Origin of the sequence: Pseudomonas entomophila, from assembly GCF_023277925.1 — a bacterium.
Taxonomy (GTDB): domain Bacteria; phylum Pseudomonadota; class Gammaproteobacteria; order Pseudomonadales; family Pseudomonadaceae; genus Aquipseudomonas; species Aquipseudomonas entomophila_D.
The window spans coordinates 5,412,331-5,525,544 of the sequence record NZ_CP063832.1; the positions used below are offsets into that span (position 1 = coordinate 5,412,331).

Genomic DNA, 113,214 nt, shown 5'->3' on the forward strand with positions numbered 1-113,214 from the left:
CACCGGTGTGAGCCGTGGCCTGGGGCTGGCCTTGAGCCAGGCGCTGGCCGCGCGCGGCCACCAGGTGTTCGGCTGCCAGCTGTCGGCCGAGGCCGCGCCGGCGGCCCAGGCCAACCCGGCACTGTTCAGTGCTTCGGTGGCGGTGCCCGAGGACATGCGGCGCTTCGCCGAGGCAGCGTGCCGCGAGGGGGCGATGGATATCGTGGTGTGCAATGCCGGGGTGATCAATGCGCGCAAGCCGGCCTGGGAAATCAGCCAGGAAGAATGGGCGCAGGTGATGGAGGTGAATGTGCTGGGCGTGGTCAACACGCTGCACGCCTTCCTGCCGGCGATGCTCGACCGCGGCCAGGGCCTGTTCGTCGCCATCAGCTCCGGCTGGGGGCGTTCGGCGTCCTGGGGGCTCGGCCCGTACTGCGCGAGTAAATTCGCGGTGGAGGGGTTGGTCGGCTCGCTCAGCGCCGACCTGCCGGAGGGTTTGCACGCGGTGGCGCTGGACCCTGGCAACGGGGTGAACACCAAAATGCTCGCCCAGTGCCTGCCGGATGACCATGCGCAGTACATCGCCCCAGGGCTGTGGGCCGAGCATGCCGCGGACTACATCGTCGACCAGCTTCATGGGCAAAAGCTCTCGGGCAGCCGCACGGTGCCGCACCCCGGCTGTTGACGGATTTCAAGACAGGGAGGCAGACAATGCTGAAGGACAAACGTGTAGTGGTCACCGGGGGTGGCCGTGATTTTGGCCAGGCGGTTTCGGTCTGGCTGGCCCGCGAGGGCGCCCATGTGGACCTGTGCGCACGCCAGCTGGACAGCGCCCGGGCTACCTGCGAGATCATCCAGGGCGAAGGCGGCTCGGCCCGCGCCTATGCCTGCGACATTGCCGACGCCCGCTCGGTGCGTGCGTTCGCTGAGCAGTTGCAGGCCGACGAGCGGCCGGTGGATATCCTGGTGCTCAGTGCCGCGCAGTGGCTCGAAGGGCCGTTGGGCGAGGGTGACAGCGATGAAGAGATCGTCAGCACCATCAATTCCGGGCTGACCGGCTCGATCACCCTGACCCGGGCACTGCTGCCCAGCCTGCGCCGCTCTGGCGCGGCGGACATCATGGCGATGGTCTCGGTGTGCGGCGTGCCGCAGTTCACCAACTCCGTCGCCCATCCGGCGTTCTTCGCGGCCAAGCACGGCATGAGCGGTTTCTGCCAGAACATGACCCACCACTTGGCGCCGGAAGGTATCCGCGTCACCGGTTTCTACCCGCCCGACTTCGAGGTGACCAGCCTCGATGAAACCGTCGACCCGGCAGGCCGCCTGCTCAACGGGCGCTCCATCTGGGAAACCATGCGCTTCGTGCTGGCCCAGCCGCGCAGCTGCCATATCGATGCAGTGCATTTCCGTGGCCCGACCCGGCAGGACTTGACGTGATGCGCGCGGCCAACGCCCAGGTGCCGGCGGCGTATCAGTTGGCGGCCGATGACCAGCAATTGCGCCAGGTCATGGCCGCCAACATCGCCGCTGGCTACTTCAGCGCCGATTGCGATCCGGCGGTGTTCTACGACAAATGCGCGCAGCATCGCGCTGTCAGCCGGATCGACCCAGGCCTGGCGTTCACCGCGCAGGCGCTGACGTCGTTGGACGCACTGCCGGGCGATGCCGGGCGGACCTGGGTGGTGCGCCCGTCGATTTCGCCGGCGTCACGAGGCTCGGCGTTGCTGCTGGGGCTTGGTGGCATCGATGCGTCGGCGCTGGCGGTGGCGATGCAGGGTGCAGCGGGGCCGTTCCTGCTGCATGAGCACGAGCCGGGCGAGCCGCTGTTCATCAATGGTGTGTTCGCCCAGGGGCAGTTCATCGTCAGCGATGCCTGGCACTGCTACACCCTGGATCTGGAAGGCCGCAGGATTCTAACCGCGGTCACCAGCCTGCCCACGTCCCGGCTACCCGACGGGCTGGTGCCACGGCTGGCTGCCGTGGCCAGCGGGCTGGGCATGGTGCATGGCCCGCTGCATGCCGAAGTGGTGGTCACCCAGCATGGGCCACGCCTGGTCAAGCTGTCGCCGCGCCTGGCCAGCACGCCGTTGCCCGAGCTGTGCCGGCTGGGGGGCTGGCCTTCCCAGGAAGACAGCTGGCGCCAGTTGCCCCGCATCGGCGCCGGCGCCGAACAACCCGTGGCGGACTACTCCTTCGTGGTGACCCGCCCGGGGCGTGTCAAAGCGTTTCGCTTCGACCGGGAGGTGCGTGGCCTGGCCAGTTTCAGCCACTACTTCGTCGCGCCGCCGCTGGGCGAGCACATGGCGATGACCACCGATGGCACCACCTATGGCTGCACCGTGTTCCTGCGTCATCGCAGCCTGGCGGTGCTGGAGGAGGATATCGCCCGGCTGCAGGCGCTCAACCTGGCCGACGCGTTCGAGTTCGACTAGCCCGCAGGCACTTTGCAACACCCAAACCGGACCGCCCGGGGCCGTCATCGTGGATGACGACCTCGTGGCCCCGCTCAGCCTGAAATTCAGTAGAAAGGGAGTTCACATGAGTTTTGCAACAGATGTGGCCAGAAGCCCTTGCGAGCGCAAGGTACATGACGTGGTGGGCATTGGGTTCGGCCCGTCGAACATTTCGCTGGCCATCGCCCTGCAGGAGTTGGCCCCGGAGCTGTCGGTGGCCTTCGTCGACAGCGCCCCAGGCTTTGCCTGGCATAAAGGCATGTTGTTCAAGAACGCCACCATGCAGGTGTCGTTCCTCAAGGACCTGGTCAGCTTTCGCAACCCGCGCAGCCACTTCACCTTCGTCAACTACCTGCACAGCAAGGGCCGTATCGCGGCGTTCTGCAACAAGAAGGACTTCTTTCCCGGGCGCGTGGAGTTCCATGACTACCTGAGCTGGTGCGCGGCCGAGTTCAGCGAGCAGGTGTTCTATGGCCACCGGGTGCTACGCATCGCCGAAGGCGGTGTGGCGGACGACGGTGCGCCGCTGTTCCGGGTCGAGATGCAGGTCGGCGATACCACCACCTCGCTGCTGACCCGTTCGGTGGTGCATTCGCTGGGGCTGGAGCCGCAGATGCCGGACGATGTCCAGCCCGGTGAGCGCGTCACCCATGTGCATCACCTGCTGGCGCGGCTGCAGGAAGCCAACCTGCCGGCGGACGGCCATTGCGTGGTGGTCGGCGGCGGGCAAAGCGCCGCCGAGGCGGTGGAGTACCTGCTCGAGACCTACCCGGCGTTGCGGGTGACGGCGATTCACGCCCGCTACGGCTACACCCCCGCCGACGACAGCCCGTTCGTCAACGAGATCTTCGATGCCGAGGCCGTGGATGGCTTCCATGCGGCGCCGGCCCATGTGCGCAAGCACGTGCTGCGTACCCATGCCTCCACCAACTATGCCGCGGTCGACCTGGCGCTGATCGAGAAGCTCTATCGGCAATGGTACGACGACGAGGTCAGCGGCCAGCAGCGCCTGACCCTGGAGCGCCTGAGCCGGTTCCAGAAGGTGCAGGTGCAGGGCAATGGGCTGCAGGTGACGTTCGATCGACAGCTGAGCGGCGAAGCGCGCCAGGTCCACTGTGACTACCTGGTGTGCGCCACGGGCTTCCGCCCACGCAACATCGCCGACCTGTTGTGCGCGCCGCTGGCGTCGCGGCTGGTCAAGGAGGAGGGCGGTGCGCAGTTGTCGCGCCATTACCGCCTGGCCTTCAAAGGCGATGCCGCGCCTTTGCTGTATTCCACCGGTGTCGCCGAGGGCTCCCACGGGCTGAGCGCGACGCTGATCTCCAACATGGCCATCCGTGCCGGCGAAATCGTCGGTGACCTGAAGACCAGCTTGAGGCACAGGCAGTATGAAAAAGCCGTTTGATGTGATCATCGTTGGCGCAGGGATCGTCGGCGCGACCTGCTTCCATGTGCTGAGCCAGGCGGGCAAGCGCTGCCTGCTGCTCGACGAGAAACAGCTGGCCTGCGGCATCACCGGCGCGTCGGGGTGCATCGTGCGGGTCACCCACGCCTCGCGCGAAGCCACGGCGGCGGCGGCCGAGGGCTACCGCTTCTACCAGCGACTGAGCGCAGCCGCCCAGGGGCGGGTGCCGTTCGCCCGCACGGGGTATCTGCATTTTGCCGAAGTGGCGGACCTGGACCGCATGCATGGTTGGCTGGCAGAGGAGGGCATCGACGCCGAACTGCTCGATGGCCAGGCGCTGGCCGCGCGCTTCCCCGCCTTGCCGATCAACGCCGAACTGGCGCTGCTCGAACCTGGCTCGGGCTACATGGAGGCCAGGCCGACCCTGGAGTACCTGGTAAGGGCCGGAACAGCGCTGGGCGGTGTCTACCAGGACGCGGTCACGGTGCACGGCCTGCGGGTCGATGGCAGCGGCAACCGGGTGGCCGGCGTGGAGACTTCCGCTGGCGCCTTCGAGGCCGGGCATGTGGTGTTGGCCATGGGCAATGGCGCCCCTGACTTCCTCGCGCGCCACTTTGGCGATGCGTTCGGCCTGTGGAACCAGCACATCCAGGTCACCCGTTTCAAAGGGCTCGATGCGCTGACCACGGCCCCGTGCTTCATCGATGACGTCAACGACCTTAATGGGCGCTGGTGCCCGCTGACCGGCGGCTTCTACGTGGGCACCCCCACCGGCCTGCGGGTGCCGGCCAGCCAGGCCTATGCCGCGGCCAGCCCGGCCCACGCGCAGTTGACCCGCGAACGTGGCGAGCGGCGTTTCCCCTGGCTGCGCACGGCCACTGCCGAAGGGGCGCTGTGCCACAGCGACTGCTATAGCGCTCAACCCATCGCCCTGCTCGGCGAGCAGCCCGGGTTGCCCGGCGGTGTGCAGGTGGCATCGGGCTTCAGTGGCGGTGGCTTCAAGATGGCGCCTTACGCCGCCATGCGTGTTGCCCGTGTGATCACTCAAGGATAGAGACCAGAACAATGAAAAAAATCAGCATGTTCGCGCCGGCCAAGCGCTTCTACAACGTCGACTCGCGTGCCGTTGATCTTGAAGGCACCAATATCAACCTGATGGGCTGCACGCTGGCACCGGGGCAGGAGAGCCAGCCGCACAACCACTTCGAGGACGAACTGTTCGTCTTCACTGCGGGCCACGGCCTGGTGCGCACCGCCCAGGAAGTGCTCGAAGTGCATGCCGGCGACGCGGTTCATTGCCAGCGTTTCGAGCCCCATACCATTCGCAACCTGAGCGCCAGCGAGCCGTTGCAGTTCCACTCGCTGTACTGGGATGCCGGGCAGGTGAACTCGGTCGAAGCGCAGCCGGTGCTCGACACGCTGATCTTCGCCACCCCGCCCACCCCCAATGGCGACCTGCACCTGGGGCATCTGTCGGGCCCCTATATCGCCGGTGACGTGCTCAAGCGTGTGCTGGCGGGCGCGGGCGCGCAGGTGTTCTATGGCAGCGGCCGCGACGACAACCAGACCTACGTGGTGACCTGTGCGGCGCGGGAAGGGTTCAGCCCCACCGAGTGCGCCGACCACTACGCCGAGGCGATCCGCGAGACCTGGCAGGGCTACGGGATCGACATGGACTTTTTCATCACCCCGGACAACCAGGGTGAGTATGCCGACTTTGTCCACCACTACCTGCAGCGCCTGTACGACCAGGGGCTGATCTACGCCAAGGACACCCCGGTGTTTGTCGACAACCAGGGCAACGCGCTGCACGAAGCGTTCATCCACGGTGGTTGCCCGCATTGTGGCGAGAGCAGCGATGGCAATGCCTGCGAGGCCTGTGGCCAGCCGAACCAGTGCGTCGACCTGACCCAGCCGCGGGTCAAGCAGGATGGCCGGCAGCCGCAACTGAAGATCGAGACACGTTTGTTCTTCCGCCTGAGCGCGTTGGCCGATGAGCTGGCCAGCTATGTGCAGACAGCGAACATGCCGGCGCACGTCTACCAGCTGTGCCACGCCATGCTCAGCCAAGGGCTGCCGGATATCTGCATCAGCCACCGCAGCGACTGGGGCATCCGCCATCGCCTGCCGGGGATGCAGGACCAGGTGGTGTATGTCTGGTTCGAGATGGCCTTCGGTTACCTGTGGGCCGCCAGCGAACTGCCGGGCGCGGACGGCGACCGCATGGCCAGGGCCGCGCAGCGCTACGCGGGGGCCATGGACATCGTCCATTGCTACGGCTTCGACAACGCTTACTACCACACCCTGCTGTTCCCGGCGGTGTACCTGGCACTGGGGCTGACGCCACCGCGCCACCATGTGGTCAACGAACTGCTCGACCTCAACGGCAGCAAGTTTTCCACCAGCCGCCGACACCTGATCTGGGGCAAGGACTTCCTCACCGAAGCGGGTGCGGACTATGCGCGCATGGCGTTGATGCTGACCCGGCCCGAGGGGGTGAGGACCAACTTCACCGTGGACCAGGTCTGCGAGCGAATCAACGACCTGTTCGCCGACAAGCTCACCCACTGGGTCCAACGCCTGCAGCAGCATGTCGCCCGCCAGGCTGGCCAGGTGCCTGAACCCGGTGCCTGGCTGAGCGACCAGAAGATCTATCACGGCGAACTGATGCAATGGATGGCGGGCTACCAGCAGGCGGCTGCGACCCAGACCTTCTCGCCACGGCGCATGGCCGAGCAGGTAGCCCAGGTGATCGACCGGGCCTGGCGCTTCGGCCTGGCCCAGGAACACCTGCTGGCGCCCGGGCAACCCTTGTCCAACCATGCCCGCACCGCCGTGGCGCTGCTCGCGCTTACCGCACGCTGGCTGGCCCATGCCACCGCCCCGTTGATGCCGGGGGTGAGCCGTCAACTGAACGAGGTACTTAATATCGAGGCACAGGCCAACGATGCGGCCCAGGCCTGCACGTTCTTCACCGCCAACCACGTCCTGGCCCAGGGCGCCACGCTGGCGCTGCCCAAGCTGTCGCCAGAGGCGCTGGCGCAACTGATGCCAGGGCGGGCCGGATGAGCCGGGTCTCGTCGTTGCGCCCAGTGGGTATCGTCGGGCCGCTGAGCGGTGCGCGTGCGGCCTATGGGCAGTGGCTGCGTCGAGCCGCCGAAGGCACGACCTTGCCGCTGCTGTGGGCGGACGACGGTGCCGACCCGGCCATGGCGGAGGCGGCCGCGCGCTACCTGCTCGATGCCGGCGTTCAGGGGGTGGTCGGCCACTTCAACAGTGAATGTGCCCGGGTGGCCGGGCGCCTCTACCAGGCGGCCGGCGTGCCGCTGCTGTTGCCCGCCGCCACGGCACCCGACCTGTGCCGCGCCGTGGGCGCCTGGCGCCTGTGTGCCAGCGAAACGCGGCAGGTGGCGGTGATGCTCGACTACCTCGCCCGGCATGCCGGGCAGGTCGAGCAGCCCTGGGCACAGCCGGGGGCCTATGGCGAGCGGCTGGCCGGGGCGCTTGGCGAAGGGTTGGGCCAGAGGGCCGCGTCAAGCGCCGGGCCGTTGATCCAAGCCTTGATGGGCTCGCACGTGGCCGTGGCGCGGGAGATCCATCGCCGCGCCCAGCCCGGTGCGGTCTACCTGGTACCCGACGATTGCCTGATCGACGAGTTCGACAGCCTGCTGGCGGGCTCCGGCGTGGTGACGCTGTGCCCGCACGCCACGCCGGATTTCGGCGAGTGCGTGGGCCTGGCGCTGCGCCTGGTCGAGGCGGCGCGGGCGGGCGGCCACGACCTGGCGGCCTACCTGGACGCCCACCCCGACTTCGACCAGCGCCAGTACCGGCATGCCGACTACCGCATGGTGCGGCGTGAATACCCCATTGATCTGACCCAGCCTCTGTAGGAGCGGCTTCAGCCGCGATCACCCGCAAGGCGGGTGCCACACACCGCGGTGCCTGCATCGCGGCTGAAGCCGCTCCTACAGAGCCCAAGCAGGACACATTGAACATGCAACAGCAGCAACCGATCACCATGGATCAGCCACGGCTACTGCCCGCCATTGGCGAGGGCAACCTTGCCGCCGGCGATATCGACCTGATGCTGGAAGCGCTGCGTCAGGCGCTGAGTCGACCACGGGGCGAGCTGTCGGCCCCGGACGAAGCGTCGGCCATCAGCCGCGCCGTCGAGCAGCGCGTCGGCCACCCCATCAGCACGGCCGGGCTGGGGCTACCCGCCGCGCTCGATGTGTTCGGTAGCCTGCTGACACAGCAGGGCGTGCCCACCGACCATCCCGGCTATCTCGCCTATATAGGTTCCGCGCCGACCCCGGCCGCCGCGCTGATGGATGGGCTGCTGTCGACCACCGGCATGATCGGCTCCGGCTGGCTGGGAGGCGCGGGGCTGATCTGGGCCGAGAACCAGGCCTTGCGCTGGCTGGCCGACCTGGCGCAGTTGCCGGGCGAAGCGGGCGGCTGTTTCGTCAGTGGCGGAACAGCCGGCAACTTCTCCGCGCTGGCGGCGGCCCGGCAGCGTTACCGCGAGCGCACGGGGCGGCGCGGCGGGCTGGTGCTGGCGGGCTTGGCGGCCCATGCCTCGATCGACGTCAGTGCCGGGCTGCTGGACCTTGAAAGGGTCGGCGTGGCCTGTGATGAACAGGGGCGAATGAGCGCGGCGGGGTTGCAGCAGACCTTGGGCGAATTGGCTGCCGATGGCCGATTGGAGCAGGTCGTGGCAATCGTCGCGGTGGCCGGCTCGACCAACGCTGGCCAGATCGACGACTTGCCGGGCGTAGGTGCCATCGCGCGTCGGCTGGGCATCTGGTTCCACATCGATGCTGCCTACGGTGGCGCGTTTCTCTGCGTGCCGCAGGTGCGCCCGCAGTTCCAGGGCATCGAACTGGCCGACTCGCTGATCATCGACCCGCACAAAGGCCTGTTCGTGCCCTATGACTGTTGTGCGCTGCTGTATGCGCAGCCGCAACAGGCAATGGCGGCCTTCACCCAGGATGCGTCCTACCTGGACCAGATCAACGAGTCGCAGCAGTTCAACCCCATGCACTATGCGTTTCACCTTTCCCGCCGCGCACGGGGCCTGCCGTTGTGGTTCTCGCTGGTGGTGCATGGCAGCGACGCCTACCGGCACACGTTGGAGCGTATCCTGGCGCTGACCGAGGCCCTGCGCCAGCGCATCGCCAGGCACCCACGGCTGGAGCTGATCGAGGCATCGGGGTTGAGCGTGATCCTGTTCAAGCGCCGCGGCTGGCAAGCGGCCGACTACGAGGCCTGGGCACAGGACTGCCTACGCGCAGGGATTGCCCTGGTGGTGTCGACGCGTTGGCAGGGGGAAACGGTGATGCGGCTGTGCATCATGAACACCGGCCTCGACGAGGCGCGCTGCGAGCGCCTGCTGGCGGGGTTGTAGGGCGCGCGGGTGAGTCTTGCCGGGGCGGCTATGCCCGCCCCGGCGCTGACGCTAGACTGTCACCTTCCCCACAATCGGACAGGAGTCCCGGCGTGCCTCACCCCCGCAGTTTCCCCAGCGACCTGTGCCTCGACAGCCCACGCCTGCAGCTGCGCCCCATGCGCCATGGCGATGCGCAGCAGTGGCTGACCATCATGGCCGACCCGGAAGTGATGCGTTACTGGTACCACGCCCCCTGGCAGACCCTGGGCGAGGCCGAAAGCGCCCTGGCTGCCGACCGCGAAGCCTACACCGCCGGGCAGTTGCTCAAGCTGGGCATGTACCGCCGCGACACCGGCGAGCTGATCGGCATGGTCCAGCTGTTCAACCTGGAGGAGGGTTCGCGCCGTGGCGAGATCGGCTACTGCCTGGCCAAGTCCGTCCAGGGCCGGGGCTATATGGACGAGGCCCTGACCTGCTTCATCGACTACCTGGCCCACACCCTGCACCTGCGCCGCCTGGAGGCGGAGATCGACCCGCGCAACCTGGGCTCGGCGCGCACCCTCGAACGCCAGGGCTTCGTCCTCGAAGGCACTTTGCGCGCGCGTTGGTGCGTGGCAGGGGAGTTGTCCGATTCGGGGCTCTACGGGTTGCTGCTCGAACCGCCAGTGGCCTGATGCCCGATTGCGTCATGGACGCGCTTTTTTGATGTTGGATGGAGCCATCGCTTTGCCTGCTTTCTATGTGACGTTCACGCTGTTGCTGTTCTTGCTGTGCCTGTGTTTCGACGGAATCCTGATGGGCGCCGATGGGCATATGCCGGCGCTGCAAATCCTCCTCATGGGCCCTTGGGGGATCGCCTTCGGGCAATACCAGTGGTTCGCCAACCCGCTGCTGGGGCTGGCGATACTCGCCCATCGGCGCTTTCGCCGGCTGGCGCTCGGCGCTGGCATCATTGCGCTGGGCCTGGCGCTCAGTTGCCTGGGTATCGAGCGGGTGCCGGACAACCGCAGCTATGACTTCCTGCCTTTGACCGGCTTTGGTGCCGGCTACTACCTGTGGGCACTGGCGATTCTGGTGTTCTGCCTGGGGCAGGCCTGGTGGTGCCGGAAGGTGCACTCGGCAACGGATGCCCCGCGCTGGCGCTGGTTGGATGGGGTGCTGATCATGGTGCTGGTGGCAACCCTCTATGCAGGGACGCAGATGCCGAGCCTGCGCGTCCAGCCGACCAGCCATGCCGAGGCGATCGAGCCGGCAAAGGCAGGCTGAAGGCGCGCCCTGTCTCGCCATCGGGTTTGGATACAGGGGGCAGGCTGGGATAAGGTCGCACTCTGTCCGTTTTCACCAGGTGCCCCCCTTGCCCGCTTTCTACCTGACCACCAGCCTGGCCCTGTACCTGCTGAGCCTGGCCTTCGACGGTGCCCTGATGGGTGCCGGGCGGCACATGCCGGCGTTGCAGATGTTGCTATACGGCCCCTGGGGTATCGCCTTCGGGCTGCACCAGTGGTTCGCCAACCCGCTGCTGGCGCTGGCGATCCTCGCCCATCGGCGGTTCCGTCGCCTGGCGCTCGCCGTCGGTTTGCTGGCGCTGTACCTGGCGGCCAGCAGCTTTGGCATTACCCGACTCCCGGACAACCAGAGCTACGCCTTCCAGGATGTGACGGGGTTCGGTGCCGGGTTCTATCTGTGGCTGCTGGCGTTCATGGTGTTCTGCGTGGGGCAGGCCTGGTGGTGCTGGAGGGCACGTTCGGCCGCCGACGTGCCGGGCTGGCGCTGGCTGGATGTGGTGTTGATCGCGGCCCTGGGTACGGCGCTGTATGTTGGCACCCAGATGCCTTCGCTGCGCTTCGAGCCGCACAAGGTGATCGCGCCGCCGGAGCAGCCGCAGGCGTTGTGACTCGGGCCAGGCGCGGCTTGCCCTGTTGATGTGCTCAAGGTACTGGCCCTTTCGCCGGCAAAGCCGGCTCCTACCGGTACTTTGCTGTTCTTGAGGGGGTGGGCGTGGCGCAACTGGCTCAGCGCGCTGTCCCCCACTGCACCACCAGCATCCCCACTACGATCAGCCCAACCCCTGCCAGGCGCGCCAGGTTCACCGGCCGCTCCGGCAACCCCATCAAGCCGAACTGGTCGATCAGCAGCGATGACAGCACTTGCCCGGCAATCACACAGACAATGAACCCCGCCGCCCCCAGGCGTGGCGTAAGCACCAGCGCGGCGGTGATATAGAGCACCCCGGCGACGCCGCCGAACCACGCCCACCAGGGGGCGTTCGCCAACTGCTGCACGTGCGGCATGGGCGCTCGCATCAGCAGCAGGGCCGGCACCAGCATCAACAGGCTGACCAGCAGCGACACACCCGCTGCCCATAGCGGATGCCCCAACAGGCGCCCGAGCGCGGCATTGCTGCCTGCCTGGAATGGCACGGCGGCGCCGGCCAGCAGGGCAACGAGCAAGGGCAGGGCGGCAAGCAGGGGAGCGGGCATGTGATGACTCCTGAACACGAACCTGGCCTGAGTCTCGGTCATTCGCATGCATGATGGAAATTCGATTACCGTACAGGCCGTATTCGCGTCATGGATGAAGTGCCTGAACGAAGCGGCACTGCAGTGCTAGGCTGTGCGGCGTTCCCCCGCGATAAGGAAGAGCCATGTTCAAGCAGTACCTGATCGGCGCCACCGCCCTGATGGCCATGGCCGGTGCCCAGGCCGAAGACTATTCGCCCACCTACACCCAATGCATGGACAAGGCTTCCAGCACCCTGGCCATGGGCGCCTGTATCCAGGCCGAGAGCAAGCTGCAGGACGACCGGCTCAACCGGGTGTACAAGCAGTTGATGACCAAGCTCGATGGCCAGCAGCAAAAGGACCTGCGCGAGGTGCAGCGTACCTGGGTGAAGTACCGCGACGGCAATTGCGCGTTCCACGGTACGCTGAGCAACGGCAGCCTCTACCGCATCGAGGCGGCGATGTGCCTGATGGACATGAGCAAGGACCGGGCGGCGGAGCTGCAGCGGGTGCTCAGCCCCGGGCTGTGATTGGGGCTATCCCACCCCTGTAGGAGCGGCTTTAGCCGCGATCACCCGCGAAGCGGGTGCCAGGTACCGTGTTGCCTGCATCGCGGCTGAAGCCGCTCCTACAAGCCGAAGGGGTGCTGGCGTTGTGCCCGGGCCTTGAGGTACTCCCGCACCTCCACGCCATCCCCGGCAAACTCGATCCGCCCCGCCTTGGCCTCGCGCTGGTAGGCGTACATCGGGTCGTAGTACTCCTTGAGCAACCCCTCGATCCAGCCACGGTGCAGGCTCACGTCACCGCTGCGCAACTGCTCGTCCAGCGCCTGCCCCAATAGCTCGGACAAGCGCTGGAAGCGTTCGCCACCCAGGCGTTTGTAGATATTCGCCATGCTCTGGCGCATGCGTTCGGCGAACAGTCGACGGCCGTCTTCTTCGCCATGCACCGCGACGAACTCGGCGCACAGGTTGATCACGTAATCGCGAAGGATGCGCTCGACGCGGTTGTCGAAAGCGTCTTCCAGCCACACCAGCGGATACCGTTGCATCCCCTGGTACAGCCCCAGCGGCACCGTGCAACTGCCGACGATGCGCCCTTCGTCCTCCAGCACGAACTGGCCGATGCCCCGTGCGCGCTTTTTCAGCACATCGATGGCCAGGCCATTCTCGAAGTCGATCTGCGCCGGTTGCGCGGTGGCGCGCTTGCCAAAGCTCGAGCCTCGGTGGTTGGCATGCCCTTCGAGGTCCAGGACGTTGTCCAGCTGCTGCAAGACATCGGTCTTGCCGGTACCGGTCAGGCCACCCAGCAGCACGAAGTCGCACTGCTCGACCGCCTGTTGCGTGGTGTCCAGCAGGAAGGTACGCATGGCCTTGTAGCCACCGACCACCTTCGGGTACTGGATGCCGGCGTCCTTGAGCCAGCCCTGGACGATCTGCGAACGCAGCCCGCCACGGAAGCAGTAGAGGTAACCGTCGGGATGGGCCTGGGCGAAGGCCGCCCAGGCTTCCAGGCGCTGCTGTTTGAGCGCGCCGTTGACCAGCTGATGGCCCAGGGCGATGGCGGCCGCCTGGCCCTGCTGCTTGAAGCAGGTGCCGACCTTCTGCCGCTCCTGGTCGTTCATCAGCGGCAGGTTGACGACGCCGGGGAAGGCGCCCTTGGTGAATTCGATCGGCGCGCGCATGTCCATCATGGGCACATCGTCGAGGAACAGCGTGTTGAAGTCGGTGCAGTCGGGGCGCATCAGATCACCTCGACCGCGTGGCTCTGTCGCTCGACCAGCGCGCCGATCGGCGCAAGTGCCAGGCCCAGCTCTTCTGCCACGGCGAGGAATTCGGCCTCGCCTTCCGGCGTGACCGCCACCAGCAGGCCACCGCTGGTCTGCGGGTCGCACAGCAGGTGCTTCTGGTCGTCGCTCAGGGCGCCGATCTTGTGGCCGTAGCTGTCGAAGTTGCGCAAGGTGCCGCCGGGGATGCAGCCCTCGGCCAGGTAGTAGTCGACGCTGGGCAGGCGTGGCACGGCATCGAATTGCAGGCGCGCGGTCAGGCCGCTGCCTTCGGCAACCTCGACCAGGTGGCCGAGCAGGCCGAAGCCGGTGACATCGGTCATCGCCGCCACGCCGTCGAGCTTGCCGAAGCGGCTGCCGGGGGTGTTGAGGGTGCACATCCAGTCGCGGGCCAGGCCCTGGTCCTGCTCGCGCAGCTTGGCCTTCTTCTCGGCGGTGGTGAGGATGCCGATGCCCAGCGGCTTGGTCAGGTAGAGCTTGCAGCCGATGCTGGCGGTGTCGTTGCGCTTGAGGTGGCGCTTGCTCACCACGCCGGTCACGGCCAGGCCGAAGATCGGCTCGGGGGCGTCGATGGAGTGGCCGCCGGCCAGCGGGATACCCGCTTCGGCGCACACCGCGCGGCCACCCCGGATCACCTCGCGAGCGACCTCCGGCGGCAGCACATTGACCGGCCAGCCGAGGATGGCGATGGCCATCAGCGGGTCGCCGCCCATGGCATAGATGTCGCTGATGGCGTTGGTGGCGGCGATGCGGCCGAAGTCGTACGGGTCGTCGACGATGGGCATGAAGAAGTCGGTGGTCGAGACCACGCCGCGCTCGTCGTCCAGGGCATAGACCGCGGCGTCGTCGCGTGAGGCGTTGCCCACCCACAGCTTGGGGTCGAGGGCCTGGGTGCCGCTCTCGGCGAGCATTACATCCAGCACTTTCGGGGAGATCTTACAGCCGCAGCCAGCGCCGTGGCTGTACTGTGTCAGACGAATCGGCTCGCTCATACGCACCTCGGATTTTCGTGATGGGCGATTGTAGCAAAGCTGGCCTTTGCGGCTGTGCCTCTTATACTTGCCCCGATCAGCGCATTGGCCGCAAGGCGCTGTGGCAGCGGGCTTGCCCCGTAATGCGCGTTCGACCTCTTCCTTGCTATTGAATCGGAGAACTTCCCATGTTCAAACGCCCACTGGCACTGGCTGCCGGCCTCGTGCTGTCTTGCTGCGCGGTTGTCGCCCAGGCCGCCGACGTACTGCGTGTCAGCGCTATCCCCGACGAAGCGCCGACCGAGCTGCTGCGCAAGTTCAAGCCGTTGGGCGAGTACCTCTCCAAGCAGTTGGGCATGGAGGTGAAGTTCGTGCCGGTGGCGGACTACCCGGCCGTGGTCGAAGCACTGGCCACCGATCGCCTCGACCTGGCGTGGCTGGGGGGCTTCACCTTCGTCCAGGTACACCTGAAGGACCCCAAGGCCACGCCACTGGTGCAGCGTGAGCAGGACGCCAAGTTCACCTCCAAGTTCATCACTGCCAACCCGGACGTGAAGAGCCTGGCCGACCTCAAGGGCAAGACCTTCGCCTTCGGCTCGATCTCCTCCACCTCGGGCAGCCTGATGCCGCGCTACTTCATGCTCAAGAACGACAACATCAAGCCCGAGGCGTACTTCAGCCGCGTCGCCTATTCCGGTGCCCACGACGCCACCGCCGCCTGGGTCCAGGCCGGCAAGGCCGATGCCGGTGTGCTCAACGCCAGCGTCTGGGACAAGCTGGTCGCCGCCGGCAAGGTCGACACCAGCAAGGTGAAAGTCTTCGCCACCACACCGGAGTACTTCGACTACAACTGGACCGTGCGCGGCAACATGGACCCGGCGCTCAAGGAGAAAATCAAGCAGGCGTTCCTGCAGCTTGACCCGGCCAACCCCGAGCACAAGGCGATCCTCGACCTGCAGGCCGCCAGCCGGTTCATCGAAACCAAACCGGAAAACTACGCAGGCACCGAACAAGCTGCGCGCGAGGCCGGCCTGCTCAAGTGAGTATTCGTCTCCAGGGGGCCGGCCTGCGCCATGGCCAGGTTCAGGCCCTGACCCATGTGGATCTGCACATCGAGCGAGGTGAGCGGGTCGCGATTATCGGCCCGTCGGGGGCCGGCAAGTCGAGCCTGCTGCACTTGATGGCGACTGCAGTGCGGCCCAGCGCCGGGCAACTGGACCTGCTGGGCGAACAGCCCTGGTTGCTGACGTCCGGCGCTCGCCAGCGCCTGCGGGCGCGGGTTGGTCTGGTGCACCAGGCGCCGCCCTTGCCGCCCCGCCAGCGAGTGGTCACCGCCGTGCTGGCCGGGCGCCTGGGGCAGTGGGGCACGTTGCGCGGCTTGCTCAACCTGATCCACCCCAGCGATGTGCCAGGTGCCCGCGAAGTGCTGGCCGAGCTGGGCATGCTCGACAAGTTGTTCGTGCAGTGCGGGCAATTGTCCGGTGGCCAGTTGCAGCGGGTCGGTATCGCCCGCGCGTTGTACCAGCGGCCGGACGTGCTGCTGACTGACGAGCCGGTCTCGGCCATGGACCCGGTGCTTGCCGACCACAGCCTGGCCTTGCTCAACCGTCATGCCCAGGCCCATGGGGTGACGTTGGTGGCCAGCCTGCATGCGGTGGAGCTGGCCCTGGCGCACTTCCCCAGAATCATTGGTATTCGCGCGGGGCAGGTCGCCTTCGATTGTCCCGCCGAGGCTGTCACCCCAAACATGCTCGATGCGCTCTACGCTAATGAGCAACTGGGCTCTCCGGTAACGCCGACAGCGACTGTGCTGGTGCAGATCCCAAGATGCTGAGTGCCGACCGCCGCGACCCTGCCGCACTCCCAAGATTGTTGTTGACGCTGGCTTGCCTGGCGCTGCTGTGGCCGGGGCTGCACCTGAGCGAGCTCGACCCCGGCGTGCTGTTCCATGCCGAGAATCGCAAGCAGATGGCCAGTTTCGTCGGTGCGTTCTGGCCGCCGGCCCATGACGCCGGTTTTCTCGAGCTGCTGTTCGAAGCCACGCTACAGACCTTGGCGGTGGCCACGGCGGGCATGACCCTGGCGCTGTTGCTGGCAGTCCCGGCGAGCTTGCTGGCCAGCCGCGCGTTGTCGCTGCGGGCGGCTTCGACCGCCGGTCGGTTGGGCCTGTGGTCGCGCACCGTGCGCCTGCCCGTGCGCGGCCTGCTGATTTTCCTGCGCAGCGTGCCCGAGATCGTCTGGGCGCTGCTGTTCGTCCGCGCCGTGGGCCTGGGGCCGACCGCCGGGGTGCTGGCCATCGCCATCACCTACAGCGGCATGCTCGGCAAGGTGTACGCGGAAATCTTCGAATCGGTGGACCAGCGCCCGGCCCATGCCTTGTTGCAGGCGGGCAGTGGCCGGTTGGCGGCGTTCTTCTATGGGACCCTGCCCCAGGCTTCGACCGAGGTGGTGTCCTACACCGTGTACCGCTGGGAATGCGCCGTGCGCGCCTCGGTGGTGATGGGCTTCGTCGGTGCTGGTGGCCTGGGCCAGCAGATCGACCTGTCGATGCGCATGTTCGCCGGTGCCGAGGTGGCGAGCATGTTGCTGACGTTCCTGCTGCTGGTGATGCTGGCCGATCTGCTCAGCCGTTTCTTGCGCGGGAGGTTGGCATGAACCGGGTGATCAATGGGGTGGTGATCGTTGCGATCCTGGCGGCGGTGGTGGCGTCGTTCGCCTACCTGGAGCTCGACCTGGCCTCGGTGGTCGGCAATGGCGGGTTGGCGCAGATGGGCGAATATGCCGCGCGCTTCCTGCAGCCGGACCTGTCGGGGGAGCACTTGCGCGCGGTCGGTCGCGGGGCGTTGGAGACGCTGGCCATGTCTGGCCTGGGCACGTTGCTGGCGATGGTGCTGGGGATGCTGTTGGCGCTGCCCGCCGCAGGCCGCTTCGGCTGGCCGCTGCAAGGGGCTGCGCGGTTGCTGCTCAATGGGCTGCGGGCGATTCCCGAGCTGGTCTGGGCGGCGCTGACCGTGCTCGCGGCTGGCCTTGGGCCCAATGCCGGCACCCTGGCGCTGGCGCTGCACACGGCTGGCGTGCTGGGGCGGTTGTTCGCCGAAGCGCTGGAGAACGCACCACCGGAGCCGGCCGCGGCGATTCGCTTGCAGGGTGGCAGCCAGGTCGCGGCGTTCTGTTTTGGTACCTTGCCCAACCTCTGGCCGCAGTTGCTGGCGTACAGCTTGTATCGGTGGGAGAACAACATCCGCATGGCCAGCGTACTGGGTTTCGTTGGTGCGGGTGGATTGGGGCAGATGCTGTACGCGACCCTGAGCCTGTTTCAGGAAGCCCAGGCCAGCACGGTGATCATCGCCATGCTGGTGTTGGTGCTGTTGGTGGATGCGCTGAGCGATGTGTTGCGCCAGCGCTTTGTCAGGGCTTGAGCAGGTGTTGTTTTTGTAGGAGCCGGCTTTGCCGGCGAACACTGGCGTCAGCCAGTGCCATGCGCCGCGCTGCCGGGTTCGCCAGCAAGGCTGGCTCCTACGGTATGTGGTTTGCCGCAGGCACCGGTTCGCCACACTGCGCCTCCCGCTGCATCGAATCCAGGTTGCGCTCGATGGTCTCGCAGATGCTGTCCATCGGGATCTGGTGCTCACTGACGCGAAACGGGCTCTGCAGGTCGGTGCCGATGCGCTCGATCGCCAGCAGCATGAACCCCACCACCGTCGACGCCAGCGGCGTGAACCAGCCCAGCGACTCCACCAGCCCCACCGGCACGATCAGGCAGAACAGCGTGATGAACAGCCGCGGAAAGTACACGTAAGGGTAGGGCAGTGGCGTGTTGGCAATCCGCTCCATGCCGCCCTGGGCATTGGACAGGTCCACCAACGTCGACTCCAACCGCGCCAGGCGAATGCTGTCCAGCCGTCCGGCCTGGTATTCCCTGGCCAGCAACGCCGCCGATCCCCCGAGGATGTCGTTGGCGAAGTTGTTGGAGCGATTGCGCCGCTCGAACTCCCCGGGCGGGATGAAGGCCATCAGTTCGTCCGGGCATTGCTCCCCCTTCAAGTGAGCTGCCAGGCAGTTCACATAGGCAATATGGCGGCGCAACAACGTCGCCTTCACCGGGTTTGGCCCGTCAGCCGGATCATCGACCAGCGTCAGCACCTGGCGGGCGAAGCTGCGTGAACTGTTCACCAGCGCCCCCCACAACGTGCGCGCCTCCCACCAGCGGTTGTAGGCGCTGCTGTTGCGAAAACTCACCAGCACCACGAGCGCCGAACCCAGCAGGGTGAGTGGGATCAGCGGCAGGGTGAACTTGCTGTTGAAGAACAGCATGAAGTCGATGGTGACCAGCACGTCCCAGATGAGTAGCCAGAACAGCGACCAGCCGATGTAGCCGATGGTCTTGACCACCAAACGGTATTTGCGGGCGAGGAGGGCTTTCACGTGAGGGGAACCTCGAAGGGGAGATGTAGGTTCCGACGCTGGAGGAGGGGCAAGGTTCGGTGGGTGTCGCAGCAGGGTGTAACGTAAGTTTTCTGATCGGAAGACGAGAAAAACGTGCGGCAAGCGGTACAGAGTCCCAGCCTGTGATGCCTGTCACAGGTTCTGGCTGAAGATGACGTTGAGGAAATGATCCAGGCCCCGGCTCAAGCACTACCGGACAGCGGAGAGCGACACCAATATCAGCCCAGCATCTGCCTCATCTGCACCAGCGCCACTCTGGCCCCATCCGGTGCCCGCCGCTCCTCAATCCCGAATGGCACGAAGCCCAACCGTGGATAAAGCAGCAACCCCGCAGTGTTGTGGTTGAAGCACGAGACCCAAACCTCTCGCGCCGCGAACTGTTCACGCGCCAGCCCGATCATGCACTGCACCAAGTATCGAGCCACGCCCCGGCCCCGGGCTGTCGGTGCCACCACGACATTGCCCAAGGCACAGATGCCGCCATGTTCAGCCCTGTAGAAATTGGCGAAGCCAACGACCACGCCGTTGGCCTCGACCACCGTGGAGCCGCTGCGCTGAGCGATGGCTTCGCCCAATTGCTCGGGTGTCAGTGGGTAGGTGGCTTTGGGGAACATGTAGAACAGCTCGTCTGAGCCTTGGGGAAAGCTGCAGATGGCGGGGATATCAGTGGCTTGTACTGAGCGATGGGTCAGAGACATGGCGGGCTGCATTTTTGAGGTTTTGCGCCAGCTTAGTCTTTGTGCTTGGCTTCTGGCACCTGCCAAGTTTCGCGCTGGACGCAGATCAGCTATCTCCCTCAACCTCATTTGAGCTGCATGGGGGGGCTGACCCTCCATTCGCCAGCAAGGCTGGCTCCTACGGGGGAGGGTGAGGCTGAAAGCCGGGCACAAAAAAACCGACCATAAGGTCGGTTTTTTCTGGATCTTGGTGCCCCGAGGGAGACTCGAACTCCCACTCCTTTCGAAAACGGATTTTGAATCCGCCGCGTCTACCAATTCCGCCATCAGGGCTTGTGGCGCCGCAGTATAGAGAGGTCGCACAAGCCGGTCAATCGGCTTTCATGGTCAATTTTCACGCATTGGGCTAAACTTCCCGGCCCTGCCGAACCGAACATCATCATGCGCGTCGCCGATTTCTCTTTCGAACTCCCTGACTCACTCATCGCCCGCCACCCATTGGCCGAGCGCCACGGCAGCCGCCTGCTGGTGCTCGACGGCCCCAGCGGCGAGCTGGCCCACAAGCAGTTCACCGACCTGCTCGAGTACCTGCGCCCGGGCGACCTGATGGTGTTCAACAACACCCGGGTGATCCCGGCGCGGCTGTTCGGCCAGAAAGCCTCCGGCGGTAAGCTGGAAGTGCTGGTCGAGCGCGTGCTCGACAGCCACCGCGTGCTGGCCCACGTGCGCGCCAGCAAGGCGCCGAAAGAGGGCGCGCAGATTCTCATCGACGGCGGTGGCGAGGCTGAGATGGTCGCCCGCCACGACACGCTGTTCGAGCTGCGCTTCAGCGAAGAGGTGCTGCCGCTGCTCGAGCGCGTCGGCCACATGCCGCTGCCGCCGTACATCGACCGCCCGGACGAAGGCGCCGACCGCGAGCGCTACCAGACCGTCTACGCCGAGCGCGCCGGCGCCGTGGCCGCGCCCACCGCTGGCCTGCACTTCGACGAGGCGCTGCTGGAAAAGATCGCCGCCAAGGGCGTCGAGCGCGCCTTCGTCACCCTGCACGTCGGTGCGGGCACCTTCCAGCCGGTGCGGGTCGACAAGATCGAAGACCACACCATGCATAAAGAGTGGCTCGAAGTGAGCCAGGACGTGGTCGACGCGGTAGCAGCCTGCCGCGCCCGCGGTGGCCGGGTGATCGCGGTGGGCACCACCAGCGTGCGCTCGCTGGAAAGCGCGGCCCGCGATGGCGTGCTCAAGGCGTTCAGCGGCGACACTGACATCTTCATCTTCCCAGGCCGCCCGTTCCACGTGGTCGACTGCCTGGTCACCAACTTCCACCTGCCGGAGTCCACGCTGCTGATGCTGGTCTCGGCCTTCGCCGGTTACCCCGAGACCATGGCCGCCTACGCGGCGGCGGTCGAGCAGGGCTACCGCTTCTTCAGTTACGGTGATGCCATGTTCATCACCCGCAATCCGGCGCCACGCGGCCCAGAGGATCAAGCATGAGTCGCACCTGTCGAATGTCGTTCGAACTGCTGGCCACCGACGGCAAGGCCCGTCGCGGCCGGCTTACCTTCCCACGCGGTACCGTCGAGACCCCGGCCTTCATGCCGGTGGGCACCTACGGCACGGTCAAGGGCATGCTGCCGCGCGACATCGAGGCCATCGGCGCCGAGATCATCCTCGGCAACACCTTCCACCTGTGGCTGCGCCCGGGCACCGAGGTCATCAAGAAGCACAACGGCCTGCACGATTTCATGCAATGGAAAGGCCCTATCCTCACCGATTCCGGTGGTTTCCAGGTGTTCAGCCTGGGCGCCATGCGCAAGATCAAGGAGGAAGGCGTGACGTTCGCATCGCCCGTGGATGGTTCGAAAGTGTTCATGGGCCCGGAAGAGTCCATGCAGGTGCAGCGCGACCTGGGCTCGGACATCGTGATGATCTTCGACGAGTGCACGCCGTACCCGGCCGAGCACGACGTGGCGCGCACCTCCATGGAGCTGTCGCTGCGCTGGGCCCAGCGTTCGAAGAACGCCCACGGCGACAACACCGCGGCGCTGTTCGGCATCGTCCAGGGCGGCATGTATGAAGACCTGCGCATGCGTTCGCTGGAAGCGCTGGTCAACATCGACTTCGATGGCCTGGCCATCGGCGGCCTGTCGGTGGGCGAGCCCAAGCACGAGATGATCAAGGTGCTGGACTACCTGCCCGCGCAGATGCCGGCTGACAAACCTCGTTACCTTATGGGGGTAGGCAAGCCGGAGGATCTTGTAGAGGGTGTGCGCCGCGGCGTCGACATGTTCGACTGCGTGATGCCCACGCGCAATGCGCGCAACGGCCATCTGTTCGTCGACACCGGGGTGATCAAGATCCGCAACGCGTTCCATCGCCACGATGATTCGCCGCTGGATCCGACCTGCGATTGCTACACCTGCACCCACTTCTCCCGCGCTTACCTGCACCACCTGGACAAGTGCGGCGAAATGTTGAGCAGCATGCTGAATACCATCCATAACTTGCGCCATTACCAGCGCCTGATGGCCGGTTTACGCGAGGCTATTCAACAGGGTAAATTGGCCGCCTTTGTCGACGCCTTCTACGCCAAGCGCGGGCTGCCTGTGCCGCCCTTGGACTGATTTGTTCGCACCCATTATTAGAAATTCCATTAGGAGAGCCCAATGAGCTTCTTGATTCCCGCCGCCTACGCGGACGCTGCAGCCCCTGCCGCCGGCCCTGCCGGTACCGGCTTCGAATGGATCTTCCTGGTCGGTTTCCTGGTCATCTTCTACCTGATGATCTGGCGCCCGCAGGCCAAGCGCGCGAAAGAGCAGAAGAACCTGCTGAGCAACTTGCAAAAAGGTGACGAAGTTGTCACCAACGGCGGCATCGCCGGCAAGATCGTCAAGGTTTCCGATGACTTCGTGGTCCTGGAAGTATCGGACAACGTCGAGCTTAAGTTCCAGAAGGGCGCCATTGCCGCGACCCTGCCAAAAGGTACGCTCAAGGCTATCTGAGTTACCGGTTTCATTTTTCCAGTCGGGGCGCGCAAAGCGCCCCGCGTCTTGAACGGGCGGCGTGATGCTGAACAAATACCCTCTGTGGAAATACCTGCTGATCGTGGTGGTACTGGCGGTCGGCTTCATTTATTCCGCACCCAACCTCTACCCGGATGATCCGGCGGTGCAGATCAGCGGCGCCAGTTCCGCCCTGCATGTCAGCCAGGCCGACCTCGACCGCGTCACCAAGGCGCTGACCGATGCCGGCATCGCCGTCAAAGGCGGCAGCCTGGGCGTGAAGGGCAGTGCGCTGGTGCGCCTGACCAACCAGGAAGACCAACTGCCGGCCAAGGATGTGGCGCGCAAGGCCCTGGGGGACGACTATGTCGTGGCCCTGAACCTGGCCCAGACCACCCCGCAGTGGCTGCGCAGCCTGGGTGCCAGCCCGATGAAGCTGGGCCTGGACCTGTCCGGTGGTGTGCACTTCCTGCTGGAAGTGGACATGGACAAGGCCATGACCGCCCGCATGAAAGTCTACGAAGGCGAGGTCAAGACCTTGCTGCGCAAAGAGCGCGTCCGCTACCGCAGCCTGCCCCAGCAGGACGGCGGCATCATGCTGGGCTTCGCCGACGACGCTACCCGCGAGCAGGCACGTGCCCTGATCCGCAAGAATTTCAATGATTTCGACCTGACCACCACCGAGCGCAACGAGCTCGCCGTGCTGCGTCTGGCGCTGACTCAGGCGAAAGTCGCCGAGATCCGCGAATACTCGATCAAGCAGAACCTGACCACCGTTCGCAACCGTGTCAACGAGCTGGGCGTGGCCGAGCCGCTGGTTCAGCGCCAGGGCGCCAACCGCATCGTGGTCGAGCTGCCGGGCGTGCAGGACACCGCCGAAGCCAAGCGTATCCTCGGCAAGACCGCCAACCTGGAGTTCCGCTTCGGTGCCGAGCCCGGCGCTTCGAAAGCCACCACCGAGGTGTTCGAGTTCCGCGAAGGCGGCCGCTCCGCCGCGGTCGAGCGTGGCCTGATCATCACCGGTGACCAGGTTACCGACGCCCAGGCCAGCTTCGACGAGCACGGTCGCCCGCAGGTGAACATCCGCTTGGACGGCCACGGCGGTGAGCTGATGAGCCGCGCCACCCGTACCAACGTCGGGCGCAGCATGGCGGTGATCTTCATCGAGCAGAAGCCGGTCACCCGCTACGTCAAGCAGACCGTCGACGGCGTCGAGAAAGAAGTCGCGGTGCAAACCTTCCAGGAAGAGAAGAAGATCATCAGCCTGGCGACCATCCAGTCGCCGCTGGGCAGCCAGTTCCGCATCACCGGCCTGAACGGCCAGGGTGAATCGTCCGAACTGGCCCTGCTGCTGCGTGCCGGTGGCCTGGCCGCGCCGATGTACTTCGCCGAAGAGCGCACCATCGGCCCAAGCCTGGGTGCCGACAACATCACCAAGGGTATCGATGCGTCCCTGTGGGGCATGCTGTTTGTTTCGCTGTTCATCATCGCCATCTACCGTGGCTTCGGTGTGCTGGCCACCATCGCCCTGGCGGGCAACATGGTCCTGCTGCTGGCGCTGATGTCGCTGCTGGGCGCCACGCTGACGCTGCCGGGTATCGCCGGTATCGTGTTGACCATGGGTATGGCGGTGGACGCCAACGTGCTGATCTTCTCGCGTATCCGCGAAGAGATCGCCGCCGGCATGTCGGTGCAGCGCGCCATCCACGAAGGTTTCAACCGCGCCTACTCGGCGATCGTCGATGCCAACCTGACCACCTTGCTGGTCGGCGGTATCCTGTTCGCCATGGGTACCGGCCCGGTCAAGGGCTTCGCGGTCACCATGTCCCTCGGGATTTTCACCTCGATGTTCACCGCCGTCATGGTGACCCGTGCACTGGTCAACCTGACCTGTGGCGGGCGTGACATCAAGAAGCTGTGGGTTTGAGGGAGCTGCGATGAAAACCATCAACTTCATGGGCGTGCGCAATGTCGCGTTCGCCATCACCTTGCTGCTCACCGTGCTGGCGCTGTTCAGCTGGTGGCACAAGGGCCTGAACTTCGGCCTGGACTTCACCGGCGGCACGCTGATCGAGCTCACCTACGAGCGCCCGGCGGACCTGGAGAAAGTGCGTACCGAGTTGGTCAGCTCCGGCTTCCACGATGCCGTGGTGCAAAGCTTTGGTGCCACCACCGACCTGCTGGTGCGCATGCCGGGCGACGACCCGCTGCTGGGCAACAAGGTGGCCGAGGCCCTGCAGAAGGTGGGTGGCGACAACCCGGCCACCATCAAGCGGGTCGAGTTTGTCGGCCCGCAGGTGGGTGAGGAACTGCGCGACCAGGGTGGCCTGGGCATGCTGTTGGCGCTGGGTGGCATCCTGATCTACCTGGCCTTCCGCTTCCAGTGGAAGTTCGCCGTGGGCGCGATCGTCTCGCTGATCCACGATGTGGTGGTCACCCTCGGTATCCTGTCGTTCTTCCAGATCACCTTCGACCTGACGGTGCTGGCGGCGGTGCTGGCGATCATTGGTTACTCGCTCAATGACACCATCGTCGTGTTCGACCGGGTGCGCGAGAACTTCCGGGTAATGCGCAAGGCTTCGTTGATCGAGAACATCAACATCTCGACCACCCAGACCCTGTTGCGTACCGTCGCCACCTCGGTGTCGACCTTGCTGGCCATCGCTGCGCTGCTGTTCTTCGGTGGCGACAACCTGTTCGGCTTCTCCCTGGCGCTGTTCATCGGTGTCATGGCGGGTACCTACTCGTCGATCTACATCGCCAACGTGGTGCTGATCTGGCTGAACCTGAACAGCGAAGACCTGATTCCTCCGGTCAAGAACGAGGGTGTGGACGACCGTCCGTAAGGCTTCGTCCTACGCCATTTGGCGTAAAGAGAGGCGCGAGTGTTGAACTCGCGCCTTTTTTTTTGCTCCAAGGCTGGGAAGAAGGCGGGCCGGAGCCCGCAGGTACGATCAGGAGGTTCACGTGAATAAATCAATGCTGGTGGGTGCGGTTCTGGGTGCTGTCGGTGTCACCGCCGGAGGTGCTGTGGCGACCTACAGCTTGGTGAACAAGGGGCCTGAGTACGCCCAGGTCACCGACGTGCAGCCGATCAAGCAGCAGGTGAAGACGCCGCGTGAGGTCTGTAAGGATGTCACCGTGACGCGCCAGGCGCCGGTCAAGGATCAGCACCAGATTGCCGGTACGGTGGTTGGTGCCATCGCCGGTGGCCTGCTGGGCAACCAGATTGGCGGCGGTACCGGCAAGAAGATCGCCACCGTGGCCGGTGCGGTCGGTGGTGGCTATGCCGGCAACAAGGTGCAGGAAGGCATGCAGGAGCGTGACACCTACACCACCACGCAGACGCGCTGCAACACGGTCAATGACATCAGTGACAAGGTCGTTGGCTACAACGTGACCTATACCATCGGTGACCAGGTGGGCAAGGTGAAGATGGATCATGAGCCGGGCTCGACCATCCCGCTGGACAAGAATGGCAAGCTGGTCCTGAGCCAGAACCCGCCTGGGCAGTAAGCCGTTTGCGGGCCGCTCCCGCAGAGAATGGCTGTGCGGGACACAGGCACAAAAAAAGCACCCCGAGGGTGCTTTTTTTGTGATCGCGTCGGCGCTTAGCGCTTCATGTGCTCGGGCAAGTGCGGCTGGATGGCGGTCAGCACAGCCTTGAAGCACTTGATGTTGCCCGCGACGATGTGGCCCTTCTCGAGGAAGTCGTGGCCACCGTTGAAGTCGCTCACCAAGCCACCGGCTTCCTGGATCAGCAGCACGCCCGCGGCCATGTCCCAATCGGACAGGCCCGACTCCCAGAAGGCGTCGAAGCGGCCGGCTGCTACATAAGCGAGGTCCAGGCTGGCGGAGCCGGCGCGGCGGATGCCGGCGGTCTGGCCGGTCAGGGCGCGGAACATGCCCAGGTAGTTGTCCAGGTCGGCCATCTGGTTGTCACGGAACGGGAAGCCGGTGCCCAGCAGCGCGCCTTCCAGGCTGGTGCGCGAGCTGACGCGGATGCGGCGGCCATTCAGCTGGGCGCCGCGGCCGCGGCTGGCGGTGAATTCTTCCTGGCGAACCGGGTCGAGGATCACGGCGTGCTCAAGGCGACCGCGGTATTTGCAGGCGATGCTGACGGCGAAGTGCGGCACGCCACGCAGGAAGTTGGTGGTGCCGTCCAGCGGATCGATGATCCACAGGTAATCCTTGCCTTCTTCACCGGTGCCGGCGTGCAGGCCGGTTTCTTCACCCTGGATCGAGTGGTTCGGGTAGGCTTTGCGCAGGGCGTCGACGATGACCTTCTCGGCGGCGCGGTCAACCTCGGACACGTAGTCCTTGGCCTGCTTTTCGTCGACTTTGATGCTGTCCAGGCGTTCGATGGAGCGGAAAATCAGTTCACTGGCGCTGCGAGCCGCGCGCAGGGCGATATTCAGCATAGGCTGCATGGGAAGGTCACCTGGAGATGTTAAAGAAGAAAGCCGACCATTCTAGCAGAAAACTTTAACGACTGAAGTGTCACATTTGCTTTCATGGCGTTACGCTGGTCGGTTCTGTAAGATCGAAACCCCATATTATCTGCATCCGAGAGCACAACACCTTGCTGCAAAATATTCGTGTTGTCCTGGTCAATACCAGCCATCCCGGCAACATCGGTGGCGCTGCGCGTGCCATGAAGAACATGGGCCTGTCGCGCCTGGTACTGGTGCAGCCAAAGGCGTTTCCCTCTGCCGAGGCCTCGGCGCGAGCCTCCGGCGCCGACGATGTGCTCGACAATGTCCAGGTGGTCGACACACTCGAACAGGCGCTGGTCGGTTGCAGCCTGGTCATGGGCACCAGTGCCCGCGAGCGCAGCATCCCCTGGCCGCTGATCGACCCTCGTGAGTGTGGGGCCAAGGCCGTGGCGCATGCCGTCGGTGGTGAAGAGATCGCCCTGGTGTTCGGGCGCGAGCACGCCGGCCTGACCAACGAAGAACTACAGCGATGTCACTTCCACGTGCACATTCCCTCGAACCCCGACTTCAGCTCGCTGAATCTGGCCGCCGCCGTCCAGGTGCTCTCCTATGAGGTGCGCATGGCCTGGCTGGCAGGGCAGGGCGCGGCGACCAAGGTCGAGAAGGTCGATGCCAGCGAGCTGGCGACCATGGACGAAATGGAGCTGTTCTATGACCACCTGGAGAAAACCCTGGTGGACATCGGCTTCCTTGACCCCGAGAAACCCAAGCACCTGATGGCGCGCTTGCGCCGGTTGTATGGGCGAAGCTCGGTCGAGCGTCCGGAAATGAGCATATTGCGCGGCATTCTCACCGAGACCCAGAAAGTCGCACGGGGCGAGCCGCATAAACGGAAGGACTGAACAGATGTTCGAGCGTCTGCGTGAAGATATCCAGAGCGTTTTCCATCGTGACCCGGCGGCGCGCAACGCCTTTGAAGTGCTGACCTGCTACCCCGGCATGCATGCGATCTGGCTGCACCGGCTGGGCCATGCCCTGTGGGTGCGCGACTTCAAGTGGCTGGCGCGCCTGGTGTCGAACTTCGGTCGCTGGATGACCGGTATCGAGATTCATCCCGGTGCCACCATCGGCCGGCGCTTCTTTATTGATCACGGCATGGGCATCGTCATTGGCGAGACCGCCGAGATCGGTGACGACGTCACGCTCTACCAGGGCGTGACCCTGGGTGGCACCAGCTGGAACAAAGGCAAGCGTCACCCCACGCTGGAAAACGGTGTGGTAGTGGGCGCGGGTGCCAAGGTGCTGGGGCCGTTCACGGTCGGTGCCGGCGCCAAGATCGGTTCCAATGCCGTGGTCACCAAGGCGGTGCCGGCCGGCGCTACTGCGGTTGGTATCCCCGGGCGGATCATCGTCAAGAGCGAAGGCGACGCGGTCGAGGCCAAGCGCAAGGCGATGGCCGAGAAGATCGGCTTCGACGCGTATGGCGTCAGCGGTGACATGCCCGACCCGGTAGCGCGCGCCATCGGCCAGATGCTCGATCACCTGCAGGCCGTTGACGAGCGGTTGGAGGGGATGTGTGGCGCGCTGACCAGGATGGGCAGTGATTACTGTGCCAAGGAACTGCCAGCGTTGCCCGCCGAAGACTTTACCGAAATGAAGCAGGGCGACACTCAGTCGCATTGATTCCGCCCGCCCGACACAAGGGGCGTGTGCTCGCGCCCCTTGTCTGCTACACTCGCGCCCGCCTCCCGCATGCATACCCGACTAAAGCACTAGGTCTAATAGTTGACTTAAATGCTCGGGAATCGCATACTCGCACACATCTTGTAACTCCCGTGGTAACCACACGCCATGCGACTGACTACCAAAGGCCGATACGCCGTGACTGCCATGCTCGACCTGGCGTTGCACGCGCAGCATGGGCCGGTGTCTTTGGCCGATATTTCCGAGCGCCAGGGCATTTCCCTCTCTTATCTGGAACAGCTGTTCGCCAAGCTGCGCCGCAGTAGCCTGGTTTCCAGCGTTCGCGGCCCGGGCGGCGGCTACCAGCTGTCGCGCGGCATGGAAACCATCCAGGTGGCCCAGGTCATCGACGCGGTCAACGAATCGGTTGATGCCACCCGTTGCCAGGGGCTGGGGGATTGCCATGCCGGTGATACCTGCCTGACCCACCACCTGTGGTGCGACCTGAGCCAGCAGATTCATGAATTCCTCAGCGGCATCAGCCTGGCCGACCTCGTCATGCGCCGCGAGGTGCAGGAAGTCGCCCAGCGCCAGGACCTGCGCCGTGTTGCCGGCCGGATTGCCCAGCTGGACAAGATTGAGACGTCCGCCGTCGACTGAGATTACAGCGACGAGCGACGCCACCGCCTGATAGGAGATACTCAATGAAGTTGCCGATCTACCTCGATTACTCCGCGACCACCCCGGTCGATCCCCGTGTCGCCCAGAAGATGGCCGAGTGCCTGCTGGTCGACGGGAACTTCGGTAACCCGGCCTCGCGTTCCCACGTGTTTGGCTGGAAAGCTGAAGAGGCAGTCGAGAACGGCCGCCGCCAGGTCGCCGAGCTGATCAACGCCGACCCGCGCGAAATCGTCTGGACCAGCGGTGCCACCGAGTCCGACAACCTGGCGCTCAAGGGCGTGGCGCACTTCTATCAGACCAAGGGCAAGCACATCATCACCTCCAAGATCGAGCACAAGGCGGTCCTGGACACCGCTCGCCAGCTCGAGCGTGAAGGTTTCGAGGTCACCTACCTGGAGCCTGGCGAAGACGGCATCGTCACCCCGGCCATGGTCGAAGCCGCCCTGCGTGACGACACCATCCTGGTCTCGCTGATGCACGTGAACAACGAGGTTGGTTCGATCAACGACATCGCCGCCATTGGTGAGCTGACCCGCTCGCGTGGTGTGCTGTTCCATGTCGACGCCGCCCAGTCGGCCGGCAAGGTCGAAATCGATGTGCAAAAGCTGAAAGTCGACCTGATGTCGTTCTCGGCGCACAAGGTCTACGGTCCGAAAGGCATCGGTGCGTTGTACGTCAGCCGCAAGCCGCGGGTACGCCTGGAAGCCATCATTCACGGCGGTGGCCATGAGCGTGGCATGCGCTCGGGCACCCTGCCAACCCACCAGATCGTCGGCATGGGCGAGGCCTTCGCCATCGCCAAGCAGGAAATGGCCGCCGAGAACGTGCGCATCAAGGCCCTGAGCGACCGCTTCTTCAAGCAGGTCTCCGATCTTGAAGAGCTTTACGTCAACGGCAGCCAGACCGCCCGTGTGCCGCACAACCTGAACCTGAGCTTCAACTACGTCGAAGGCGAGTCGCTGCTGATGTCCCTGAAGGATATCGCCGTATCGTCCGGTTCGGCCTGCACCTCCGCTTCGCTCGAGCCGTCCTACGTCCTGCGTGCCCTGGGCCGCAACGACGAGCTGGCGCACAGCTCGATCCGCTTCTCCTTCGGCCGCTTCACCACCGAAGAAGAAGTCGACTACGCCGCGCAGGAAGTCTGCAAGGCGGTCAACAAGCTGCGTGAATTGTCGCCGCTGTGGGACATGTACAAAGACGGCGTCGACATCTCCAAGATCGAGTGGGCCGCCCACTAAGCAGTCGCCGGCAAGAGCGGCTCCCTGATGAGGAAGGAATTGCACCATGGCATACAGTGAAAAGGTCATCGACCACTACGAAAACCCGCGCAACGTCGGCAAGATGAACGCTGACGATCCGGATGTCGGTACCGGCATGGTCGGCGCCCCGGCCTGCGGTGACGTGATGCGCCTGCAGATCAAGGTCAACGAGCAGGGCGTCATTGAAGACGCCAAGTTCAAGACTTATGGCTGCGGTTCGGCTATCGCCTCGAGCTCCCTCGCCACCGAGTGGATGAAGGGCAAAACGCTTGACGAGGCCGAGACCATCAAGAACACCCAGCTGGCTGAAGAGCTGGCGTTGCCGCCGGTCAAGATCCACTGCTCCGTACTCGCCGAAGATGCCATCAAGGCCGCTGTTCGCGATTACAAGCAGAAGAAAGGCTTGATCTGAGTCGCCTGACGCAAGGTAAGGAGTTCTGATGGCTATCAGCATGACAGAAGCCGCCGCCAACCACATTCGCCGCTCCCTCGACGGGCGCGGCAAGGGTGAGGGCATTCGCCTGGGCGTGCGCACCACCGGCTGCTCGGGCCTGGCCTACGTGCTGGAGTTCGTCGATGAGCTCGCCGAAGAAGACCAGGTGTTCGAGAACCATGGCGTGAAGGTCATCATCGACCCGAAAAGCCTGGTCTATCTCGACGGCACCGAGCTGGACTTCGTCAAGGAAGGGTTGAACGAAGGCTTCAAGTTCAACAACCCCAACGTGCGCGGTGAGTGTGGCTGCGGCGAAAGCTTCAATGTCTGAGGCTTGACGTGGGTACTCCTTGCCATTACGCCCTGTTCGACCTGCAGCCGGCCTTCCGCCTGGACCTCGACAAGCTGGCCGTTCGCTACCGCGAACTGGCCCGCGAGGTCCATCCTGACCGTTTCGCCGACGCCTCCGAGCGCGAGCAGCGGGTCGCCCTGGAAAAGTCCGCCGCGCTGAACGACGCCTACCAGACCTTGCGCAGCGCGCCGCGCCGCGCCCGCTACCTGCTGGCCATCGGTGGCCACGAAGTGCCCCAGGAAGTCACCGTGCACGACCCGGACTTCCTGCTGCAGCAGATGCAGTGGCGCGAAGAGCTCGAGGAACTGCAGGACGAGGCCGACCTGGATGGTGTCGGTGTGTTCAAGAAGCGCCTCAAAGTCGCCCAGGACACGCTGAACGATGACTTCGCCGACTGTTGGGATGACGCAGCCCAGCGCGAAAAGGCCGAACGCCTGATGCGCCGTATGCAGTTCCTCGACAAGCTCGCCCAAGAAGTGCGCCAACTGGAAGAGCGCCTCGACGATTAATCCCGGCGTTGCCGTGACGACGCCTAAGGTACTCAGAAAAGCATGGCCCTACTGCAGATCGCCGAACCCGGTCAGAGCCCCCAGCCGCACCAGCGCCGCCTGGCGGTGGGCATCGACCTGGGCACCACCAACTCCCTCGTCGCCGCTGTTCGCAGCGGGCGCAGCGAACCGCTGCCCGATGCGCAGGGAAATGTCATCCTGCCGTCCGCCGTGCGCTACCTCGACAGCGCCACTGAAGTCGGCCTGGCTGCGCGCGAGGCCGCTCCCAGCGACCCGCTCAACAGCATCCTGTCGGTCAAGCGCCTGATGGGGCGGGGTCTGGCGGACGTCAAGCAACTGGGCGAGCAACTGCCGTACCGTTTTGTCGGCGGCGAGTCGCATATGCCGTTCATCGACACCGTCCAGGGGCCGAAAAGCCCGGTGGAAGTGTCTGCCGACATCCTCAAGGTGCTGCGTCAGCGCGCCGAGGAAACCCTCGGTGGCGAGCTGGTCGGTGCGGTGATCACCGTGCCTGCCTATTTCGATGACGCCCAGCGCCAGGCCACCAAGGATGCCGCCAAGCTGGCCGGTCTCAATGTCCTGCGCTTGCTCAACGAGCCGACCGCGGCAGCCGTGGCCTATGGCCTGGACCAGAACGCCGAAGGCGTCGTGGCGATCTTCGACCTGGGTGGAGGCACCTTCGACATTTCCATCCTGCGCCTGAGCGCTGGTGTCTTCGAAGTGCTGGCCACCGGTGGCGACACGGCCCTGGGCGGTGACGACTTCGATCACGCGATCGCTGGCTGGATCATCGAGCAGGCCGGTTTGTCCGCCGACCTCGACCCGGCTACCCAGCGCCTGCTGCTGCAGACCGCCTGCGCGGCCAAGGAAGCCTTGACCGACCGTGACGCGGTCAGCGTCCGGCATGGCGCCTGGCAGGGCGAGCTGACCCGTGCCGCCTTCGAAGCCATGATCGAACCGATGATCGCCCGCAGCCTCAAGGCCTGCCGACGCGCCGTGCGCGACAGCGGCATCGAGCTGGAGGAGGTCGGTGCGGTGGTGATGGTCGGTGGTTCGACCCGTGTGCCGCGTGTGCGCGAGGCGGTGGGTACCCTGTTTGGCCGTACCCCGCTGACCTCCATCGACCCGGACCAGGTGGTCGCCATCGGCGCCGCGATCCAGGCCGATACGCTGGCCGGCAATCGCCGCGAAGGTGGTGAGCTGCTGCTGCTTGACGTCATTCCGTTGTCGCTCGGCCTTGAAACCATGGGCGGGCTGATGGAGAAGGTGATCCCGCGCAATACCACGATTCCGGTGGCGCGCGCCCAGGAATTCACCACGTATAAAGATGGCCAGTCGGCCATGATGATCCACGTGCTGCAGGGTGAGCGCGAACTGATCAGTGACTGCCGCTCGCTGGCTCGCTTCGAGCTGCGCGGTATCCCGGCCATGGTGGCTGGCGCGGCGAAGATCCGCGTCACCTTCCAGGTCGACGCCGACGGCCTGCTCAGCGTCTCGGCCCGCGAACTGGGCTCGGGCGTGGAGTCGAGCATCCAGGTCAAACCCTCCTATGGCCTGACCGACGGCGAGATCGCCCGCATGCTCAAGGACTCCTTTGAACATGCCGGCGCCGACAAGCACGCCCGTCAGCTGCGCGAGCACCAAGTCGACGCCGAGCGCCTGCTCGAAGCGGTGCAGGGCGCCCTGGACGCCGATGGCGAGCGCCTGCTCAGCGATGATGAGCGCGAGGCCATTGCGTTCCAGATGCAAGAATTGCGTGATTTGCTCACCGGCACCGATGGCGCCGCCATCGAGCAGCAGACCAAGCGTCTGTCGCAGGTGACTGATGCATTTGCCGCCCGTCGCCTTGATTCGACGGTCAAAGCCGCACTGGCCGGGCGCAACCTGAATGAGATCGAGGAGTAACCGATGCCCCAGGTGATTTTCCTGCCGCACGAGAAGTTCTGCCCGGATGGGCTGGTGGTTGAAGTGGAGCCGGGTACCAACATCCTGGAGCTGGCCCACGAGCATCACATCGAGATGGAAAGCGCCTGTGGCGGCGTGTGCGCCTGCACCACCTGCCACTGCATCGTGCGCGAAGGCTTCGACTCGCTCGAGGAAGCCGATGAGCTCGAAGAGGACATGCTGGACAAGGCCTGGGGCCTGGAAGCGCAGTCGCGCCTGGCCTGCCAGGTGATTGTCGGTGATGAGGACCTCACCATCGAGATCCCCAAATACTCGCTCAACCACGCCGCCGAAGCGCCGCACTGAGGGTGCCCAGTATGAGCCTGAAATGGATTGATGTACTTGAGATCGCCATCCAGCTTGCCGAAAGCAAGCCCGAGGTCGATCCTCGTTACGTGAATTTCGTCGATCTGCACCGCTGGGTGCTGGCACTGCCCGACTTCAGCGACGATCCGTCGCGCGGCGGCGAGAAGGTGCTCGAGGCCATCCAGGCGGCCTGGATCGAAGAAGCCGACTGAGCGCACGCTGCAGGTTAGGCAATCCCCTGGAACCCGCGTATAATTCGCGGGTTTAATTTTTCGCAACACTCAATATTCTGGAGTTTTCCATGGCTGTTCAACGTACTTTCTCCATCATCAAGCCTGACGCCGTTGCCAAGAACGTCATCGGCGAGATCACCACTCGCTTCGAGAAAGCCGGCCTGCGCGTCGTCGCTTCGAAAATGAAGCAACTGTCCAAGGCCGAAGCCGAAGGCTTCTACGCCGAGCACAAAGAGCGTGGCTTCTTCGGCGACCTGGTTGCCTTCATGACCTCCGGCCCAGTCGTTGTACAGGTCCTGGAAGGCGAAAACGCCATTCTGGCCAACCGTGAGCTGATGGGCGCCACCAACCCTAAAGAAGCTGCTCCAGGCACCATCCGTGCCGACTTCGCCGAGTCGATCGACGCCAACGCCGTTCACGGTTCGGACTCCGAAGCCGCTGCCGCTCGCGAAATCGCTTACTTCTTCGCAGCTACCGAGGTAACCACTCGCTAAGCGAAAGCTTACGGGTGTGAGGGTGAATCCATGACGACATCGACTGGCAAGATCAACCTGCTGGGGCTGACCCTGGCGGAAATGGAACAGTTCTTCGACTCAATCGGGGAGAAGCGCTTCCGCGCCGGGCAGGTGATGAAATGGATTCACCATTTTGGCGTCGATGATTTCGCCGCCATGACCAATGTCGGCAAGGTCTTGCGCGAAAAGCTCGAGGCTGTTGCCGAGATTCGGGGCCCGGAAGTGGTCAGCGAAGACATTTCCGCCGACGGCACCCGCAAGTGGGTGGTTCGCGTTGCCTCCGGCAGTTGCGTCGAGACCGTCTACATCCCCACCGACGACCGCGGTACGCTGTGCGTATCGTCGCAAGCCGGCTGCGCCCTGGACTGCAGTTTCTGCTCCACCGGCAAGCAAGGCTTCAACAGCAACCTCACCGCCGCCGAAGTGATCGGCCAGGTGTGGCTTGCCAATAAATCCTTCGGGACCGTCCCGGCCAAGATCGACCGCGCCATCACCAACGTGGTCATGATGGGCATGGGCGAGCCCCTGCTGAATTTCGACAATGTCATCGCCGCCATGAAGATCATGATGGAAGATCTGGGCTATGGCATCTCGAAGCGTCGCGTCACGCTTTCCACCTCGGGCGTGGTGCCCATGATCGACGAGCTGGCCAAGCACATCGACGTGTCGCTCGCACTGTCGCTGCACGCTCCCAACGATGAGCTGCGCAACAAGCTGGTGCCGATCAACAAGAAGTACCCGCTGAAGATGCTGCTGGAATCGTGCATGGGCTACATGTCCACGCTCGGCGGCAAGCGCGTGCTCACCATCGAGTACACCCTGCTCAAGGACGTCAACGACCAGCCCGAGCACGCCGCGCAGATGATCGAGCTGCTGCGCGACGTCCCGTGCAAGATCAACCTGATCCCGTTCAACCCGTTCCCGCACTCGGGCTACGAGCGACCGAGCAACAACGCCATCCGTCGCTTCCAAGACCTGCTGCACCACGGTGGTTTCAATGTCACCACCCGCACCACCCGCGGTGACGACATCGATGCTGCCTGTGGTCAACTGGTGGGCCAGGTCAACGACCGTACCCGCCGCAGCGAGCGCTACATTGCCGTGCGCCAGCTCGCGGATGAGCCGCAAGACAGCGCCGCGCGCCCCTGACGAGCACAGCACTCATGACCCTGCGCGCCGCGCTGTCGATCCTCACGCTTTCGCTGCTGGTTGGCTGCGTGTCCGGCGGCGCGAGCGGTCCCTTGGCCAGCCGCCAGGGGCGTGAAGAGGCCGGGCTGGCCTACGTGCAGTTGGGGCTTGGGTATTTGCAACAAGGTTTGACCGAGCAGGCCAAGGCACCGCTGGGCAAGGCCCTGGCTTTGAACGAGCGCGATGCCGATGCCCACGCGGCATTGGCTCTGGTGTTCCAGGCAGAAGGCGAGCCCATGCTTGCCGACCGGCACTTTGAGAAAGCGCTGGCCATACGGTCGGGCGACACACGAATCCGCAACAACTACGGCAGTTTCCTATATGCTCAGGGCCGCTTTGGCGAAGCCCAGGCAATGTTCCGCCAAGCTGCCGCCGATACCCTGTATCCTGAACGCTCCCGGGTCTACGAGAACCTGGGGTTGACGGCCCTGAAGCTGGGGCAGGGCGAGCAGGCCCGCGATTATCTGGAGAAAGCCCTTCGGCTCAATCAGCGGCAACCGAAGGCTTTGCTCGAAATGGCTGAGTTGTCCTACGAAAACAGGCATTATGTGCCGGCCCGGGACTACTACGATCGATTCAGCCAACTGAGCGACCAGAATGCCCGCAGCCTGCTGCTGGGCAGCCGCCTGGCCCGCGCCCTCGACGACCGGGGCGACGCGGCTCGCCTGGGCCAGCAATTACAACGACTTTATCCCGGTACGCCGGAATATCAGCAATACCTGTCGGAGCAACGATGAAAGCCGCGCACACTGAAGTAGCAGCAGCGACTCGCCAGAACCCCGGTGACGTCTTGCGCCAGGCCCGCGAGAAACGGGACTGGAGCCAGGCCGAGGTCGCTCGCAAGCTCAATCTCACGGTATCTTCGCTGAACAACCTGGAAAACGGCGCCTTCGACAAGCTGCCGGGGCACACCTTCGCCCGTGGCTACATCCGTGCCTACGCCAAGCTGATGGACATGGACCAGGCACCGTTGGTCGAGGCTTTCGACCAGATCACCGGCACCCATGCCAAGGGCAGCGAAGTGCATGCCCTGGGCCGCATCGAAGAGCCGGTGCGCCTGTCCCACAACATCCTGCGCGTGGTCAGCCTGTTGCTGCTGGTGGCCGTGGTCGGTGGCAGCTTCCTCTGGTGGCAGGACAACACCAGCCTGCGCGGCAAGGACCTGGCCAAGATCGCCCTGGAGCATGTCGAGGTCGAAAGCGCCGACGGCACCACCCAGATCCACCCGCTGGACGAGCCGGAAGACCAGGCCGTGAGCGAAGGTCAACAGCCAGAAAGCGAAGCGCTGCCACTTGAGCCGGCTGCCAGCGAACAGGCACCGGCCAGCACCGCCGAGGCGCCTGCGGCACCTGTTGCCGCACCTGCGCTGGTCGCACCTGTCGCTGCGCCACAAGCGCCGGCCGTCGCCGCGACGCCGATTGTTCCGGCAGCGCCTGCCGCTCCGGTGGCCACCGCGCCCGTCCCGGTTGCTCCGGCACCCACTGCCGAAGCCGCGCCGGCCGCGGCCGGTAGTGGCAACGTACACATCCAGTTCACCGCCGATTGCTGGACCCAGGTCACAGATGGCAACGGCAAGGTGCTGTTCAGCGCCATCAAGCGCAAGGGCGACAGCCTGGAACTGACCGGCAAGCCACCGTTCGCGGTGCGCCTGGGCTTCGCCCGTGGCGCCCAGGTGAGCTACAACGGCCAGGCGGTCGATGTCGCCCCGTTCACCAGTGGCGAAACCGCTCGCCTGAAGTTGGGACAGTAAGTCATGCACGGCGAATCTCCGATCAAACGTCGCGAATCCCGCAAAATCTGGGTCGGCAATGTGCCGGTGGGTGGCGATGCCCCCATCGCGGTGCAGAGCATGACCAACACCGACACCAACGATGTCGCCGCCACCGTGGCGCAGATCCAGCGCCTGGTCGATGCCGGCGTGGACATCGTGCGTGTCTCGGTACCGGACATGGACGCCGCCGAGGCGTTCGGCAAGATCAAGAAGCTGGTCAGCGTACCACTGGTCGCCGACATCCACTTCGACTACAAGATCGCCTTGCGCGTGGCTGAACTCGGCGTCGACTGCCTGCGTATCAACCCGGGCAACATCGGCCGCGAAGACCGCGTGCGCGCGGTGGTCGACGCCGCCCGTGACCGTGGCATCCCGATCCGCATCGGCGTCAACGCCGGCTCGCTTGAAAAAGACCTGCAGAAGAAATACGGCGAACCCACGCCCGCCGCGCTGGTCGAGTCGGCGCTGCGTCATGTCGAGCATCTCGACCGCCTGGACTTCCAGGACTTCAAGGTCAGCGTCAAGGCCTCCGACGTGTTCATGGCCGTCGAGGCCTACCGCCTGCTGGCCAAGCAGATCATCCAGCCGCTGCACTTAGGGATAACCGAAGCCGGTGGCCTGCGTTCGGGGACGGTGAAATCCGCCGTCGGCCTAGGTATGCTGCTGGCCGAGGGTATCGGTGACACCATCCGCATCTCGCTGGCGGCCGACCCGGTCGAAGAAGTGAAGGTAGGCTACGACATCCTCAAGTCGCTGCACCTGCGTTCCCGTGGCATCAACTTCATCGCCTGCCCGAGCTGCTCGCGGCAGAACTTCGATGTGGTCAAGACCATGAACGAGCTGGAAGGGCGCCTGGAAGACCTGCTGGTGCCGCTGGATGTGGCGGTGATCGGTTGCGTGGTCAACGGCCCGGGCGAAGCCAAGGAGTCGCACGTCGGCTTGACCGGCGGCACCCCGAACCTGGTCTACATCGACGGCAAGCCATCGCAGAAGCTGAACAACGACAACCTGGTCGATGAGCTGGAGAAGCTCATCCGCCAGAAAGCGGCCGAGAAGGCCGAGGCCGACGCGGCGCTGATCGCCCGTGGCTGATACACAGAATTCGTAAGGACTACTCGTGAGCAAATCGCTGCAAGCCATCCGTGGCATGAACGACATCCTGCCCGATCAGTCGCCGCTGTGGCGCTATTTCGAGGGCACCGTGGCCGGCCTGCTGGACAGCTACGGCTACAGCCAGATCCGCACGCCGATCGTCGAGTTCACCGAGCTGTTCAAGCGCTCGATCGGTGAAGTTACCGATATCGTCGAGAAGGAGATGTACACCTTCCAGGACAACAAGGACTCGCTTACCTTGCGCCCGGAAGGTACCGCCGCTTGCGTGCGCGCAGTGCTCGAGCACGGCATCATCGGTAATGGCCAGGTGCAGAAACTCTGGTACGTGGGCCCGATGTTCCGCCATGAGCGCCCACAACTGGGACGCTACCGTCAGTTCCACCAGATCGGTGTCGAGGTGTTCAACCTGGCCGGCCCGGATATCGACGCCGAACTGATCATGCTCACCTGGCGCCTCTGGGCGTTGTTGGGTATTCAGGATGCGGTGACTCTGGAGCTCAACAGCCTGGGCACCAGCGAAGCCCGCGCGCGTTATCGTGATGCACTGGTCGAATTCCTGTCCCAGCGTATTGATCAGTTGGACGAAGACAGCCAGCGCCGCCTGAAGAGCAACCCGCTGCGTATCCTCGACAGCAAGAACGAAGGCACCCAGGCCGCCCTGGTGGGCGCGCCGAAGCTCGAAGAGTACCTGGACGAAGAGTCCCGCGTGCACTTCGATGGCGTGAAGGCCCGTCTTGATGCTGCTGGCATCCCATTCGTGATCAACACCAAGCTGGTACGCGGCCTGGATTACTACAGCAAGACGGTGTTCGAGTGGGTCACCGACAAGCTCGGTGCCCAGGGCACTGTCTGCGCCGGTGGCCGCTACGACGGGCTGGTCGAGCAGATGGGCGGCAAGCCGACCGCTGGCGTTGGCTTTGCCATGGGTATCGAGCGCCTGCTGCTGCTGATCGAAACCCTGGGCCAGGTACCTGAGTCGATCAGCCGTACCATCGATGTCTACCTGTGCGCCTTTGGTGAGCAGGCGGAGCTGGCTGGCCTGAAGATCAGCGAGCAACTGCGTGATCGTCTGCCGAACCTGCGCCTGGCGGTCAATGCCGGTGGCGGCAATTTCAAGAACCAGTTCAAGAAAGCTGACAAAAGCGGCGCGCTGTTCGCCCTGATCCTGGGCGATGACGAACTGGCCAAGCAAGAAATCGGCGTCAAGCCCCTGCGTGGTCAGGGCGAACAACAGAACATTGCCTGGGATGCGCTTGCCGCGCACCTGGAAACCGCGATCGCCCAGGCGTGACGCGGTTCAACAACGAATAGGCGAATAGGAGTATTGGGGTGTCGAGTACCGATGATGATGGCCTGGCAGCGGCCAAGGACTGGTGGAACCGCAACGGCAAGCCGCTGCTGACCGGCGCCCTGCTGGCTGGCGTGGTGGTGATGGGCTGGCAGACCTGGCACAAGTACCAGGCCAACCAGTCGCAAGGCGCCTCGGCGTTGTATCAGGCCCTGCTGGAAACCTCGCTGACCCCGAGCGGCCAGCCTGACGCCAGCAAGGTTGCTGAACTGTCCGGCAAGCTCAAGAGCGAGTTCGGCGGCAGCGCCTACGCCCAGTACGGCAGCCTGTTCGTCGCCAAAGTGGCAGTGGACAGCGGTAAGCTGGACGACGCGGCCAGCGAACTGAAAGGCGTGATGGACAAACCGGCCGACGCCACCCTGGGCGAGATCTCGCGCCAGCGCCTGGCCCGTGTGTTGGCTGCCCAGGACAAGGCCGAAGACGCACTGAAGCTGCTCGACGGCGACACCGACAAGGCCTTCCTCGCCAGCCGCGAGGAGCTCAAGGGCGACCTGCTGGTACAGCTGGGCCGCGCCGACGACGCGCACAGCGCCTACGAAAAAGCCAAGGCCGCGCTGTCCGACGACGCCGCGATCGGTGGCCTGCAACTGAAGCTGGATGACCTGGCCAAAGGGGACGCCTGAAGTGAAGGGTTGGAAACAAGCAGCAGTGCTCACCCTCGCCGTGCTGGCGGCGGGTTGCAGCAGCAACAGCAAGAAGGAACTGCCCCCGGCCGAGCTGACCAAGTTCACCGAGGAAGTGGTGCTGAAGAAGCAGTGGAGCCGTTCGATCGGTGACGGCCAGGGCGAGACGTACAACACCCTGGTACCGGCCATCGAGAACGACCGCATCTACGCCGCTGATGTCACCGGCAAGGTCTTCGCGCTGAACCGCCTCGACGGCGACGTGGTGTGGAAGAAAGACCTCGAGCTGCCGGTTTCCGGCGCTGTGGGCGTCGGCTACGGCCTGGTCATGCTGGGCACGCTGAAGGGTGAGGTCATCGCCCTGGATTCCAGCACCGGTGAGGAGCGCTGGCGTTCCCGCGTCACCAGCGAAGTGCTGGCACCGCCCGCCAACAACGGCGACGTGGTGGTGGTACAAACCCAGGACGACCGTCTGATCGGTCTCGACGCCGCTACCGGCGACCGTCGCTGGATCTACGAAAACACCCCGGCGGTGCTGACGCTGCGCGGTACCGGTGCGCCAGTGGTGACCAACCGCCTGGCCGTGGCCGGCCTGTCCACCGGCAAGGTGGTGGCGGTCGATATCAGCAACGGCGTGCCGGTGTGGGAAAGCCGCGTGGCCATCCCGCAGGGCCGTTCCGAGCTGGATCGGGTGGTGGACATCGACGGTGGCTTGCTGCTGTCCGGTGGCACCCTCTACGTGAGCACCTACCAGGGCCGCGTCGCGGGCCTGGATGTGGAGAGCGGCCGTGTGATGTGGCAGCGCGATGCCTCCAGCTACGTGGGTGTCGCCCAGGGCTTCGGCAACGTCTACGTGAGCGAGGCGTCGGGCACCGTCGAGGGTATCGACGAGCGTTCGTCCAGCGCGCTGTGGAGCAACGACACCATGGCTCGCCGCCAGCTGTCGGCACCGGAAGTGTTCTCCAGCTATGTGGCTGTCGGCGACTTCGAGGGTTACCTGCACCTGCTCAGCCAGGTCGATGGCCGCTTCGTCGGCCGTGAGCGTATCGACAGTGATGGCCTGCGCGCCCGCCCCTTGGTGGTCGGCGACACCATCTATGTCTTCGGCAACAGCGGCAAGCTCGAGGCACTGACCATCCGCTGAAGCTAAGCTTGAGACCGTCAACGGCTCAGGCAGCGGCGTATTCGACGCCGCCCGTACACCGGCCGCTGCTCTGCAGCGGCCTTTGCATTTTCAAGAATTCAAGAGTGGAGAGCCGCATGGTTCCCGTAATCGCCCTGGTGGGCCGGCCGAACGTCGGTAAATCCACCATGTTCAACCGCCTGACCAAGACCCGCGATGCCATCGTCGGCGACCTGTCGGGCCTGACCCGTGACCGCCAGTACGGCGACGCCAGCTGGCAGGGTCGTTCCTACATCCTCATCGACACCGGTGGCATCACCGGTGACGAAGTGGGCATGGACGAGAAGATGGCCGAGCAGTCGCTGATGGCCATCGAAGAAGCCGACTACGTGTTGTTCCTGGTTGATGCCCGTGCCGGCATGACCGCCGCCGACCAGATGATCGCCGAGCACCTGCGCAAGCGGAACAAGGAAGCGATCCTGGTTGCCAACAAGATCGACAACATCGACGCCGACGTCGCCCGCGCCGAGTTCTCGCCGCTGGGCATGGGCAACGCCATTCCGGTGGCCGGCTCGCAAGGCCGTGGCATCAACGCGCTGATGGAGGCCGTGCTCGGCCACATTCCGCGCGACCCGGTCGAGGACGCCCTCGACGAGGACGTCGCCGAAGGCGAGGAAGCGACGCGCATCCCTGGGCCGAGCGAGAAGGATGGCATCAAGATCGCTATCATCGGCCGCCCCAACGTGGGCAAGTCGACCCTGGTCAACCGCATGCTCGGTGAAGAGCGCGTGGTGGTGTACGACCAGCCAGGCACTACCCGCGACAGTATCTACATTCCGTTCGAGCGCGATGGCGAGAAGTACACCTTCATCGACACCGCAGGTGTGCGCAAGCGCGGCAAGATCCACGAGGAAGTCGAGAAGTTCTCGGTGGTGAAGACGCTGCAGGCGATCAAGGACGCCAACGTGGTGATCTTTGTCATGGACGCCCGCGAAGGTGTGGTCGACCATGACCTCAACCTGCTGGGCTTCGCCCTGGACGCGGGTCGCGCCGTGGTCATCGCCCTGAACAAGTGGGATGGCATGGAGCCGGGCGAGCGTGACTACGTGAAGACCGAGCTGGAGCGCCGGCTGTTCTTCGTCGACTTCGCCGACATCCACTTCATCTCGGCGCTGCACGGCACTGGTGTGGGCCACCTGTACAAGTCGGTGCAGGCCGCGTTCATGTCGGCGGTCACCCGCTGGCCGACCAGCCGCCTGACGCAGATTCTGGAAGACGCCATCAGCGTGCACCAGCCACCCCTGGTCAACGGCCGTCGCATCAAGCTGCGCTACGCCCACCTGGGCGGTGCCAACCCGCCGCTGATCGTGATCCACGGCAACCAGACCGACAAGATCCCCAACTCGTATTCGCGTTACCTGGAGAACACCTACCGCCGGGTGCTGAAGCTGGTCGGCACGCCGATCCGCATCGAGTACAAGGGCGGCGACAACCCGTTCGAGGGCAAGAAGAACACCCTCACCGATCGCCAGGTCAACAAGAAGCGCCGCTTGATGTCGCACCACAAGAAGGCCGAGAAGAAGCGCCGCGACAAGCGCAAGTAATCGGCGCGGCCATTCGCCGGCAAGCCGTCTCCTACGCAGGAGCCGGCTTGCCGGCGAACCCTCCTTGACCCAGGGCAATCCCCCTAGTGTTTCAGCCTTTTTCCTGACTGCTCGATCCGCTATGCTCGGACCCAACCCCCGTGCCGGACACACCCCAGGAAAGAGGGCTCCATGATCCGCAGCAAACTGCCGAATGTCGGTACGACCATCTTTACCACCATGTCGCAACTGGCCATGCAGACCGGTGCGCTCAACCTCTCCCAGGGCTTCCCTGACTTCAACGGCCCCCAGGCCTTGCTCGATGCCGTTGGCCGCCATGTGGCCGCCGGGCACAACCAGTACTCGCCCATGACCGGCTTGCCGGCCTTGCGTCAGCAGGTGGCCGCGAAAGTCGCCCGGTTGTATGGCGTGAGCGTTGACGCCGACCTTGAAGTGACCATTACCCCCGGTGCCACCGAGGCGATCTTCTGCGCCATCCAGGCGGTGGTCCAAGCCGGTGATGAAGTGATCGTTTTCGACCCCAGTTACGACAGCTACGAGCCATCGGTGGAACTGGCCGGCGGGCGCTGTGTGCATGTGCCGCTGCGCGACGGCAGCTTCAGCATCGATTGGCAGACGTTCAGCGATGCGCTCAGCCCACGCACGCGCATGGTCATTCTCAACTCGCCACACAACCCCAGCGGCGCGCTGATCAGTCGCGATGACCTGGACCACCTGGCGACGCTGATCGCTGACCGCGACATCTACCTGGTCAGCGACGAGGTCTACGAACACCTGATCTACGATGGCGTGCGCCATGCAAGCGTGCTGGCCCATCCGCAGCTGTACGCGCGTGCTTTCGTCGTCAGCTCGTTCGGCAAGACCTACCACGTCACCGGCTGGAAGACCGGCTACGTGATCGCGCCACCGGCATTGAGCGCCGAGCTGCGCAAGGTGCACCAGTACGTCAACTTCTGCGGGGTGACGCCCCTGCAATGCGCCCTGGCCGACTTCATGGCCGAGCATCCCGAGCATATCGATGAACTGCCGGCCTTCTACCAGGCCAAGCGCGACCTGTTCTGCGACCTGCTGCAGGGTTCGCGCTTCACGTTTACCCGCACGCCGGGCACCTATTTCCAACTGGTGGACTACTCGCAGATCCGGCCCGACCTGAACGATGTCGACATGGCCCTGTGGCTGACTCGTGAGCACGGCGTGGCCAGTATCCCGGTCTCGGTGTTCTACCAGCACCCTATCCCCGAGCAACGCCTGGTGCGCCTGTGCTTTGCCAAACGTGAGGAGACGCTGCGACAGGCAGCGGAGAAACTATGCGCGATCTGAGCCAACTGCCGAACCTGAAAATCGCCCTGGTGCAGACCACCCTGGCCTGGCACGACCGCGAGGCGAACTACGCGCATTTTGATGAACTGATCAAGCAGGCCGGCGAGGTGGACCTGGTGGTCCTGCCGGAAATGTTCACCACCGGTTTCTCGATGGAGTCCGAAAGCCTGGCCGAGCCGGAGAACGGCCCCACCTACAAGTGGCTCAAGGCCCAGGCGAAGAAAGCCAACGCGGTGATCACTGGCAGCGTGATCATCCAGGCCGCCGATGGCAGCCACCGCAACCGCCTGCTGTGGGCGCGGCCCGATGGCGAGATCCTGCATTACGACAAGCGCCACCTGTTCCGCATGGCCGGTGAGCACAAGCACTACACCCCCGGTGAGCGCCAGGTGCAGTTCGAGATCAAGGGCTGGCGCGTGCGCCCGCTGATCTGCTACGACCTGCGTTTCCCGGTGTGGAGCCGCGATGCCCAGGACACCGACCTGCTGCTGTACACCGCCAACTGGCCGGCGGCGCGGCGCCTGCACTGGAACCGCCTGCTGCCGGCGCGGGGCATCGAGAACCTGTGCTTCGTGGCGGCGGTGAACCGGGTGGGCACCGATGGCAAGGGTTTCGCCTATTCCGGCGACAGCCAGGTGCTGGACTTCCAGGGTGAGAGCCTGTTGAGCGCGGGGGAGGCTGACGGGGTGTTCACCGTGGTGCTGAGTGCGGCGGAACTGGCGGCTTATCGTGCTCGATTCCCGGCGAACCTGGATGCCGATACCTTCGAATTGCATTGAAGCGGTTCGCCGGCAAGCCGACTCCTGCAAAGGCATATGACCTGTAGGAGCCGGCTTGCCGGCGAACAGTCACAAGATCAGTACACGTCCCGCCGATACCGCCCATCCTCGATCAGCTGTTGCACGGCATCGTTCCCCAGAATCGCGCCTATCGCTGCATCTACGCCTGCGGCCATACCTTGCAGGCTACCGCAGACATACACGCATGCGCCCTCGTCGACCCAGCGCTTGAACTCGGCGGCATGCTGCAGCAGCACATCCTGCACATAGACCTTTTGCGCCTGGTCCCGTGAAAACGCCAGGTCCAGCCGCTGCAGGTCGCCACCGCGCAGCCAGCCTTGCAGCTCGTCCCCGCACAGCAGGTCATGGGCCTGGTTGCGTTCACCGAACAGCAGCCAGTTGCGTTGCTCGCCGGCCGCGATACGTGCCCTGAGCAGGCTACGCAGCCCGGCCAGGCCAGTCCCATTGCCGATCAGCAGCATGGGGGCGGGCGCCAGGGGCAGGTGGAAACCACTGTTGCGCCGCAAGCGCAGGTTCACCGTGCCATCCAGTGGCAGGTACTCGGTCAGCCAGCCTGAGCCCAGGCCCAGGCTGCCGTCGGGGTGACGTTCCTGGCGCACGATCAGTTCCAGCATGCCATCGCTGGCGATGGAGGCGATCGAGTACTCGCGCGCTGCCAGCGGGATCAGCGCATTGACCAACGCCTGGGCATGCAGGCCAACCAGATGTTCGCGACTCTGCGGCAATTGGCGGCTGGCCAGGGCCTGGGCGAGGGTTTCGTTCAAACCGTCCACTTGCACGGGGCTTGCAGCAGGCAGCCCGAGCCCGGTCAGGAAGGCGTCGACACGTTCCTGGCGGTGGCGTGGCAGGATTTGCACCAGGTCTCCCGCTTCCCAGGTCACGGGTACCGGTGGCAGCAAGCCCAGCAGGTACACAGGGGCACCCTGACTGCCAGCGTTGAGCAGCGTTCGTTGGGTCAGGCGCCAGTTGTCGAAACTCGGAGGCTGCCAGGCGACCACCGGGCGGGCGCCGGTCAGCTGGGCCAGTTCCTGCTGCCAACGTTGCAGCGCGGCGGGGTCGGCGTTGTCCACCTCGACCGGGGTGAAGGCGCTGCTGGCGCCACGTTCAGCGAGCCAGGCCTGCAGGCGCCGGGCGAAGCCACAGAAGTGCGGGTACTGACGATCGCCCAGGGCGAGCAGGGCGTAGTCCAGGTGCTCCAGCGCCCAGGGCTGGCCCAGCACCTTACGCTCGAAGGCGCGGGCGCTGTCCGGCGCCTCGCCGTCACCGAAGGTGCTGACCACGAACAGCGCGCGGTTGGCCTGGCGCAGTTGTGCTTCATCCAGTTGCGCCAGCGGGCGTACCTGCACCGACAACCCGGCAGCCTGCAACTGGCCTGCGCTCTGCCAGGCCAGTTGCTCGGCGAAGCCGCTCTGGCTGGCGAAGCCAATCAGCCAGCGGTCGCCATTGTTCACGGTGCCGTCCACCGCACCGCGGGCGGCGCGTACCTGGCGTTTCTTGCGGCGACGGTCGAGGTACAGCAGCCAGCCGGTGACGAAGAACAGCGGCATGGTCAGGCTGGCGAGGGTAACGATGATTCGCCCTGGCAGGCCGAAGTAGCTGCCCACGTGCAGGGCGTAGACGCTTTGCAGCAGCTGGGCCTTGAACGATTTGTCGGCATACCGCTCGTGGCGCTTGATCTGGCCGGTGGCTGGATCGAGGGTGAGGGTGTTGAACGCGCGCTCGTGGTCGGCGCCCTCGAGCAGGTAGAACAGGGTCGCTGGTTGTCCGCCCGTGGGCGGCAGACGCAGGTTGTAGGTCGACAACCCAGGGCCGGCAGCCTCTTTCAGGTTGGCCCAGATGGCGTCGTAGTCGACCACCCGCGGTGGTGTGTTCTTGTCGGCCTTGGGCGGGCCATGGCGGCCACCACGGCCTTCAGCGCGCTTCTGCTCACCGGCTGCAGGTTTGTCGGCCAGCAGTGTATTCAGGCCTTCGCGATACCACTCATAGGACCAGAACAGCCCGGTCAGGGCGAACAGCAGGTAGAACAGCAGGCACCAGGTGCCAAACACCGCGTGCAGGTCCCAGTTGAACGCACGGCCTTTCTTCGCCCAGTCCAGGGCCAGCCAGGCCCGCCAGTTCAGGGCTTGGCGTGGCCAGCGCAGGTACAGGCCTGAGAGGCAGAAGAAGATCAGCATCAGGGTGCAGGCACCGGTGATCTGCCGGCCAGTGTCGCCCATGGCCAGGAAGCGGTGCAGGTTGAGCATGAGGTTGAAGAAGCCCAGGCCGGCCACCTCGCCTTTGAGTTCGCCGGTGTACGGGTCGGCGTAGCGCAGTTCGCCGCGTCGTTCGCCGGGCGCGGGCATGAAGAAGATCCGCGCGGCGTTGCCTTCGCGGGTATCCACCCAGAGCATCGAGACAGTGTCGCCTTGCGCGGCCTCCACTCGGGCCACCAGTTCAGCTGGCGGCAGCACGCCTTCCTGGCGCACCTCGACCTTGAGCACGTCGGCATTGAATGCGCGCAGCAGTTCTTCCTGGAACGACCAGATGGCACCGGTGATGCCCATCAGCGCCAGCACCAGGCCTGCGGTGATGCCAAAGAACCAGTGCAATTGGAACAGCGTCTTCTTCACCACATCGATCACCTTGTGTTGCCGCCCGGAGCCGCGCGGCGTGCATTATGCCTTGATACGCAAAAGCCCCGTCCACGGGCGTGAACGGGGCAGGGGCTTGGCGTACAGGGCGGGCCTGTACCGGCCTTACATCAGAAGTGCACGCTGGTGGTCAGCAGTGCGGTCCGGCCCGCCGCCTGGTTGGCGAAGTGAGTGGAGAACGCCTTGTCGTAGTAGACCTCGTTTGTGAGGTTCTGCACGTTCAGTTGCAGGTCGATGTTCTTGGTCAGCTTGTAGGCGGCCATGGCGTCATAGCGCACGTAGCTGTCGACCATGGTGGTGTTGGCCACGTTGCCGTACACGTCATCCACATAGAAGGCGCCGCCACCGATAGTGAACTTCGGCGTGACCTGGTAGGTGGTCCACAGGCTGGCGCTGTTGTTCGGCGTGTTCGGCAACTGGTTGCCGTCGTTGGCCTTGCCCAACGCACCGCCGTCGATCTGGCGGGCTTGCAGGTAGGTGTAGCCGGCGAACACCTGCCACTTCTCGGTGATCTTGCCGCTGGCCGACAGCTCGATGCCTTGCACGCGGGTTTCGCCGACGTTTTCGTAAGTTGTAGTGCCGACCTGTACGCGGGCGTTTTCTTTCTCGGTGCGGAACAGCGCGGCGGTCAGGGCCAGACGCTCGTCGAGCAGGTCCCACTTGGTGCCGATCTCGTAGTTGGTGGTCTCTTCCGGCTCCATGTCGCTGCTCAGCAGGTTGCCGGAGCGGTCGGTGGTGTTGCCCAGCGGGTTGCCTTCCATGCCTTCGCCGAGCGAGGCGCCAGGTGGTGTCGCGGAGGTGGCATAGGATACATAGATGCTGCCATTGTCGGCTGGTTTCCAGACCACGCCCAACTGGCCGGTGATGAACTCGCTGGTGTCGCTGCCCTTGGAGGCAACGCCTTGCTTGTTCACCACGGTTGCGCCGGAAGCGTCGTAGCCACGGTACTGGGTGTCGAAGTGGTCATAACGCAGGCCCATGTTCACCAGCCACTGCGGGGTCAGCTCCAGGGTGTCGAACACATACAGCGCGCGGGTGTTGCTCTTGGTGTCGGTGCCGGCGTAGTTGCGTGTGATGGAACCGTTCCACGGATCGTCCGGGTTCGGGTTGGCCAGCGAGGTGCAGTTGTAGCCGCTGCTGGCGCCGATCATGCCAGGGGTGCAGTTGGTGCTGGGCGCAGGGTTCGGGCCGGGCGTCAGCGGGGTGGTGTCGGTGTTGACATCGTAGGTGGAGCGCTTGCTCTCCTCTCGGCTCAGCTCGATGCCGGTGGAGAAGCTGTTCTTCAGGCCGCCCACGTAGAACTCGCCGAACAGGTCGGTCTGGTTGGTGGTGGTGGCGGTATTGCCCACGCGGGTGTTGGCACGGCGCCAGACGCTGCCGTTGGAGACGTTGCCTTTGCTGTCGTCGGGTTGCGTGAGGATGTAGTCCTGCATGCTGTTGCCGTGGCGCAGGGTGTTCTTGATGGTCAGCGCGTCGGTCAGGTCGTGCTCGATGGCGAAGGTGGCGATGTCCACGCGCGACTTGCGGAAGTCGCGGCCGGTCATGCCGTAGAAGTTGTCATGGTCGCCACCGGCGTACGGCTTGCTCGGGTGGGCCGAGGTGCGATTGCCGGTGCCGCCTGCGGGTACGGTGTACGGAATGCCCGAGTCCGGCAGGTCATCGCTTTCCAAGTGGTAGTAGTCGAGGTTGACGCGGGTCGGCGTGCCCAGGCCGAAGGCCAGGGACGGGGCGATGCCCCAGCGGTCGTAGTTGACCTTGTCGCGGCCGGCTACGTTGCTCTCGTGGGTCATCAGGTTGAGGCGCCCGGCTACGCTGTCGCTGAACTGGTAGTTGCCGTCGAAGGTGTAGCGCTGGGTCTGGTCGCTGCCCCAGGTCCAGGCGCCGTCCAGCGAGTTGCCCAGGTGGGCGCGCTTGCTCACCAGGTTGATGGTGCCGCCGGCGGCGCCACGGCCACCGATGGCCGAGTTCGGGCCCTTGGCCACTTCCACCGATTCGATGGCGAAGATTTCACGGGTCTGCGCGCCGGTGTCGCGCACGCCGTCCAGGTAAGTATCACCTTGGGCGTCGAAGCCGCGGATGAAGGGGCGGTCGCCTTGCGGATTGCCGCCTTCGCCAGCACCGAAGGTGATGCCTGGCACGGTGCGCAGGGCGTCCTGCAGGTTCAGGGCGTTGGTATCCTTGATCACCTGCTGCGGGATCACGGTCACCGAACGCGGGGTGTCCACCAGCGGCGCGGTGTATTTCGGCGACGCTGCCTTCTCGACCTTGTACTCGGTGCTCGCTTGCTCGGCCTTGCCGTTGATGCTGGTGGCATCGAGGGTGACGGCATTGCTGGCGGCGGGATCGGCGGGATCGGCGGGATCGGCGGCATAGGCGGAGGTGGTGGTGACTGCCATGCCGATTGCGCAGACGAGCAGACGTGGTGAACTCACAGCGGTTGGCGCGTGACGCATGGTTTTGGACCTTCCCCAAGGTATGAAGGCCGCGGATGTTAATGTAAGTGAATGTAAGGAACAATTGAGAAGCGTTACCATTCGGTAGAAATTTACATTCTTTACAATTTTACCTTACGGTTTTTGCGGGCTCATACGTCGTGCCTGGTGAAAAGGCTTGTGGTTCGTAAAAAGTAATCAATATCATTGGCGGCTCTCACTCCGCGCCAGGTGCCATTGCCATGCTGCTTCATATTCCCGGGCTGTTCGACGCCGACGAGATCTCGCGTATTCGCGAGGCCCTGGAGCAGGCCGACTGGGCCGATGGCAAGGTGACTGCCGGTTACCAGTCGGCCAAGGCCAAGCACAACCTGCAACTGCCAGAGGGCCATGCGCTGGCCAAGGAGATCGGCAACGCGCTGATCGACCGCCTTTGGTGCAACCCGTTGTTCATGTCGGCGGCCTTGCCGCACAAGGTGTTCCCGCCGCTGATCAATTGCTACCGCGAGGGCGGCAACTTCGGCTTCCACATCGACAATGCCCTGCGCCAGCCCAAGGGCAGCCCGGAGCGCATCCGCACCGACCTGTCCTCGACCCTGTTTCTCAGTGACCCGGACAGCTACGACGGCGGTGAGCTGGTGATCCAGGACACCTTTGGCGTGCAGCAGGTCAAGCTGGCGGCCGGCGACATGGTGCTGTACCCCGGCACCAGCTTGCACAAGGTCAACCCGGTCACCCGTGGCGCGCGCTATGCGGCGTTCTTCTGGACCCAGAGCCTGGTGCGCGAGGACAGCCAGCGCACCCTGCTGTTCGAAATGGACAACGCCATCCGTCAACTCACGGCGGATGTGCCTGAGCATCCGTCGCTACTGCAACTCACTGGCACCTACCACAATCTGCTGCGCTGCTGGGCCGAGGTCTGAACCGTGTCCTACCCATTGCGTCGTGAACAGGTGGTGGATGTCGCCGGCCTGAAAGCCATGCTCGAGCACAGCCCCGGCCAGGCCGCGCAAGCAATCCTGGCGGCGGCGGCGCAGGGCGTGGTCGAGGCGCAGGCGTTACTGGGGCAGATCCTGCTGGATGGGCACGGCATCGAGGAGGATGCCGTGGTCGCTCGGCGCTGGTTCGGCATCGCCGCCCAGGGCGGCAGCGCCATGGCCCACAACATGCTTGGGCGCTGCCTGGAGCATGGCTGGGGTGGCGAGGTGAACTTGGTACAGTCGGCCATTCATTATGCTCACGCGGCTGACGCCGGCCTGGACTGGGGCATGTACAACCTGGGCAACCTGCTGGCCACCGGGCGTGGCGTGCCGGCCAATCAGCCCCAGGCGCTGGCGTGCTACGAGAAGGCCGCGCAGATGGGGCATGCCAAATCGATGAACTTGTATGGACGTTACCTGGAACAGGGTATCGCCATCGCCGCCAGTCCCGCGCGGGCGCTGCGCTGGTATCGGCGCTCGGCCGAGGCAGGCGACTTTCGCGGGATGTTCAGCTTGGCGCAGGTGTTGGTAGAGCGCGGGCAGATGGCCGAGGCCGAGCCCTGGTTCGAGCGGGCTCGAGAGCTGGGCAATCTGAAATTCTTGCACAGCGCGGTTGCCATCCTGCGTGCTGGCGGTTCGCTCATGGCCACTCAGGCGCACCTTTTCACCCGCGAGATCGAGCGCCGTGGCGTGGCCGGGGAAATGCTGCGCGATTAACAGTACCGGGCGGTGCAACCATGCTGGTGCAACTTTAACCCAGGAGTTGCACCATGACATTGAATTACATTGCCGAAAAATCCTTTGTCGCTTCGCTGGAAGTGACCAATACCGACTACCCGAACCCTGTTGGAACATGGGAGTTCAAACCGGGCTATAACGGTACCACGCAATGGCTGACCAGCAGTTGGCTGACCACTTCCCGAGCCGGCCACGCGCCGGTGAAATTGTGGTTTGGCGCGGTCATGCAGGCAGAGGGTGAGTATGCCTATGAAATACGGCCATGGAACGACAGGAACCGACGCGTCGATATCAGCACTCATGATTTCCTCGGGTTTTATGCACGCACTGAAAGTGCTGCGCCTTTGTGGCGGATAAAAAGCGAGGGTGGATCTCTAGTGCGCATCACCACGTTGGCTGGCAAGGCTGTTGGTACTTACTGGGATAACGCCGCCTGGACCTCTGGGCGCCGAGGGAGTTACCTGCGCGTCGGTGCTGTTCCGGCTGCATTGTTTGAAATACATGGTATCCAGATAGGGGTGGCGGAGCCGCGTTGATCGGCAGCCAATGCAATACGGAACGGGGCTTTTAGCCCCGTTTTTTTGTGGGAGGTTCGGGCTAAAAGGGTGTGTGATGCATCGGGATATATTGTAGGGAAATTCTTCATAGTTAACTAAGTCTCAAAGGGGGAGCAAACTTACATGGCTTCTCCCTGCACAGTAAAGGTTTCGCGATGTTGTTGTGGGGTGAGAGGTGACTCTTAAACGTTAAGGTGAAAAAGCCATGTATAAAATTCCAAAGTCATGTATCTCGGAACTGTATCATGTGGGAGAAACGATTCGCCCGGTAAAGGTGATCACTCGAAATCCAGATTTGCTGCCTGGCTTCAGAGGGCAGTTCGTCCTGGACGATGCGCCAAACTCCTCGTGGCAGGTAACGAAATTGAAGTTGAAGTTTCATATTAGTGCCTACAACTCGACACTCATGCGCTTCCGCGCCGCCTGCAGCACGGATTTCTCAGGCTTTCTGGATGATGTGCTATATGGTCAAGTAGATGGCGATGTCCGCCTGCTTGATGACTGGTGGAATGGTCCGGAAGATTTCGACGAGGGGGCCGATTGGGAGTTTATCAACACGGGAGAGATCAAGGATTACAAGGGCGAACTGCGGCCTGTGTTCAAGATAAGAAATATCGGTTTTGATCGATGGGTCAAACTGGAAAAGCTTGATAATTTTACTTACTTGCGCCTGGCCAAAGAAGACAGTGACACCCGCTTCATGTTGGGGGCTGTCAGTGATGTGATCTATCGGTAAAACGGAAAACCAGGTTGCATTCACCCACACCTGCACTCGACCGTCGGCTGTGGGGGCAAGGCGCGGAATCCCGCGCCTTGGCAAACATCAGAGGTAGTAAGCCTTGAGCGGCGGGAAACCGTTGAACTCTACTGCGCTGTAGCTGGTGGTGTAGGCGCCGGTGGACAGCCAGTAAAGGCGGTCGCCGATCGCCAGGTTCAGTGGCAGGCCGTACTTGTAGTTCTCGTACATGATGTCGGCGCTGTCGCAGGTCGGGCCTGCAATTACCACTTCCTCGGCCTCGCCTTTCTTCTCGGTCCAGATCGGGAACTTGATGGCTTCATCCATGGTTTCGATCAGGCCGGAGAACTTGCCCACGTCGGTGTAGATCCAGCGCTCGACCGCGGTGCGCGACTTGCGCGCCACCAGCACCACTTCACTGACCAGAATGCCGGCGTTGGCGATCAGTGAGCGGCCCGGCTCGAGGATGATTTCCGGCAGGTCGTCACCAAAGTCCTCCTTGAGGAAGCGAATGATTTCCTCGGCGTAGGTTTCCAGGCTGTTGGTACGGGTGATGTAGTTGGCCGGGAAGCCGCCACCCATGTTGATCAGCTTCAGCTCGATGCCGTCTTCTTCCTTCAAGCGCTCGAAGATTACCTTGACCTTGGCGATGGCGGCGTCCCACACGCTGATGTCGCGCTGCTGCGAGCCCACGTGGAAGGAGATGCCATACGGCACCAGGCCCAGGTCGCGGGCGAGGATCAGCAGGTCCATGGCCATGTCGGTCTGGCAGCCGAACTTGCGCGACAGCGGCCAGTCGGCAGTGGTGGAGCCTTCGGTGAGGATACGCACATACACTTTCGAACCCGGCGCGGCCTTGGCGATGTTGCGCAGGTCGGCTTCGGAGTCGGTAGCGTACAGGCGCACGCCCTTCTCATAGAAGTAGCGGATGTCCTTGGACTTCTTGATGGTGTTGCCGTAGCTGATGCGATCGGCCGTGACGCCACGGCCCAACACCTTGTCCAGCTCGTAGATCGAGGCGATGTCGAAGCTCGAGCCTTTCTCCTTCAGCAGGTCGATGATCTCGACCGCCGGGTTGGCCTTTACCGCGTAGTACACCTTGGCGAACTCGAAGCCGGCACGCAGGTCGTCATAGGCCTGGCTGATCATCTGGGTGTCGATGAGTACGAACGGGGTTTCCTGCTTGTCGGCGAACGCCTTCATTTTCTGGAAGGTGTCGCGTGCGAAATAGTCTTCGACCTGGATCGACATGCTCAAGGGCTCCATGGGCAAACTGAAAAGATAAGTGGCAGCAAACTGAACGCCCTCCGTATCCCCACTTTGGTTCGCCTACTTCCCAAGGCATGTCGCCGAAAGCAAAAAGGTCAACCGTGCCTGTGAAGCGGGGCGGCGGGTGACCTTGCTGTCTCGTCGTCAGTACTTGAGCCGGATGGATCGTTTCCAGCATGGACGTTCGGCGCGCACTTTAGGGTGTGAAAACCGCAAGATCAACAGGCAAACCCGGTGGTTTCGCCGTGGATCGATGAGCTGTCACCTGAATAACCGACCGACATGACCGGCAGATGTTCCCCAGGTTGAGGCAAGCGTAAAAAATTGTGGAATGGACGGGTTTTGCCCTTTCGCGGGTAAGCCAAATCCCACGGGGAGCTGGGCATTTTCTGTAGGAGCGGGTTTACCTACGAAGGGGCCAGCAGTGTTCATATTTATGGCCACGGAGCGCGCGCCTCTCCCGAGCATGAAATCAGCAAAAAAAATTGTCATCGCACCTGCTGGCAGCCCTTGGTCGGGCCGACAATGCACCGATTGCTGTTGTTTATGAGAAACATTACTATTCGCGACCTTGCCTCTCTGATGAACACACCCGTGTCCGGACACAAAGGCTTCCTCGACCACTACCAAGAGCTGATCGGCACCTGGACGCGCAAGCTGCGCAGTCGTCAGCAGGCCGAGGACCTCACCCATGACGCCTTCGTGCGGGTTCTGGAGAACCCGAACGAGCAGGTCGAGCAACCGCGCGCTTATCTGCACCAGACCGCCCGCAACATTGCCGTCGATGGTTTCCGCCGCGAGGACCGTCGCCAGGCCCTTGAAACGGAGGCATTCGAGGAAGGGGCGGCGGGCCATGACGACCCGGAGGCCTATGTGCGTGCCCTGGAGCTGGCTGACTCTGTGGAGCGGGTGCTTTCAGAGCTGCCGCTCAACTGTCGCCGGGTCTTCATCTGGCAGAAACTCGAGGGCCTGACCCAGGCTGAAATTGCCGAGCGCATGGGCTTGAGCAAGAACATGGTCGAAAAGTATATGATCCGCACGCTCCGGTATCTGCGTGAGCACCTGGATGTGTCGGCCAGATGAGTCAGGAGAGCCCATTGATGGAACAGCACGTGCGCGAGCAGGCCGCCGAATGGTTTGTCCGGCTCCAGGACGCGCCGCGCGACGATGAGTTGCAGGCGGGTTTGGTCCAGTGGCTGGCACGCCACCCACGGCACCGCGAGGAGTACGAGCGGCTGGTGCAACTGTGGCGCGCAACCGACTTCATCCCACGTCAGCGCCTGGAGGCGCTTTGCGAGCCCAAGCCTGTACGCCAGTTGCCGCGCCGTCGTGTGCTGCGCCAGGCATTGGCTGCCAGCGTGGCGGTCGTGGCCCTCGGCCTGGGCTGGGTGGGTTGGCAGTACCAGCAACTGAACCATCAGGACACCTTGCAAACCGCTCTGGGTGAGCGCCACCAGGTCGATCTGCCCGACGGCTCACGGTTGGAGCTCAACAGCGCCACCCGGTTGCAGGTCGACTTTTCTCCTGGCCGCCGTCACGTGCGGTTGAGTCAGGGCGAGGCGATGTTCATCGTCGCCCATGACCGCGCCCGGCCATTCGTGGTGAGCACCACGCAGGGGGATGTCACCGTGACGGGTACTCGCTTCGATGTACGTCAGGACCGGGATAGCACCCGTGTCGTGGTCGAGCAGGGGTCGGTACAGGTCCGGGGCGCGGGGGATTCGCTGGCGCTGCTCGGTGCCGGCCAGGGTTCGCGCATCGACCCGCACGGCCAGGTCGCCGCGCCCTACGCCATCGATGCCAGTGCACTGACGGCCTGGCGCCAGGGCAAGCTGGTGTTCGACAACGCCCCGCTCAGCGAGGTGGTCGCCGAAGTCTCGCGTTATCGTGCCCAGCCCTTGCGTGTCGCGCCTGGCAAAGTGGCGAACCTGCGCCTGTCCAGCACCTTCAGCAGCGATGACCCCGATGCCCTGCTGCGCGCCTTGCCGAACATCCTGCCGGTGGCGATCAAGCAGCACGCGGATGGCTCCAGCGAAATTATTTCGAAATAGATTCAGGTTTTTTTCCGGTCGTTCGTCTTCCCCGCCAGCTGCAACTGCCAAGCATTTCCATTTGCATGCGGTTGGCGTTTATCCCGACTTTCAGGACCCATCGAAGACGTGAACAACAATAAGCCCCTTCTCCAGCTGCGCCGCCTGGCGCTGGCCCTGGCGGTCAGCGCCGCCGCAGGCAACAGCTATGCCGACACGATCCAGATCCAGGCCCAGCCTCTGGGCGCCGCCCTCAAGCAACTGGGTCAACAGACCCAGCTGCAGCTGTTCTTCAGCCCTGAACTGGTGGCCGGCAAGCAGGCCCCGGCCGTGTCGGGCAACCTGGCGCCGGAGCAGGCGCTGGAGCAGCTGTTGCAGGGCAGCGGGCTGACCTACGAGCAGTCCGCCGACACCGTGGTGGTCAAGCCGGCGCAGGCTGCCGGCACCCTCACCACCGGCAGCCTCGAGCTGGCGCCCACCGACGTCAAGGTGGTCGGTGACTGGCTGGGCGATGCCCAGCAGAGCGTGGTGCAGAACCACCCAGGCGCGCGCACCGTGGTACGCCGCGAGGCAATGGTCGAGAAGGGCACGATGAACGTGCGTGACGCCCTGCGTGGCATCCCCGGCGTGCAGGTGCAGGACTCCAACGGTACCGGCGGCAGCGACCTGTCGCTCAACGTCGGGGTACGCGGCCTGACCTCGCGCCTGTCGCCGCGCTCGACCGTGCTGATCGATGGCATCCCGGCAGCCTTCGCCCCTTACGGTCAGCCGCAGTTGTCGATGGCGCCGATCTCCTCGGGCAACCTCGACAGCATCGATGTGGTGCGCGGCGCTGGTTCCGTGCGCTACGGCCCGCAGAACGTCGGTGGGGTGATCAACTTCGTGACCCGGGCGATCCCCGAGAAAGCCTCGGCGGAGCTGTCCACCACCTTGGAAACCTCCCAGCACGGCGGCTGGAAGCACACCGAGTCGGCTTTCGCCGGTGGCACCGCCGACAACGGCATGGGCGTGGCTTTGCTGTACACCGGGGTGAATGGCAACGGCTACCGCGAAAGCAACAACGGCAACGATATCGATGACGTCATGCTCAAGACCCACTGGGCCCCCACCGACGTCGACGAGTTCTGGCTCAACTTCCACTACTACGACGGCCGCGCCGACATGCCCGGTGGCCTGACCCAGGCGCAGTACGACAGCAACCCGTACCAGTCGCTGCGCGACTACGACTACTTCGCCGGCCGGCGCAAGGACGTGTCGTTCAAGTGGCAGCGCCAGCTCGACGACGCCACCCAGTTCGAAGTGCTGACCTACTACACCGACAGTTTCCGCGGCAGCGCCATCGCCGCGCGCGACATGAAGACCCTGTCGTCGTACCCGCGCAACTACCACACCTTCGCCATCGAGCCGCGGGTGTCGCGGATCTTCTTCGCCGGGCCGACCACCCAGGAAGTCAGCGTCGGTTACCGCTACCTGAAAGAGGCCATGCGCGAGCAATCGACCCGCCTGGCGCTGATCGACAACGTGCCGACCGTCACCCCGACCTCCGATGGCCATGTGTTCCAGGACCGCAGTGGTGGCACCGAGGCCAGTGCCTACTACATCGACGACAAGATCGACATCGGCAACTGGACCATCACCCCAGGCATCCGTTTCGAGCACATCAACACCGACTGGCGTGACCGCCCGGTACTGGATGCCAACAACCGGCCGGTAGCGGAGAAGAACCGCAGCATCACCAGCAATGAGCCGCTGCCGGCGCTGAGCGTGATGTACCACCTCTCCGATGCCTGGAAAGTGTTCGCCAACTACGAGACTTCGTTTGGCAGCTTGCAGTACTTCCAGCTGGGCCAGGGCGGTACCGGCAACAACACGGCCAATGGCCTGGAACCGGAGAAGGCCAAGACCTACGAAGTGGGCACGCGCTATGACAACGGCGGCTTTGCCGGCGAGCTGACCGCGTTCTACATCGATTTCGACGACGAACTGCAGTACATCAGCAACGACATCGGCTGGACCAATCTGGGGGCCACCAAGCATCAAGGGATCGAGGCTTCGGTGCGCTATGACCTGGCGGGGCTCGATCCGCGCCTGGAAGGTGTGTCGGTCAATGGTGGCTACACCTACACCCGCGCCACCTATGAAGGCGAGATTCCCGGCTTCAAGGGCCGCGACCTGCCGTTCTACTCGCGCACGGTGGCCACGGCCGGGCTGCGCTACGAGGTCAACCACTGGACCTGGAACCTGGATGCCTACGCCCAATCCAAGCAACGTGCGCCGGGCACCGGGATGAATGCCGACGGCAGTTTCAACGGCAACTACATCACCGCGCCGAGTGCCGACGGGCAGTACGGCGACATTCCGGGTTACGTGACCTGGCATGCGCGCGGCGGCTATGCGTTCGGGCCGCAGCTGTCGAACCTGAAACTGGCGGCCGGGGTGAAGAACATCTTCGACAAGCAGTACTTCACCCGCTCCAGCGACAACAACGCTGGGCTCTATGTGGGTGAGCCGCGCACGTTCTATGTGCAGGCCAGCGTAGGGTTCTGATAGCGCGTCGCCTTTATCGCGGATGAATCCGCTCCTACCGGTAGGAGGGATTCATCCGCGATGAGGCCGGCTCAGGCGACCACGGCCTCGGCCGGCGACACGATCGAGGTCTTCGCCCCGCGCGAGCGCCCCGAGCTCAGGTATGCCGCAATCGACTCTTGCGTCACCTCGCCCAGGAACACCTGCTCGGCATCCAGCACCGGTAACCACGCCCGATTGAACTCGTACATCCGCGACAGCAGGATGCGCAGGTGTTCGTCGTGGGACGCCGTGGCATTGAACGCCCTCAGGAAGTCCGCGCATGTCCCTTGCTGGCGGTGCATGTCGCGCCTGCGCACATACCCCAGCGCCTTGTTCTGCCCGTCGGTGACCACCACATAACGCCGGTCATGCTCATCCAGCAGCTCCAGCGCATCGCCCACCGGTGTTTCCGGGCTCACCGATGGCGCGTTGTCCGCGGCATCCTCGGCACGCACCAGCAACAGGCGTTTCAACGTGCTGTCCTGGCCGACGAAGTTGCTGACGAAATCATCCACCGGATGGGCCAGCAGCGTGTCCGGATGGTCCAGCTGCAACAGCTTGCCGGCACGGAAGATGGCGATCTTGTCCCCCAGCTTGATCGCTTCGTCGATGTCATGGCTGACCATGATCACGGTCTTGTTCAGCGCCCGTTGCATCTCGAAGAACTCGTGCTGGATCAGCTCGCGGTTGATCGGGTCGACCGCGCCGAACGGCTCGTCCATCAGCAGCACCGGTGCCTCGGCGGCCAGGGCGCGGATCACGCCGATTCGCTGCTGCTGGCCACCGGACAGCTCACGGGGGTAGCGCTGCAGGTACTGCTTGGGCTCAAGCTTGATCATGTGCATCAGTTCGCGGGCGCGGTCGTGGCATTTCTGCTTGTCCCAGCCGAGCAAGCGCGGGACCACGGTGATGTTCTCCTCGATGGTCATGTTGGGGAACAGGCCGATCTGCTGGATCACGTAGCCGATCTGGCGGCGCAGGGTGACTTCGTCCAAGGCGCTGGTGTCCTCGCCATTGATGAGCACCTGGCCGGAGGTCGGGGTGATCAGGCGGTTGATCATCTTCAGCGTGGTGCTCTTGCCGCAGCCGGAGGGGCCGAGGAACACGCAGATCTCGCCTTCGTTGACGGTGAGGCTCACCGCGTCGACGGCTTTGACCTCCTTGCCGTTCGTGTGGAAGGTCTTGCTGAGGTTGTTCAGTTCGATCATGGGCGCAGTCCTTCTGGAGTCAGGGCACGTTGCAGGGTTTGCAGGAGCAGGTCGGCGATGATCGCCAGCAGGCTGACGAGCACGGCACCGACCAGCAGCATCGACATGTCGCTGCGGCTGATGGCGGTGAGGATGAGCACGCCCAGGCCACCGGCGCCGATGGTGGCGGCGATGGTCATCACGCCGATGTTCATCACCACGGCGGTGCGCACGCCGGCGAGGATCACCGGCACGGCGATGGGCAGCTCGACCATGCGCAGGCGCTGGCCGAAGGTCATGCCGATGCCACGGGCGGCTTCACGGATGCCGGGCTCGACGTTGGTCAGGGCCAGGTAGGTGTTGCGCAGGATCGGCAGCAGCGAGTAGAGGAATACAGCAGTGATTGCCGGCAGCGGGCCGAGGCCCTGGCCGAACTTCGAGTAAAACGGCAGCAGCAGGCCGAACAGCGCGATCGAGGGGATGGTCAGCAGCACCGTGGCACTGGCTTGCAGCGGGCCGGCGAACGTTGGGAAGCGAGTCATCAGGATGCCCAACGGCACGCCGACCATAATGGCCAGCCCCACGGCGATGCCAACCAGGGTGATGTGCTGCCCGGTCAGTTGCAGGACCTGGGCCCAGTCAAGGTGGGCAAAGGTATCGAGCAGGTTCATGGTTGTACCTCGCCGAGTGAGTGCTCGCGCAGGAATGCCGCGGCGACCACGTTCGGGCTCTGGTGCTCGACGTCGACCTTGGCGTTGAGCTGGCGCATGGTTGCGTCGTCGAGCTGTTCGGCCAGCGGCTGGAGCAGGGTGGCCAGTCGTGGGTGGGCGTCGAGCACTGCTTGGCGCAATACGGGTGCCGCGGTGTAGTCGGGGAAGTAGTGCTTGTCGTCTTCCAGCAGCTTGAGGTCGAAGGCGTCCAGGCGCCCGTCGGTGGTGTACACCAGGCCGGCGAACACCTGGTTGTTGCGCATCGCGGTGTACACCAGGCCGCCATCCATCTGGCGGATGTTGCGGCGGTCCAGAGGCAGGTCGTACACCTCGCGCAGGCCGACCAGGCCATCGGGGCGGTTGGCGAATTCGGTGTCCAGGGCTACCAGGTGGTTGCGGGTGCGCTCAGCGTGCAGTACCTGATTGAGATCGCTGATGGTGTTGACCCGTGGATAGGCTTCGGCCACCTGCTTGGGCAGGCCCAGGGCGTAGGTGTTGCTGAATTTTGACGGAGTCAGCCAAACCAGCCCCTTCTTCGCATCGAGTTCCTTCACTCGGGCGTAGGTGGCTGCGGCGTTGGGCATGCGTTCGTCGATATGGTTGTAGGACACCAGCGAGACGCCGGTGTATTCCCACATCAGGTCCAACTGCCCGGTTTCTTGGGCCTGGCGAGCGATGTTGCTGCCAAGGCCGGAGGTGACCCGCACGTCGAAGCCGTTGGCGCGCAGGTACTGGGCGGTGATTTCGGCGAGCACGGTCTGCTCGGTGAACACCCGGGCACCGATGCGGATCAGCGGTTTGTTTGCCGCCTGGGCAAAGCCTGCGCATAGCAGGGCCGCGCCCAGGAGCAAGGCGATTGTTTTTTTCATGGTTTCCCTCTTATTGTCAGGCCAGGCCACGTTCCAGCCAGCGCTTGCTGGAGAAACTCACCAGCGCGTCGAGCGCCAGGGCCAGCAGCGCCGTGCAGGCGGCGCCCAGCAACAGCTGCGGCTGGTTGTTCAGGGCGATGCCGGGGAAGATCAGGCTGCCCAGGCTGTTGGCGCCGATCAGGAACGCCAGCGGTGCGGTGCCCACGTTCAACGCCAGGGCCACCCGCACACCGCCGACGATGATCGGCACCGCGTTGGGCAGTTCTACCTGCCACAACTGCTGACGCGGGGTCATACCGATGCCGGTGGCGGCTTCCGTGAGCGAGGCAGGGACGTTTTTCAGGCCCTCGTAGGTGTTGCGCACGATGGGCAGGAGAGAGGCGAGGAACAGCGCGAAGATTGCGGGGCCCGCGCCGATGCCCAGGACACTCAGGGCGATGGCCAGGACGGCCAGGGGAGGAATGGTGTTGCCAACATTGAAAAACTGCATGAAACGTTCGGCTTTGTCGACCCTGTGCGGTCGACTCAAGGCAATGCCAGCGGGGATGCCCACGGCCAGCGCCGCCGCCATCGAAGCCAGCACCAAAACCAGGTGCGCTTGCAGGTAGAACCCAAGATCGTCGCGGTAGCGGGCGATCGTGTCGATGCCGATCCAGTGGACCAGCAGGGCCAGGATGACGAGCACGGCGGCCCATCCCAACAGCCCTTTTCCGTAGCGTGCAGCCACAGGCGGACTCCTTTTTTGTAGTCGGCGATCACACCCCCGTGCGGCCGGCCATTCCTGGCGGCGGGCAGTGTGGTCGCGAGTAGCAGCCCAATATGTGCATCAGGCCATGAGCCGAACCCCGTCGGGCTCGTGAAGCAGGTGAAACCAGCCCTGAACCGAGGCGGGTTGCAGGGGAGTGGACGTCTCCGTGGAGGGAAAGGTTCCCATCTGAGGCGGCATTTGGCCAGTGTTAATCACTGGAAAGCTGGAATTGCATCGAGAGAAAGCTGTGAGTTCATTTGCCATAGGCGTTGAAAACACTGCTTTGTGGCCTTTTGCCGTGACCCGGCGAATGCCTGATGAATTGTTGTGGCTTCACTGGCCCTTTCGCGGGTAAACCCTCTCCTACAGGTACTGCACAAGACTGCTGGGCTGTGGAAGTTCCTTTAGGAGCGGGTTTACCCGCGAAGAGGCCGGAACGAGCGCCTCTGGTTCAGCAGATTTTGGCCCGCGCCCCGACTTCAGGTATGATATCGCCCCTTTTTGAATCCCCAGTCAGGCGATTTCCCATGACCAACCAGGCCGCCGAAGTCGCGAAGCGCCGCACTTTCGCCATCATTTCCCACCCCGACGCCGGTAAGACCACCATCACCGAGAAGCTTTTGCTGATGGGCAAGGCGATCTCCGTCGCGGGCACCGTGAAGTCGCGCAAGTCCGACCGCCACGCCACCTCCGACTGGATGGAAATGGAGAAGCAGCGCGGCATCTCCATCACCACCTCGGTGATGCAGTTCCCCTACCGCGAGCACATGATCAACCTGCTCGACACCCCCGGCCACGAGGACTTCTCGGAAGACACCTACCGCACCCTCACCGCGGTGGACTCGGCGCTGATGGTGCTCGACGGTGGTAAGGGCGTCGAGCCGCGCACCATCGCCCTGATGGACGTCTGCCGCCTGCGCGACACCCCCATCGTCAGCTTCATCAACAAACTCGACCGTGACATCCGCGACCCGATCGAACTGCTCGACGAGATCGAGGCGGTGCTGAAGATCAAAGCCGCGCCGATCACCTGGCCGATCGGGTGCTACCGCGACTTCAAGGGCGTGTACCACCTCACCGGCGACTACATCATCGTCTACACCCCAGGCCACGGCCACGAGCGCACCGAGGCCAAGATCATCCAGAAACTGGACTCGGACGAAGCCCGCGCCCACCTGGGCGACCAGTACGACGCGTTCGTCGATCAGCTGGAGCTGGTGCAGGGCGCCTGCCACGAGTTCAACCAGGACGAGTTCATCAACGGCCAGCTGACCCCGGTGTTCTTCGGGACCGCACTGGGCAACTTCGGTGTCGACCACGTGCTCGACGCGGTCGTCGACTGGGCGCCACGCCCGCTGGGCCGTGTCGCCCACGAGCGTACCGTCGAGCCTGTGGAAGAAAAATTCACCGGCTTCGTGTTCAAGATCCAGGCGAACATGGACCCGAAACACCGCGACCGCATTGCCTTCATGCGCATCTGCTCGGGCAAGTACGAGAAAGGCATGAAGATGCGTCACGTGCGGCTGAACAAAGACTTGCGCATCGGTGACGCGCTGACCTTCTTCTCGTCCGAGCGTGAGCAACTGGAAGAGGCCTTTGCCGGCGATATCATCGGCCTGCACAACCACGGCACCATCCAGATCGGCGACACCTTCACCGAAGGCGAGGCGCTGGGCTTCACCGGTATCCCGCACTTCGCCCCGGAGCTGTTCCGCCGTGTGCGCCTGAAGGACCCGCTGAAATCCAAGCAACTGCGCCAGGGCCTGCAGCAGCTGGCCGAAGAGGGCGCCACGCAGGTGTTCTTCCCCGAGCGCAGCAACGACATCATCCTCGGTGCGGTCGGTGTGCTGCAGTTCGACGTGGTCGCCAGCCGCCTGAAGGAAGAGTACAAGGTCGAGTGCGCCTACGAGCCGATCACCGTCTGGTCGGCGCGCTGGATCAGTTGCGATGACAAGAAGAAGCTGGAGGAATTCCAGAACAAGGCCATGGAGAACCTGGCCATCGACGGTGGCGGCCACCTCACCTACCTGGCACCGACCCGGGTCAACCTGTCGCTGATGGAAGAGCGCTGGCCGGACATCAAGTTCCGCGCGACCCGCGAGCATCACTGATCGTTACAGGTCTTCACCTGGCCCTGCAGGAGCGGCCTTGAGCCGCGAAAGGGCCGCAAAGCGGCCCCGGCGATCTTTGTTGAACACTGAATCCCGGGGCCGCTACGCAGCCCCTTCGCGGCACAAGGCCGCTCCTACAGGGTAAGCGTAAATCCCGCCGTTAATTTCCCGCTTTTATGCTGGTCCAGATCCGCGTCCTGATGCGGTCGATCTTCGCCGGCATTGCCTCCAGCGCATACAACTTGCCCATCACATCCTCGCTCGGATAGATCATCGTGTTGCCCTTCATCGCCGGGTCCACCAGCGCATCAGCCTGCTGGTTGCCATTGGCGTACTGCACGAAGTTGCTGATGTTCGCCATCACTTCAGGCTGCAGCAGGTAGTTCATGTAGGCATAACCCGCCTTCTCGTTGGGCGCATCGGCTGGCATGGCCACCATGTCAAACCACATCGGCGCGCCTTCCTTCGGGATCGAATAACCCACCTTCACCCCATTTTTCGCCTCTTCGGCGCGGTTCTTCGCCTGCAGTACGTCGCCCGAGAAGCCCACCACCACGCACACATCGCCATTGGCCAGGTCGCCGGTGTACTTCGACGAATGGAAGTAGCTGATGTATGGGCGCACCTTCATCAGCAGGTCCTTGGCCTTGTCGTAGTCGGCCGGGTTCTGGCTGTGATGCGGCAAACCTAGATAGTGCAGGGCGATGGGCAACAGTTCGGGGCCGTTGTCCAGCACTGCCACACCGCAACTCTTGAGTTTGGAGAGGTATTCGGGCTTGAAGAACAAGTCCCAAGAGTCGATGGGCGCATTGTCGCCAAGCACCGCCTTGACCTTGTCGATGTTGTAGCCGATGCCGGTGCTGCCCCAGAGGTAGGGGAAACCGTACTGGTTGCCCGGGTCGTTCACCTCCAGCGCCTTGAGCAGCACCGGGTTGAGGTGCTTCCAGTTCGGTAGCTGCGACTTGTCCAGTTGCTTCAGGGCCTTGCCCTGGATCTGCCGGGCCATGAAGTGGTTGGAGGGGAACACCACGTCGTAGCCGGAATTGCCGGTCATCAACTTGCCGTCGAGGGTCTCGTTGCTGTCGAACACGTCGTAGGTTGGCACGATACCGCTGGCCTGCTGGAAGTTCTTCAGGGTGTCCGGGGCGATGTAGCTCGACCAGTTGTAGATCTTCACCGAGTCGGCGGCGCTGGCAACGCTTGCGGCCAGCATCAGGGGAGCGAGAAGGAGCGTGCGCATGTCGGGGTTACCTTGCTTTGTCTGTTGTTATCGAAGGCAGGCGATCAGCGGATCAGAAAATCAGCACATAGGTCTTGCGCACGGTCTCCTGGATGTCCCAGGTGCCGAGGCTGTTGGCCGGTAGCATCAGGGCGTCTCCGGCTTCTATGACAAACGGCTCGCCACCGTCGGGGGTGAAGGTGCAGCGGCCCTTGATGAAATGGCAGAACTCCTGCTGCACGATCTGCCGTCGCCAGCGGCCCGGGCTGCACTCCCAGATACCGGTCTCGACGCCGTCGCTGCGTTCGACGCAGGTGAGCGAGGTGACCGCGACCGGCTCGCCGAGGGGCACGGCGACCGGGGTGGAGCTGTCCAGGATGGCGCTGGCGGTGTGCTTGAAGTGGGTGATGCGCATGACCGGTGGATCCTCTGTGGTGATAAAGGGAAGTCAGTGCATGAAGCCTTCCATGAAGTCGGCCAATCCACAGGCCAAGCGTCGCCGCCAGGGGGCGCTGGCCGGGTTGGCGAGGGTCTGGTCCTCGTGGACGAAGCTCTGGATGATCGCGTTGTAGCCCAGCCAGCGGCAGGGTTCGGGTGGCCAGCTGGCCAGGTTCGATAACGGGCGGTTGTCATGCACCCAGGGCTGGGCGGTGAGCGCGTTGTGTTGACCGAGAATCAGTGCTGCCAATGTGCGGCCACCCAGGTTGGTGGCGCCGACGCCTTCGCCACCGTAGCCACCGGACAGGGCGATGCCGCGCTGGCGGTCGCACAGCATGTGCGGGCGGAAGCGTCGGGCCATGCCCAGGTTGCCGCCCCAGGAATGGGTGATGCGAACGTGCTTTAGCTGCGGGAACAGCTCGCCGAACAGGTAGCGGCGCAGTTCGACCTCGTTTTCGGTCAGGGTGAAGTCCTCGCGCAAGCGTCCGCCGAAGCGGTAGCCGCCGCGGGCGCCGAACACCAGGCGGTTGTCGGCGCTGCGCTGGCCATAGGTGACCTGGCGGCTGCTTTCACTGAAGGCCTGGCCCTGACCCAGGCCGATCTGTTCCCAGGTCGATTCCGGCAGTGGTTCGGTAGCCACCAACAGGCTCTGCACGGGCAGTTGGTGACGCCCGAGCGGCGGCAGGCTGGCGGCATAGCCTTCGACGGCGGGCACCACCCAATGGCTGCGAATGCGTGCCAGTGGGGTACGCACTTCGCCGGTCTGCCAATCGATGGCCGGGGTGTTCTCGTAGATCGGCACGCCCATGGCCTCGACCGTCCGCGCCAGGCCGCGCACCAGTTTGGCCGGCTGGATCGTGGCGACATGGGGGCTGTAAATGGCGCCGTAGGGGTTGCTGACTTTCAATTGGGCGTCCAGTTGTTCGGGACGTAGCCAACGGTAGTCGTCTTCGTTCATTCCCTGGCGGTAGAGGTCGTCGAGCCAGCCGCGCAGGCTGCGCTCCTGTTCCGGATAGCGGGCGGCGCAGTAGAGCACGCCGCCCTTGCGGTAGTCGCAGTCGATGCCTTCGTGCTGGAGCACGTCGTGGACTTCGTCGGGGATGCCATGCAGCAGGTCGATGCTTTCACGGCGTTGTTGTGGCGAGAGGGTGGCGAGCAGGCGGTCCTCGCCCAGCAGGTTGCCCATCAGCCAGCCGCCGTTGCGCCCGGACGCGCCGAAACCGGCGATGTTGGCTTCGATCAGCGCAATATTGAGCTGGGGCGCCTGGCGCTTGAGGTAGTAGGCGGTCCACAGGCCGGTATAGCCGGCACCGATGATGCACACATCGAGGTCAAGATCCTGGCGCAGGGCCGGGCGCGCGCACAGCGGTTCGTCGAGCTGGTCCATCCACAGGCTGATCGTGCGCAGGGGTTGCATCGGGGCGGGCTCCACATCCGGTAAAGGTCTGTGGGCGATCCTAGTGAAGCGCGGGGAAGGCTGTCTTACGTGCGTGCACGCAGGGAAATTTGCTTGAGGTAGGCCTTTGGGGACAACCCGGTGTGTTCGCGGAAGCACTTGTAGAAGGCCGACAGTGAGTTGAAGCCGGCATTGAACGCCAGCTCGTCGATGGGCGTGCGCACGCTGCCGTCGCCCAGGCTGGCCATCAGGTGTTGCAGGCGTGCCTGGTTGACGTAGCGGTAGAAGCTTTGTCCCAGCACCTGGTTGAGCAGGTAGGAGATCTGGTTGCGGCTGTAGCCGCTCTCGTCGGCGACCTGCTGCAGGTCCAGCTCCGGGTCGAGGTAGGGGCGCTGGCCCTGGAAGTAGTGCTCCAGGTCCTGGGCCATGGTGGACAGTTGGCGCGGTGACAGGCCCAGCCTGCTGGTGGCGGGGCGTGGCCTACCCGGATGGCTGGCGCAGCTACCCTGGCGCACCAGCGTAGCGTACTCGTTGACCTGCCAGATCAGCCCGTCCTTGACCGTGATCGCTTCGCTGGACTGGAACGCTGCCAGGCCGTCGCCACCTTGAACCGTGACCTGGTACTGGATGAACGCGGTGCAGCCGTCGACGCGGATGCGGTCGCTGTGGACGATGTCCTCGCCAGCTTCATGGGGCAGGCAGGCGCGCACGTAGTCGCGCATGTCGTCGTAGCCGAGCACGCGGTTCTGGAAGAAGTCGTGGTACTGGATGTCCGGGTGGTAGAGCGCCATCACCCCGTCGAGGTCGCGATGCTTCCAGCACAGGTGGTAGCGCATGACGGTGTCGGCGGTGAGCGGGGTTTGCCCGGGGCCGTCGGGGAGGGGAGTGGCGGTCATGGGCTCGATAGTGCATTGCAGAAAACCCAGGCGCAAGGCCATGGATCCGGCATTTTGCACGGTTTTCCCGAGCGGTTACCGGCTAAGGGCTTGATTCGTATGCATGTATTTTTTTGATACAGCTGGCACGGGGGCTGCACTTCCATTGTTCAACGCCGAACGAGGAGAACGGTTATGCGCTCGATACTGCTGTGGATGATTGGAGTGCCGATTCCGGTGATCATCCTGATCTGGTTCTTCATGCACTGACACGTTGGGCTGCCATGCAGCCCTTCGCCGGCAAGCCGGCTCCTGCAGGGTCAGGTGATACCTGTAGGAGCCGGCTTGCCGGCGAAGAAGGTCACACGCGTCTAGAGAAACTGCTCAGCATAGTGACACGCCACCTGCCGCGTACTCACCTGGCGTAACGCCGGTACTTCCTTGGCGCATCGTTCGGTCGCATGCGGGCAACGCTTGTGGAAGGCACAACCGTCCGGTGGGTTCAGCGGGTTGGGCAGCTCACCGGCAATGCGGATCTTCGGCTTCAGCGGGTCCGGGTGGATCGCCGGGGTCGCCGACAGCAGCGCTTGCGTGTACGGATGCAGCGGCTTTTCGTAGATATCTTCTTTCGGCCCCATCTCGGCCGGCCGCCCCAGGTACATCACCAGCACCTGGTCCGCCACATGGCGCACCACCGCCAGGTTGTGGGAGATGAACACGTAGGCGGTGTTGAACTCCTTCTGCAGGTCCATGAACAGGTTCAGCACCTGGGCCTGGATCGACACATCGAGAGCGGAAGTCGGTTCGTCCGCCACCAGCACTTTCGGTTGCAACATCATCGCCCGGGCCAGGGCGATACGCTGGCGCTGGCCACCCGAGAACATGTGCGGGTAGCGCTGATAGTGCTCGGGGCGCAGGCCCACCTGCTCCATCATCTTCTGCACTTTCTCGCGGCGCTCGGCCTTGCTCAGCGAGGTGTTGATCAGCAGCGGTTCGGCGAGCTGGTCGCCAATCTTCTGCCGCGGGTTGAGCGAGGCGTAGGGGCTCTGGAACACCATCTGCACGTCGCGGCGCAATTGCTTGCGCTGGTCCTTGCTGGCGCCTTTGACCTCATGCCCGGCGATCTGCAGCGAGCCGGAGGAGGGTTCCTCGATCAGGGTCAACGCACGGGCCAGGGTGGACTTGCCACAGCCGGACTCGCCAACCACGGCCAGGGTCTTGCCGGCCTCCAGCTCGAACGATACGCCATTGAGCGCGCGTACCAGCGCATGGCCCTTGAACAGGCCGCGGGAGACTTCGTAGTGGCGGGTCAGCTCACGGGCGGATAGAACGACGGTCATCACGCCACCTCCTGGTTCAGCGGATAGAAGCAACGCACCAGGCTGTGGGCCTGGGGATCGAGGGCCGGGCGCTGGCGGCGGCAGTTTTCCTGTACATACGGGCAGCGCGGCGACAGCAGGCAGCCTTGCGGGCGGTCATAGCGGCCGGGAACGATACCGGGCAGGGTCGCCAGGCGCTCGGCGCCGATGCTGTGCTCGGGGATGGCCGCCAGCAGCGCTTCGCTGTACGGGTGGGCGGGGATGTCGAACAGTTCCGGCACCTGGCCCACTTCGACAGCCTGGCCCGCGTACATCACGCACACGCGCTTGGCGGTTTCCGCGACCACGGCCAGGTCGTGGGTGATGAGAATCAGCGCCATGTTGCGCTCTTTCTGCAGGTTGACCAGCAGCTCCATGATCTGCGCCTGGATAGTCACATCCAGGGCGGTGGTCGGTTCGTCGGCGATCAGCAGTTTCGGCTCGCCGGCGATGGCCATGGCGATCGCCACCCGTTGGCTCATGCCGCCGGACAGCTGGTGAGGGTAGGCGTCCAGGCGGCTTTCGGCGGCCGGAATCTCGACTTTCTTCAGCAGCTCCAAGGCCCGTTGGCGCGCGGCCTTGCCCTTGAGGCCCAGGTGCTGGCGCAGCACTTCTTCGATCTGGTAGCCCACGGTGTAGCTGGGGTTGAGCGCGGTCATCGGGTCCTGGAAGACCATGGCGATGTCCTTGCCCACCACCTTGCGCCGTTGGCGGCCGCTGAGCTTGAGCATGTCGATACCGTCGAAGTTGAGCACGTCGGCGGTAATGCGCCCGGGCGCGTCGATCAGGCCCATCAGGGCCATCATGGTGACCGACTTGCCGGAGCCGGACTCGCCGACGATGGCGAGGATCTCGCCAGCGTCCACGGCCAGGTCGAGGCCGTCCACGACAGGGATGGCGTTGGTGTCGCCGAAGCGCACGTTCAGGTTGTTGATCTGCAACAGTGACATGGCGTTCTCCTCAGGCGGCGTTCTTGAGTTTCGGGTCCAGCGCGTCGCGCAGGCCGTCGCCCATCAGGTTGATTGCCAGCACACTGAGCAAAATGGTCAGGCCGGGCAGGCTCACCACCCACCAGGCGCGCTCGATGTAGTCGCGGGCCGAGGCCAGCATGGTGCCCCACTCGGGGGTTGGCGGCTGCACGCCCAGCCCCAGGAAGCCCAGGGCGGCGGCGTCGAGAATGGCCGAGGAGAAGCTCAGCGTGGCCTGCACGATCAGCGGCGCCATGCAGTTGGGCAGCACGGTGACGAACATCAGGCGCGGCAGGCCGGCACCGGCCAGGCGCGCGGCGGTGACATAGTCGCGGTTCAGCTCGCCCATCACGGCGGCGCGGGTCAGGCGCACATACGACGGCAGCGAGACGATGGCGATGGCGATCACGGTGTTGATCAGGCCAGGGCCGAGGATGGCGACGATGGCCACGGCCAGCAGCAGCGAGGGCAGGGCCAGCATCACGTCCATCAGGCGCATGATCGAAGGGCCGAGCAGGCGCGGGAAGAAGCCGGCGAACAGGCCGAGCAGGATCCCCGGGATCAGCGACATCACCACCGACGACAGGCCGATCAGCAGCGACAGGCGCGCGCCCTGGATCAGCCGCGAGAGCAGGTCGCGGCCCAGTTCGTCGGTACCCAGGATGAACTGCCAGGTGCCGCCTTCCAGCCACACCGGCGGGGTGAGCAGGAAGTCGCGGTATTGCTCGCTGGGGTTGTGCGGCGCCACCCAGGGGGCGAACAGGGCGCAGAACACCACCAGGGTCATGAAGGCCAGGCCGGCCACCGCGCCTTTGTTGCGCGAGAAGGCCTGCCAGAACTCCTTGTACGGCGAGGGGTAGAGCAAGCTCTGGTCGACCGCGCTGGACGGGGTCACGGATTTCGGAATCGGGCTAGTCATGGCGGGAGCCTCAGCGCTGATGACGGATGCGTGGGTTGACCAGGCCGTAGAGGATATCCACGACGAAGTTGACCAGGATCACCAGGCAGGCGATCAACAGGATGCCGTTCTGGACCACGGGGTAGTCGCGGGCGCCGATGGCTTCGATCAGCCATTTGCCGATGCCCGGCCAGGAGAAGATGGTTTCGGTGAGCACGGCGCCGGCCAGCAGTGTGCCGACCTGCAGGCCGAACACGGTCAGTACCGGGATCAGCGCGTTGCGCAGGCCGTGGATGAACACCACGCGCGAGGGCGACAGGCCTTTGGCGCGAGCGGTGCGGATGTAGTCTTCGCGCAGCACTTCGAGCATCGACGAGCGGGTCATGCGGGCGATCACCGCCAGCGGGATGGTGCCCAGCACGATGGCCGGCAGGATCAGGTGCATGACCGCGTCCTTGAACGCGCCCTCTTCGTCACTGAGCAGGGTGTCGATGAGCATGAAACCGGTTTTCGGTTCGATGTCGTAGAGCAGGTCGATGCGCCCGGACACCGGCGTCCAGCCGAGGCTCACGGAGAAGAACATGATCAGGATCAGGCCCCACCAGAAGATCGGCATCGAATAGCCGGCCAGCGAGATGCCCATCACCCCATGGTCGAACAGCGAGCCACGCTTGAGCGCGGCGATCACCCCGGCCAGCAGACCGATGACGCCGGCGAACAGCAGGGCGGCCATGGCCAGCTCAAGCGTTGCCGGGAACAGGGTGAGGAATTCGTTCCATACGCTCTCACGGGTGCGCAGGGATTCGCCCAGGTCGCCCTGGGCGAGCTTGCCGACATAGTCCAGGTACTGGGCCGGCAGCGGCTTGTTCAGGCCCAGGCGCTCCATGGCCTGGGCATGCATTTCGGGGTCGACCCGGCGTTCGCCCATCATCACTTCGACGGGGTCGCCGGGGATCAGGCGTATGAGCGCGAAGGTCAGCAGGGTGATACCGAAGAAGGTCGGGATCAGCAGACCCAGGCGTCGGGCAATAAAACTCAACATTGTCGGGGGTACCTCATCAGCCGGAACGGCGGTGCCGCCGGGGCCCCTTGCAGAGGGTCCGGCGGCCGTTGTTGTTCTACTTCACCTTGGTGGTGGCGAAGTTGTTGTTGGTCAGTGGGTTGATCACATAGCCTTCGACGTTCTCGCGCATGGCGGTGAACATTTTCGGGTGGGCCATGCTGATCCAGGGCTGGTCTTCATCGTACACCGCCAACGCCTCGTTATAGAGCTTGGCGCGCTCGTCGTTGTCGATCACTTCGCGGGCCCGGGTGATCAGGCCCTGGAATTTCTGGTTGCACCAGCGGGCGTAGTTCTCGCCGCTCTTGACGGCGTCGCAGCTGAGCATGGGGGTGAGGAAGTTGTCCGGGTCGCCGTTGTCGCCGGCCCAGCCTGCCGATACCAGGTCGGCTTCGCCTTTCTTGGCGCGGCGCAGCATTTCGGCCCATTCCATCACGCGGATATCGAGCTTGATGCCGATCTTGGCCAGGTCGGACTGGAGCATTTCGGCGGACAGACGCGGGTTGGGGTTGGTCGGGCCACCGCCGTTGCGGGTGAACAGGGTGATCACCGTGCCTTCCGGTACGCCGGCTTCCTTGAGCAGGGCGCGGGCCTTGTCCAGGTCGTGGGGCGGGTTCTTGTTGTCGGTGTTATAGCCGATCATGGTCGGTGGGTACGGGTTCACGCCTGGCAACGCATTGCCCTTGCCGAACAGCTGGTCGACGTGGGTCTGGCGGTCGAAGGCCATGTTGATCGCCTTGCGCACACGCACATCGCTCAGGTACTTGTGCTGGGTGTTCATCGAGATGTAGCCGGTGACCAGCGCCTCGATTTCCGCCACCTTGAGTTTCGGGTCGGTTTTGATGCCTGGTACGTCGTCAGGCTTGGGGTACAGGGCGACCTGGCATTCGTTGGCGCGCAGTTTCTGCAGACGCACGTTGCTGTCGGTGGCGATGGCGAAGATCAGCGCGTCGGCCGGTGGCTTGCCGCGGAAGTAATCCGGGTTGGCCTTGTAGCGAACCTGGGCATCCTTGTTGTAGCGCTGGAAGATGAACGGGCCGGTGCCGATTGGTTTGCTGTTGAGGTCGGCGGTCTTGCCGGCCTTGAGCAGCTGGTCGCCGTACTCGGCGGAGTAGATCGAGGTGAAGGCCATGGCCATGTCGCGCAGGAACGGCGCCTCGGGGCGGGTGAGGGTGATCACCACGGTGTGGTCGTCGGTCTTCTCGACCGACTTGAGCAGGTCCTTGAAGGCCATGCTTTCGAAATAGGGGAAACCGATGCTGGTCTTGTCATGCCAGGGGTGGTCGGGCCGCAGCTGGCGGTTCAGGCTCCACAGCACGTCGTCGGCGTTGAAGTCGCGGGTCGGGGTGAAGTAGTCGGTGGTGTGGAACTTGACACCTTCACGCAGATGGAAGGTGTAGACCAGCCCGTCGGGGCTGACGTCCCAGCTCTTGGCCAGGGCCGGCTGGATCTCGGTGGTGCCGGGCTTGAAGTCGACCAGGCGATTGAAGATGGCCTCGGCCGTGGCATCGGCGGTGACGGCGGTGGTGTACTGGACGATATCGAAGCCCTCGGGGCTCGCCTCGGTGCACACCACCAGCGGCTTGGCCGCCAGGTTTGACGCCGCGCCCAGGATGACCGCTGCCAGGGCAGCGCGTAGCGGTAGCGATTTCATGGAACCTCCCTGCAGTCATTGTTCCAGCGTAGCCGCCACGGCCCGTTGTTTATCGGGCCGTGGCGGCAACGGTCAGAGGATGTTGAACGGAATGGTGGTGACCAGGCGGAACTCGTCCAGGCTGCCATCGCCCTGGGCCTTGCTGGCGCGGTGGGCGGTGTAGGTGGCGCGAATGGCGGTGTCCTTCAGCGGGCCGCTCTGTATCGCGTAGCTGGTACCGAAGCCCCACTCGTAGTGGGTTTCACCGTCCAGGCCTTTGACGTCGTACATCGTGCCCTTGTAGTGGGTGCCATCGATGCCCCAGCCGCGAGCGTTGTACAGGTTGAACTTGAGGCCCGGCACACCGTACGGCGCCATGTTCAGCACGTAGCTGATCTGCAGGGATTTCTCGTTCGGGCCGTTGAAGTCCGACAGCAGGGAGTTGGCCAGGTAGATGCCGTTGGTTTCGTGCAGGTAGTCGAAGTACTCGTTGCCGTTGACCTGCTGCCAGGAGGCGCTGAGCGTGTGGGCCTGGTGGGTCAGGCCGAACGATAGGCTGTAGGTGTCGTTGTCGATCTCGCCCATCTTCTTGCTGCCTTCGTCCACGGTCTTGTAGTAGTTCAGACCGGTGGTCAGGCTCAGCACCGCGCTGTCACCCAGCACATGGTTGGCGCCGACGTAGTACTGGTTCCAGAAGTCTTCGACCTGGGTGGCGTAGAAGCTGGTGGTCAGGCTCTTGAGTGGCTGGTAGTTGACGCCGACGGTGCTGGCGCGGTCGGTTTCCACGCGCTTGGCCGTGTATTCGCTACGGAACTTGCTCAGGCTCTGTTCGGTACGCGGCGAGACGCGGTCGAACGTGCCCAGGTCGAACGACAGGTTGTCGAACTCGGCGCTGTGCAGGAAAGCACCCTGGAAGCTCGAGGGCAGGGCACGGTTGCCGATGTAGGCGATCATGGGCGTGTCGACCGACTGGCGACCGACGGTCAGCGTGGTGTTGGAGACGCGCGCCTTGACGTTGCCCAGGCCCATCTTGCTCCACTGGCCGATGACATCGCCGTCGCTGTGGGTGAGCGTGCGGTTGTTGGGGCCGGCCACGGCGGCGCGGCCGCGCTCGAGGGCGATGGCGTTGTAGGCCGCGGCCTCGACAGCGAAGCCCACGGTGCCTTCGGTGAAGCCCGAGCTGTAGTTGAGGATGGTGCCCTGCACCCAGTTGTTACGGCTGTGGGTGTCGTGCTGGGTGCCGTCGCCCTTGTAGTACTTCCACAGCGGCGCGCGGGTGGCGCGTTCGTGGGCATACCAGTTGCGGGTGCTGCCGGACAGGCTCTGGCCGTCGATGAAGCCTTTGCTCTCGGCTTGCTCGCTGCTCGACTTGAGCGTGACCGGAACGAAGTCCTGGCTGGCGGGTTCGGCCAGTGCCAGGGCGCTGAAGGCGCCGACGGACAAGGCTAATGCGGTGAGTGTGAAACGTCTCAAGATTAAAGCTCCCTTTATATTTTTTTTAGTTATCACCCGGCCTTGTGGGCCGGGCCTGCTGCGGTAACGCGGTACTGCAAGTGTTTGCCTTGGGGTCACCAGGCAAATCCGGGCTGCACGCGGGCGCGGGAGTGGGTCTCACGCCCGGCTGGGCGGTGCAGGGTCAATCGATGCTGACGCCGGAAAATACGTTGCGTCCGAAGGGGCTGACCTTGAAGTCTTTCACGCTGATGCTGAGCGGCTGGTTGACCGTGGAGTGGGCCACTGGAGTGATCGGCACCTGTTGCTTGAGGCGTTGCTGAGCCTTCTGGTAGAGGGCGGTGCGCTGCTCGCGGTCGGTGACCTGCTTGGCCTTGTTGACCAGCGTGTCGTACTGCACGTCGCACCACAGCGAGTAGTTGTTGCTGCCGATGGCGCCGCAGCTGTACAGGGTGCCCAGCCAGTTGTCCGGGTCACCGTTGTCGCCGGTCCAGCCGATCAGGGCGATGTCGTGCTCGCCGTTCTTCATGCGCTTGAGGTACTCGCCCCACTCGTAGCTGACGATACGTACCTTGAAGCCGAGCTTGCTCCAGTCCGATTGCAGCATTTCGGCCATGAGCTTGGCGTTGGGGTTGTAGGGGCGTTGCACCGGCATGGCCCACAGGGTGATTTCGGTGCCGTCCTTGACCCCGGCCTGCTTGAGCAGTTGCTTGGCCTTTTCTGGGTCGTACTGGGCGTCCTTGAGCGAGGTGTCGTAGGACCACTGGGTGGGCGGCATGGCATTGACCGCGGGCTGGCCGGCGTCCTGGTAGACCGCCTGGATGATCGCTTGCTTGTTCACCGCCATGTCCATGGCCTGGCGCACTTCGACGCGGTCGAACGGTGGGTGCTTTGTGTTGTAGGCGATGTAGCCGAGGTTGAAGCCGGGTTGCGTCATCACCTGCAGCTTGTCGTCCTGCTTGAGCGCGGGCAGGTCGGCCGGGCGTGGGTGCAGGGTGATCTGGCATTCGTTGCGGCGCAGCTTCTGGATGCGCACCGACGGGTCGACGTTGATGGAGAACACCAGGTTGTCGATCTTCACCAAGTCCGGGGCCCAGTAGTCCTTGTTGCCCTTGTAACGGATCTGCGAATCCTTCTGGTAGCGCTGGAAGACGAAGGGGCCAGTACCGATCGGTTTCTGGTTGATATCGCTGGCCTTGCCGCTGGCCAACAGGTGCTCGGCGTACTCGGCGGAGAGGATCGAGGCAAAGGCCATGGCGATGTTCTGCAAGAACGCGGCATCGACTGTGTTCAGGGTGAAGACCACGGTCAGCGGGGCGGTCTTCTCGACCTTGGCGATGTTCTTGTCCAGCCCCATGCTGATGAAGTAGGGGAACTCGGTGGGGTAGGCCTTGCGGAAGGGGTGGCCCTTATCGAGCATGCGGTTGAAGGTGAACAGCACGTCGTCGGCGTTGAAGTCGCGGGTGGGCTTGAAGTTCTTGTTGGCGTGGAACTTCACGCCGGACCGCAGGTGGAAGGTGTACTTCAAGCCATCGTCCGAGACTTGCCAGTCGGTGGCCAGGCCCGGCTGCACCGCGGTGCCGCCACGTTCGAACTCGACGAGGCGGTTGTAGATCGGTTCGGCGGCGTCGTTGTCGGTGGCCGCGGTGTATTGGGCGGTGTCGAAACCGGCCGGGCTGCCCTCGGAGCAGAACACCAGGTTGTTGGCCGCGACGAGCGGCGCCTGGCTCAGCAGGCCGAGGGCGAGCAGGGTGGAACTCAGTGTCGTGAGGCGCATGGCAGATCCTTTGTCCGTGTATTTCGGCCGCGACAGGCAAAACGCGGCTGCAACGTCCCGGCCCTGACGATAGAAGCGCCAGAATGCGGGAAGCTGAGTCAGATACTGATAAGTGAGCGGGAGCTGTCCGGTGAGCGCTAGGGAATGGCCCTACGTGTCACCCGGTCGCGTCGCCGTCCTGCCGAAAGCTTCGACAGGACGGTCGCGGCCGTTAGTTGTCCACGCTTACCCCGTAGAAGGAGTTCAGGCCGAAGGGGCTGATCTTGAAGTCCTTCACTTTCGTGCTCATGGGCTGATACACGGTGGAGTGGGCGATCGGGGTGATCGGCACCTGCTCCTTGAGGATGTGTTGCGCCTGCTTGTACAGCTCGGTGCGCTTGGCCTGGTCGGGGGTGGCCTTGGCTTGCTTGATCAGGTCGTCGTACGGCTTGTAGCACCACTTGGAGAAGTTGTTGCCGTCCATTGCATCGCAGCCGTAGAGGGTGCCCAGCCAGTTGTCCGGGTCGCCATTGTCGCCGCTCCAGCCAATCAGCATGGCGCCCTGCTCGCCGCCCTTGGAGCGCTTGATGTACTCGCCCCACTCGTAGCTGACGATCTTGGCCTTGATGCCGACCTTGGCCCAGTCCGATTGCAGCATCTCGGCCATCAGCTTGGCGTTGGGGTTGTACGGGCGCTGCACCGGCATGGCCCACAGGGTGATCTCGGTGCCTTCCTTGATGCCGGCCTCCTTGAGCAGCTGTTTCGCTTTCTCAGGGTCGTACTTGGCATCCTTGATCGTGGTGTCGTAGGACCATTGCGTCGGTGGCATGGCGTTGACCGCCAACTGGCCGGCGCCTTGATAGACCGACTCGATGATCTGCGGCTTGTTCACCGCCATGTCCAGCGCTTCGCGCACCTTCAGTTGCGACAGTGGGTTGGGTTCGTTGCTGCCCTTGACCTTGTCCATCACGTTGTAGGCGATGTAGCCGAGGTTGAAGCCGGCCTGGTCAGGCATCTTCAGCTTCGGATCCTCTTTCAGCGGCTTGATGTCGGCTGGGCGCGGGAACAGGGTGACCTGGCATTCGTTCTTCTTGAGTTTCTGCATGCGCACCGAGGCGTCGGTGCTGATGGCGAAGATCAGGTTGTCGATCTTCACGTCCTCGGGCTTCCAGTAGTCTTTGTTGCCCTTGTAGCGGATTTGCGCGTCCTTCTGGTACTTGCTGAACACGAACGGGCCGGTGCCGATGGGTTTCTGGTTGATATCGGCGGCCTTGCCTTCCTTGAGCAGCTGGTCGGCGTATTCGGCGGACTGGATGGAGGCGAAGCTCATGGCGAGGTTCTGGATGAACGCAGCATCCACTTCGTTGAGGGCGAAACGCACGGTGTGGTCATCGACCTTCTCGACCTTGGCGATGTTCTTGTCCATGCCCATGTCGGTGAAATAGGGGAACTCGGTGGGGTAGGCCTTGCGGAAGGGATGGTTCTTGTCGAGCATGCGGTTGAAGGTGAACAGCACGTCGTCGGCGTTGAATTCACGGGTGGGATTGAAGTACTCGGTGGTATGGAACTTCACGCCGTCGCGCAGGTGGAAGGTGTACGTCTTGCCGTCGTCGGAGACTTCCCACTTGGTGGCCAGGCCCGGGATCACCGCGGTGCCGCCGCGCTCGAATTGCGTCAGGCGGTTGAAGATGGTTTCGGCGGAGGCGTCAAAGTCGGTCCCGGTGGTGTACTGGCCAGGGTCGAAACCGGCCGGGCTGCCTTCGGAGCAGAACACCAGGTTGGTCGCGGCGAGGGCGGACGGAGCGCCGGCTAGCAAGCCTGCACTGACCAGGAACGGGATGACTGCGTGTTTGAGCATGGTGGCCTCATTGTTGTCATTTTTCGAATTGAGGCGGCCTCGTGAGCCGACCTGCGGATACTTATGCAGGGGCTATTCCCAATGCAACACTCAGCGGGATGGTTGGCGGCAAAAATGTGGGACGGACGTACATGGATGTCGCATCCATATAACTTTGGCGAATGTTGATCGTTTGCGCGGTCGTTTGACGCGGAAATTTCAAGATGTTTCGCGCTAAAAGTGACAAGCGGATGCACCCGTTTGGGGCGTAGGAAAGGGCTGAAACTACTGTCCGAGACGGTCTTATCCGTCCCGGACATCCAACTGGATGGGTCAGGGCACCTGAACTTCGATCAGGCCATCGGCAGTCATGCTGACTTCGCTCGTACCGGCTTCGATATCGGGTGCCGGCGCGGCTTCATCGGCGGCGCCCTTGGCCATCATCGCCATCGGCGCGCTGCGCAGGTATGGGCGCGGGTAGCCGCTGCTGTTCAGGTTCAGGCTGACCACCTTGTAGCCTTTGCCACCCAGGGCCTCGGTGGCCAGTTGGGCGCGTGCCTTGAAGGCCGCGACGGCATCCTTGAGCAACTCGTCCTCATTGTTCTTGCGGGTGGCGGGGGCGATGGAGAAGTCCATGCCGCCCATCTTCAGGTCCTGCAGCAGCTCGCCGGTCAGCTTGGACAGGGCCGGGAAATCGGCGCTCTCCAGGCGCAGCTCGGCGCGCTCGCGCCAGCCGGTGATCTTCTGACCCTTGGTGTCGTAGATCGGGTAGCTGTTGCGGCTGCCCTGGCTGATCTTCACCTCATTGACCTGGCGGGCCTGCTGCACCGCCTTGTTCATGGTCTCGGTGATTTCCTTGGCCAGCTTGCCCGGATCACTGTTTTGCGATTCGCTGTACAGCGTCACGACCATCAGGTCGCGTGCCACTTCCTTGCTGACTTCGGCGCGCAGCGAGACCTGGTTGTAGCGTGGCTCGTCGGCCGCCAGGGCGGGCAGGCTGGCGAGCATGCCGCAGGACAGGGCGAAGGCTTTGCTGCGACGGGAGATGTGCATGTGGAACTCCTTGGCAATATATAAAGCGCGGAACGATATTCACCCCACGCATGGCCGATCAGACCGGAGTGAGTGTAGTGGGTTCAAAAGTGCCATCATGAATCTGTGACAAAGTGTGGCGCTTTGCCGCATTGCTGCAGCGAGGCGCCTGGCTTCGGTATACTCCAGCCGATTTTCCTGGAGCACTCATCGGGAGAGCTCATGCTCGCCGCCGCACATCCGCTGTCCGCTACACGCCAGAACCTCTGGCGCCTGACCTTCATTCGCATCCTCGTCCTGGCGGCCCAGGCCGGTTCGGTGGGCGTGGCCTACTGGACCGAACTGCTGCCACTGCCGTGGTTCTCGCTGGCGGTGACCCTGGCCCTGTCGTCACTGCTGTGTGCCTTCACCGCCCTGCGCCTGCGCCTGTCGTTGCCGGTCACCGAGCTCGAGTACGCCTTGCAACTGGCCTGTGACCTGCTGATCCACAGTGCCCTGCTGTATTACTCGGGCGGTTCGACCAACCCCTTCGTTTCTTATTACCTGGTGCCGCTGGCGATTGCCGCGGTCACGCTGCCGTGGATCTATTCGCTGGTGCTGTCGGGGATCGCGCTGGTGGCCTACAGCCTGTTGCTGGTGCAGTACTACCCGCTGGAAACGCTGCCGCTGGCGCGCGACACCATGCAGGTCTACGGCATGTGGCTGAGCATTGCCCTGGCGGCGGGGGTAATCACCTTCTTCGCCGCGCGCATGGCCGAGGAACTGCGCCAGCAGGAAAACCTGCGCGCCGAGCGGCGTGAAGAAAGCCTGCGCGACGAACAGTTGCTGGCCGTGGCCACCCAGGCCGCCGGCGCCGCCCATGAACTGGGCACCCCGCTGGCGACCATGAGCGTGCTGCTTAACGAGATGCGCCAGGACCACGCCGACCCCCTGTTGCAGGAAGACCTGCAGATCCTCCAGGACCAGGTCAAGCTGTGCAAGGAAACCCTGCAGCAGCTGGTGCGCGCCGCCGAGGCCAACCGGCGCCTGGCCATCGTCGAGCAGGACGTCACCGCCTGGCTCGACGAAGCGCTCAATCGCTGGCACCTGATGCGCCCCGAAGCCAGCTACCGTTTCCAGCGCCTGCGCGACGGCGTGGTGCCGCGCCTGACACCGCCACCGGACCTGACCCAGGCCCTGTTGAACCTGTTGAACAATGCAGCCGATGCCTGCCCGGACGATCTGGAGGTGCGCCTGGACTGGGACGCCCACGACATCGTCATCAGCATCCGCGATCACGGCCCGGGCGTACCGCCGGCCATCGCCGAAGCCATCGGCAAACCCTTCATTACCACCAAGGGCAAAGGCTTCGGCCTGGGCCTGTTCTTGAGCAAGGCCAGCGTGACGCGTGCGGGCGGTTCGGTGAAACTCTATAGTCATGAGCAGGGTGGCACCCTGACCGAATTGCGCCTGCCCCATGGCAAGCGAGGAGATGCATGATGAGCGAAGAAAACCAGGTTGAAGGCGAAGAGCTGCCGCACCTGCTGCTGGTGGACGACGACGCCACCTTTACCCGGGTGATGGCGCGGGCCATGGCCCGTCGCGGGTTCCGCGTGAGCACCGCGGGTTCCGCCGAAGAAGGCCTGAAGCTGGCCGAGCAGGACCTGCCGGACTACGCCACGCTGGACCTGAAGATGGAAGGCGACTCAGGCCTGGTGCTGCTGCCCAAGCTGCTGGCGCTGGACCCGGAGATGCGCGTGGTGATCCTGACCGGCTACTCGAGCATCGCCACGGCAGTCGAGGCGGTCAAGCGCGGTGCCTGCAACTACCTGTGCAAGCCGGCTGACGCTGACGACGTATTGGCGGCATTGCTTTCGGAGCACACCGACCTGGACACGCTGGTGCCGGAAAACCCGATGTCGGTGGATCGGCTGCAGTGGGAACACATCCAGCGCGTGCTGGGTGAGCACGAAGGCAATATCTCCGCCACGGCGCGGGCGCTGGGCATGCACCGGCGCACCCTGCAGCGCAAGTTGCAGAAACGCCCGGTTCGTCGCTGACGGGTTCGCCGGCAAGCCGACTCCTACACATACCCGTAGGAGCCGGCTTGCCGGCGAATGGGGCACCGCTTTCTATCAGGCTTTCACCCCCGACCGATCAACTCGCACCGCCAATTGCCCGTTGCCCGCAGGTGCCTCGAACGCCACCAGCCCTCCCGCCGGCACCTTGGCCCGGCCAATCACCTTGCCCGCCCGCAGCAGCTCCAGCGGCATGCCTTCCAACGACTGGCCCGAAGCCAGCTCCAGTTTGATCCTGATGTTCATCTGTGACCTCCTTGTCACGCGTTGCGATCGATGTACGTAGTTGCCTTGCCATCCAGGCTGGCGATCAGCTCTGGCGAGCCGCCGCGGAACTGGCGGAACAGGTTGCGCCCGCGCTGCCTGCCGTCCACCGGCACTTGCACGGTCGGGTGGAACTGGTCGGTCAGTTCGGCATACGTGCTCCACGGGCCGATATAGGACTCATTGAACTGTTCGGTCACGCTGAAGGCATAACGCACGGCATTGCCACGCTGCCAGTTGAGGCCATCGGGCTCACGGCGCTGCCAGCCATTGGCGACGATCGCCGGTGAGCCGGTTGGCGCCTCGATGAAGCCCGTGGGCTTGTTTGGTTTGTAGTCCTTGAGCAGCAGGTAAGTGCTCCAACCCCACCAGTCGGCGGTGCGGTTGCGGTCATTGAGGTCGTTGACGTCCTTGCGTCGCAACACGGTCTTGCCGTCGTAAACGTACAGCGGGGCGAAGTTGCCGGGCACCAGGTCCTGCTCGGCGGCGCGCAGGTCCGGCACCAGGCGCAGGGCCGCGTAATCCTTGGCCTGCGGCGCGCGGCCGTCGACGAAGGCCTGGAACACTTCATCGGCCGAGCGTTGCACGGCGCGCCCGACCTGGCGACGGTTGGCCACGTCGACGGTGTCGAAGTAGCGCTTGTCACCATAGGCGCGCCATTGCTCGCCTTCGGCATTGCGCACGGCCAGGCCGTACTTGCTGTCCTCGTCGTGCATGAAGCGCGCGATCAGCGAGCCGACGTCGCTGGGGGTGACGGTGTCGGCCAGCGCCTTGCGCGGCACCCGTAGGTGGCCGGCGGAGAACAGGTCGGTGAGGAAGTGGTCGGCGAAGGCGTTCATTGCATAGGCCAGTTGCAGGTCGCGCTCGTTGCCGCTGGCACGTGCCTTCACGGCTTGCTGCAGGGCACAGGCGTGGCCGGCCTGGTAGGCCAGCAGGGCCCAGGGGCCGAAATGGTCCCAGTTGCTGGCGGCCAGTTTCAGGTAGCGGCCCAGGGGGAACAGGTCGGAGGCGAAGCTGCCGCCGCCGGTGATGCGGTTCCAGCGTGCCGAGAGGGTGTCACCCAGCGCGTCATAGGCTTCGTGAGGCTGACGGCCATCCTTGATGGCCTGGTTGGCGGCGCTGATTTCTTCCTGCATGACGGCCAGGATCGATTCGGCTTCGCTTTTGGCCGCCGGGAGGCGGGCGAGGGCGTCGAACGCCTGGGTGAAGCGTTCGAGGCGCTCGGCCTCGTTGGCACCATCGGCGATCGGGCGTTCGGGCACGCCGTAGAAGTCGCCGCCTAGGGCGATCACCTGGCCGTAGGTCAGGCTCAGGCCATTGGGCAGCGGCAGCGGCGACTGATGGGCAGGGATGCCTGCCTGCCCGGCCTCGAAGCGCAGCAGGGTGTTGTCGCCGATGGCGGTGTGTTCTGCGCCTTCGAAGAACAGTTCCGGGCCACGCTTGGGGGGCGTGGGCGGTACGGCAAAACGGTGGTACTTGAGTGTGTGATGCCCGTGCATCACCAGCACAAGGTGGCTGTCCGGCCCGGGCAGGGCGACGCCCTGTATGTCGAACAACTGGTCGAGGTCGGCGACCACCAAGCTGGCCTGGGCCTGAATGGCCGCAGGCGGGGTTTGCATGCCTGACATGATTTGCTCCTTGCAATGTCTGGATTATCCATTTTTATACTGTATGTATGTACAGTGATTTTTATCTTAAGCTGGATTTTTCCTACGTCAAGGTCTGTTTGTGCGGGTAACCGGCACCTGCGGCGGGCGCAAGCCCCTGGCACTGACGTATGATTGCTCCCCTGACGAATACCCTCAGGATCGCGCTGCATGCTCGCCCTTCTCATCCAGACACTGAACATCACGGCACCTGTGTTCGCCATGCTGTTCATGGGCGTGCTGCTCAAGCGCATCCGCTTGATCGACGACAACTTCAACAAGGTCGCTTCGACGCTGGTGTTCAACGTGTGCATGCCGGCACTGCTGTTCCTCGGCATCTACCACGCCGACCTGGCGACGGCGGTCAAGCCCGGGGTGATCCTCTACTTCATCGCCGCCACGCTGGTGTGCTTCGGCCTGGCCTGGTGCCTGGCGATCTGGCGCTGCCCGCCGGCAGACCGGGGCATCTACACCCAGGGTGCGTTTCGCGGCAACAATGGCGTGATCGGCCTGGCACTGGCGGCCAGCCTGTATGGCGACTACGGTATATCCCTCGGCGCGGTACTGGCCGGGCTGGTGATCCTCATGTACAACTCGCTGTCGGCCGTGGTACTGGCGGTGTACAGCCCGGACCTGAAGTCCGACCCGTGGAGCATCTGCAAGAGCATCCTCAGCAACCCGTTGATCATCAGCGTGCTGCTGGCCACGCCCATGGCTTATGGCCAAGTGCCGCTGCCCAACTGGCTGCTCACTTCAGGTGACTATTTGGCGCAGATGACCCTGCCGCTGGCGCTGATCTGCATCGGTGGCACCTTGTCGATGGCGGCGCTGCGCGACAGTGGTCGGCTGGCGTTCGACGTCAGCCTGGTGAAAATGGTCTGGCTGCCACTGCTGGGGACGCTGGGCGCCTGGTTGTGTGGTTTTCGTGGCGCGGAGCTGGGCATCTTGTTCCTCTACATCGGCAGCCCCACCGCGGCGGCCAGCTATGTGATGGCGCGGGCGGCGAATGGCAATCATGAACTGGCGGCGTCGATCATCGTGATCACCACCTTGATGGCGGCGATCACCACGAACATCGGTATCTTCTTCTTGCAATGGGGTGGATGGATCTAGCCCATGACAGCAAGCAACACTAACAATACGGCCTCATTGAAAGGACACTTCATGCAAGACCAGAGCACGCCCGCGCAGTTGCAGCGCGGGCTGAAGAATCGCCATATCCAGCTGATCGCGCTGGGTGGCGCCATCGGCACCGGATTGTTCCTGGGCATTGCTCAGACCATCCAGCTGGCCGGCCCCTCGGTGCTGCTGGGCTATGCCGTCGCCGGCCTGATGGCTTTCCTGATCATGCGCCAGCTGGGCGAGATGGTGGTCGAGGAACCGGTCGCCGGCAGCTTCAGCCACTTCGCCCACCAGTACTGGAGCGAGTTCGCCGGCTTCGTCTCGGGCTGGAACTACTGGGTGGTGTACGTGCTGGTCGGAATGGCCGAGCTCACTGCGGTGGGCATCTACGTGCAGTACTGGTGGCCAGACTTCCCCACCTGGGCCACGGCGGCGATCTTCTTCGTGGTCATCAACGCCATCAACCTGACCCAGGTGAAGGTGTACGGTGAAATGGAGTTCTGGTTCGCCCTGGTCAAGGTGGTGGCCATCGTCAGCATGATCGGCTTCGGTGCCTGGCTGCTGGCCAGCGGCCACGGTGGCCCGGATGCCAGCGTCGCCAACCTCTGGCAGTACGGTGGCTTCTTCCCCAACGGCGTGACGGGTCTGGTCATGGCCTTGGCGGTGATCATGTTCTCGTTCGGTGGCCTGGAACTGGTGGGCATCACCGCCGCCGAAGCCGCCAACCCGCGTGAAAGCATCCCCAAAGCCACCAACCAGGTGGTCTACCGCATCCTGATCTTCTACATAGGTGCGCTGGCGGTGCTGTTGTCGTTGTACCCGTGGCAGAAGGTGGTGCAGGGCGGTAGCCCGTTCGTGATGATCTTCCACGAGCTGGACAGCGACCTGGTCGCGACCATCCTCAACATCGTGGTACTGACGGCGGCACTGTCGGTCTACAACAGTTGCGTGTACGCCAACAGCCGCATGCTGTTCGGCCTGGCTACGCAGGGTGATGCGCCGCGTCAGTTGCTCAAGGTCAGCCGCCGTGGTGTGCCGCTTACCGCATTGGGCGTTTCGGCATTCGCCACCGGGCTGTGCGTGGTGATCAACTACCTCATGCCGGGCGAGGCCTTCGGGCTGCTGATGGCGTTGGCGGTGTCGGCGCTGGTGATCAACTGGGCGAGCATCAGCATCACCCACCTGAAGTTCCGCAAAGCCAAACTGGCAGCCGGCATCACGCCGTTCTATCGCAGCTGGGGGCACCCGCTGACCAACTACCTGTGCCTGGCGTTCATCGTGCTGATTCTGGTGGTGATGTACCTGACGCCGCCAATCCGCATCTCGGTGATGCTGATTCCGGCGTGGATTCTGGTGTTGTGGGTGGCGTTCCGCATGAAGAAGGCCCGTCAGGCCCAATGATGTAGCCAGTGTCGCCGGCAAGCCGGCTCCTACAGGGCGTGCAATACCTGTAGGGGCCGGCTTGCCGGCGAAAGGGCCGCTGGCCACTCAGCCTTCGTAGCTGTCGATCACTTCCTGCGCGGCGCGGAATGCATCGATCGCCGCCGGCACCCCGGCATACACCGCGCAATGCAGCAGCGCCTCGCGGATCTCCTCCACCGTACAGCCATTGTTCAGCGCACCACGCACATGCCCCTTGAGCTCCTGCGGGCACTTGAGCGCGGTCAGCGTGGCCAGGGTGATCAGGCTGCGGGTTTTCAGTGGCAGCCCGTCACGTGCCCAGACGCTGCCCCAGGCATGCTCGTTGACGAAGTCCTGCAGCGGTTGAGTGAATGCGGTCGCGTTACCCAGGGCGCGGTCGACGAACGCATCCCCCATCACCTGGCGGCGAATGCTCTCGCCGGTCTGTTTCGTGTCAGCCATGTCGTTTTCCTTAATGTTGGCGGCGCCAGGCGCGGGCCGTGGTGTACAGCAGCACGATCCCGAGCACAGGCATCACATAGAACAGCATCAGTTGTTCAAGGCGGCCGGCCAGCGGCATGCCGGTGGTGAAGGCCACCACATGCAGGCCATAGGCTAGGTAAAGGCAGAGGAACACCACGCCTTCGGCACGGGTGACCCGGTAGCCGGAGTAGAAGACCGGCAGGCACAGTGCTGCCACGCCGAGCATCACGGGGAGGTCGAAGCCCAGCGCATTAGGTGAGATCGACAGCGGCTCGGGTGTGACAAGTGCCGTCAGCCCCAGCACCGCCAGCAGGTTGAACAGGTTGCTGCCGATCACCGTGCCCACCGCGATTTCCCGCTCACCGCGCAGGGCGGCGATCAGTGCGGCGGCGAGCTCTGGTAGTGATGTGCACACGGCGACCACGGTCAAACCGATGATTCGCTCGGACAACCCCAGGTCGGTCGCCACTTCCACGGCGGCCTCCAGCAACAGGTGGCCGGCCAGGCTGAGCAAGCCGAGCCCCAGTGCGATCTGCAGCAGTGCGCCGCTCCAGAATCGCACGGCGCTCGTGTGGGCCGCGCTCGGGGCGGGATAGGTACGGGCATAGTGGCGCGACTGGTGCCAGAGCATGAGCAGGTAGCCCAGTAATCCGAGCAGCAGCACCAGCCCTTCGACACGCCCCAGCATGCCGTTGCCGGCCAGCAGGTAGACCAGACCGCTGGCTGCGATCATCAGGGGGATGTCCAGGCGCACCAGCTGGCGGGAAACACGCAAGGGGATGATCAGCGCCGCCAGGCCGAGAATCACCAGCACGTTGAAGATGTTGCTGCCGACCACGCTGCCCACCGCGACGTCCGGTGCGCCTTGATAGGCGGCCTGCAGGCTCACGGTCAATTGTGGCGCGGTACTACCGAAGGCCACCAGGCTCAGGCCGATGATCAGCGGGCGCACATGCAGGCGGGTGGCCAGGCGCAAGGCCGCGCGCACCAGCAGTTCGGCACCGATGATCAGCAGCACCAGGCCCAGGCCCAGTTGCAGGAGGCTGAAGGTGGGGAGGGTGGCCAGGTCGAAAATGGCGAGGGCTCCAGTCAGGTCAATCGCTCAGACCTTGTACCCGGACTCGCGCCGTTCCGCTACGGAGCATGCCGATTTTTTCCGCTGCCGCCCGTGACAGGTCGATCAGTCGGCCGCGGGTGTGGGGGCCTCGGTCATTGATGCGGACCACGACGCTGCGTTGATTGTCGAGGTTGGTGACCAGCACCCGGCTGCCGAAGGGCAGGCTGCGGTGGGCGGCGGTGAGGCCGTGCTGGTTGAAGGGTTCGCCGCTGGCAGTGCGTTTGCCGTGGTGGCGTGAGCCGTAGTAGGAGGCGGTGCCGGTTTCGTTGTAACCGCGGGGGTCGATGTCGTGGCTGGCACAGCCGGCCAGGAGGGAGAAGAGGGTGAGGGTGGCGAGGGATCGCTTCAGCAATTCGGATGCTCCGCAAATGGGGCCGCTGTGCGGCCCATCGCGGATGAAGCCGCTTGAAAGAACGGCTTCATCCGCGATCAAGGGCAAAGCCCTCGCCGCGTTCTCAGGTCACCCTTCGAGCTTGGCCTTGAGCAATTGGTTCACTTGCCCCGGGTTGGCCTTGCCCTTCGACGCCTTCATCGCCTGGCCGACGAAGAAGCCGAACATCTTGCCGCGCTTGGCCTCGTCGGCGGCGCGGTACTGTTCGACTTGCTCAGCGTTGGCAGCGAGCATCTCGTCGAGCATCTTGTCGATCGCGCCGGTGTCGGTGACCTGCTTGAGGCCCTTGCTTTCGATGATGCTGTCGGCGTCACCTTCACCGGCGGCCATGGCCTCGAACACGGTCTTGGCGATCTTGCCGCTGATGGTGTTGTCGCGGATACGCAGCAACATGCCACCGAGTTGTTCCGCGCTGACCGGCGACTGGTCGATCTCGACGCCCAGCTTGTTCAGCAGGCTGCCCAGCTCGACCATGACCCAGTTGGCCGCCAGCTTGGCGTCGCCGCCGATGCTGACCACCTGTTCGAAGTAGTCGGCCTGTTCGCGGCTGGAGGCCAGCACGTTGGCGTCGTACGCAGAGAGGCCGTACTGGCTCTGGAAGCGCTCGACCTTCTGTGTGGGAAGCTCCGGCAGGGCGGCGCGCACGCTGTCGAGGAAGCTTTGCTCGATGACCACTGGCAGCAGGTCGGGGTCGGGGAAGTAACGATAGTCGTTGGCTTCCTCCTTGCTGCGCATGGAGCGGGTCTCGTCTTTGTTCGGGTCGTACAGGCGGGTTTCCTGCACCACCTTGCCGCCGTCCTCGATCAGGTCGATCTGGCGCTGGATCTCACTGTTGATCGCGCGCTCGATAAAGCGGAACGAGTTGACGTTCTTGATCTCGCAGCGGGTGCCGAATTCGGTCTGGCCTTTCGGGCGCACCGAGACGTTGCAGTCGCAACGCAGCGAACCTTCGGCCATGTTGCCGTCGCAGATGCCCAGGTAACGCACCAGGGCGTGGATCGCCTTGACGTAGGCCACGGCTTCCTTGGCGCTGCGCATGTCCGGCTCGGAGACGATTTCCAGCAGCGGGGTGCCGGCTCGGTTCAGGTCGATGCCGGTGGCGCCATTGAAGTCTTCGTGCAGGCTCTTGCCGGCATCCTCTTCAAGGTGCGCGCGGGTCACGCCGATGCGCTTGATCGTGCCGTCTTCCAGGGCGATGTCCAGGTGGCCCTTGCCGACGATCGGCAGGTCCATCTGGCTGATCTGGTAGCCCTTGGGCAAGTCGGGGTAGAAGTAGTTCTTGCGTGCGAACACGTTGCGCGGCCCGATTTCGGCGTCGATCGCCAAGCCGAACATGCACGCCATGCGCACAGCTTCCTGGTTGAGCACCGGCAGCACGCCGGGCATCCCCAGGTCGATCAGGCTGGCCTGGGTGTTCGGTTCGGAACCGAAGGTGGTGGCGCTGCCGGAGAAGATCTTCGACTGGGTGGCGAGCTGGGTATGAATCTCCAGCCCGATCACAACTTCCCATTGCATGTGTGAACTCCTCAGAAGCCGTTAGGGGCGCGGGTGTGCCAGTCGGTGACTTGCTGGTAACGGTGCGCGACGTTGAGCAGGCGGCCTTCCTGGAAATACGGGGCCAGCAGTTGCACGCCTACCGGCAGGCCATCGACGAAGCCGGCCGGCATCGACAGGCCAGGCAGGCCCGCCAGGTTGGCGGTGATGGTGTAGACGTCTTCCAGGTACGCGGCGACCGGGTCGGCGCTCTTGGCGCCGAGCTTCCAGGCCGGGTTGGGGGTGGTGGGGCCGAGGATCACGTCGACATCGTTGAATGCGGCGACGAAGTCGTTCTTGATCAGGCGGCGAATCTGCTGCGCCTTGACGTAGTAGGCGTCGTAGTAGCCGGCCGACAGGGCGTAGGTGCCGACCATGATGCGGCGCTGCACTTCAACGCCGAAGCCTTCGCCACGGGAGCGCTTGTACAGGTCGGTCAGGTCTTTCGGGTCCGCGCAGCGGTGGCCGAAGCGTACGCCGTCGAAACGTGACAGGTTGGAGGAGGCCTCGGCCGGGGCGATCACGTAGTACGCCGGGATGGCGTGCTGCATGTTCGGCAGGCTGATTTCCTTGACCACCGCGCCGAGCCGTTCCAGCTCCTTGACGCTGGCCTGGACCAGCTCTGCGATGCGCGGGTCGAGACCGGCGCCGAAGTACTCTTTCGGCAGGCCGATGCGCAGGCCCTGCAGCGAGGCGTTGAGGTCGGCGCTGAAGTTCGGTACGGGCTCGTCGACCGAGGTCGAGTCCTTGCTGTCGAAGCCGGCCATGCCTTGCAGCAGCAGGGCGCAGTCTTCGGCGGTGCGGGCCAGCGGGCCGCCCTGGTCGAGGCTCGAGGCGTAGGCGATCATGCCCCAGCGCGAAACGCGACCGTAGGTCGGTTTCAGGCCGGTGAGGTTGGTCAGCGCCGCCGGCTGGCGGATCGAGCCGCCGGTGTCGGTGCCGGTGGTGGCTGGCAGCAGGCGCGCGGCCACGGCGGCGGCCGAACCACCGGACGAACCGCCCGGCACGTGCTCGAGGTTCCACGGGTTCTTCACCGCGCCGTAGTGGCTGGACTCGTTGGCCGAGCCCATGGCGAATTCGTCCATGTTGGTCTTGCCCAGCGTGACCATGCCGGCTTCGGCCAGCTTGGCGACCACGGTGGCGTCGTAGGGGGCGGTGAAGTTGTCGAGCATCTTCGAGCCGCAGCTGGTGCGCACGCCCTGGGTGCAGAACAGGTCCTTGTGGGCAATCGGCGCGCCGAGCAGCGCGCCGGTCTCGCCGGCGGCGCGGCGGGCATCGGCGGCGCGGGCCTGGTGCAGGGCCTGCTCTTCGGTGACGGTGATGAAACTGTTGAGTTGCGGGTCGAGCTGCTTGATGCGCGACAGCAGTGTGCCGGTCAGTTCTTCCGAGGAGAACGACTTGTCGGCGAGTCCGCGGGCGATCTCGGCCAGGGTCAATTGATGCATGGCAGGCGCCTTCCCTTAATCGATGACTTTCGGTACGAGATACAGGCCGTTCTCGGTCGACGGCGCGACGGCCTGGTAGCGGTCGCGCTGGTTGCTTTCGGTGACCTGGTCGGGACGCAGACGCTGGGTGGTCTCCAGCGGGTGGGCCAGGGGCTCGATACCGCTGGTGTCGACGGCTTGCATCTGGTCGACCAGCCCGAGAATACTGTTCAAGGCGTCGGTAATGCGTGGCAGTTCGCCTTCATTCAGGCCCAGGCGGGCCAGATGGGCGATCTTTTCCACGTCGGAGCGTTGAAGCGCCATGGGGATCTCCAGGGAAACGAAATGCGGAATGGGTCCGCAAATGAGGAACATGTCAGGATTCTGGCGGTCAAAGGGCCGCGATCATCGGCAGGCATGCTCGGAAAAACAGCCAATTTAACATATTGGCTCCTTGCCCAAAATCCCTGCCATTGTTAGAGTTTGCCGCACTTTTTTACCCACGCTTTCCCCAGGGTCACTTTCCCATGTTCAAGAAACTGCGTGGCATGTTCTCCAGCGATCTGTCCATCGACCTGGGTACTGCCAACACCCTTATTTACGTGCGTGAGCGCGGTATCGTCCTGAATGAGCCCTCGGTGGTTGCCATCCGTACCCACGGCACCCAGAAAAGCGTCGTCGCAGTCGGGACCGAAGCCAAGCGCATGCTCGGCCGTACTCCAGGCAACATCGCTGCCATTCGTCCGATGAAGGACGGTGTGATCGCCGACTTCAGCGTCTGCGAAAAGATGCTGCAGTACTTCATCAACAAAGTGCACGAAAACAGCTTCCTGCAGCCCAGCCCCCGCGTGCTGATCTGCGTACCCTGCAAATCGACTCAGGTCGAACGTCGTGCCATTCGCGAATCGGCCCTCGGTGCCGGTGCCCGCGAAGTATTCCTGATCGAAGAGCCCATGGCCGCCGCCATCGGTGCCGGCCTTCCGGTTGAAGAAGCCCGTGGCTCGATGGTCGTCGACATCGGTGGCGGTACCACTGAAATCGCTCTGATCTCGCTGAACGGCGTGGTCTACGCCGAGTCCGTCCGCGTCGGCGGCGACCGCTTCGACGAAGCCATCGTCACCTACGTGCGTCGTAACTACGGTAGCCTGATCGGCGAATCCACCGCCGAGCGCATCAAGCAGGAAATCGGTACCGCTTATCCAGGTGGCGAAGTGCGTGAAGTCGACGTTCGTGGCCGCAACCTGGCTGAGGGTGTACCGCGTGCCTTCACCCTGAACTCCAATGAAGTGCTCGAAGCGCTGCAGGAATCGCTGGCGACCATCGTCCAGGCGGTCAAGAGCGCCCTCGAGCAGTCGCCGCCGGAGCTAGCCTCCGACATCGCCGAGCGCGGCCTGGTGCTGACCGGTGGTGGCGCGCTACTGCGCGACCTGGACAAGCTGCTGGCCCAGGAAACCGGCCTGCCGGTGATCGTCGCCGAAGACCCGCTGACCTGCGTCGCCCGCGGTGGCGGCCGTGCGCTGGAGATGATGGACAAGCACGCCATGGACCTGCTCTCCAGCGAGTGATCGCAGGCGCTGCAGAAAGCATCCAGGTTTACAGGTAGCACGCACAGTGCTACCTGTATGCGCTGTGCTGGCGCCCGTTCCGGCGTCGTTTTCGTCAACCCGCAAGCAGGCCGGTGCGTTCCCATGTCCCATGACCTCCTGAATCGTCGTCCACGAGGAACGGCCCATTAAACCGCTTTTCTCCAAGGGCCCTTCGCTGGGCGTTCGCCTGCTTGTGCTGGTGGTGCTGTCGGTCGCGCTGATGGTGGTCGACTCGCGCTTCGACCTGCTCAAGCCCGTGCGCAGCCAGATGGGCCTGGTGTTGATGGAATCCTACTGGATCACCGACCTGCCCCAGCGGGCCTGGCAGGGCGTGGCGGGCCAGTTCGGCAGCCGCACTGAGCTGATCGCCGAAAACGAGAAGCTCAAGACCGAAGCCTTGCTGCTGCAGGGGCGGTTGCAGAAACTGGCGGCCCTGACCGAGCAGAACGTGCGCCTGCGCGAGCTGCTCAACTCTTCGGCGCTGGTCAACGAGAAGGTCGAGGTCGCCGAACTGATCGGCGTCGACCCCAACCCGTTCACCCACCGTATCCTGATCAACAAGGGCGAGCGCGACGGCGTGTTCCTCGGCCAGCCGGTGCTCGATGCCCGTGGCCTGATGGGCCAGGTGGTCGAGCTGATGCCGTACACCTCGCGTGTGCTGCTGCTGACCGACACCACCCACAGCATCCCGGTGCAGGTCAACCGCAATGGCCTGCGCGCCATCGCCAGCGGTACCGGTAACCCGGAGCGCCTGGAACTGCGCCATGTGGCCGACACTGCCGACGTCAAGGAAGGCGACCTGCTGGTAAGTTCCGGCATGGGCCAGCGCTTCCCGGCCGGTTACCCGGTGGCCACGGTAAACGAAGTGATCCACGATTCCGGCCAGCCATTCGCCATCGTTCGCGCCATCCCCACCGCCGCGCTCAACCGCAGCCGCTACATGCTGCTGGTGTTCAGTGACCGGCGCACGCCGGAAGAGCGTGCCACCGAGGCGGCGATCGCTCAGGAAGAAGCCGATCGCCAGGGGGCCAACCACGGCCAGGCGCCCGCCACCCCGGTGACGCCTGCTCCGGCCAGCCAGGCCGTGCCTGTGGCACCCGCCACGACGCCCGCCGCAGCGCCCCATCCGCCCGCCGCGCCCGCTCAACCCCGGAGACAATGAATGGCCAGCACGCGTAACAGAAACGGCTGGGTCATCTGGTTGACGTTCGCCATCGGCCTGTTGCTCAGCGTTTCGCCCCTGCCGCAGTTCATGGAAGTGTTCCGGCCCATGTGGCTGGCCTTGCTGCTGGCATTCTGGGCCCTGGCCGTGCCCGGCAAGGTCGGCATGACCACCGCGTTCGTGCTGGGTCTGGCCGAGGATGTGCTGTATGGCACCCTGCTGGGGCAGAATGCCCTGATTCTCACGCTCATCACCTTCCTCGTGCTGTCGTTGCAGCAGCGCTTGCGCATGTTCCCCATGTGGCAGCAGAGCCTGGTGATCCTGGTGATTTTCGGTATCGCCCAGCTGATCCAGCTGTGGCTCAGCGCCCTTACCGGCAACCGCCTGCCAACGTTGGCCCTGGTGTGGTCGGCGGTGATCAGCGCCTTGCTCTGGCCGTGGATCAGCTTTGCCCTGCGTGGCATGCGCCTGCGCCTGCATATCCACTGACGGCCGCCGCCACTGACAGGGAGATGTCTGCATGACCCAGTTGTACCTGGCCTCCGGCTCGCCACGTCGCCGTGAACTCCTGGCCCAGATCGGCGTGCCGTTCGTCGTCGTCAGCGCGCCCATCGATGAAACCCCGTTGCCTGGCGAAGCGCCGGCGGCCTATGTCGAACGTCTGGCGCAGGCCAAGGCCGTGGCCGGTTTCGCCCATACCGATGGCAGCGGTGTGGTGTTGGGCGCCGACACTACCGTGGTGCTCGATGGCAACATCCTCGGCAAACCCGAAAACCGCGAGCAAGCGCTGGCCATGCTCGGCGATCTGTCCGAGCGCGAGCACCAGGTGCTGACCGCCGTGGCGGTGACCGATGGCCAGCGCAGCCTGAGCTGCTGCGTCACCACCACCGTGCGTTTTCGTACCATCTCCTTCGAGGAAGCACTGCGCTACTGGGCCAGCGGCGAGCCGCTGGACAAAGCTGGCGGCTATGCCATCCAAGGCCTGGGCGCGGTGTTCGTCAGTGGCATCGAAGGCAGCTATTCATCAGTGGTCGGCCTGCCCTTGAGCGAGACGGCGAAACTGCTCGAGCAATTCACCATCCCCTGCTGGCAACTGCAAGAGGATGCCGCCCAGCGCTAGCCAGCCACCTTGCTGCGATCCATCATTACCCCAGACCTTTGACGAGAGCGTGCCATGAGTGAAGAGATCCTGATCAACATCACCCCGATGGAGTCACGCGTGGCGGTGGTAGAGAACGGCGTCCTGCAGGAAGTGCACGTGGAGCGGACCCAGCGCCGCGGCATCGTTGGCAATATCTACAAGGGCAAGGTGGTGCGGGTGTTGCCGGGCATGCAGGCGGCCTTCGTCGACATCGGCCTGGAGCGCGCGGCGTTCATCCATGCCTCGGAGATCTCGCAGCGTGAAGGCTCGGCGGTGGAGACCATCACTGCGTTGGTGCACGAGGGCCAGGCGCTGGTGGTGCAAGTAACCAAGGACCCGATCGGCACCAAGGGCGCGCGCCTGACCACCCAGCTGTCGATCCCCTCGCGCTACCTGGTGTACATGCCACGCAGCAGCCATGTCGGGATTTCGTTGAAGATCGAGGAAGAAGCCGAGCGCGAACGCCTCAAGCAAGTGGTCAACGACTGCATGGCCCAGGAAGACATGAAGGATGCCGGTGGCTTCATCCTGCGCACCGCCGCCGAAGGCGCCCGCGCTGAAGACATCCTCCAGGACATTCGTTACCTGCGCCGCCTGTGGGAGCAGATCGGCGCTCAGATCAGCACCTGTGGCGCCCCCACCGTGATCTACGAGGACCTTGGCCTGGCGCTGCGCACGCTGCGTGACCTGGTCAACCCGAAAATCGAGAAGATTCGCATCGATTCGCGGGAAACCTTCCAGAAGACCACGCAGTTCGTCGCCGAGTTGATGCCCGAGATCGCTGATCGCCTCGAGCATTATCCCGGCGAGCGACCGATCTTCGACCTGTACGGGGTCGAGGACGAAATCCAGCGTGCCCTGGAACGCAAGGTGCCGCTCAAGTCCGGTGGCTACCTGGTGGTCGACCCGGCCGAGGCGATGACCACCATCGACGTCAACACCGGTGCGTTCGTCGGCCATCGCAACCTCGAAGAGACCATTTTCAAGACCAACCTCGAGGCGGCCACCGCGATTGCCCGGCAACTGCGCCTGCGCAATATCGGCGGGATCATCATCATCGACTTCATCGACATGGAGGACGAGGAGCATCAGCGCCAGGTCCTGCGTACCCTGGAGAAGCAACTCGAGCGTGATCACGCCAAGACCAACATCATCGGCATCACCGAGCTGGGCCTGGTGCAGATGACCCGCAAGCGTACCCGCGAAAGCCTCGAGCAGGTGCTGTGCGAGCCGTGTGCCGCCTGCCAGGGGCGGGGCAAGCTGAAGACCCCCGAGACAATATGTTACGAAATCTTCCGTGAGATCCTGCGCGAGGCCCGCGCCTACCAGGCCGAGGGTTATCGGGTACTGGCCAACCAGAAGGTGGTCGACCGCCTGCTCGACGAAGAGTCGGGCAATGTCGCCGAACTGGAAGCGTTCATCGGACGGACCATTCGCTTCCAGGTCGAGTCGATGTACTCCCAGGAACAATACGATGTGGTGCTGCTCTGACCCGTTCTGAAGGCCGTCGCCCTGTTCGAGGGCTGGCAAAGCCCGATTCCCCGGCCATAGTTAAGGGACGACTCGGAGGGCCTTGGCCATGGAACGTCTGACCCGCGTTCTGGGCGCCTTGACCCGTTGGGGGCTGGGTATCTGCGCCCTGCTGGCAGTGCTGGTGGCGCTGTATGTCAGCCTTGGCCGACAACTGGTACCCCTGGTCGCCGAATACCGCGCGGATGCCGAGCTCAAGGCCGAACAGGCCTTGGGCTTGCCGGTGCATGTCGGTGCGCTGGAGGGGCGCTGGAGTGGCCTGGCCCCTGTGCTGCGGGTACGCGACCTGCAACTGGGCGAGGGGGCAGCAGCGCTGCGCCTGGATGACGTCAAGTTGGTGCCGGACCTGTGGGCCAGCCTCAAGGCGCGTGAAGTGCGCCTGGCGCGTATCCAGCTCGCCGGTTTGCAGTTGATCCTGCGTGAAGACGAACAAGGCGCTTGGGCCCTTGAGGGCCTGCCGCACAAGGATGATGCTCCACTCGATCCGGCCGAGGCGCTCAAGCGCCTGCGCCAGTTGGGGCGCATCGACCTGTTCGACAGCCAGGTCACCCTGCACCCGTGGCAGCGTGACCCGCTGACCCTGACCTATGTCAGCCTGGGGTTGCAGGCCGGTGCCTCGCGCCAGCGCCTCGATCTGCGGGCTACCTTGCCCGACGGCCAGCCGCTGGCCATGAGCCTGGACAGCCAGGCCAGTGCCAAGGCCTGGCGCGAGGGGCGCCTACAGGCCTACCTGAGCCTGCCGCAAAGTGATTGGGCGCGCTGGTTACCGCCGCGCCTGATGGGGCAGTGGCAAGCCAGTAGGCTGCGTGCCGGCGGCGAGTTCTGGGTCGACTGGAACAAAGGGCAACTGCAACAGGCAATGGTTCGCCTCAATGCCCCGCAACTCAAAGGCGCCTACGCCGAACGCAAGGCTGTGACCCTGGACAACCTGGCCTTGTCGGCCTGGTTCCAGCGCAAGGACCAGGGTTTCGACGTGGCGGTCGACTCGCTGGCCATGAGCCTGGGCCAGACCCGCTGGGAATCGCACCTGCAACTGGTACAGCGCCCAGGCCAGAACCCCACCGACGAAACCTGGCAGGTCCAGGCCGATCGCCTCGACCTGACGCCGCTGACCCCGTTGATCGACGCTCTGGCGCCTCTGCCCGACAAACTCATGACCGTGGTCGACGCCCTCAAGGTGACCGGCACGCTACGCAACGTGCGCCTGGACATTCGCCCGAAGGCCGAGGGTGACCAGCGCGTGCAGTTCGCCGCCAATCTGGAAAAGGTCGGCTTCGACGCCTATCACGGCGCGCCTGCTGCCGGCAACGTCACCGGGGCGATCAGCGGTGACCTCGGGCATGGTGAACTGCGCCTGGACACCCAGGCATTCATGCTGCATCTGTACCCGATCTTCGGCAAACCCTGGCATTACCCCAAAGCCAATGCGCGGCTGACCTGGACGCTGGACAAGGACGCCTTCACCCTGGTCGCCCCCTATATCAAGGTGTTGGGCGATGAAGGCAAGATCGCCGCCGACTTCCTGATCCGCATCCACCTGCAGCCAGGCCATGAAGACTACATGGACCTGCGTGTCGGCCTCACCGAGGGCGATGGCCGCTACACCGCCAAATACTTGCCCGAAGTGCTCAGCCCGGCCCTGGACGAATGGCTGCGTAGCGCCATCGTCAAGGGCAATGTCGATGAAGGCTACTTCCAGTACCAGGGTTCGCTGAACCATGGTGCGCCACCCCATGCCCGCGATATCAGCCTGTTCTTCAAAGTGCACGACGCGGCCCTGGACTTCCAGCCGGGCTGGCCCCAGGTGCAGCAGGTCGAGGGCGACGTGTTCATCGAGGACACCGGGGTGCGGATCAAGGCCCGGCAAGGGCTGCTGCTCGGCACCAAGGTCAGCGACGTGAGCGTCGACATTCCCCATGTCGAGGGCGACCAGCACAGCCACCTGTATCTCGATGGCGACTTCGATGGCAGCCTCGGCGATGGCCTGAAGATCCTCAAAGAAGCGCCCATCGGCACGGGGGAGATTTTCGCCGGTTGGGAAGGCGAGGGGCCGCTCCAAGGCAAGGTCAAGCTTGATATTCCCCTGACCCACGGGCAGCGACCCAAGGTGCTGGTGGATTTCTCGACCGCCGACGCGACCCTGAAGGTCGCGTCACCGAGCCTGGAGCTGAACCGCCTGAAGGGTGATTTCAGCTTCGATTTCGACAAGGGGCTCAGTGGCAAGGGCATCACCTTGCAGGCCTTCGGCAAGCCGGTCACCGCACACATTGCCGCCGAAGGGCAGGGCGGGCAGATCCAGACGCGTATCAGCGCCAGCGGCCAGGTCGGCCTCAAGGCCTTGACCGATTGGCTGAACTTCCAGCAAGCACTGCCGGCTTCGGGCGATCTGCCCTACCAGTTGCAGGTGATGCTTGGAAGGCGTGACAACCGGATCACTGTCAATTCATCGCTCAAAGGCCTGGCCATCAATCTCCCAGCCCCCTTCGGCAAGGCCGCCGCAGACACCCGCGACAGCCGTCTCAGCCTCACCCTGCAAGGCCCCGAACGGCGTATCGATGCCGGCTATGCCGACCTGGCGCGCTTCACATACGTCGCCCCCGCCGACAAACTGGCCCAGGGGCGTGGCGAGTTGCTGTTGGGGGCCGGTGAAACCAGCGTGCCGAGTGGCCAGGGCCTGCGTGTGCGTGGGCACCTGGAGACACTGGAGCTTGCACCCTGGCAGCAGCAGATGGAGCGTTTCGCCGGGCAGGACCCAGGCGGCAGTGCGCGACAGAACCTGCAGGGCGTCGACCTGAGCATCGGCCAGCTCAAGGCCTTTGGCATGGACCTCAACCAGGCGGTCGTGCGCCTGACGCGTGGCGGCCAGGCCTGGAACCTGCGCCTGGACAGCAAGGAAGTCATCGGCAATGCGCGCATTCCCGATGCCAAGGCCACGCCGATGACCATCCGCTTGCAGACCTTGCGCCTGCCGCCCGCCAACCCGACGACGGAGGAGCAGGCGCAAAGCGCTCCTGATCCACTGGCCGGCGTCGACCCGCGCAAAGTGCCGCCGCTGGACCTGAGCATCGACAAGATGTACCGCGGCGACGACCTGTTCGGCAGTGCCTCGGTGAAATTGCGCCAGGCGTCGCGTGGCCTGGCCCTGGCCGATATCGACCTGGACCTCAAGGGGCTGCATATCGATGGCAGTGGCGGTTGGGAAGGCGAGCCCGGCAGTACCTCAAGCTGGTACAAGGGCCGCCTGGACGGCAAGAACCTGGCCGACGTGCTCAAGGCCTGGGGCTTCGCCCCCACCGTCACCAGCCGGGATTTCCGTATGGATGTCGATGGCCGCTGGCCGGGGTCGCCGGCCTGGGTCAGCCTCAATCGTTATTCCGGCAGCCTCGACGCCGCTTTGCGCACCGGCCAGTTCGTCGAGGTCGAGGGCAGCGCCCAGGCCCTGCGGGTGTTCGGGCTGCTCAACTTCAACTCCATCGGGCGCCGCCTGCGCCTGGACTTCTCCGACTTGTTCAGCAAGGGCCTGGCTTACGACCGGGTCAAGGGCCTGCTGGTGGCCAGCGAGGGGGTCTACGTGACCCGCGAGCCGATTACCGTGACGGGGCCGTCGAGCAACTTCGAGCTCGACGGCACGCTGGACTTCGTCCGCGACCGGGTCGATGCCAACCTGTTGGTGACCCTGCCGGTGACCAACAACCTGCCGCTGGCAGCGCTGATCATCGGCGCGCCGGCCGTCGGTGGCGCGTTGTTCCTGGTCGACCGCCTGATTGGCGACCGCGTGGCACGTTTCGCCAGCGTGCACTACCGCGTAGAAGGGCCGGTGAAAGAGCCTAAAATCACGTTTGTGAAACCATTCGACAAGTAATGGCAGGGGTGGGCATGACTTCAGCAGTGATCCAGATGGTCAGCCAGGACGATATCCTGGTCAATCTGCAACGCGCCCGGGCCTTGCTCGAACAGGCCGCGGCCGGTGGTGCGCGCCTGGCCGTGCTGCCAGAGAACTTCGCCGCCATGGGGCGGCGTGACGCCTGCGCCATCGGCCGCGCCGAGGCACTCGGCGAAGGGCCGATCCTGCCCTGGTTGAAACAGGCGGCCCGCGACCTCAAGTTATGGATTGTCGCCGGCACCTTGCCACTGCCGCCGGTCAGCCGGCCGGAGCACAAGGCCCATGCCTGTTCGCTGCTGGTCGACGAGCATGGCGAGATTGCCGCGCGTTACGACAAGCTGCACCTGTTCGATGTGGACGTGGCCGACAACCGTGGCCGCTACCGTGAATCCGATGACTACGCCCACGGTGACCGGGTGGTGGTAGCAGATACGCCGGTCGGGCGTCTCGGCTTGTCGGTATGCTACGACTTGCGCTTCCCCGAGCTGTACAGCGCCTTGCGCGCCGCCGGGGCTGAGCTGATCAGCGCACCGGCGGCGTTCACCGCGGTGACTGGCGCGGCGCACTGGGAAGTCCTGATCCGCGCACGGGCCATCGAAACCCAGTGCTACGTGCTGGCGGCCGCCCAGGGCGGTATGCATCCGGGGCCGCGGGAGACCCACGGCCAGGCGGCGATCGTCGACCCTTGGGGGCGGATTGTCGCGCAACAGGCGCGGGGTGAGGCAGTACTGCTGGCCACGCGCGACAGCGAAGAACAAGCGTCCATCCGGGCGCGCATGCCGGTGGTCAGCCATCGGCGCTTTTTCTCGCAGGACGCCTTGCGGCCTGCGCACACCTCGGAGTGACTATGAGCCAGATGTTATCCACCGTCAGCGAGCAACTCCTGGCCCCGGGCGGCTTGACCCTCGACAGCCTGCAGACGGTGCTGGGCGAGTTGGCCGGCCCCGGCATCGACGCCGCCGACCTGTATTTTCAGGGCCAGATCTCGGAAACCTGGGCGCTGGAAGACGGCATCGTCAAGGAAGGCAGCTTCAACCTCGACCAGGGCGTGGGTGTGCGTGCCCAGTCCGGCGAGAAGACCGGCTTTGCATACAGCAATGCGATCAACCTCGAGGCGCTTACCTCGGCGGTGCGTGCCGCCCGTTCGATCTCGCGCGCCGGGCAGAATGGCAAGGTACAGGCCTTCCGCAGTCAGGACGTGACCGCCTTGTACGCGCCTGACAACCCCCTGGATGTACTCACCCGCGCCGAGAAGGTCGAGCTGCTCAAGCGCGTTGACGCCGCCACCCGCGCGCTCGACCCTCGCATCCAGCAGGTCAGCGTGAGCATGGCCGGGGTCTGGGAGCGCATCCTGGTGGCCGCTGCCGATGGCAGCCTGGCCGCTGATGTGCGCCCGCTGGTGCGCTTCAATGTCAGCGTGATCGTCGAGCAGAACGGTCGCCGCGAGCGCGGCGGGCAGGGTGGCGGCGGGCGTACCGACTATCGCTTCTTCACCGAAGAGCGGGTCATGGGCTATGCCCGTGAAGCGTTGCGCCAGGCACTGGTCAACCTCGAGGCGATTCCGGCGCCGGCCGGCACATTGCCTGTGGTGCTCGGCTCAGGTTGGTCCGGCGTGTTGCTGCATGAAGCGGTCGGTCACGGCCTGGAAGGCGACTTCAACCGCAAGGGCAGTTCGGCGTTCAGTGGGCGAATCGGTGAGCAAGTGGCCTCGAAACTGTGCACCATCGTCGACGACGGAACCCTGGAAGGCCGTCGCGGCTCGCTCAGTGTCGATGACGAAGGCACGCCGACCGAGTGCACCACGTTGATCGAGAACGGCGTGCTCAAGGGCTACATGCAGGACAAGCTCAACGCGCGCTTGATGGGCATGGCAGTCACCGGCAACGGCCGCCGCGAGTCCTACGCCCACCTGCCGATGCCACGCATGACCAACACCTACATGCGCGCCGGCGACAGCGACCCGCAGGAAATCATCGCGTCGGTGAAGAAGGGCATCTACTGCGCCAACCTCGGCGGTGGCCAGGTGGACATCACCAGCGGCAAGTTCGTGTTTTCCACCAGCGAGGCCTACCTGATCGAGGACGGCAAGATCACCGCACCGGTGAAGGGGGCGACGCTGATCGGCAATGGTCCGGAAGCGATGCGTGGCGTGTCGATGGTCGGCAACGACCTGGCGCTGGACAGCGGCGTGGGCACTTGTGGGAAGGATGGGCAGTCGGTGCCGGTGGGGGTTGGCCAGCCGACCCTGAAGCTGGATGCGATTACCGTGGGTGGTACTGGCGCTTGATGAACGATCACGGGGCAAGCCCGCTCCCACGATTGATGCTTGTCGTGGGAGCGGGGGTGCCCCGCGATGGCCTCAACGAAGGCCGCGCTGGGACTCGTCGAGGTCGCGGATGTACTTGAACACTTTGCGCGCGGCGGCAGGCGGTTTGTTCCGCGCCTTCTCGTGCTGGGCATGACGTATCAGCGAGCGCAGGTGCTGGCGGTCGGTGTCGGGGAACTCGTTGACGAAGCGTTCGAGGTCTTCGTCGTTACCGTCGATCAGCCGGTCGCGCCAGCGCTCGAGGCCGTGGAAGCGCTCGTTGTACTGGCGGCTGGAGCTGTCGATCTGCTCAAGCACTGCGTGGATGGCGTCGAGGTCCTGGACGCGCATCAGCTTGCCGACGAACGACATGTGGCGTTTGCGGGCGCCATGGGCGGTGTGCCGGGAGGCCTCGTCCAGGGCCTTGCGCAACTCGTCGGTCAGCGGCAGGCGCGCGAGAGTGTCGGCCTTGAGGGTGGTGAGGCGCTCACCGAGTTCGACCAGCGCATGCAGCTCACGCTTGATCTGGGTTTTGCTTTTTTCGCCATCGAAGGCGTCGTCGTAAGAATCAACCATGGGGGCAGTCCGCAGGAAATCGCCGCCATGATAACCAGTCGGGGGCCGCTTGTCCGGCCCGGTCGTAGAATGACCCTAGCCGTACGCAGAATTTTCAGTGGAGAGAACCATGAGTGCAGTCCAGAGCGTAGGCCCCAAGGACCTGCCGGCGTTGCAGGAACAGGTCGAAGCGATCGTCGCCGAGGCACGTCGCCAGGGGGCCAGTGCCTGCGAAGTGGCGGTTTCGCTGGAGCAGGGCCTGTCCACCACGGTGCGCCAGCGCGAGGTCGAAACCGTCGAGTTCAATCGCGACCAGGGCTTTGGCATCACCCTCTATGTCGGCCAGCGCAAAGGCTCGGCCAGCACCTCGGCCAGCGGCCCCGATGCCATCCGTGAAACGGTCGCGGCGGCACTGGCGATCGCCAAGCATACCTCCGAGGATGAGTGCTCGGGCCTTGCTGATGCGGCACTGATGGCACGTGACATTCCGGATCTCGACCTCTACCACGACTGGGACATCGAGCCTGAAAAGGCCATCGAGATGGCGCTGGCGTGCGAGGCGGCTGCCTTCGACGCAGACACACGCATCAAAAACGCCGACGGTACCACCCTCAATACCCACCAGGGCGTGCGGGTTTACGGTAACAGCCACGGATTCATCGGCGGTTACGCTTCCACACGCCACAGCTTGAGCTGCGTGATGATCGCCGAGAGCGACGGCCAGATGCAGCGTGACTACTGGTACGACGTCAATCGCCAGGGCCAGCTGCTGGCCGACCCGCGCAGCATCGGCCAGCGCGCGGCTCAGCGTGCGGCCAGCCGCCTGGGCGCGCGTCCTGTACCGACCTGCGAGGTGCCGGTGCTGTTCTCGGCGGAACTGGCTGGCGGCCTGTTCGGCAGCTTCCTCTCGGCGATTTCCGGCGGCAACCTGTACCGTAAGTCGTCGTTCCTCGAAGGCACTATCGGCCAGCGCCTGTTCCCCACCTGGTTGACCCTCGACGAGCGCCCGCACATCCCGCGTGCACTCGGTAGCGCAGCATTCGACGGGGATGGTCTGGCCACCTATGCCAAACCGTTCGTCGACAAGGGTGAGCTGGTTTCGTACATCCTGGGCACTTACTCCGGGCGCAAGCTCAAGTTGCCGAGCACCGCGAATTCGGGCGGTGTGCACAACTTGTTCGTCACCCATGGCGTAGAGGACCAGGCTGCGTTGATCCGCCGTATGGGGCGTGGCCTGTTGGTGACCGAGTTGATGGGGCATGGCCTGAACATGGTCACAGGGGATTACTCCCGGGGCGCGGCGGGCTTCTGGGTCGAGAATGGCGAGATCCAGTTCCCGGTCCAGGAAGTGACCATCGCCGGCAATATGAAGGATATGTTCCAGCAGATCGTAGCGATTGGTCGCGATATCGAAACCCGTAGCAACATCCATAGTGGTTCGGTGTTGATCGAGCGAATGACCATCGCAGGCAGTTGACCGATAGGGTTGCGTGGGAGCGGGCTTGACCCGCAATGGGCCTCGAACGATCGCGGGGCAATCCCGCTCCCGCGCCACTATCCACCATGCCTTGCAAATGACCCGGCCATAGCGCCGGGTTTATTTTACCCATTGCCAGGCTTGAAGTGATTATGATTATCAACTAATAATGAATATCATTACCAAGTCACCTGGCGATGATGTTCATGAAATCCGTTCTTCACGAGCTGCCCTACCTGGAAAACTGGCGCTGGCTCAGCCGGCGTATCCGCTGCGCCCTCGAGCCTGACGAACCGCGCCTGATCGAGCACTACCTGGCCGAAGGCCGCTACCTGGTGTGCTGCACCGAAACCTCGCCCTGGACCGTGGCGCTGACCTCTTTGCGCCTGCTGCTGGATACCGCCTGCGACCGCATGCTGCCCTGGCATTGGCGCTGCCTGTGCCTGGACCAGGCCTGGAGGCCACTGCTGGACTTGCGCAACCTCGACCGCCGCGAACACAACCAGCGCTGGCAACCCTACGCAATGCAGCTCGCCAATTGCGTGCTGCTGCCGTCGATCTCTCCCGAAGAACTGATGCAAGGACTTGAAGATGAGTGATACCCGTATCGAACGCGACAGCATGGGTGAACTGCAGGTGCCGGCCCAGGCCCTGTATGGTGCCCAAACCCAGCGCGCGGTCGACAACTTCCCGATCAGCGGCCAGCCGATGCCGGCGCAGTTCATCCGCGCACTGCTGCTGGCCAAGGCTGCGGCAGCCAAGGCCAACATCGAGTTGGCGCAACTGAGCGCAGGGCAGGGCGGTGCGATCGTCAAGGCGGTGGAGCAACTGTTGGCCGAGGACTTCATTCGGCATTTCCCGGTGGATGTGTTCCAGACCGGCTCCGGCACCAGTTCGAACATGAACGCCAACGAAGTGATCGCGACCCTGGCCAGCCGTGTGCTGGGCGAACCGGTCAATGCCAACGACCACGTCAACTGCGGCCAGAGCAGCAACGACATCATCCCCACCACCATTCATGTCAGCGCCGCGCTGGCTTTGCACGAACAGTTGCTGCCCGCCCTGCGTCACCTGGTTCAGGTGATCGATGCCAAAGCCGTCGAGGTGCATCAGTACGTGAAGACCGGCCGCACCCACCTGATGGACGCCATGCCGGTGCGCATGAGCCAGGTGCTCGGTGGTTGGGCCGCGCAGATCAAGGGCGCCCAGGCACATATCGAATCCACCCTGCCGAGCCTGCAGGCCCTGGCCCAAGGCGGCACTGCGGTGGGGACCGGGATCAACGCGCACCCACAATTCGCAGCAGGCTTTGCCCGTCAGTTGAGCGGGTTGACCAAGGTCGAGTTCACGCCGGGCCAGAACCTGTTCGCCCTGATCGGTTCCCAGGACACTGCCGTGGCACTGTCGGGCCAGCTGAAGACCACCGCCGTGGCGCTGATGAAGATCGCCAACGACCTGCGCTGGATGAACTCCGGCCCGCTGGCCGGCCTGGGTGAAATCGAGCTGCAGGGCCTGCAGCCGGGCTCCTCGATCATGCCCGGCAAGGTCAACCCGGTGATTCCAGAGGCTACCGCCATGGTCGCCGCGCAGGTCATCGGCAACGACGCCACCATCGCCGTGGCGGGGCAGTCGGGCAACTTCGAGCTGAACGTGATGCTGCCGGTGATCGCCCGCAACTTGTTGGAAAGCATCGAACTGATGGCCAACGCCAGCCGCCTGCTGGCCGACAAGGCCATCGCCACCTTCAAGGTCAACGAAGGCAAGCTCAAGGAAGCGTTGTCGCGCAACCCGATCCTGGTCACTGCGCTGAACCCGATCATCGGCTACCTCAAGGCCGCCGAGATCGCCAAGACCGCCTACAAGCAGGGCCGCCCGATCATCGATGTGGCACTGGAGCACACCGACCTGTCGCGCGATCAGCTCGAAGCGCTACTGGACCCGGAAAAACTCACCGCTGGCGGCATCTGAGCCCAGGAGGCACGTCATGCAGCACTGGAGACGCACCACGCAAACCGCCAACCACCTATTCGAACGGGGTGAGCTGGTCGATGCACGGGAATACTACCTGCAGGCGCTGGCGTTGGCCCAGGTGCTGTTCGAGCGCTGGCATGACGTCGACGAGGCGGTGGCCGTGCTGGTCATCGCCCACCACAACCTGGCCGACCTGCACCTGCGCTTGAATCAGCCGCACGAAAGCGCCGACTACCTGTGCGCCGCCCACCAGCGGCTGCTCCAGGCCAGCCAGGAGCAACGCCTGCCCCAGGCGCTGCGCGATGCCGCGTTGCGCCACAGTGGGCGGACCTACACCGAACTGCTGAGTTTCATTGCCGACTACGGGCAGTACCCGCGTACCGAACGGCTGCTCCATCGGCAGGCGCCGACGGCCAGCGAGCTGGTCGCGCAAGCGGGCACCACCCACAGCACAACAGCCTACGGAATTCACTGATATGCCCCACACCTTGCCTGCATTGCCTTACGCCTACGATGCACTGGAACCGCACATCGACACCCCGACCATGGAGGTCCACCACAGCAAGCACCACCAGACCTACATCAACAACCTCAATGCCGCCCTCGAGGGCACCGAGTGGGCCGAATGGCCGGTGGAGCAATTGGTCGCAGCGGTCAGGCAATTGCCCGAGAAGCTGCAGGGCGCGGTGGTCAACCAAGGCGGTGGCCATGCCAACCACAGCCTGTTCTGGACGGTCATGTCGCCCAAGGGTGGCGGACAACCCCAAGGGCAGGTAGCAAAGGCCATCGATGCTCAGCTCGGTGGCTTCGACGCGTTCAAAGAGGCGTTCACCAAGGCTGCGCTGACCCGTTTCGGCAGCGGTTGGGCCTGGCTCAGCGTCACGCCGCAGAACACGCTGGTGGTGGAGAGCAGTGGCAACCAGGACAGCCCGCTGATGCATGGCAATACGCCGATCCTCGGCCTGGATGTGTGGGAGCACGCCTATTACCTGAAGTACCAGAACCGCCGCCCGGAGTACATCGGTGCTTTCTATAACGTGGTCGACTGGTCCGAAGTGGAACGTCGCTACCTCGAAGCCTTGCAGTGAGTTGGGCCGGTATGCGCTCGCAGGTGTTGTCTGTCAGCAGTGTGCGCCTGTTCCGCCTGGCGTTGGGGACCTTGCTGTTGCTGGTTGGCGCGGCGTTGCTCGCGGCCCGTGGCATTGCCTGGTTGGAGCTGGAACCACGCATGTTGCGCGCCCTGGAGGGTGGAGCACTGTGCGCATTGGGGACAGCTCTGGGCGCGGTACCGGTGTTGGTCATTCGCAACATGCCGGTGGCATTGGCCGACACGCTACTGGGCTTTGGCGCGGGGGTGATGCTGGCGGCCACGGCGTTTTCCCTGATCATTCCTGGGTTGGACGCCGCCCAGGCGGTCGGTTTCAGCCCGTGGGGGGCGGGTGGGCTGATCAGCAGTGGCTTGCTGTTCGGGGCGCTGTGCCTGTTCCTGGTCGACCTGAAGGTTTCCGGGGCCTCGCCGGAGGCATTGGTTGGTACCGAACAGCAGCCGGTGATTGCCGCCCGGATCTGGCTGTTCGTCATCGCCATCATTGCCCACAACATTCCCGAGGGCATGGCCATTGGTGTTTCCGCGGGGGGCGGCATGCCCGATGCAGACAGCCTGGCCATGGGCATTGCGCTGCAGGATGTACCGGAAGGGTTGGTGATCGCCCTGGTGTTGGCGGGGGCGGGCATGCCGCGTTTCAAGGCCTTCCTGATCGGCGCCGCGTCCGGGTTGGTCGAGCCGCTGGCCGCAGTGATCTGCGCCTGGCTGGTGAATGTCGCCGAGTTGCTGCTGCCATTGGGGCTTGCCTGTGCGGCGGGGGCGATGCTGCTGGTGGTCACCCAGGAAATCATCCCGGAGTCACGCAGCAACGGGCATCACCGGTTGGCGAGCCTGGGGCTGTGTGTCGGGTTCTGCCTGATGATGGTGATGGATACGGCGATGACGTGAAGCGTCCGCCCCCGCTGATGTGGCACAACCTCTGTAGGAGCGGCTTTAGCCGCGACCACCCGCGAAGCGGGTGCCAGATACCGCGTTGCCTGCATCGCGGCTAAAGCCGCTCCTGCAGAGGCCTTCACTCACCTTCGTCGAAGAAGTTGTTGATCAGCGCCACCAGCGCGTCCATGGCGTCGTTGTCCTGCTCGCCTTCGGTGGCCAGGTGCACCTGGGTGCCCTTGCCGGCCGCCAGCATCATCACGGCCATGATGCTCTTGCCATCCACCAGTTTGTCCGGTGCGCGCCCGACGCGCACCTGGCAGGGAAAGCGCCCGGCCACGCCGACGAACTTGGCGGCCGCCCGGGCGTGCAGGCCCAGCTTGTTGATGATGGTGATTTCGCGGGCGGGCATCGTGGTGCGGATCCTGTGGGCTAGAGGTCGCGGTGGCGGACCTGGACGTTTTTCAGGGATTGCTGGAGCAACTGGCCCAGCCGTTCAGTGATGTACACCGAGCGATGGTGGCCGCCAGTGCAGCCGATGGCGATGGTGACATAGGCGCGGTTGCTGGCGGCGAAGCGCGGCAACCACTTAAGCAGGTAGCTGGAGATGTCCTGGAACATCTCCTCGACATCCGGCTGCGCGGCCAGATAGTCGATCACCGGCTGTTCGAGCCCGGAATGCTCGCGAAGTTCCGGTTTCCAGTAAGGGTTGGGCAGGCAGCGCACATCGAACACCAGGTCGGCGTCAACCGGCATGCCGCGCTTGAAACCGAACGACTCGACGAGGAATGCGGTACCGGGTTCCGGCTGGTTGAGCAGGCGCAGCTTGATCGAGTCGCGCAGCTGATAGAGGTTCAGGCTGGTGGTGTCGATCTTCAGGTCGGCGAGATCCGCGATTGGCCCAAGCAGCTCACTCTCCACTCGAATCGCCTCGGCCAGTGAGCGATTGGCGTTGGTCAGCGGGTGGCGACGGCGGGTTTCGGAAAAACGCTTGAGCAACGTGTCTTCGTCAGCGTCCAGATAGAGCACATCGCACTGGATGTGCCGGCTCCGCGCTTCCTCCAGCAGTTCCGGGAAACGGGTGAGGTGGCTAGGCAGGTTGCGTGCATCGATCGAGACAGCCACCTTGGGTTGCTGCAACTCGGTGTTGATCAAGGCGTTTTCCGCCAACTGCGGCAACAACCCGGCGGGCAGGTTGTCGATGCAGTAGTAACCGTTGTCTTCCAGCACGTCGAGGGCGGTGCTCTTGCCGGAGCCGGAGCGGCCGCTGACGATGATCAGGCGCATGGTCAGGCCTCGTTCTGCACGTCCAGGACTACCTGGTACAGAGCCTCGTTGCTGGCGGCGCCGCGCAGGCGATCGCGAACTTCCTTGCGATCGAGCATGCTGGCGATCTGGCGCAGCAGTTCAAGGTGAGCATCGGTGGCGGCTTCCGGAACCAGCAAGACGAACATCAGGTCGACCGGGGCGCCGTCGATGGCGTCGTAATCGATGGGAGCGTCCAGTTGCAGCAGGGCGCTCACTGGCGCGGTGCAGCCTTCGAGGCGGCAGTGGGGAATGGCGATGCCATTTCCAAAGCCTGTGGAGCCCAGTTTTTCGCGGGCGACCAGCTTGTCGAAGACGTCTTGCATCGCCAGGTCGGGTACTTCCCGATTAATAAGCGTGGCGATTTCCTGAAGAGCGCGCTTTTTACTGCCGCCCGGCACGTTCACGAGGGAACGGCCGGGGGTCAGGATGGTTTCAAGTCGGATCATGGATGAGGGGATCAGCGGGCGGCTGCACCTTGCAGCAGGCTTTGCTGTTTTTCCTTGTGTTTTTTCAGTTGGCGGTCGAGCTTGTCTGCCAGGGCGTCGATCGCTGCATACATGTCTTGGTGTTCGGCGTTGGCGACCACTTCGCCACCGGGTATCTGGAGTGTGGCTTCAACCTTCTGCTGTAGTTTCTCGACTTTCATGATCACCGTTGCGTTGGTGATCTTGTCGAAATGACCCTCCACCCGGGCGAGCTTTTCAAGCACGTAATCGCGCAGTGGTTGGGTGACTTCTACATGCTGTCCACTGATGTTGACTTGCATACAGCTTCTCCTTTGTTGCCCGTGCATAAAGAGGCAGGTATTGCACCTGCCACTGAAACGCTGTGGCACATCCCGGGGCTACATCAGTCGCTTGCGCTCGCTCGATGGGGCGATTCCCAACGACTCGCGGTACTTGGCGACGGTGCGACGGGCTACCTGGATGCCTTGTGCCTCCAGTAAACCAGCGATCTTGCTGTCACTCAATGGCTTTTTCTGATTTTCCGCCGCCACCAGTTTCTTGATGATCGCGCGGATCGCCGTGGACGAGCATTCGCCGCCTTCAGCGGTGCTCACGTGGCTCGAGAAAAAGTATTTCAGTTCGTAGATGCCACGCGGCGTGTGCATGTACTTCTGGGTGGTGACCCGGGAAATGGTCGACTCGTGCATGCCCACGGCTTCGGCAATGTCATGCAGCACCAGGGGCTTCATGGCCTCGTCGCCATGGTCGAGGAAGCCGCGCTGATGCTCGACGATCTGCGTTGCCACCTTCATCAGTGTCTCATTGCGGCTTTGCAGGCTCTTGATGAACCAGCGTGCCTCCTGCAACTGGTTGCGCATGAAGGTGTTGTCGGCGCTGGTGTCGGCGCGGCGGACGAACCCGGCGTACTGCGGGTTGACGCGCAGGCGCGGGATAGCTTCCTGGTTGAGCTCGACCAGCCAGCGCTCGCTGTCCTTGCGCACGATGACGTCCGGAACCACGTATTCAGGCTCGCTGGACTCGATCTGCGAGCCGGGGCGCGGGTTGAGTGTCTGCACCAGTTCGATGACCTGGCGCAGTTC

General features: G+C 64.1%; 109 protein-coding genes and 1 tRNA gene (2 of these 110 cut by a window edge). 69 read left to right on the forward strand and 41 right to left on the reverse strand.

Annotated features, from left to right (window positions below; genetic code table 11):
• The 11 genes from IM733_RS23960 to IM733_RS24010 form a co-directional block, all read left to right on the forward strand.
• A protein-coding gene (locus IM733_RS23960) for an SDR family oxidoreductase (RefSeq protein ID WP_248918757.1) crosses the window boundary here: on the forward strand, nt 1-664 show its 3' portion. 38 nt of this gene lie to the left of the window's left edge; 664 of the gene's 702 nt are visible here — the last part of the coding sequence; its start codon lies beyond the left edge, outside the window; the stop codon is at nt 662-664.
• Between the two features lie 26 nt (nt 665-690).
• Nucleotides 691-1,416: an SDR family oxidoreductase gene (locus IM733_RS23965; protein ID WP_248918758.1), complete on the forward strand. Its 726-nt coding sequence runs from the start codon at nt 691-693 to the stop codon at nt 1,414-1,416.
• Nucleotides 1,416-2,411 carry a hypothetical protein gene (locus IM733_RS23970; RefSeq protein ID WP_248918759.1) on the forward strand — a complete coding sequence of 332 codons (996 nt, stop codon included), beginning with the start codon at nt 1,416-1,418 and terminating at the stop codon, nt 2,409-2,411. The genes IM733_RS23965 and IM733_RS23970 overlap by 1 nt, the downstream gene beginning before the upstream one ends.
• A 106-nt stretch (nt 2,412-2,517) precedes the next feature.
• Complete coding sequence (locus IM733_RS23975) at nt 2,518-3,837, forward strand: lysine N(6)-hydroxylase/L-ornithine N(5)-oxygenase family protein (RefSeq protein ID WP_248918760.1); 1,320 nt, start codon at nt 2,518-2,520, stop codon at nt 3,835-3,837.
• Complete coding sequence (locus IM733_RS23980; RefSeq protein ID WP_248918761.1) at nt 3,821-4,891, forward strand: NAD(P)/FAD-dependent oxidoreductase; 1,071 nt, start codon at nt 3,821-3,823, stop codon at nt 4,889-4,891. Before IM733_RS23975 ends, IM733_RS23980 begins: the two co-directional genes overlap by 17 nt.
• A gap of 11 nt (nt 4,892-4,902) precedes the next feature.
• Entirely contained in the window at nt 4,903-6,906 is a 2,004-nt protein-coding gene (locus IM733_RS23985; protein ID WP_248918762.1) for a class I tRNA ligase family protein, read from the forward strand.
• Entirely contained in the window at nt 6,903-7,727 is an 825-nt protein-coding gene (locus IM733_RS23990) for an ABC transporter substrate-binding protein (protein WP_248918763.1), read from the forward strand. Before IM733_RS23985 ends, IM733_RS23990 begins: the two co-directional genes overlap by 4 nt.
• 104 nt (nt 7,728-7,831) lie before the next feature.
• Nucleotides 7,832-9,244: a pyridoxal phosphate-dependent decarboxylase family protein gene (locus tag IM733_RS23995; protein WP_248918764.1), complete on the forward strand. Its 1,413-nt coding sequence runs from the start codon at nt 7,832-7,834 to the stop codon at nt 9,242-9,244.
• A gap of 92 nt (nt 9,245-9,336) precedes the next feature.
• Entirely contained in the window at nt 9,337-9,900 is a 564-nt protein-coding gene (locus IM733_RS24000; protein ID WP_248918765.1) for a GNAT family N-acetyltransferase, read from the forward strand.
• 52 nt (nt 9,901-9,952) lie between these two features.
• Nucleotides 9,953-10,492, forward strand: coding sequence for a hypothetical protein (locus tag IM733_RS24005; protein ID WP_248918766.1), 540 nt, complete (start codon nt 9,953-9,955; stop codon nt 10,490-10,492).
• Between the two features lie 88 nt (nt 10,493-10,580).
• A complete protein-coding gene (locus tag IM733_RS24010) occupies nt 10,581-11,120 on the forward strand; it encodes a hypothetical protein (RefSeq protein WP_248918767.1) in 540 nt (179 codons plus the stop codon).
• A gap of 118 nt (nt 11,121-11,238) precedes the next feature.
• Here IM733_RS24010 and IM733_RS24015 read toward each other — a convergent pair whose 3' ends face one another.
• Entirely contained in the window at nt 11,239-11,706 is a 468-nt protein-coding gene (locus IM733_RS24015) for a DMT family transporter (RefSeq protein ID WP_248918768.1), read from the reverse strand.
• 164 nt (nt 11,707-11,870) lie between these two features.
• Here IM733_RS24015 and IM733_RS24020 point away from each other — a divergent pair, with 164 nt between their 5' ends.
• Complete coding sequence (locus IM733_RS24020) at nt 11,871-12,257, forward strand: lysozyme inhibitor LprI family protein (RefSeq protein WP_248918769.1); 387 nt, start codon at nt 11,871-11,873, stop codon at nt 12,255-12,257.
• A gap of 98 nt (nt 12,258-12,355) precedes the next feature.
• On the opposite strand, the gene mnmH is transcribed toward IM733_RS24020, so the two are convergent.
• The gene (gene mnmH, locus IM733_RS24025; protein WP_248918770.1) at nt 12,356-13,471 is read right to left on the reverse strand and encodes a tRNA 2-selenouridine(34) synthase MnmH; all 1,116 of its coding nucleotides are present in this window, start codon (nt 13,469-13,471) and stop codon (nt 12,356-12,358) included.
• Entirely contained in the window at nt 13,471-14,505 is a 1,035-nt protein-coding gene (selD, locus tag IM733_RS24030) for a selenide, water dikinase SelD (protein WP_248918771.1), read from the reverse strand. The genes mnmH and selD overlap by 1 nt, the downstream gene beginning before the upstream one ends.
• Nucleotides 14,506-14,672: 167 nt before the next feature.
• Between selD and IM733_RS24035 the strand changes: the two genes are divergently transcribed.
• From IM733_RS24035 to phnE, 4 genes are read left to right on the forward strand one after another with little or no spacing between them, the layout of a single operon-like run.
• Nucleotides 14,673-15,527 carry a putative selenate ABC transporter substrate-binding protein gene (locus IM733_RS24035; RefSeq protein ID WP_248918772.1) on the forward strand — a complete coding sequence of 285 codons (855 nt, stop codon included), beginning with the start codon at nt 14,673-14,675 and terminating at the stop codon, nt 15,525-15,527.
• Nucleotides 15,524-16,318 (forward strand): phosphonate ABC transporter ATP-binding protein, encoded by a 795-nt coding sequence (locus tag IM733_RS24040; RefSeq protein WP_248918773.1) that lies wholly within the window; start codon nt 15,524-15,526, stop codon nt 16,316-16,318. Before IM733_RS24035 ends, IM733_RS24040 begins: the two co-directional genes overlap by 4 nt.
• Nucleotides 16,312-17,139, forward strand: coding sequence for a PhnE/PtxC family ABC transporter permease (locus IM733_RS24045; protein WP_248918774.1), 828 nt, complete (start codon nt 16,312-16,314; stop codon nt 17,137-17,139). Before IM733_RS24040 ends, IM733_RS24045 begins: the two co-directional genes overlap by 7 nt.
• Nucleotides 17,136-17,903, forward strand: a complete 768-nt coding sequence (gene phnE / locus IM733_RS24050; RefSeq protein WP_248918775.1) for a phosphonate ABC transporter, permease protein PhnE — start codon at nt 17,136-17,138, stop codon at nt 17,901-17,903. Before IM733_RS24045 ends, phnE begins: the two co-directional genes overlap by 4 nt.
• 97 nt (nt 17,904-18,000) lie before the next feature.
• Here the strand turns inward: phnE and IM733_RS24055 are convergent, their stop codons facing one another.
• The 3 genes from IM733_RS24055 to IM733_RS24065 form a co-directional block, all read right to left on the reverse strand.
• Nucleotides 18,001-18,909: a bestrophin family protein gene (locus IM733_RS24055; RefSeq protein WP_248918776.1), complete on the reverse strand. Its 909-nt coding sequence runs from the start codon at nt 18,907-18,909 to the stop codon at nt 18,001-18,003.
• Between the two features lie 239 nt (nt 18,910-19,148).
• Nucleotides 19,149-19,628: a GNAT family N-acetyltransferase gene (locus tag IM733_RS24060; protein ID WP_248918777.1), complete on the reverse strand. Its 480-nt coding sequence runs from the start codon at nt 19,626-19,628 to the stop codon at nt 19,149-19,151.
• A gap of 227 nt (nt 19,629-19,855) precedes the next feature.
• Nucleotides 19,856-19,940, reverse strand: a tRNA-Leu gene (locus tag IM733_RS24065).
• A gap of 108 nt (nt 19,941-20,048) precedes the next feature.
• Between IM733_RS24065 and queA the strand changes: the two genes are divergently transcribed.
• The 6 genes from queA to IM733_RS24095 all read left to right on the forward strand — a co-directional run bounded on the left by queA (nt 20,049) and on the right by IM733_RS24095 (nt 26,122).
• Entirely contained in the window at nt 20,049-21,098 is a 1,050-nt protein-coding gene (gene queA, locus IM733_RS24070) for a tRNA preQ1(34) S-adenosylmethionine ribosyltransferase-isomerase QueA (protein ID WP_011532328.1), read from the forward strand.
• Nucleotides 21,099-21,112: 14 nt separating this feature from the next.
• Nucleotides 21,113-22,228, forward strand: coding sequence for a tRNA guanosine(34) transglycosylase Tgt (gene tgt / locus IM733_RS24075; RefSeq protein WP_248921229.1), 1,116 nt, complete (start codon nt 21,113-21,115; stop codon nt 22,226-22,228).
• Between the two features lie 42 nt (nt 22,229-22,270).
• On the forward strand, nt 22,271-22,606 hold the full coding sequence (yajC, locus tag IM733_RS24080; protein ID WP_003259111.1) for a preprotein translocase subunit YajC: 336 nt from the start codon (nt 22,271-22,273) through the stop codon (nt 22,604-22,606).
• Between the two features lie 64 nt (nt 22,607-22,670).
• Complete coding sequence (gene secD / locus IM733_RS24085) at nt 22,671-24,533, forward strand: protein translocase subunit SecD (protein ID WP_248918778.1); 1,863 nt, start codon at nt 22,671-22,673, stop codon at nt 24,531-24,533.
• A gap of 10 nt (nt 24,534-24,543) precedes the next feature.
• Nucleotides 24,544-25,452 carry a protein translocase subunit SecF gene (gene secF / locus IM733_RS24090; protein WP_248918779.1) on the forward strand — a complete coding sequence of 303 codons (909 nt, stop codon included), beginning with the start codon at nt 24,544-24,546 and terminating at the stop codon, nt 25,450-25,452.
• A 121-nt stretch (nt 25,453-25,573) separates the two neighbouring features.
• Nucleotides 25,574-26,122, forward strand: coding sequence for a glycine zipper 2TM domain-containing protein (locus IM733_RS24095; RefSeq protein WP_248918780.1), 549 nt, complete (start codon nt 25,574-25,576; stop codon nt 26,120-26,122).
• Nucleotides 26,123-26,217: 95 nt separating this feature from the next.
• Here IM733_RS24095 and suhB read toward each other — a convergent pair whose 3' ends face one another.
• Nucleotides 26,218-27,036, reverse strand: coding sequence for a type III secretion system regulator SuhB (suhB, locus tag IM733_RS24100; protein ID WP_248918781.1), 819 nt, complete (start codon nt 27,034-27,036; stop codon nt 26,218-26,220).
• Nucleotides 27,037-27,188: 152 nt separating this feature from the next.
• Here suhB and trmJ point away from each other — a divergent pair, with 152 nt between their 5' ends.
• From trmJ to IM733_RS24205, 21 genes are all read left to right on the forward strand, one after another.
• Complete coding sequence (trmJ, locus tag IM733_RS24105; protein ID WP_248918782.1) at nt 27,189-27,944, forward strand: tRNA (cytosine(32)/uridine(32)-2'-O)-methyltransferase TrmJ; 756 nt, start codon at nt 27,189-27,191, stop codon at nt 27,942-27,944.
• A gap of 4 nt (nt 27,945-27,948) precedes the next feature.
• The gene (gene cysE / locus IM733_RS24110) at nt 27,949-28,725 is read left to right on the forward strand and encodes a serine O-acetyltransferase (RefSeq protein WP_248918783.1); all 777 of its coding nucleotides are present in this window, start codon (nt 27,949-27,951) and stop codon (nt 28,723-28,725) included.
• 168 nt (nt 28,726-28,893) lie between these two features.
• On the forward strand, nt 28,894-29,385 hold the full coding sequence (gene iscR / locus IM733_RS24115) for a Fe-S cluster assembly transcriptional regulator IscR (protein ID WP_240066656.1): 492 nt from the start codon (nt 28,894-28,896) through the stop codon (nt 29,383-29,385).
• 44 nt (nt 29,386-29,429) lie between these two features.
• Entirely contained in the window at nt 29,430-30,644 is a 1,215-nt protein-coding gene (locus IM733_RS24120; RefSeq protein ID WP_011532336.1) for an IscS subfamily cysteine desulfurase, read from the forward strand.
• Nucleotides 30,645-30,690: 46 nt separating this feature from the next.
• Nucleotides 30,691-31,077, forward strand: coding sequence for a Fe-S cluster assembly scaffold IscU (gene iscU, locus IM733_RS24125; protein ID WP_011532337.1), 387 nt, complete (start codon nt 30,691-30,693; stop codon nt 31,075-31,077).
• 28 nt (nt 31,078-31,105) lie between these two features.
• Entirely contained in the window at nt 31,106-31,429 is a 324-nt protein-coding gene (gene iscA / locus IM733_RS24130; RefSeq protein ID WP_011532338.1) for an iron-sulfur cluster assembly protein IscA, read from the forward strand.
• An 8-nt stretch (nt 31,430-31,437) separates the two neighbouring features.
• Nucleotides 31,438-31,959, forward strand: coding sequence for a co-chaperone HscB (gene hscB / locus IM733_RS24135; RefSeq protein WP_248918784.1), 522 nt, complete (start codon nt 31,438-31,440; stop codon nt 31,957-31,959).
• Between the two features lie 42 nt (nt 31,960-32,001).
• Nucleotides 32,002-33,864 carry a Fe-S protein assembly chaperone HscA gene (hscA, locus tag IM733_RS24140; RefSeq protein WP_248918785.1) on the forward strand — a complete coding sequence of 621 codons (1,863 nt, stop codon included), beginning with the start codon at nt 32,002-32,004 and terminating at the stop codon, nt 33,862-33,864.
• A gap of 3 nt (nt 33,865-33,867) precedes the next feature.
• Nucleotides 33,868-34,209: an ISC system 2Fe-2S type ferredoxin gene (gene fdx, locus IM733_RS24145; RefSeq protein ID WP_134689986.1), complete on the forward strand. Its 342-nt coding sequence runs from the start codon at nt 33,868-33,870 to the stop codon at nt 34,207-34,209.
• 11 nt (nt 34,210-34,220) lie between these two features.
• Nucleotides 34,221-34,421, forward strand: a complete 201-nt coding sequence (iscX, locus tag IM733_RS24150) for a Fe-S cluster assembly protein IscX (protein ID WP_011532342.1) — start codon at nt 34,221-34,223, stop codon at nt 34,419-34,421.
• An 89-nt stretch (nt 34,422-34,510) separates the two neighbouring features.
• A complete protein-coding gene (gene ndk, locus IM733_RS24155) occupies nt 34,511-34,936 on the forward strand; it encodes a nucleoside-diphosphate kinase (protein ID WP_248918786.1) in 426 nt (141 codons plus the stop codon).
• 30 nt (nt 34,937-34,966) lie between these two features.
• A complete protein-coding gene (gene rlmN, locus IM733_RS24160) occupies nt 34,967-36,106 on the forward strand; it encodes a 23S rRNA (adenine(2503)-C(2))-methyltransferase RlmN (RefSeq protein ID WP_011532344.1) in 1,140 nt (379 codons plus the stop codon).
• A 14-nt stretch (nt 36,107-36,120) separates the two neighbouring features.
• A complete protein-coding gene (gene pilW, locus IM733_RS24165; protein ID WP_248918787.1) occupies nt 36,121-36,882 on the forward strand; it encodes a type IV pilus biogenesis/stability protein PilW in 762 nt (253 codons plus the stop codon).
• Nucleotides 36,879-37,895, forward strand: coding sequence for a RodZ domain-containing protein (locus IM733_RS24170; protein ID WP_248918788.1), 1,017 nt, complete (start codon nt 36,879-36,881; stop codon nt 37,893-37,895). The genes pilW and IM733_RS24170 overlap by 4 nt, the downstream gene beginning before the upstream one ends.
• 3 nt (nt 37,896-37,898) lie before the next feature.
• Nucleotides 37,899-39,008: a flavodoxin-dependent (E)-4-hydroxy-3-methylbut-2-enyl-diphosphate synthase gene (gene ispG, locus IM733_RS24175; protein WP_011532347.1), complete on the forward strand. Its 1,110-nt coding sequence runs from the start codon at nt 37,899-37,901 to the stop codon at nt 39,006-39,008.
• Between the two features lie 25 nt (nt 39,009-39,033).
• Nucleotides 39,034-40,320: a histidine--tRNA ligase gene (hisS, locus tag IM733_RS24180; protein WP_248918789.1), complete on the forward strand. Its 1,287-nt coding sequence runs from the start codon at nt 39,034-39,036 to the stop codon at nt 40,318-40,320.
• Nucleotides 40,321-40,358: 38 nt separating this feature from the next.
• Nucleotides 40,359-41,000 (forward strand): tetratricopeptide repeat protein, encoded by a 642-nt coding sequence (locus IM733_RS24185; protein WP_248918790.1) that lies wholly within the window; start codon nt 40,359-40,361, stop codon nt 40,998-41,000.
• A complete protein-coding gene (gene bamB / locus IM733_RS24190) occupies nt 40,975-42,144 on the forward strand; it encodes an outer membrane protein assembly factor BamB (protein WP_086009437.1) in 1,170 nt (389 codons plus the stop codon). The genes IM733_RS24185 and bamB overlap by 26 nt, the downstream gene beginning before the upstream one ends.
• Nucleotides 42,145-42,260: 116 nt before the next feature.
• A complete protein-coding gene (gene der, locus IM733_RS24195) occupies nt 42,261-43,727 on the forward strand; it encodes a ribosome biogenesis GTPase Der (protein ID WP_011532351.1) in 1,467 nt (488 codons plus the stop codon).
• 171 nt (nt 43,728-43,898) lie between these two features.
• Nucleotides 43,899-45,047: a pyridoxal phosphate-dependent aminotransferase gene (locus IM733_RS24200; RefSeq protein WP_248918791.1), complete on the forward strand. Its 1,149-nt coding sequence runs from the start codon at nt 43,899-43,901 to the stop codon at nt 45,045-45,047.
• Entirely contained in the window at nt 45,035-45,826 is a 792-nt protein-coding gene (locus tag IM733_RS24205; protein ID WP_248918792.1) for an amidohydrolase, read from the forward strand. Before IM733_RS24200 ends, IM733_RS24205 begins: the two co-directional genes overlap by 13 nt.
• A 77-nt stretch (nt 45,827-45,903) precedes the next feature.
• Here the strand turns inward: IM733_RS24205 and IM733_RS24210 are convergent, their stop codons facing one another.
• Together IM733_RS24210 and IM733_RS24215 are read right to left on the reverse strand one after the other, a co-directional pair.
• On the reverse strand, nt 45,904-48,459 hold the full coding sequence (locus IM733_RS24210; RefSeq protein WP_248918793.1) for a sulfite reductase flavoprotein subunit alpha: 2,556 nt from the start codon (nt 48,457-48,459) through the stop codon (nt 45,904-45,906).
• A 128-nt stretch (nt 48,460-48,587) separates the two neighbouring features.
• Complete coding sequence (locus IM733_RS24215) at nt 48,588-50,930, reverse strand: TonB-dependent receptor (RefSeq protein WP_248918794.1); 2,343 nt, start codon at nt 50,928-50,930, stop codon at nt 48,588-48,590.
• Between the two features lie 221 nt (nt 50,931-51,151).
• Between IM733_RS24215 and IM733_RS24220 the strand changes: the two genes are divergently transcribed.
• The 4 genes from IM733_RS24220 (at nt 51,152) to IM733_RS24235 (ending at nt 53,920) form a co-directional block, all read left to right on the forward strand.
• The gene (locus IM733_RS24220; RefSeq protein ID WP_248918795.1) at nt 51,152-51,832 is read left to right on the forward strand and encodes a Fe2+-dependent dioxygenase; all 681 of its coding nucleotides are present in this window, start codon (nt 51,152-51,154) and stop codon (nt 51,830-51,832) included.
• Between the two features lie 3 nt (nt 51,833-51,835).
• Nucleotides 51,836-52,606, forward strand: a complete 771-nt coding sequence (locus IM733_RS24225; protein ID WP_248918796.1) for a tetratricopeptide repeat protein — start codon at nt 51,836-51,838, stop codon at nt 52,604-52,606.
• 53 nt (nt 52,607-52,659) lie between these two features.
• A complete protein-coding gene (locus IM733_RS24230; protein WP_248918797.1) occupies nt 52,660-53,163 on the forward strand; it encodes a hypothetical protein in 504 nt (167 codons plus the stop codon).
• A 226-nt stretch (nt 53,164-53,389) separates the two neighbouring features.
• The gene (locus IM733_RS24235; protein ID WP_248918798.1) at nt 53,390-53,920 is read left to right on the forward strand and encodes a hypothetical protein; all 531 of its coding nucleotides are present in this window, start codon (nt 53,390-53,392) and stop codon (nt 53,918-53,920) included.
• A gap of 87 nt (nt 53,921-54,007) precedes the next feature.
• On the opposite strand, the gene IM733_RS24240 is transcribed toward IM733_RS24235, so the two are convergent.
• Nucleotides 54,008-55,171, reverse strand: a complete 1,164-nt coding sequence (locus tag IM733_RS24240; protein WP_054901082.1) for a type III PLP-dependent enzyme — start codon at nt 55,169-55,171, stop codon at nt 54,008-54,010.
• 600 nt (nt 55,172-55,771) lie between these two features.
• Between IM733_RS24240 and IM733_RS24245 the strand changes: the two genes are divergently transcribed.
• The 3 genes from IM733_RS24245 to IM733_RS24255 all read left to right on the forward strand — a co-directional run bounded on the left by IM733_RS24245 (nt 55,772) and on the right by IM733_RS24255 (nt 59,766).
• Entirely contained in the window at nt 55,772-56,272 is a 501-nt protein-coding gene (locus IM733_RS24245; protein ID WP_248918799.1) for an RNA polymerase sigma factor, read from the forward strand.
• A 17-nt stretch (nt 56,273-56,289) separates the two neighbouring features.
• Complete coding sequence (locus tag IM733_RS24250) at nt 56,290-57,240, forward strand: FecR family protein (protein ID WP_248918800.1); 951 nt, start codon at nt 56,290-56,292, stop codon at nt 57,238-57,240.
• 108 nt (nt 57,241-57,348) lie between these two features.
• Nucleotides 57,349-59,766, forward strand: a complete 2,418-nt coding sequence (locus tag IM733_RS24255) for a TonB-dependent siderophore receptor (RefSeq protein WP_248918801.1) — start codon at nt 57,349-57,351, stop codon at nt 59,764-59,766.
• A 71-nt stretch (nt 59,767-59,837) separates the two neighbouring features.
• Here the strand turns inward: IM733_RS24255 and IM733_RS24260 are convergent, their stop codons facing one another.
• From IM733_RS24260 to IM733_RS24275, 4 genes are read right to left on the reverse strand one after another with little or no spacing between them, the layout of a single operon-like run.
• A complete protein-coding gene (locus IM733_RS24260) occupies nt 59,838-60,995 on the reverse strand; it encodes an osmoprotectant ABC transporter ATP-binding protein OsmV (protein WP_248918802.1) in 1,158 nt (385 codons plus the stop codon).
• Nucleotides 60,992-61,645, reverse strand: a complete 654-nt coding sequence (locus tag IM733_RS24265) for an ABC transporter permease (protein ID WP_248918803.1) — start codon at nt 61,643-61,645, stop codon at nt 60,992-60,994. Before IM733_RS24265 ends, IM733_RS24260 begins: the two co-directional genes overlap by 4 nt.
• Nucleotides 61,642-62,553 (reverse strand): glycine betaine ABC transporter substrate-binding protein, encoded by a 912-nt coding sequence (locus tag IM733_RS24270; RefSeq protein ID WP_248918804.1) that lies wholly within the window; start codon nt 62,551-62,553, stop codon nt 61,642-61,644. The genes IM733_RS24265 and IM733_RS24270 overlap by 4 nt, the downstream gene beginning before the upstream one ends.
• Nucleotides 62,554-62,569: 16 nt before the next feature.
• Nucleotides 62,570-63,280 carry an ABC transporter permease gene (locus IM733_RS24275; protein ID WP_248918805.1) on the reverse strand — a complete coding sequence of 237 codons (711 nt, stop codon included), beginning with the start codon at nt 63,278-63,280 and terminating at the stop codon, nt 62,570-62,572.
• A gap of 548 nt (nt 63,281-63,828) precedes the next feature.
• Between IM733_RS24275 and IM733_RS24280 the strand changes: the two genes are divergently transcribed.
• On the forward strand, nt 63,829-65,412 hold the full coding sequence (locus tag IM733_RS24280; RefSeq protein WP_248918806.1) for a peptide chain release factor 3: 1,584 nt from the start codon (nt 63,829-63,831) through the stop codon (nt 65,410-65,412).
• Between the two features lie 160 nt (nt 65,413-65,572).
• Here the strand turns inward: IM733_RS24280 and IM733_RS24285 are convergent, their stop codons facing one another.
• The 13 genes from IM733_RS24285 to IM733_RS24345 form a co-directional block, all read right to left on the reverse strand.
• On the reverse strand, nt 65,573-66,652 hold the full coding sequence (locus tag IM733_RS24285; RefSeq protein ID WP_248918807.1) for a polyamine ABC transporter substrate-binding protein: 1,080 nt from the start codon (nt 66,650-66,652) through the stop codon (nt 65,573-65,575).
• Nucleotides 66,653-66,704: 52 nt separating this feature from the next.
• The gene (locus IM733_RS24290; RefSeq protein ID WP_248918808.1) at nt 66,705-67,046 is read right to left on the reverse strand and encodes a cupin domain-containing protein; all 342 of its coding nucleotides are present in this window, start codon (nt 67,044-67,046) and stop codon (nt 66,705-66,707) included.
• Between the two features lie 33 nt (nt 67,047-67,079).
• On the reverse strand, nt 67,080-68,486 hold the full coding sequence (locus IM733_RS24295; RefSeq protein WP_248918809.1) for an NAD(P)/FAD-dependent oxidoreductase: 1,407 nt from the start codon (nt 68,484-68,486) through the stop codon (nt 67,080-67,082).
• Between the two features lie 65 nt (nt 68,487-68,551).
• Nucleotides 68,552-69,361, reverse strand: a complete 810-nt coding sequence (locus IM733_RS24300; protein ID WP_248918810.1) for a helix-turn-helix domain-containing protein — start codon at nt 69,359-69,361, stop codon at nt 68,552-68,554.
• 350 nt (nt 69,362-69,711) lie between these two features.
• Entirely contained in the window at nt 69,712-70,680 is a 969-nt protein-coding gene (locus tag IM733_RS24305; RefSeq protein ID WP_240065593.1) for a peptide ABC transporter ATP-binding protein, read from the reverse strand.
• A complete protein-coding gene (locus tag IM733_RS24310) occupies nt 70,680-71,648 on the reverse strand; it encodes an ABC transporter ATP-binding protein (protein WP_248918811.1) in 969 nt (322 codons plus the stop codon). Before IM733_RS24310 ends, IM733_RS24305 begins: the two co-directional genes overlap by 1 nt.
• Before the next feature lie 10 nt (nt 71,649-71,658).
• Nucleotides 71,659-72,585 carry an ABC transporter permease subunit gene (locus IM733_RS24315; RefSeq protein WP_248918812.1) on the reverse strand — a complete coding sequence of 309 codons (927 nt, stop codon included), beginning with the start codon at nt 72,583-72,585 and terminating at the stop codon, nt 71,659-71,661.
• 10 nt (nt 72,586-72,595) lie between these two features.
• Nucleotides 72,596-73,606 carry an ABC transporter permease subunit gene (locus IM733_RS24320; RefSeq protein ID WP_011532379.1) on the reverse strand — a complete coding sequence of 337 codons (1,011 nt, stop codon included), beginning with the start codon at nt 73,604-73,606 and terminating at the stop codon, nt 72,596-72,598.
• 76 nt (nt 73,607-73,682) lie between these two features.
• The gene (locus IM733_RS24325; protein WP_248918813.1) at nt 73,683-75,278 is read right to left on the reverse strand and encodes an ABC transporter substrate-binding protein; all 1,596 of its coding nucleotides are present in this window, start codon (nt 75,276-75,278) and stop codon (nt 73,683-73,685) included.
• Between the two features lie 72 nt (nt 75,279-75,350).
• The gene (locus tag IM733_RS24330) at nt 75,351-76,730 is read right to left on the reverse strand and encodes an OprD family porin (RefSeq protein ID WP_248918814.1); all 1,380 of its coding nucleotides are present in this window, start codon (nt 76,728-76,730) and stop codon (nt 75,351-75,353) included.
• 163 nt (nt 76,731-76,893) lie between these two features.
• A complete protein-coding gene (locus IM733_RS24335) occupies nt 76,894-78,486 on the reverse strand; it encodes an ABC transporter substrate-binding protein (protein ID WP_248918815.1) in 1,593 nt (530 codons plus the stop codon).
• A gap of 211 nt (nt 78,487-78,697) precedes the next feature.
• On the reverse strand, nt 78,698-80,323 hold the full coding sequence (locus tag IM733_RS24340) for an ABC transporter substrate-binding protein (RefSeq protein WP_248918816.1): 1,626 nt from the start codon (nt 80,321-80,323) through the stop codon (nt 78,698-78,700).
• A 312-nt stretch (nt 80,324-80,635) separates the two neighbouring features.
• The gene (locus IM733_RS24345; protein ID WP_248918817.1) at nt 80,636-81,355 is read right to left on the reverse strand and encodes an SIMPL domain-containing protein; all 720 of its coding nucleotides are present in this window, start codon (nt 81,353-81,355) and stop codon (nt 80,636-80,638) included.
• 201 nt (nt 81,356-81,556) lie between these two features.
• Here IM733_RS24345 and IM733_RS24350 point away from each other — a divergent pair, with 201 nt between their 5' ends.
• Both IM733_RS24350 and IM733_RS24355 read left to right on the forward strand, forming a co-directional pair.
• The gene (locus IM733_RS24350; RefSeq protein WP_011532385.1) at nt 81,557-82,813 is read left to right on the forward strand and encodes an ATP-binding protein; all 1,257 of its coding nucleotides are present in this window, start codon (nt 81,557-81,559) and stop codon (nt 82,811-82,813) included.
• Complete coding sequence (locus tag IM733_RS24355) at nt 82,813-83,373, forward strand: response regulator transcription factor (RefSeq protein WP_248918818.1); 561 nt, start codon at nt 82,813-82,815, stop codon at nt 83,371-83,373. Before IM733_RS24350 ends, IM733_RS24355 begins: the two co-directional genes overlap by 1 nt.
• Nucleotides 83,374-83,448: 75 nt before the next feature.
• Here the strand turns inward: IM733_RS24355 and IM733_RS24360 are convergent, their stop codons facing one another.
• Both IM733_RS24360 and IM733_RS24365 read right to left on the reverse strand, forming a co-directional pair.
• The gene (locus IM733_RS24360; RefSeq protein ID WP_248918819.1) at nt 83,449-83,637 is read right to left on the reverse strand and encodes a hypothetical protein; all 189 of its coding nucleotides are present in this window, start codon (nt 83,635-83,637) and stop codon (nt 83,449-83,451) included.
• Nucleotides 83,638-83,651: 14 nt separating this feature from the next.
• Entirely contained in the window at nt 83,652-85,283 is a 1,632-nt protein-coding gene (locus tag IM733_RS24365; protein WP_248918820.1) for a phospholipase, read from the reverse strand.
• Between the two features lie 189 nt (nt 85,284-85,472).
• Here IM733_RS24365 and IM733_RS24370 point away from each other — a divergent pair, with 189 nt between their 5' ends.
• Together IM733_RS24370 and IM733_RS24375 are read left to right on the forward strand one after the other, a co-directional pair.
• Entirely contained in the window at nt 85,473-86,414 is a 942-nt protein-coding gene (locus tag IM733_RS24370; RefSeq protein ID WP_011532389.1) for an AEC family transporter, read from the forward strand.
• A 51-nt stretch (nt 86,415-86,465) separates the two neighbouring features.
• Nucleotides 86,466-87,824, forward strand: coding sequence for an amino acid permease (locus IM733_RS24375; RefSeq protein WP_248918821.1), 1,359 nt, complete (start codon nt 86,466-86,468; stop codon nt 87,822-87,824).
• Nucleotides 87,825-87,911: 87 nt separating this feature from the next.
• On the opposite strand, the gene IM733_RS24380 is transcribed toward IM733_RS24375, so the two are convergent.
• The 6 genes from IM733_RS24380 to gatC all read right to left on the reverse strand — a co-directional run bounded on the left by IM733_RS24380 (nt 87,912) and on the right by gatC (nt 93,096).
• Nucleotides 87,912-88,286 (reverse strand): carboxymuconolactone decarboxylase family protein, encoded by a 375-nt coding sequence (locus IM733_RS24380; RefSeq protein ID WP_248918822.1) that lies wholly within the window; start codon nt 88,284-88,286, stop codon nt 87,912-87,914.
• 10 nt (nt 88,287-88,296) lie between these two features.
• Nucleotides 88,297-89,340, reverse strand: a complete 1,044-nt coding sequence (locus tag IM733_RS24385; RefSeq protein ID WP_248921230.1) for a calcium/sodium antiporter — start codon at nt 89,338-89,340, stop codon at nt 88,297-88,299.
• 61 nt (nt 89,341-89,401) lie between these two features.
• Nucleotides 89,402-89,776: a septal ring lytic transglycosylase RlpA family protein gene (locus IM733_RS24390; RefSeq protein ID WP_248918823.1), complete on the reverse strand. Its 375-nt coding sequence runs from the start codon at nt 89,774-89,776 to the stop codon at nt 89,402-89,404.
• A gap of 108 nt (nt 89,777-89,884) precedes the next feature.
• Nucleotides 89,885-91,330, reverse strand: coding sequence for an Asp-tRNA(Asn)/Glu-tRNA(Gln) amidotransferase subunit GatB (gene gatB, locus IM733_RS24395; RefSeq protein ID WP_248918824.1), 1,446 nt, complete (start codon nt 91,328-91,330; stop codon nt 89,885-89,887).
• Nucleotides 91,331-91,341: 11 nt separating this feature from the next.
• A complete protein-coding gene (gene gatA / locus IM733_RS24400) occupies nt 91,342-92,793 on the reverse strand; it encodes an Asp-tRNA(Asn)/Glu-tRNA(Gln) amidotransferase subunit GatA (protein WP_248918825.1) in 1,452 nt (483 codons plus the stop codon).
• 15 nt (nt 92,794-92,808) lie between these two features.
• Nucleotides 92,809-93,096, reverse strand: a complete 288-nt coding sequence (gatC, locus tag IM733_RS24405) for an Asp-tRNA(Asn)/Glu-tRNA(Gln) amidotransferase subunit GatC (protein ID WP_248918826.1) — start codon at nt 93,094-93,096, stop codon at nt 92,809-92,811.
• A 203-nt stretch (nt 93,097-93,299) separates the two neighbouring features.
• Here gatC and mreB point away from each other — a divergent pair, with 203 nt between their 5' ends.
• The 8 genes from mreB (at nt 93,300) to tldD (ending at nt 104,361) form a co-directional block, all read left to right on the forward strand.
• Nucleotides 93,300-94,337 (forward strand): rod shape-determining protein MreB, encoded by a 1,038-nt coding sequence (gene mreB / locus IM733_RS24410; protein WP_011532397.1) that lies wholly within the window; start codon nt 93,300-93,302, stop codon nt 94,335-94,337.
• Between the two features lie 214 nt (nt 94,338-94,551).
• Nucleotides 94,552-95,520 carry a rod shape-determining protein MreC gene (gene mreC / locus IM733_RS24415; RefSeq protein WP_432760383.1) on the forward strand — a complete coding sequence of 323 codons (969 nt, stop codon included), beginning with the start codon at nt 94,552-94,554 and terminating at the stop codon, nt 95,518-95,520.
• A complete protein-coding gene (gene mreD, locus IM733_RS24420; protein WP_248918827.1) occupies nt 95,521-96,009 on the forward strand; it encodes a rod shape-determining protein MreD in 489 nt (162 codons plus the stop codon).
• Between the two features lie 31 nt (nt 96,010-96,040).
• On the forward strand, nt 96,041-96,640 hold the full coding sequence (locus IM733_RS24425; RefSeq protein ID WP_248918828.1) for a Maf family protein: 600 nt from the start codon (nt 96,041-96,043) through the stop codon (nt 96,638-96,640).
• A 54-nt stretch (nt 96,641-96,694) separates the two neighbouring features.
• Nucleotides 96,695-98,152: a ribonuclease G gene (gene rng, locus IM733_RS24430; RefSeq protein WP_011532401.1), complete on the forward strand. Its 1,458-nt coding sequence runs from the start codon at nt 96,695-96,697 to the stop codon at nt 98,150-98,152.
• Between the two features lie 88 nt (nt 98,153-98,240).
• Complete coding sequence (locus tag IM733_RS24435) at nt 98,241-102,053, forward strand: YhdP family protein (RefSeq protein WP_248918829.1); 3,813 nt, start codon at nt 98,241-98,243, stop codon at nt 102,051-102,053.
• Nucleotides 102,054-102,067: 14 nt separating this feature from the next.
• Nucleotides 102,068-102,919, forward strand: coding sequence for a carbon-nitrogen hydrolase family protein (locus IM733_RS24440; protein ID WP_248918830.1), 852 nt, complete (start codon nt 102,068-102,070; stop codon nt 102,917-102,919).
• A gap of 2 nt (nt 102,920-102,921) precedes the next feature.
• On the forward strand, nt 102,922-104,361 hold the full coding sequence (gene tldD, locus IM733_RS24445; RefSeq protein ID WP_248918831.1) for a metalloprotease TldD: 1,440 nt from the start codon (nt 102,922-102,924) through the stop codon (nt 104,359-104,361).
• 72 nt (nt 104,362-104,433) lie between these two features.
• Here the strand turns inward: tldD and yjgA are convergent, their stop codons facing one another.
• Nucleotides 104,434-104,955 (reverse strand): ribosome biogenesis factor YjgA, encoded by a 522-nt coding sequence (gene yjgA / locus IM733_RS24450; RefSeq protein WP_248918832.1) that lies wholly within the window; start codon nt 104,953-104,955, stop codon nt 104,434-104,436.
• 109 nt (nt 104,956-105,064) lie between these two features.
• Between yjgA and pmbA the strand changes: the two genes are divergently transcribed.
• The 6 genes from pmbA to IM733_RS24480 all read left to right on the forward strand — a co-directional run bounded on the left by pmbA (nt 105,065) and on the right by IM733_RS24480 (nt 110,375).
• Nucleotides 105,065-106,411, forward strand: coding sequence for a metalloprotease PmbA (gene pmbA / locus IM733_RS24455; protein ID WP_248918833.1), 1,347 nt, complete (start codon nt 105,065-105,067; stop codon nt 106,409-106,411).
• Nucleotides 106,412-106,608: 197 nt separating this feature from the next.
• Nucleotides 106,609-107,010, forward strand: a complete 402-nt coding sequence (locus tag IM733_RS24460) for a FagA protein (RefSeq protein WP_248918834.1) — start codon at nt 106,609-106,611, stop codon at nt 107,008-107,010.
• Complete coding sequence (locus IM733_RS24465) at nt 107,003-108,379, forward strand: class II fumarate hydratase (RefSeq protein WP_248918835.1); 1,377 nt, start codon at nt 107,003-107,005, stop codon at nt 108,377-108,379. The genes IM733_RS24460 and IM733_RS24465 overlap by 8 nt, the downstream gene beginning before the upstream one ends.
• A gap of 16 nt (nt 108,380-108,395) precedes the next feature.
• The gene (locus IM733_RS24470) at nt 108,396-108,857 is read left to right on the forward strand and encodes a DUF2753 domain-containing protein (protein WP_248918836.1); all 462 of its coding nucleotides are present in this window, start codon (nt 108,396-108,398) and stop codon (nt 108,855-108,857) included.
• Nucleotide 108,858: 1 nt separating this feature from the next.
• Nucleotides 108,859-109,470 carry a superoxide dismutase gene (locus tag IM733_RS24475; protein WP_248918837.1) on the forward strand — a complete coding sequence of 204 codons (612 nt, stop codon included), beginning with the start codon at nt 108,859-108,861 and terminating at the stop codon, nt 109,468-109,470.
• Between the two features lie 11 nt (nt 109,471-109,481).
• Nucleotides 109,482-110,375, forward strand: a complete 894-nt coding sequence (locus IM733_RS24480; protein ID WP_248921232.1) for a ZIP family metal transporter — start codon at nt 109,482-109,484, stop codon at nt 110,373-110,375.
• 124 nt (nt 110,376-110,499) lie between these two features.
• Here the strand turns inward: IM733_RS24480 and IM733_RS24485 are convergent, their stop codons facing one another.
• From IM733_RS24485 to IM733_RS24505, 5 genes are all read right to left on the reverse strand, one after another.
• The gene (locus IM733_RS24485) at nt 110,500-110,772 is read right to left on the reverse strand and encodes an HPr family phosphocarrier protein (protein WP_011532412.1); all 273 of its coding nucleotides are present in this window, start codon (nt 110,770-110,772) and stop codon (nt 110,500-110,502) included.
• Between the two features lie 20 nt (nt 110,773-110,792).
• A complete protein-coding gene (gene rapZ, locus IM733_RS24490) occupies nt 110,793-111,647 on the reverse strand; it encodes an RNase adapter RapZ (protein WP_248918838.1) in 855 nt (284 codons plus the stop codon).
• Nucleotides 111,648-111,649: 2 nt separating this feature from the next.
• Nucleotides 111,650-112,114, reverse strand: coding sequence for a PTS IIA-like nitrogen regulatory protein PtsN (gene ptsN, locus IM733_RS24495; RefSeq protein ID WP_248918839.1), 465 nt, complete (start codon nt 112,112-112,114; stop codon nt 111,650-111,652).
• A gap of 11 nt (nt 112,115-112,125) precedes the next feature.
• A complete protein-coding gene (gene hpf / locus IM733_RS24500) occupies nt 112,126-112,434 on the reverse strand; it encodes a ribosome hibernation-promoting factor, HPF/YfiA family (protein WP_011532415.1) in 309 nt (102 codons plus the stop codon).
• Between the two features lie 78 nt (nt 112,435-112,512).
• Nucleotides 112,513-113,214, reverse strand: the 3' end of a protein-coding gene (locus IM733_RS24505; protein WP_248918840.1) for an RNA polymerase factor sigma-54. It continues 795 nt past the right edge of the window; only the last 702 of its 1,497 coding nucleotides appear in the window; its start codon lies beyond the right edge, outside the window; its stop codon occupies nt 112,513-112,515.

Coding starts and splice junctions, on each gene's coding strand:
- IM733_RS23965 (WP_248918758.1), top strand. CDS start 691: ATGCTGAAGGACAAACGTGTAGTGGTCACCGGGGGTGGCCGTGATTTT.
- IM733_RS23970 (WP_248918759.1), top strand. CDS start 1,416: ATGCGCGCGGCCAACGCCCAGGTGCCGGCGGCGTATCAGTTGGCGGCC.
- IM733_RS23975 (WP_248918760.1), top strand. CDS start 2,518: ATGAGTTTTGCAACAGATGTGGCCAGAAGCCCTTGCGAGCGCAAGGTA.
- IM733_RS23980 (WP_248918761.1), top strand. CDS start 3,821: ATGAAAAAGCCGTTTGATGTGATCATCGTTGGCGCAGGGATCGTCGGC.
- IM733_RS23985 (WP_248918762.1), top strand. CDS start 4,903: ATGAAAAAAATCAGCATGTTCGCGCCGGCCAAGCGCTTCTACAACGTC.
- IM733_RS23990 (WP_248918763.1), top strand. CDS start 6,903: ATGAGCCGGGTCTCGTCGTTGCGCCCAGTGGGTATCGTCGGGCCGCTG.
- IM733_RS23995 (WP_248918764.1), top strand. CDS start 7,832: ATGCAACAGCAGCAACCGATCACCATGGATCAGCCACGGCTACTGCCC.
- IM733_RS24015 (WP_248918768.1), bottom strand. CDS start 11,706: ATGCCCGCTCCCCTGCTTGCCGCCCTGCCCTTGCTCGTTGCCCTGCTG.
- IM733_RS24020 (WP_248918769.1), top strand. CDS start 11,871: ATGTTCAAGCAGTACCTGATCGGCGCCACCGCCCTGATGGCCATGGCC.
- mnmH (WP_248918770.1), bottom strand. CDS start 13,471: ATGCGCCCCGACTGCACCGACTTCAACACGCTGTTCCTCGACGATGTG.
- selD (WP_248918771.1), bottom strand. CDS start 14,505: ATGAGCGAGCCGATTCGTCTGACACAGTACAGCCACGGCGCTGGCTGC.
- IM733_RS24035 (WP_248918772.1), top strand. CDS start 14,673: ATGTTCAAACGCCCACTGGCACTGGCTGCCGGCCTCGTGCTGTCTTGC.
- IM733_RS24045 (WP_248918774.1), top strand. CDS start 16,312: ATGCTGAGTGCCGACCGCCGCGACCCTGCCGCACTCCCAAGATTGTTG.
- phnE (WP_248918775.1), top strand. CDS start 17,136: ATGAACCGGGTGATCAATGGGGTGGTGATCGTTGCGATCCTGGCGGCG.
- IM733_RS24060 (WP_248918777.1), bottom strand. CDS start 19,628: ATGTCTCTGACCCATCGCTCAGTACAAGCCACTGATATCCCCGCCATC.
- queA (WP_011532328.1), top strand. CDS start 20,049: ATGCGCGTCGCCGATTTCTCTTTCGAACTCCCTGACTCACTCATCGCC.
- tgt (WP_248921229.1), top strand. CDS start 21,113: ATGTCGTTCGAACTGCTGGCCACCGACGGCAAGGCCCGTCGCGGCCGG.
- yajC (WP_003259111.1), top strand. CDS start 22,271: ATGAGCTTCTTGATTCCCGCCGCCTACGCGGACGCTGCAGCCCCTGCC.
- secD (WP_248918778.1), top strand. CDS start 22,671: ATGCTGAACAAATACCCTCTGTGGAAATACCTGCTGATCGTGGTGGTA.
- secF (WP_248918779.1), top strand. CDS start 24,544: ATGAAAACCATCAACTTCATGGGCGTGCGCAATGTCGCGTTCGCCATC.
- suhB (WP_248918781.1), bottom strand. CDS start 27,036: ATGCAGCCTATGCTGAATATCGCCCTGCGCGCGGCTCGCAGCGCCAGT.
- cysE (WP_248918783.1), top strand. CDS start 27,949: ATGTTCGAGCGTCTGCGTGAAGATATCCAGAGCGTTTTCCATCGTGAC.
- iscR (WP_240066656.1), top strand. CDS start 28,894: ATGCGACTGACTACCAAAGGCCGATACGCCGTGACTGCCATGCTCGAC.
- IM733_RS24120 (WP_011532336.1), top strand. CDS start 29,430: ATGAAGTTGCCGATCTACCTCGATTACTCCGCGACCACCCCGGTCGAT.
- iscU (WP_011532337.1), top strand. CDS start 30,691: ATGGCATACAGTGAAAAGGTCATCGACCACTACGAAAACCCGCGCAAC.
- iscA (WP_011532338.1), top strand. CDS start 31,106: ATGGCTATCAGCATGACAGAAGCCGCCGCCAACCACATTCGCCGCTCC.
- hscA (WP_248918785.1), top strand. CDS start 32,002: ATGGCCCTACTGCAGATCGCCGAACCCGGTCAGAGCCCCCAGCCGCAC.
- fdx (WP_134689986.1), top strand. CDS start 33,868: ATGCCCCAGGTGATTTTCCTGCCGCACGAGAAGTTCTGCCCGGATGGG.
- iscX (WP_011532342.1), top strand. CDS start 34,221: ATGAGCCTGAAATGGATTGATGTACTTGAGATCGCCATCCAGCTTGCC.
- ndk (WP_248918786.1), top strand. CDS start 34,511: ATGGCTGTTCAACGTACTTTCTCCATCATCAAGCCTGACGCCGTTGCC.
- rlmN (WP_011532344.1), top strand. CDS start 34,967: ATGACGACATCGACTGGCAAGATCAACCTGCTGGGGCTGACCCTGGCG.
- pilW (WP_248918787.1), top strand. CDS start 36,121: ATGACCCTGCGCGCCGCGCTGTCGATCCTCACGCTTTCGCTGCTGGTT.
- IM733_RS24170 (WP_248918788.1), top strand. CDS start 36,879: ATGAAAGCCGCGCACACTGAAGTAGCAGCAGCGACTCGCCAGAACCCC.
- ispG (WP_011532347.1), top strand. CDS start 37,899: ATGCACGGCGAATCTCCGATCAAACGTCGCGAATCCCGCAAAATCTGG.
- bamB (WP_086009437.1), top strand. CDS start 40,975: ATGACCTGGCCAAAGGGGACGCCTGAAGTGAAGGGTTGGAAACAAGCA.
- der (WP_011532351.1), top strand. CDS start 42,261: ATGGTTCCCGTAATCGCCCTGGTGGGCCGGCCGAACGTCGGTAAATCC.
- IM733_RS24200 (WP_248918791.1), top strand. CDS start 43,899: ATGATCCGCAGCAAACTGCCGAATGTCGGTACGACCATCTTTACCACC.
- IM733_RS24205 (WP_248918792.1), top strand. CDS start 45,035: ATGCGCGATCTGAGCCAACTGCCGAACCTGAAAATCGCCCTGGTGCAG.
- IM733_RS24215 (WP_248918794.1), bottom strand. CDS start 50,930: ATGCGTCACGCGCCAACCGCTGTGAGTTCACCACGTCTGCTCGTCTGC.
- IM733_RS24220 (WP_248918795.1), top strand. CDS start 51,152: ATGCTGCTTCATATTCCCGGGCTGTTCGACGCCGACGAGATCTCGCGT.
- IM733_RS24230 (WP_248918797.1), top strand. CDS start 52,660: ATGACATTGAATTACATTGCCGAAAAATCCTTTGTCGCTTCGCTGGAA.
- IM733_RS24235 (WP_248918798.1), top strand. CDS start 53,390: ATGTATAAAATTCCAAAGTCATGTATCTCGGAACTGTATCATGTGGGA.
- IM733_RS24240 (WP_054901082.1), bottom strand. CDS start 55,171: ATGTCGATCCAGGTCGAAGACTATTTCGCACGCGACACCTTCCAGAAA.
- IM733_RS24245 (WP_248918799.1), top strand. CDS start 55,772: ATGAACACACCCGTGTCCGGACACAAAGGCTTCCTCGACCACTACCAA.
- IM733_RS24250 (WP_248918800.1), top strand. CDS start 56,290: ATGGAACAGCACGTGCGCGAGCAGGCCGCCGAATGGTTTGTCCGGCTC.
- IM733_RS24260 (WP_248918802.1), bottom strand. CDS start 60,995: ATGATCGAACTGAACAACCTCAGCAAGACCTTCCACACGAACGGCAAG.
- IM733_RS24265 (WP_248918803.1), bottom strand. CDS start 61,645: ATGAACCTGCTCGATACCTTTGCCCACCTTGACTGGGCCCAGGTCCTG.
- IM733_RS24270 (WP_248918804.1), bottom strand. CDS start 62,553: ATGAAAAAAACAATCGCCTTGCTCCTGGGCGCGGCCCTGCTATGCGCA.
- IM733_RS24280 (WP_248918806.1), top strand. CDS start 63,829: ATGACCAACCAGGCCGCCGAAGTCGCGAAGCGCCGCACTTTCGCCATC.
- IM733_RS24285 (WP_248918807.1), bottom strand. CDS start 66,652: ATGCGCACGCTCCTTCTCGCTCCCCTGATGCTGGCCGCAAGCGTTGCC.
- IM733_RS24290 (WP_248918808.1), bottom strand. CDS start 67,046: ATGCGCATCACCCACTTCAAGCACACCGCCAGCGCCATCCTGGACAGC.
- IM733_RS24295 (WP_248918809.1), bottom strand. CDS start 68,486: ATGCAACCCCTGCGCACGATCAGCCTGTGGATGGACCAGCTCGACGAA.
- IM733_RS24300 (WP_248918810.1), bottom strand. CDS start 69,361: ATGACCGCCACTCCCCTCCCCGACGGCCCCGGGCAAACCCCGCTCACC.
- IM733_RS24305 (WP_240065593.1), bottom strand. CDS start 70,680: ATGACCGTCGTTCTATCCGCCCGTGAGCTGACCCGCCACTACGAAGTC.
- IM733_RS24310 (WP_248918811.1), bottom strand. CDS start 71,648: ATGTCACTGTTGCAGATCAACAACCTGAACGTGCGCTTCGGCGACACC.
- IM733_RS24315 (WP_248918812.1), bottom strand. CDS start 72,585: ATGACTAGCCCGATTCCGAAATCCGTGACCCCGTCCAGCGCGGTCGAC.
- IM733_RS24320 (WP_011532379.1), bottom strand. CDS start 73,606: ATGTTGAGTTTTATTGCCCGACGCCTGGGTCTGCTGATCCCGACCTTC.
- IM733_RS24325 (WP_248918813.1), bottom strand. CDS start 75,278: ATGAAATCGCTACCGCTACGCGCTGCCCTGGCAGCGGTCATCCTGGGC.
- IM733_RS24335 (WP_248918815.1), bottom strand. CDS start 78,486: ATGCGCCTCACGACACTGAGTTCCACCCTGCTCGCCCTCGGCCTGCTG.
- IM733_RS24340 (WP_248918816.1), bottom strand. CDS start 80,323: ATGCTCAAACACGCAGTCATCCCGTTCCTGGTCAGTGCAGGCTTGCTA.
- IM733_RS24345 (WP_248918817.1), bottom strand. CDS start 81,355: ATGCACATCTCCCGTCGCAGCAAAGCCTTCGCCCTGTCCTGCGGCATG.
- IM733_RS24350 (WP_011532385.1), top strand. CDS start 81,557: ATGCTCGCCGCCGCACATCCGCTGTCCGCTACACGCCAGAACCTCTGG.
- IM733_RS24355 (WP_248918818.1), top strand. CDS start 82,813: ATGAGCGAAGAAAACCAGGTTGAAGGCGAAGAGCTGCCGCACCTGCTG.
- IM733_RS24360 (WP_248918819.1), bottom strand. CDS start 83,637: ATGAACATCAGGATCAAACTGGAGCTGGCTTCGGGCCAGTCGTTGGAA.
- IM733_RS24365 (WP_248918820.1), bottom strand. CDS start 85,283: ATGTCAGGCATGCAAACCCCGCCTGCGGCCATTCAGGCCCAGGCCAGC.
- IM733_RS24370 (WP_011532389.1), top strand. CDS start 85,473: ATGCTCGCCCTTCTCATCCAGACACTGAACATCACGGCACCTGTGTTC.
- IM733_RS24375 (WP_248918821.1), top strand. CDS start 86,466: ATGCAAGACCAGAGCACGCCCGCGCAGTTGCAGCGCGGGCTGAAGAAT.
- IM733_RS24380 (WP_248918822.1), bottom strand. CDS start 88,286: ATGGCTGACACGAAACAGACCGGCGAGAGCATTCGCCGCCAGGTGATG.
- gatB (WP_248918824.1), bottom strand. CDS start 91,330: ATGCAATGGGAAGTTGTGATCGGGCTGGAGATTCATACCCAGCTCGCC.
- gatA (WP_248918825.1), bottom strand. CDS start 92,793: ATGCATCAATTGACCCTGGCCGAGATCGCCCGCGGACTCGCCGACAAG.
- gatC (WP_248918826.1), bottom strand. CDS start 93,096: ATGGCGCTTCAACGCTCCGACGTGGAAAAGATCGCCCATCTGGCCCGC.
- mreB (WP_011532397.1), top strand. CDS start 93,300: ATGTTCAAGAAACTGCGTGGCATGTTCTCCAGCGATCTGTCCATCGAC.
- mreD (WP_248918827.1), top strand. CDS start 95,521: ATGGCCAGCACGCGTAACAGAAACGGCTGGGTCATCTGGTTGACGTTC.
- IM733_RS24425 (WP_248918828.1), top strand. CDS start 96,041: ATGACCCAGTTGTACCTGGCCTCCGGCTCGCCACGTCGCCGTGAACTC.
- rng (WP_011532401.1), top strand. CDS start 96,695: ATGAGTGAAGAGATCCTGATCAACATCACCCCGATGGAGTCACGCGTG.
- IM733_RS24435 (WP_248918829.1), top strand. CDS start 98,241: ATGGAACGTCTGACCCGCGTTCTGGGCGCCTTGACCCGTTGGGGGCTG.
- IM733_RS24440 (WP_248918830.1), top strand. CDS start 102,068: ATGACTTCAGCAGTGATCCAGATGGTCAGCCAGGACGATATCCTGGTC.
- tldD (WP_248918831.1), top strand. CDS start 102,922: ATGAGCCAGATGTTATCCACCGTCAGCGAGCAACTCCTGGCCCCGGGC.
- yjgA (WP_248918832.1), bottom strand. CDS start 104,955: ATGGTTGATTCTTACGACGACGCCTTCGATGGCGAAAAAAGCAAAACC.
- pmbA (WP_248918833.1), top strand. CDS start 105,065: ATGAGTGCAGTCCAGAGCGTAGGCCCCAAGGACCTGCCGGCGTTGCAG.
- IM733_RS24460 (WP_248918834.1), top strand. CDS start 106,609: ATGATGTTCATGAAATCCGTTCTTCACGAGCTGCCCTACCTGGAAAAC.
- IM733_RS24465 (WP_248918835.1), top strand. CDS start 107,003: ATGAGTGATACCCGTATCGAACGCGACAGCATGGGTGAACTGCAGGTG.
- IM733_RS24470 (WP_248918836.1), top strand. CDS start 108,396: ATGCAGCACTGGAGACGCACCACGCAAACCGCCAACCACCTATTCGAA.
- IM733_RS24475 (WP_248918837.1), top strand. CDS start 108,859: ATGCCCCACACCTTGCCTGCATTGCCTTACGCCTACGATGCACTGGAA.
- IM733_RS24480 (WP_248921232.1), top strand. CDS start 109,482: ATGCGCTCGCAGGTGTTGTCTGTCAGCAGTGTGCGCCTGTTCCGCCTG.
- IM733_RS24485 (WP_011532412.1), bottom strand. CDS start 110,772: ATGCCCGCCCGCGAAATCACCATCATCAACAAGCTGGGCCTGCACGCC.
- rapZ (WP_248918838.1), bottom strand. CDS start 111,647: ATGCGCCTGATCATCGTCAGCGGCCGCTCCGGCTCCGGCAAGAGCACC.
- ptsN (WP_248918839.1), bottom strand. CDS start 112,114: ATGATCCGACTTGAAACCATCCTGACCCCCGGCCGTTCCCTCGTGAAC.
- hpf (WP_011532415.1), bottom strand. CDS start 112,434: ATGCAAGTCAACATCAGTGGACAGCATGTAGAAGTCACCCAACCACTG.